General features: G+C 32.0%; 81 protein-coding genes, 1 tRNA gene and 1 pseudogene. 36 read left to right on the top strand and 47 right to left on the bottom strand.

Annotated elements, in window-relative coordinates:
* From ACQYZ7_RS03885 to ACQYZ7_RS03875, 3 genes and pseudogenes are all read right to left on the bottom strand, one after another.
* Window positions 1-1,805, bottom strand: a pseudogene (locus ACQYZ7_RS03885) (hypothetical protein); the annotation flags it as partial.
* A gap of 483 nt (window positions 1,806-2,288) precedes the next feature.
* Window positions 2,289-3,299, bottom strand: coding sequence for a glycosyltransferase family 4 protein (locus tag ACQYZ7_RS03880; RefSeq protein WP_430728469.1), 1,011 nt, complete (start codon window positions 3,297-3,299; stop codon window positions 2,289-2,291).
* Window positions 3,300-4,244, bottom strand: coding sequence for a hypothetical protein (locus ACQYZ7_RS03875; RefSeq protein ID WP_430728468.1), 945 nt, complete (start codon window positions 4,242-4,244; stop codon window positions 3,300-3,302).
* 101 nt (window positions 4,245-4,345) lie between these two features.
* Here ACQYZ7_RS03875 and ACQYZ7_RS03870 point away from each other — a divergent pair, with 101 nt between their 5' ends.
* From ACQYZ7_RS03870 to mscL, 3 genes are read left to right on the top strand one after another with little or no spacing between them, the layout of a single operon-like run.
* Entirely contained in the window at window positions 4,346-4,960 is a 615-nt protein-coding gene (locus ACQYZ7_RS03870; RefSeq protein ID WP_115899836.1) for a thymidine kinase, read from the top strand.
* Entirely contained in the window at window positions 4,953-6,056 is a 1,104-nt protein-coding gene (gene alr, locus ACQYZ7_RS03865) for an alanine racemase (protein ID WP_430728467.1), read from the top strand. The genes ACQYZ7_RS03870 and alr overlap by 8 nt, the downstream gene beginning before the upstream one ends.
* 51 nt (window positions 6,057-6,107) lie before the next feature.
* Entirely contained in the window at window positions 6,108-6,509 is a 402-nt protein-coding gene (gene mscL / locus ACQYZ7_RS03860) for a large-conductance mechanosensitive channel protein MscL (protein ID WP_430728871.1), read from the top strand.
* Window positions 6,510-6,574: 65 nt separating this feature from the next.
* Here mscL and ACQYZ7_RS03855 read toward each other — a convergent pair whose 3' ends face one another.
* Entirely contained in the window at window positions 6,575-7,165 is a 591-nt protein-coding gene (locus ACQYZ7_RS03855) for a carboxymuconolactone decarboxylase family protein (protein WP_430728466.1), read from the bottom strand.
* Window positions 7,166-7,283: 118 nt separating this feature from the next.
* Between ACQYZ7_RS03855 and ACQYZ7_RS03850 the strand changes: the two genes are divergently transcribed.
* The 3 genes from ACQYZ7_RS03850 (at window position 7,284) to ACQYZ7_RS03840 (ending at window position 9,836) form a co-directional block, all read left to right on the top strand.
* Complete coding sequence (locus ACQYZ7_RS03850) at window positions 7,284-7,712, top strand: OsmC family protein (protein WP_430728465.1); 429 nt, start codon at window positions 7,284-7,286, stop codon at window positions 7,710-7,712.
* Window positions 7,713-7,731: 19 nt separating this feature from the next.
* Window positions 7,732-9,417, top strand: coding sequence for a single-stranded-DNA-specific exonuclease RecJ (gene recJ, locus ACQYZ7_RS03845; RefSeq protein ID WP_430728464.1), 1,686 nt, complete (start codon window positions 7,732-7,734; stop codon window positions 9,415-9,417).
* A 74-nt stretch (window positions 9,418-9,491) separates the two neighbouring features.
* Window positions 9,492-9,836, top strand: coding sequence for a hypothetical protein (locus ACQYZ7_RS03840; protein WP_430728463.1), 345 nt, complete (start codon window positions 9,492-9,494; stop codon window positions 9,834-9,836).
* Window positions 9,837-9,868: 32 nt separating this feature from the next.
* Here the strand turns inward: ACQYZ7_RS03840 and ACQYZ7_RS03835 are convergent, their stop codons facing one another.
* A complete protein-coding gene (locus tag ACQYZ7_RS03835) occupies window positions 9,869-10,918 on the bottom strand; it encodes an endonuclease/exonuclease/phosphatase family protein (RefSeq protein ID WP_430728462.1) in 1,050 nt (349 codons plus the stop codon).
* Between the two features lie 186 nt (window positions 10,919-11,104).
* Between ACQYZ7_RS03835 and ACQYZ7_RS03830 the strand changes: the two genes are divergently transcribed.
* Window positions 11,105-13,894, top strand: coding sequence for a carboxypeptidase-like regulatory domain-containing protein (locus ACQYZ7_RS03830; RefSeq protein ID WP_430728461.1), 2,790 nt, complete (start codon window positions 11,105-11,107; stop codon window positions 13,892-13,894).
* Window positions 13,895-13,905: 11 nt separating this feature from the next.
* The gene (locus ACQYZ7_RS03825) at window positions 13,906-15,867 is read left to right on the top strand and encodes a DUF5689 domain-containing protein (protein WP_430728460.1); all 1,962 of its coding nucleotides are present in this window, start codon (window positions 13,906-13,908) and stop codon (window positions 15,865-15,867) included.
* Window positions 15,868-15,939: 72 nt separating this feature from the next.
* Here ACQYZ7_RS03825 and ACQYZ7_RS03820 read toward each other — a convergent pair whose 3' ends face one another.
* Window positions 15,940-18,021: a M20/M25/M40 family metallo-hydrolase gene (locus ACQYZ7_RS03820; protein ID WP_430728459.1), complete on the bottom strand. Its 2,082-nt coding sequence runs from the start codon at window positions 18,019-18,021 to the stop codon at window positions 15,940-15,942.
* A 192-nt stretch (window positions 18,022-18,213) separates the two neighbouring features.
* Here ACQYZ7_RS03820 and ACQYZ7_RS03815 point away from each other — a divergent pair, with 192 nt between their 5' ends.
* From ACQYZ7_RS03815 to ACQYZ7_RS03805, 3 genes are all read left to right on the top strand, one after another.
* A complete protein-coding gene (locus tag ACQYZ7_RS03815; protein ID WP_430728458.1) occupies window positions 18,214-19,098 on the top strand; it encodes a metallophosphoesterase in 885 nt (294 codons plus the stop codon).
* Window positions 19,099-19,367: 269 nt separating this feature from the next.
* Complete coding sequence (locus ACQYZ7_RS03810) at window positions 19,368-20,570, top strand: porin (RefSeq protein ID WP_430728457.1); 1,203 nt, start codon at window positions 19,368-19,370, stop codon at window positions 20,568-20,570.
* Between the two features lie 72 nt (window positions 20,571-20,642).
* Window positions 20,643-22,919 (top strand): inorganic phosphate transporter, encoded by a 2,277-nt coding sequence (locus ACQYZ7_RS03805; RefSeq protein ID WP_430728456.1) that lies wholly within the window; start codon window positions 20,643-20,645, stop codon window positions 22,917-22,919.
* A gap of 61 nt (window positions 22,920-22,980) precedes the next feature.
* Here the strand turns inward: ACQYZ7_RS03805 and ACQYZ7_RS03800 are convergent, their stop codons facing one another.
* The 6 genes from ACQYZ7_RS03800 to ACQYZ7_RS03775 all read right to left on the bottom strand — a co-directional run bounded on the left by ACQYZ7_RS03800 (window position 22,981) and on the right by ACQYZ7_RS03775 (window position 30,466).
* Window positions 22,981-23,850 (bottom strand): acyl-CoA thioesterase, encoded by an 870-nt coding sequence (locus ACQYZ7_RS03800; RefSeq protein WP_430728455.1) that lies wholly within the window; start codon window positions 23,848-23,850, stop codon window positions 22,981-22,983.
* A gap of 30 nt (window positions 23,851-23,880) precedes the next feature.
* Complete coding sequence (locus ACQYZ7_RS03795; RefSeq protein WP_430728454.1) at window positions 23,881-24,894, bottom strand: peptidogalycan biosysnthesis protein; 1,014 nt, start codon at window positions 24,892-24,894, stop codon at window positions 23,881-23,883.
* A 238-nt stretch (window positions 24,895-25,132) separates the two neighbouring features.
* Window positions 25,133-26,089 (bottom strand): hypothetical protein, encoded by a 957-nt coding sequence (locus tag ACQYZ7_RS03790; RefSeq protein ID WP_430728453.1) that lies wholly within the window; start codon window positions 26,087-26,089, stop codon window positions 25,133-25,135.
* 109 nt (window positions 26,090-26,198) lie between these two features.
* Window positions 26,199-26,651, bottom strand: coding sequence for a hypothetical protein (locus ACQYZ7_RS03785; protein ID WP_430728452.1), 453 nt, complete (start codon window positions 26,649-26,651; stop codon window positions 26,199-26,201).
* 106 nt (window positions 26,652-26,757) lie between these two features.
* Complete coding sequence (gene leuS, locus ACQYZ7_RS03780) at window positions 26,758-29,577, bottom strand: leucine--tRNA ligase (protein ID WP_430728451.1); 2,820 nt, start codon at window positions 29,575-29,577, stop codon at window positions 26,758-26,760.
* Window positions 29,578-29,815: 238 nt separating this feature from the next.
* On the bottom strand, window positions 29,816-30,466 hold the full coding sequence (locus ACQYZ7_RS03775; RefSeq protein WP_430728450.1) for a hypothetical protein: 651 nt from the start codon (window positions 30,464-30,466) through the stop codon (window positions 29,816-29,818).
* A gap of 218 nt (window positions 30,467-30,684) precedes the next feature.
* Between ACQYZ7_RS03775 and ACQYZ7_RS03770 the strand changes: the two genes are divergently transcribed.
* On the top strand, window positions 30,685-31,683 hold the full coding sequence (locus ACQYZ7_RS03770) for a phytanoyl-CoA dioxygenase (RefSeq protein ID WP_430728449.1): 999 nt from the start codon (window positions 30,685-30,687) through the stop codon (window positions 31,681-31,683).
* Window positions 31,684-31,748: 65 nt separating this feature from the next.
* Here ACQYZ7_RS03770 and ACQYZ7_RS03765 read toward each other — a convergent pair whose 3' ends face one another.
* From ACQYZ7_RS03765 to tyrS, 6 genes are all read right to left on the bottom strand, one after another.
* Window positions 31,749-32,291, bottom strand: coding sequence for a DUF2911 domain-containing protein (locus tag ACQYZ7_RS03765; RefSeq protein WP_430728448.1), 543 nt, complete (start codon window positions 32,289-32,291; stop codon window positions 31,749-31,751).
* 122 nt (window positions 32,292-32,413) lie between these two features.
* Entirely contained in the window at window positions 32,414-33,403 is a 990-nt protein-coding gene (locus ACQYZ7_RS03760; RefSeq protein WP_430728447.1) for a transporter, read from the bottom strand.
* Entirely contained in the window at window positions 33,366-34,397 is a 1,032-nt protein-coding gene (locus tag ACQYZ7_RS03755) for a cytochrome-c peroxidase (protein ID WP_430728446.1), read from the bottom strand. Before ACQYZ7_RS03755 ends, ACQYZ7_RS03760 begins: the two co-directional genes overlap by 38 nt.
* Before the next feature lie 100 nt (window positions 34,398-34,497).
* On the bottom strand, window positions 34,498-35,286 hold the full coding sequence (locus ACQYZ7_RS03750) for an MbnP family protein (RefSeq protein WP_430728445.1): 789 nt from the start codon (window positions 35,284-35,286) through the stop codon (window positions 34,498-34,500).
* Window positions 35,287-35,446: 160 nt separating this feature from the next.
* Window positions 35,447-35,815 carry a hypothetical protein gene (locus ACQYZ7_RS03745; protein WP_430728444.1) on the bottom strand — a complete coding sequence of 123 codons (369 nt, stop codon included), beginning with the start codon at window positions 35,813-35,815 and terminating at the stop codon, window positions 35,447-35,449.
* Between the two features lie 426 nt (window positions 35,816-36,241).
* Window positions 36,242-37,546 (bottom strand): tyrosine--tRNA ligase, encoded by a 1,305-nt coding sequence (gene tyrS, locus ACQYZ7_RS03740; protein ID WP_430728443.1) that lies wholly within the window; start codon window positions 37,544-37,546, stop codon window positions 36,242-36,244.
* Window positions 37,547-37,608: 62 nt separating this feature from the next.
* Between tyrS and ACQYZ7_RS03735 the strand changes: the two genes are divergently transcribed.
* Window positions 37,609-38,610: an NAD-dependent epimerase/dehydratase family protein gene (locus ACQYZ7_RS03735; RefSeq protein WP_430728442.1), complete on the top strand. Its 1,002-nt coding sequence runs from the start codon at window positions 37,609-37,611 to the stop codon at window positions 38,608-38,610.
* A 15-nt stretch (window positions 38,611-38,625) separates the two neighbouring features.
* Here the strand turns inward: ACQYZ7_RS03735 and ACQYZ7_RS03730 are convergent, their stop codons facing one another.
* From ACQYZ7_RS03730 to ACQYZ7_RS03715, 4 genes are read right to left on the bottom strand one after another with little or no spacing between them, the layout of a single operon-like run.
* On the bottom strand, window positions 38,626-39,102 hold the full coding sequence (locus tag ACQYZ7_RS03730; protein ID WP_430728441.1) for a DUF4296 domain-containing protein: 477 nt from the start codon (window positions 39,100-39,102) through the stop codon (window positions 38,626-38,628).
* Window positions 39,103-40,443, bottom strand: coding sequence for a dihydroorotase (locus tag ACQYZ7_RS03725; protein ID WP_430728440.1), 1,341 nt, complete (start codon window positions 40,441-40,443; stop codon window positions 39,103-39,105).
* A 6-nt stretch (window positions 40,444-40,449) separates the two neighbouring features.
* On the bottom strand, window positions 40,450-40,911 hold the full coding sequence (locus ACQYZ7_RS03720) for an N-acetyltransferase family protein (protein WP_430728439.1): 462 nt from the start codon (window positions 40,909-40,911) through the stop codon (window positions 40,450-40,452).
* A gap of 4 nt (window positions 40,912-40,915) precedes the next feature.
* Complete coding sequence (locus ACQYZ7_RS03715) at window positions 40,916-41,638, bottom strand: polyprenol monophosphomannose synthase (RefSeq protein ID WP_430728438.1); 723 nt, start codon at window positions 41,636-41,638, stop codon at window positions 40,916-40,918.
* Between the two features lie 76 nt (window positions 41,639-41,714).
* Here ACQYZ7_RS03715 and ACQYZ7_RS03710 point away from each other — a divergent pair, with 76 nt between their 5' ends.
* The 4 genes from ACQYZ7_RS03710 (at window position 41,715) to ACQYZ7_RS03695 (ending at window position 46,540) form a co-directional block, all read left to right on the top strand.
* Window positions 41,715-42,353: a DUF4271 domain-containing protein gene (locus ACQYZ7_RS03710; protein WP_430728437.1), complete on the top strand. Its 639-nt coding sequence runs from the start codon at window positions 41,715-41,717 to the stop codon at window positions 42,351-42,353.
* A gap of 14 nt (window positions 42,354-42,367) precedes the next feature.
* The gene (locus ACQYZ7_RS03705) at window positions 42,368-43,114 is read left to right on the top strand and encodes a uroporphyrinogen-III synthase (protein WP_430728436.1); all 747 of its coding nucleotides are present in this window, start codon (window positions 42,368-42,370) and stop codon (window positions 43,112-43,114) included.
* Window positions 43,115-43,471: 357 nt separating this feature from the next.
* Entirely contained in the window at window positions 43,472-44,356 is an 885-nt protein-coding gene (locus ACQYZ7_RS03700) for a sterol desaturase family protein (RefSeq protein ID WP_430728435.1), read from the top strand.
* Window positions 44,357-44,446: 90 nt separating this feature from the next.
* Entirely contained in the window at window positions 44,447-46,540 is a 2,094-nt protein-coding gene (locus ACQYZ7_RS03695) for a S46 family peptidase (RefSeq protein ID WP_430728434.1), read from the top strand.
* 114 nt (window positions 46,541-46,654) lie between these two features.
* Here ACQYZ7_RS03695 and ACQYZ7_RS03690 read toward each other — a convergent pair whose 3' ends face one another.
* Genes ACQYZ7_RS03690 through ACQYZ7_RS03680 form a run of 3 tightly spaced genes read right to left on the bottom strand, consistent with a single transcriptional unit; the run spans window position 46,655 to window position 49,835 of the window.
* Window positions 46,655-47,953 (bottom strand): POTRA domain-containing protein, encoded by a 1,299-nt coding sequence (locus ACQYZ7_RS03690; RefSeq protein ID WP_430728433.1) that lies wholly within the window; start codon window positions 47,951-47,953, stop codon window positions 46,655-46,657.
* A complete protein-coding gene (locus tag ACQYZ7_RS03685; protein ID WP_430728432.1) occupies window positions 47,937-48,944 on the bottom strand; it encodes a glycoside hydrolase family 113 in 1,008 nt (335 codons plus the stop codon). The genes ACQYZ7_RS03690 and ACQYZ7_RS03685 overlap by 17 nt, the downstream gene beginning before the upstream one ends.
* 21 nt (window positions 48,945-48,965) lie before the next feature.
* The gene (locus ACQYZ7_RS03680; protein ID WP_430728431.1) at window positions 48,966-49,835 is read right to left on the bottom strand and encodes a transporter; all 870 of its coding nucleotides are present in this window, start codon (window positions 49,833-49,835) and stop codon (window positions 48,966-48,968) included.
* Between the two features lie 138 nt (window positions 49,836-49,973).
* Here ACQYZ7_RS03680 and ACQYZ7_RS03675 point away from each other — a divergent pair, with 138 nt between their 5' ends.
* Genes ACQYZ7_RS03675 through ACQYZ7_RS03650 form a run of 6 tightly spaced genes read left to right on the top strand, consistent with a single transcriptional unit; the run spans window position 49,974 to window position 56,958 of the window.
* Window positions 49,974-51,317, top strand: a complete 1,344-nt coding sequence (locus ACQYZ7_RS03675; RefSeq protein ID WP_430728430.1) for an NAD(P)/FAD-dependent oxidoreductase — start codon at window positions 49,974-49,976, stop codon at window positions 51,315-51,317.
* A 1-nt stretch (window position 51,318) separates the two neighbouring features.
* Complete coding sequence (locus ACQYZ7_RS03670) at window positions 51,319-52,941, top strand: 4Fe-4S binding protein (RefSeq protein WP_430728429.1); 1,623 nt, start codon at window positions 51,319-51,321, stop codon at window positions 52,939-52,941.
* Window positions 52,931-53,407, top strand: coding sequence for a toxin-antitoxin system YwqK family antitoxin (locus tag ACQYZ7_RS03665; RefSeq protein WP_430728428.1), 477 nt, complete (start codon window positions 52,931-52,933; stop codon window positions 53,405-53,407). The genes ACQYZ7_RS03670 and ACQYZ7_RS03665 overlap by 11 nt, the downstream gene beginning before the upstream one ends.
* 3 nt (window positions 53,408-53,410) lie before the next feature.
* Window positions 53,411-54,118 carry a glycosyltransferase family 2 protein gene (locus ACQYZ7_RS03660; RefSeq protein WP_430728427.1) on the top strand — a complete coding sequence of 236 codons (708 nt, stop codon included), beginning with the start codon at window positions 53,411-53,413 and terminating at the stop codon, window positions 54,116-54,118.
* The gene (locus ACQYZ7_RS03655; RefSeq protein ID WP_430728426.1) at window positions 54,118-55,605 is read left to right on the top strand and encodes a cellulose synthase family protein; all 1,488 of its coding nucleotides are present in this window, start codon (window positions 54,118-54,120) and stop codon (window positions 55,603-55,605) included. Before ACQYZ7_RS03660 ends, ACQYZ7_RS03655 begins: the two co-directional genes overlap by 1 nt.
* Window positions 55,606-56,958: a mannosyltransferase gene (locus tag ACQYZ7_RS03650; RefSeq protein ID WP_430728425.1), complete on the top strand. Its 1,353-nt coding sequence runs from the start codon at window positions 55,606-55,608 to the stop codon at window positions 56,956-56,958.
* A 114-nt stretch (window positions 56,959-57,072) separates the two neighbouring features.
* Here the strand turns inward: ACQYZ7_RS03650 and ACQYZ7_RS03645 are convergent, their stop codons facing one another.
* The 8 genes from ACQYZ7_RS03645 to ACQYZ7_RS03610 all read right to left on the bottom strand — a co-directional run bounded on the left by ACQYZ7_RS03645 (window position 57,073) and on the right by ACQYZ7_RS03610 (window position 70,183).
* Window positions 57,073-57,654, bottom strand: a complete 582-nt coding sequence (locus tag ACQYZ7_RS03645; RefSeq protein WP_430728424.1) for an acyltransferase — start codon at window positions 57,652-57,654, stop codon at window positions 57,073-57,075.
* 48 nt (window positions 57,655-57,702) lie between these two features.
* On the bottom strand, window positions 57,703-58,446 hold the full coding sequence (locus tag ACQYZ7_RS03640) for an energy transducer TonB (RefSeq protein ID WP_430728423.1): 744 nt from the start codon (window positions 58,444-58,446) through the stop codon (window positions 57,703-57,705).
* 109 nt (window positions 58,447-58,555) lie between these two features.
* Entirely contained in the window at window positions 58,556-59,278 is a 723-nt protein-coding gene (locus tag ACQYZ7_RS03635) for an energy transducer TonB (protein WP_430728422.1), read from the bottom strand.
* A 63-nt stretch (window positions 59,279-59,341) separates the two neighbouring features.
* Window positions 59,342-59,722: a VanZ family protein gene (locus ACQYZ7_RS03630; RefSeq protein ID WP_430728421.1), complete on the bottom strand. Its 381-nt coding sequence runs from the start codon at window positions 59,720-59,722 to the stop codon at window positions 59,342-59,344.
* Window positions 59,688-60,068, bottom strand: a complete 381-nt coding sequence (gene gcvH / locus ACQYZ7_RS03625) for a glycine cleavage system protein GcvH (RefSeq protein WP_430728420.1) — start codon at window positions 60,066-60,068, stop codon at window positions 59,688-59,690. Before gcvH ends, ACQYZ7_RS03630 begins: the two co-directional genes overlap by 35 nt.
* Window positions 60,069-60,093: 25 nt before the next feature.
* Window positions 60,094-67,221, bottom strand: coding sequence for a cell surface protein SprA (gene sprA / locus ACQYZ7_RS03620; RefSeq protein ID WP_430728419.1), 7,128 nt, complete (start codon window positions 67,219-67,221; stop codon window positions 60,094-60,096).
* Between the two features lie 21 nt (window positions 67,222-67,242).
* The gene (ruvA, locus tag ACQYZ7_RS03615; protein ID WP_430728418.1) at window positions 67,243-67,824 is read right to left on the bottom strand and encodes a Holliday junction branch migration protein RuvA; all 582 of its coding nucleotides are present in this window, start codon (window positions 67,822-67,824) and stop codon (window positions 67,243-67,245) included.
* Window positions 67,825-67,888: 64 nt separating this feature from the next.
* Complete coding sequence (locus ACQYZ7_RS03610; protein WP_430728417.1) at window positions 67,889-70,183, bottom strand: NADP-dependent malic enzyme; 2,295 nt, start codon at window positions 70,181-70,183, stop codon at window positions 67,889-67,891.
* A 137-nt stretch (window positions 70,184-70,320) separates the two neighbouring features.
* On the opposite strand from ACQYZ7_RS03610, the gene ACQYZ7_RS03605 reads away from it, so the two are divergent.
* Together ACQYZ7_RS03605 and ACQYZ7_RS03600 are read left to right on the top strand one after the other, a co-directional pair.
* Window positions 70,321-70,938 (top strand): PAS domain-containing protein, encoded by a 618-nt coding sequence (locus tag ACQYZ7_RS03605; protein ID WP_430728416.1) that lies wholly within the window; start codon window positions 70,321-70,323, stop codon window positions 70,936-70,938.
* 315 nt (window positions 70,939-71,253) lie between these two features.
* Window positions 71,254-71,892, top strand: coding sequence for a PAS domain-containing protein (locus tag ACQYZ7_RS03600; RefSeq protein ID WP_430728415.1), 639 nt, complete (start codon window positions 71,254-71,256; stop codon window positions 71,890-71,892).
* 40 nt (window positions 71,893-71,932) lie between these two features.
* On the opposite strand, the gene queG is transcribed toward ACQYZ7_RS03600, so the two are convergent.
* Window positions 71,933-72,856, bottom strand: a complete 924-nt coding sequence (gene queG, locus ACQYZ7_RS03595; RefSeq protein ID WP_430728414.1) for a tRNA epoxyqueuosine(34) reductase QueG — start codon at window positions 72,854-72,856, stop codon at window positions 71,933-71,935.
* Window positions 72,857-72,975: 119 nt separating this feature from the next.
* Between queG and ACQYZ7_RS03590 the strand changes: the two genes are divergently transcribed.
* The 3 genes from ACQYZ7_RS03590 to moaD all read left to right on the top strand — a co-directional run bounded on the left by ACQYZ7_RS03590 (window position 72,976) and on the right by moaD (window position 78,422).
* Window positions 72,976-75,576, top strand: a complete 2,601-nt coding sequence (locus ACQYZ7_RS03590; protein ID WP_430728413.1) for an AsmA-like C-terminal region-containing protein — start codon at window positions 72,976-72,978, stop codon at window positions 75,574-75,576.
* A 128-nt stretch (window positions 75,577-75,704) separates the two neighbouring features.
* The gene (locus ACQYZ7_RS03585; protein WP_430728412.1) at window positions 75,705-78,170 is read left to right on the top strand and encodes a DUF5686 and carboxypeptidase regulatory-like domain-containing protein; all 2,466 of its coding nucleotides are present in this window, start codon (window positions 75,705-75,707) and stop codon (window positions 78,168-78,170) included.
* A 9-nt stretch (window positions 78,171-78,179) separates the two neighbouring features.
* Window positions 78,180-78,422 (top strand): molybdopterin converting factor subunit 1, encoded by a 243-nt coding sequence (gene moaD, locus ACQYZ7_RS03580; RefSeq protein WP_430728411.1) that lies wholly within the window; start codon window positions 78,180-78,182, stop codon window positions 78,420-78,422.
* Window positions 78,423-78,442: 20 nt separating this feature from the next.
* On the opposite strand, the gene ACQYZ7_RS03575 is transcribed toward moaD, so the two are convergent.
* The 3 genes from ACQYZ7_RS03575 to recO are packed head-to-tail and all read right to left on the bottom strand — an operon-like array spanning window position 78,443 to window position 81,925.
* Window positions 78,443-78,724, bottom strand: coding sequence for a DUF3817 domain-containing protein (locus ACQYZ7_RS03575; protein WP_099214785.1), 282 nt, complete (start codon window positions 78,722-78,724; stop codon window positions 78,443-78,445).
* An 11-nt stretch (window positions 78,725-78,735) separates the two neighbouring features.
* Window positions 78,736-81,201 (bottom strand): TonB-dependent receptor, encoded by a 2,466-nt coding sequence (locus ACQYZ7_RS03570; protein ID WP_430728410.1) that lies wholly within the window; start codon window positions 81,199-81,201, stop codon window positions 78,736-78,738.
* Window position 81,202: 1 nt separating this feature from the next.
* Window positions 81,203-81,925, bottom strand: coding sequence for a DNA repair protein RecO (gene recO / locus ACQYZ7_RS03565; RefSeq protein ID WP_430728409.1), 723 nt, complete (start codon window positions 81,923-81,925; stop codon window positions 81,203-81,205).
* A gap of 92 nt (window positions 81,926-82,017) precedes the next feature.
* On the opposite strand from recO, the gene ACQYZ7_RS03560 reads away from it, so the two are divergent.
* Window positions 82,018-82,488: a CYTH domain-containing protein gene (locus tag ACQYZ7_RS03560; RefSeq protein WP_430728408.1), complete on the top strand. Its 471-nt coding sequence runs from the start codon at window positions 82,018-82,020 to the stop codon at window positions 82,486-82,488.
* Between the two features lie 56 nt (window positions 82,489-82,544).
* Here the strand turns inward: ACQYZ7_RS03560 and ACQYZ7_RS03555 are convergent, their stop codons facing one another.
* The 3 genes from ACQYZ7_RS03555 to ACQYZ7_RS03545 all read right to left on the bottom strand — a co-directional run bounded on the left by ACQYZ7_RS03555 (window position 82,545) and on the right by ACQYZ7_RS03545 (window position 87,231).
* Window positions 82,545-85,673 carry a M43 family zinc metalloprotease gene (locus ACQYZ7_RS03555; protein ID WP_430728407.1) on the bottom strand — a complete coding sequence of 1,043 codons (3,129 nt, stop codon included), beginning with the start codon at window positions 85,671-85,673 and terminating at the stop codon, window positions 82,545-82,547.
* A gap of 153 nt (window positions 85,674-85,826) precedes the next feature.
* On the bottom strand, window positions 85,827-86,468 hold the full coding sequence (gene trhA / locus ACQYZ7_RS03550; protein WP_430728406.1) for a PAQR family membrane homeostasis protein TrhA: 642 nt from the start codon (window positions 86,466-86,468) through the stop codon (window positions 85,827-85,829).
* Window positions 86,440-87,231, bottom strand: coding sequence for a lysophospholipid acyltransferase family protein (locus ACQYZ7_RS03545; RefSeq protein ID WP_430728405.1), 792 nt, complete (start codon window positions 87,229-87,231; stop codon window positions 86,440-86,442). The genes trhA and ACQYZ7_RS03545 overlap by 29 nt, the downstream gene beginning before the upstream one ends.
* A 172-nt stretch (window positions 87,232-87,403) precedes the next feature.
* Here ACQYZ7_RS03545 and trpS point away from each other — a divergent pair, with 172 nt between their 5' ends.
* The 3 genes from trpS to ACQYZ7_RS03530 all read left to right on the top strand — a co-directional run bounded on the left by trpS (window position 87,404) and on the right by ACQYZ7_RS03530 (window position 89,157).
* Entirely contained in the window at window positions 87,404-88,372 is a 969-nt protein-coding gene (gene trpS, locus ACQYZ7_RS03540; protein WP_430728404.1) for a tryptophan--tRNA ligase, read from the top strand.
* Between the two features lie 143 nt (window positions 88,373-88,515).
* Entirely contained in the window at window positions 88,516-88,770 is a 255-nt protein-coding gene (locus ACQYZ7_RS03535; protein ID WP_430728403.1) for a hypothetical protein, read from the top strand.
* 81 nt (window positions 88,771-88,851) lie between these two features.
* Window positions 88,852-89,157: a DUF6370 family protein gene (locus tag ACQYZ7_RS03530; protein ID WP_430728402.1), complete on the top strand. Its 306-nt coding sequence runs from the start codon at window positions 88,852-88,854 to the stop codon at window positions 89,155-89,157.
* An 84-nt stretch (window positions 89,158-89,241) separates the two neighbouring features.
* Here ACQYZ7_RS03530 and ACQYZ7_RS03525 read toward each other — a convergent pair whose 3' ends face one another.
* The 3 genes from ACQYZ7_RS03525 to ACQYZ7_RS03515 all read right to left on the bottom strand — a co-directional run bounded on the left by ACQYZ7_RS03525 (window position 89,242) and on the right by ACQYZ7_RS03515 (window position 93,702).
* Window positions 89,242-90,282, bottom strand: a complete 1,041-nt coding sequence (locus ACQYZ7_RS03525) for an NADP(H)-dependent aldo-keto reductase (protein WP_430728401.1) — start codon at window positions 90,280-90,282, stop codon at window positions 89,242-89,244.
* A 744-nt stretch (window positions 90,283-91,026) separates the two neighbouring features.
* Window positions 91,027-92,214, bottom strand: coding sequence for a phosphoglycerate kinase (locus ACQYZ7_RS03520; RefSeq protein WP_430728400.1), 1,188 nt, complete (start codon window positions 92,212-92,214; stop codon window positions 91,027-91,029).
* Window positions 92,215-92,223: 9 nt separating this feature from the next.
* Window positions 92,224-93,702: a hypothetical protein gene (locus ACQYZ7_RS03515; protein ID WP_430728399.1), complete on the bottom strand. Its 1,479-nt coding sequence runs from the start codon at window positions 93,700-93,702 to the stop codon at window positions 92,224-92,226.
* Window positions 93,703-93,848: 146 nt separating this feature from the next.
* Here ACQYZ7_RS03515 and ACQYZ7_RS03510 point away from each other — a divergent pair, with 146 nt between their 5' ends.
* The 3 genes from ACQYZ7_RS03510 (at window position 93,849) to ACQYZ7_RS03500 (ending at window position 94,935) form a co-directional block, all read left to right on the top strand.
* Window positions 93,849-94,271 (top strand): molybdenum cofactor biosynthesis protein MoaE, encoded by a 423-nt coding sequence (locus ACQYZ7_RS03510; protein ID WP_430728398.1) that lies wholly within the window; start codon window positions 93,849-93,851, stop codon window positions 94,269-94,271.
* Between the two features lie 32 nt (window positions 94,272-94,303).
* A tRNA-Ala gene (locus ACQYZ7_RS03505) sits at window positions 94,304-94,377 on the top strand.
* A gap of 24 nt (window positions 94,378-94,401) precedes the next feature.
* On the top strand, window positions 94,402-94,935 hold the full coding sequence (locus tag ACQYZ7_RS03500; protein ID WP_430728397.1) for an N-acetyltransferase family protein: 534 nt from the start codon (window positions 94,402-94,404) through the stop codon (window positions 94,933-94,935).
* Here the strand turns inward: ACQYZ7_RS03500 and ACQYZ7_RS03495 are convergent.
* Window positions 94,932-97,688 carry a PD-(D/E)XK nuclease family protein gene (locus tag ACQYZ7_RS03495; RefSeq protein WP_430728396.1) on the bottom strand — a complete coding sequence of 919 codons (2,757 nt, stop codon included), beginning with the start codon at window positions 97,686-97,688 and terminating at the stop codon, window positions 94,932-94,934. The genes ACQYZ7_RS03500 and ACQYZ7_RS03495 overlap by 4 nt on opposite strands.
* Window positions 97,689-97,756: 68 nt before the next feature.
* On the opposite strand from ACQYZ7_RS03495, the gene ACQYZ7_RS03490 reads away from it, so the two are divergent.
* Window positions 97,757-98,542, top strand: coding sequence for an amidohydrolase (locus tag ACQYZ7_RS03490; protein ID WP_430728395.1), 786 nt, complete (start codon window positions 97,757-97,759; stop codon window positions 98,540-98,542).
* Between the two features lie 30 nt (window positions 98,543-98,572).
* Here the strand turns inward: ACQYZ7_RS03490 and ACQYZ7_RS03485 are convergent, their stop codons facing one another.
* The 3 genes from ACQYZ7_RS03485 to ACQYZ7_RS03475 all read right to left on the bottom strand — a co-directional run bounded on the left by ACQYZ7_RS03485 (window position 98,573) and on the right by ACQYZ7_RS03475 (window position 100,890).
* On the bottom strand, window positions 98,573-99,553 hold the full coding sequence (locus tag ACQYZ7_RS03485; RefSeq protein WP_430728394.1) for an acyl-ACP desaturase: 981 nt from the start codon (window positions 99,551-99,553) through the stop codon (window positions 98,573-98,575).
* 43 nt (window positions 99,554-99,596) lie between these two features.
* The gene (locus tag ACQYZ7_RS03480; RefSeq protein WP_430728393.1) at window positions 99,597-100,325 is read right to left on the bottom strand and encodes a lysophospholipid acyltransferase family protein; all 729 of its coding nucleotides are present in this window, start codon (window positions 100,323-100,325) and stop codon (window positions 99,597-99,599) included.
* A 142-nt stretch (window positions 100,326-100,467) separates the two neighbouring features.
* On the bottom strand, window positions 100,468-100,890 hold the full coding sequence (locus tag ACQYZ7_RS03475) for a hypothetical protein (RefSeq protein WP_430728870.1): 423 nt from the start codon (window positions 100,888-100,890) through the stop codon (window positions 100,468-100,470).
* Window positions 100,891-100,901: the final 11 nt, after the last annotated feature.

The raw sequence follows: 100,901 nt of genomic DNA, 5'->3' as shown, positions 1-100,901 counted from the left end.
ACAACTTCTGGCCACGCTTGGTTACATTCTTCTAACTCAATATCGTCACCGTCTACGATTACTGGTGCAGTCTCGTCTGGTGTAACTGTAAATGTTCTTTCACAAGAAACTACTTGTTCACATTCATCAGAAACCTCATATCTTAAAACGATACTTCCTCCACAAGCATCAGGTGCTTCAAGAGTGTTTACATCAACTTCATCTTCTCCTATATAATATTTCTCTACCACCGTTCCATTTCCTCCTGAATTTGAGAATCCTGATAACCAAGTAGTAAAAGCACTATTAATATCTGCTTGTGATGTACATTCTGGAATTGTTTGATTTTCAGGACACACTTGATTTAAAGGGATTAAAGGTTCTCCATTTACTTGAAATTCATCTTCAGCTGTACATCCTACCACACCAGGAGCAAACTCTAATGTTGCTGCTACTGTATAAGCTCCAGCTTCTGTTACTTCTAATGTATTTCCTGTTTCCCCTTCAATTTCCACATCATCTTTATACCATATATAAGTAAAGGTATTTCCTTCTGGTGTTGCATTTGCTGTTAACGTAATACTATCTTCAGTACACCCTAACTCTTCTCCTTCTATTTCTACTGTTACTTCTGGTGTATCTGCTAAACTAAATGGTCCTGCTAAATCTTTTAACTCAGCGGTAAATGAATCTGAAGATCTTGTTTTTACAATTACACTTCCTAATGGACTTATACAGTCTATTCCTGGAGTACTACTTGAATCAAACCCTAAGGCTGATGCGTTAATTGCTATTTCTGCAAAAGTGGTTTGTGAATAGTCAGATACTATATTCCCCCCTTTATCTATAGTTCCCCAAGGACCTGCTGGCACAGCTCCTTCATCATTTACTTGAGAAAATATTGCATCAGGAGCTCCTTGTCTTAACTGTATTTCAGCATATCCATAATTCCCTGCTCCATTTCCTCCATCATGCTGTACATATCCGTTATTATCCTGTTTAAACTCAAACGGTCTAAAAGGCAATGTATTATGTGTGTCAAAATAAGAATCGGGTACCCCTACTAATTCAACCCAAACAAATAATTTGATAATTGCATTAGCTCCTCCATTAGCATAATTAACAGAAAGAATAATGTCTCCATGTTGTAGCACTGAACCGTCTGGGTTAAATACATATGGAGTTCTTCCTCCTGTAGCTGATAAGTCCACCTCTGATTGGATTGTTCCGCCAACTAAATTTACTTTTTCTCTAAAGTATTCAAAATCTAAGTAGCTATCTCCACTATCGTTTCTTGTTGAAGCTCCTAAAAAAGCCCATTCATCTGTTCCTACTGTAGCTCCTTCTCTTCTTAAATGCCCAAAAACATCTATAATATCATTTTTTTGAGGTACTGAAGCGTCTGTAATTGTCCAAGTATTCGGATTATCATTATTTTTATCTGACCCCCCAGTAAATACATTTGAATCTGTATTATTACCTTGAGCATTTTGATCTCGAATAAAAACAGCATCAATCCAAAGTCTTCCATCTACAACTGTGTAAATAGGAACACTCATTCTAATTTCGGCAGAAGCATTATCATCTACTAATAGATTTGCTGTTACCGCTGTAGAAGTTTCATCTATAACTCCCATTCCTGAGTCTCCTAAAAACCAATCATCTGTTCCGAACGGGAAGACTACTCCATTTGGAAAAGATACTATTCCTGAATGCACGTCAGCATCAACACCAAAATTGGCTTGAACCGATGATTCTGTGTTTACTAACTGCGCATTCACTGCATTTATTGAAAATAAAAAAAGCACGACAAGAAACCCTGTCATACTATATAGACACCTTTTAAAACCTCTATTAATGCAGTTTTTTAACGTTTTTAACCCTCTCCTTTTACAGGCAGGCTCTGTATCATTAAGCAACATATTGTAATATTTTACATGGTATTATTCTTTAATTAATTATTATTAAAGGGGTTACACATCTAACCAACATAAAAGAAATGAGTTGGCTGTAAAACATCTATTAAAGAGGTTATTAAATAACTAAAGGATTATTCTTAGTTTTAAGAGAGGTTCCAAAATAAAGAGGTTAAAGGGATATCTTTTTGAGAGGTTACAGAACTCATGTAAGAAATATGAGTTAGGAGAGCAAAGTTAGTCAATTAACACTTATTTAACAACTTAACTTATTAACACCAGTAGTAAAAAAGGGGTTTTCCCTATAACGAAACCCCACACTAAACGTGAAATAAGCCTTGTGGAACGCATATTTATTTAAATTGAAAATCTTGTTTTTTCAGGTAAAACACTTTACTTTAAAGGCTTTTCATTTATCCTTTTATATACTTTTACTGAATCTTCAGCTTCTTTTTGTGCGCTCCAGTTTTCTTTAATTTCTTTTCGAGCTTTGTTTCCTAATTGAGGAAGCTCCTTACTTATTAAACTTTTAATTATTTTTTGTAGCTCAGCTATGTCTCCTGAATTAAATAAGTACCCAGATTCTGAATTTGTTATTAGTTCAGAATGTACTCCGACATTTTTTGTAGCTACTACTGTATTTGCACATGCCATTGCTTCAGCGCACACTAAAGAAAACCCTTCTGTGAAAGAAGGAACTACTGTAATTGTAGCCGCTTGATAGTAAGAAACAATATCTAATGTTTCATCAATAAAGTAAACTTGATTTTCAATATTGTTCTTTTTAATTATTTCTTTTAATTCTTCTAAAAAAGGTGGTTTATCTACCTTTCCAACAACAACCAGTGCCCAGTCTTTGTTTTCTTGTAATTCAGGTAATACAGCTTCTAACAATATTTTTTGCCCTTTGGCTTTCCTTACTCTACCTGCACAAAGAATAATATTTTTTTGAGTAATATTTTTCAAACTTTTTTCTGGATCAGGAACAAAAAGACCTGTATCTACTCCATGAGGTACTTTCACATTAGGAATTCCTAATGTTTTATGCATTGAACTTGTTAACGTAACAACCTCATCTGATTTCTTTAATAAAAACTTAGTAAAACCTGAAGGCTCTGTTTCGGCGTGTCGTGTAGCGACTAATTTAAATTTCGCTCCAAAAACTCGATACCATAACATTTTTATAATTTCATTGTTACGGTGGCAATGAACAACAATATTTTCTTTAGAAAATAACAGCTTTTTTAGTTGGGGAGTTGTAATTTTTTCTCCTTCGATACCATAACCATAAAGATAAGTTACACACAACTTTTTTAATTCAGGAAGTACGTTTTCAATACTTCTTGTAACACCTGTTCTTCTATTATGAAAATGTGTATGTACAACTATAAGATTAGGGTCCATCTATGCAAATCTTCTTTCAATAATTTCTAACAGTCTATTTTCATACTCTTCTTTTTCAGACCAATCATAGTCTGGTTTAATCATTTTATTGATAAACTTTTTAGCTTCTTTCTCTGTTTTAATGGTGTTCAACTGAGATATTACTCTATTAAAATCGTTTTGATCTCCGCTAAATAAATGTTTCACAAAAGCAATTCTATCATTCAAATCAATTTGAATTGTAGTTTGAAAGTGATCGTTTAATGATTTTTTAGGTTCCGCTTTGGCAAATAAATCTGTCATTACATCTACCGAAATAGTATCTTGTAACTCATCTTCTAACGTTGGAGTTTTTCTATCTCCAACATCTTTTACATCATTTTTTATATCTTCAGCATCACCATGTAACAGCTCTTCTAATTCATCAAAAGGCTGTTCAATAATTTCATTAGTAATTTCCTCTTCATTAATTCCTTCAATTACTTTTTTAGCTATTTCATCTGCTTCTTGCTCAAAACCTTCTTTTAAATCTTCTTCTAAATGATGTACTTTTCTTTCCTCTAGAAACTCTTCCTCCTCTACCTTATCTTCTATCTCTTCTATCGGTTTTTCTACTTTTATTTCTTCTTGAATTGGCTCCTCGTTCTTTTCTATATCAACTACCAAATCATTTGTAGTTTCTTTCTCTAGCTCGACATTTATCTTTTCTTCCTTAGAAGAGATTTCTTCAATTACAACTTCTGCTTCCTTTTTTTCTTCAGCAAGTAAAACATCTTTTAACAGCTCTTCTTTTGTCTTTGTAGGCTTGGGAGTATTATTTATATATTCTTCTACATACGCTAAAACCGAAAGTTTTTCGTAAACCTCATATGCCTTTTGCTTTAACTCAAACACATCTTCTCTATTTTTCATCTGTAAGATACTGTGTGCTAAACTGGTTAAATCCGATGCTAGTTTTTTGTGCATAAGTTGTTGTTTGATTTTAATTTTTGCTGTTAAATTTTAATAAATTTGTTCCTCATTCGAAAGTAATACAAAAATCAATAATTAGAGCTTAAAATTACAAAATGTTTCTTGAAAATACAGTAAATCATACAGAACAATTTGGTTGGATTGAGGTAATTTGTGGCTCAATGTTTTCGGGTAAAACCGAAGAATTAATACGTAGACTTAAACGTGCTCAGTTTGCTAAGCAACGTGTTGAAATTTTCAAACCTTCAGTTGATACTCGATATGACGATGAGGAAGTAGTCTCACACAATGAGAACAGAATTCGCTCTACACCAGTTCCTGCATCATCAAATATTAGGTTATTAGCCAATGATGTTGATGTTATTGGAATAGATGAAGCCCAGTTTTTTGACGATGAAATAGTAGCTGTTTGTAACGATTTAGCCAATAGAGGAATTCGTGTTATTGTAGCTGGTTTAGACATGGATTTTAAAGGAAAACCTTTTGGACCAATGCCTGCATTAATGGCTACTGCAGAATACGTTACTAAGGTACATGCTGTTTGTACTCGTACAGGAAACTTAGCCCACTATAGCTACAGAAAAGCTCAAAGTGAAGATTTAGTGTTTTTAGGTGAAACTCAAGAATACGAACCACTAAGCAGAGCTGCCTATTATAAAGCTATGAAAGAGCACGAAACGCATAATAAAAAAGAAAGCAATAATGAATAATAATCACGTTACCGTATTAGAAATCGACCCTAAAGCTGTACTACACAATTTAGCCTATTTTAAACAAAAGCTACAACCTACCACAAAAATATTAGTAGTTGTTAAAGCTTTTGGTTACGGAAGTGAGTCAACTGAGATTGCTAAAATTGTACAAGATCAAGTTGATTATTTTGCGGTTGCTTATTCCTACGAAGGAATAGTATTACGTGAAGCAGGAATTACAACTCCTATTTTAGTTCTAAACCCTCAAATTCAAAACTTAAAAGATATTGTTAAGTATCGTTTAGAACCCAATCTATATAATTTTAAAATTTTTGATGCTTTTTTAAAGCTTGCTGATGAAAAGCCTTTGATGAACTATCCTGTACATTTAAAATTTAACACAGGTTTAAATAGAGTCGGTTTTTGGCATACTGATGTTCCTACTATTGTAGCTGAGCTAAAAAAATCAAACAACGTAAAAGCTGAATCAATATTTTCTCATTTAGCTGCTAGTGAAGATCCTAATGAGCAAAATTTTACCATAGGTCAAATAAATAATTTCGCTTATATAGCAAAGCAAATCTATGAGCACTTAGGGTATCAGCCTATGATACACATTTTGAATACTTCTGGAATTATCAACTATCCAAAAGCACAATTTGATATGGTACGTCTTGGTATAGGTTTATATGGTTTTGGAAATAACGAACAAGAAACTTCTCAACTCAAAAACACACATACACTAAAATCTATAATTTCTCAAATAAATATAGTTCAACCAGGTGAAACAGTTGGATATAATAGAGCTTTTGTTGCTAGTCAACCTACACGAAGCGCTACGATTCCTATAGGACATGCGGATGGTATTTCACGAAAATTAGGAAATAAAAATGGATTTGTTTTTATCAACAATCAACCAGCCCCTATTATTGGAAATGTGTGTATGGATATGATTATGGTAGATGTTACTAAAATTGATTGTAACGAAGGTGATGAAGTTATTATTTTCAATCACCAACAACACATAGAGTATATGGCACATAAATGCGAAACTATTTCATATGAAATACTTACCGCCTTATCTCAACGTATTAAAAGATTGGTGAAAAGTTAATTTTTTCATACTTTTCAATTCAATTAACTATTAAAACTTAAAATTATGGGAATGCTCAAAGAGTTTAAAGATTTTGCGATGAAAGGTAATTTAGTTGACATTGCAGTAGGTTTTGTAATGGGGGCTGCTTTCAAGCAAGTAGTAACTTCTTTTACTGGAGGGATTGTTTCTCCTTTAATCGGACTAATTTTTAACGCTGATTTAAAAGATTTAAAATACATAATCTCAGAAGGAGTTGCTGATGAAGCGGGGAAAATAACAGGAGAAGTTGCCATTTTGTATGGTGAGTTTTTAACTAATGTTATCGACTTTATTATTGTAGCTTTTGTAATGTTTATGGTTGTAAAAGCTGTAAATGCTATGAAGAAAAAAGAAGAACCTGCACCAGAAGCTCCAAAGGGACCTAGTCAAGAAGAGTTATTGGCAGAAATTAGAGATTTATTAAAAAAATAATCTATTAAATACTTAATAAAGAAAGCTCGCAAATGCGAGCTTTTTTTATTTTTTGATAATTCCATTTATACATGCTTTCCTTTATTCCAACCATGTTTTCCTAAATATTGCTCTCCACTTTCCACTGCACCATATTCTATACTTGTTCCCATAGAATCATTCCAACGGTTTAAATACCCAAAAAGAGAAATTACTCCTAGCATTTCAACAATTTCACCTTCTTCCCAGTATTTATATAATTCTTCTTTAATTTTTTCATCTACCATATTCGGAACCATTGAAGCTGCTAATGAAAAATCTAATGCTGCACGTTCCGCATCAGAAAAGGCTGGATGTGTTTTATATTCCCAAATATTATCTAGTTGTTCTTGTTCTGCACCATAACGTTCGGCAGCGCGAATTGCATGTGCTTGACAATAACGACAGCCAGTAGCGTTGCTACTTACCCAAGCAATCATACGTTTCAATGCAGAAGTTACACGTCCGTGATTTGCCATTACCGCTTTATTTAAATTAATAAATGCTTTGGAAATTTCTGGACGGCGTTGCATGGTTAAAACTGAGTTTGGACAAAACCCTAGCGTTTCATTATAAAAATCAGATAACCGTTTTGTTTCTTCATCATGATTCGGATCTAAAGGAGTTACTAAAGGCATAGTTTTATTTTTAAATTTTTAATACTAACTTTTTACTGTAAGTTTGTGTTACTATTTAGACAATTAAGTCGAAATGCACATCGACTTACTTACGCAATAAACAAAAAATTATCAAGATATGGTAACGAACACAGTTACAACCGTTTGGAAAGAAAACATGCAATTTGAAAGCGACAACCCAAGTGGACATTCAATAGTAATTGATACTTCTGAGGAACATGGAGGTAATAATACTGGTTTACGACCTAAAGCTATGATGCTTTCCTCATTAGCTGGTTGTTCTGGTTTAGACATTGTACCTATGCTAGAAAAAATGCGTGTAAAGATTGACGATTTTAAAATTGTAGTTACTGGTGAATTAACCGAAGAACACCCAAAATATTATCATAAGGTTTTAGTTGATTATCATTTTTATGGAAGCGATTTAGACGAAAAAAAAATTAACAAAGCGGTAGATTTATCGATAGAGAAATATTGTGGTGTTATGGAAATGTTTAGAAAATTTGCAGATATAACTACTGGTATACATCTACACAACAACAACTAATTTTTTGAGAAAAATTGCTATGCGCTGGACATTAAAACCGCAACCAGACACCAATAAAGTAAAACAATTAGCCAAAGAATTATCTATCGATACAACCTTGGCTAAAATTTTGGTACAACGTGGTATTGAAACATTTGATGATGCAAAACATTTTTTTCGCCCATCACTAAATGATTTACACAATCCTTTTTTAATGAAGGATATGGAAATCGCTGTGCAGCGTATAGAAAATGCTATCACCAATAATGAAAACATTTTAGTTTTTGGCGATTATGATGTTGACGGAACTACTGCCGTTTCTTTAATGTCATCCTACTTAAAAACAGTTCACCCAAATATTGCAACCTATATTCCTGACCGGTATCAAGAAGGATATGGAGTTTCTTTTCAAGGAATTGATTTTGCTGAAGACAATGTGTTTTCACTTATTATTGCTTTAGACTGTGGTATCAAAGCCATTGATAAAGTTAATTACGCTACTAAAAAAGGAATTGACTTTATTATTTGTGACCACCACAAACCTGGGAGTGAAATTCCTAAAGCAGTTGCTGTTTTAAATCCTAAGCAAATAGATTGTAACTATCCTTATGATGAATTATGTGGTTGTGGTGTTGGATTTAAATTAATTCAGGCATTAGCTTCAAAAAGAAATCAAACTATTGAAGATTTAGTTCCGTATTTGGATTTAGTCGCTACTGCCATTGCTGCCGACATTGTTCCTATGACTGGTGAAAATAGAGTATTAGCTTACCATGGATTACAAGTAATCAATTCACAGCCTAGAAATGGTATCAAAGCCATTATTCATCAGTTACAAAAAAAAGAACTCACCATTACCGATGTAGTTTTTATCATCGCTCCACGGATAAATGCTGCTGGAAGAATGAAACACGGTAATTATGCTGTTGAGCTACTAACTGAAATGGATTTTGACTCAGCTGTTGAATTTGCTGCTGCAATTGAAAAATTCAATTCCGACAGAAAAGAACTAGATAAAGCAATTACACAAGAAGCCTTACTTCAAATTGAAAACAACAACGAACAAGAAAAATATACTACAGTTGTTTTTGATGAAAACTGGCACAAAGGAGTCATTGGTATTGTTGCTTCACGTTTAACCGAAACTTATTATAGACCAACTTTGGTATTCACTAAAAGTGGAGAAAAACTAGCAGCCTCTGCACGATCTGTAAAGGGATTTGACGTGTATAATGCTTTAGAACAATGTTCTGAGTTTATAGAACAATTTGGTGGGCACAAATATGCAGCGGGACTAACTTTATTACCCGAGCAATATGAAAACTTTAAAAATAAGTTTGAAAAAGTTGTTGCTTCTACTATTGATAAAAGTTTATTAACTCCAGAAATTACGATTGATGCTGAGATAGACCTATCAGAAATTACTCCAAAGTTTTTCCGTATTATTCAACAAATGGCGCCTTTTGGTCCACTAAATATGAAACCGGTTTTTATTACTTCCGCAGTAAGAGATAACGGTTATGGTAAACAAATTGGCGCAGACAAGAGTCATTTAAAACTAAGCCTTATTTATGGTTCTGACAAGAAAACGTACAATGCTATAGGTTTTGGTTTAGGTAATAAAATAAACTTTACTCAAAATGATTTTGACGTTGCTTATACATTAGATGAGAACACTTGGAATGGACATACTTCTATTCAACTAATGCTAAAAGATTTAAAATAGTAAAAGACCATGTTTTTTTTATTTAGAATAATTCCAAATAAGTTTATATATTTGTTATCGATATAAATATAGTTATGGACGGAATTACTAAAATATACGACAACAACATAGGCATTTCTTTTCATTGGAAAGAAAACGATTCAAACTTGGTTCAATTAATATTTAGAGACACAGGCTTTCATTTAACAGAACAAGAAATAGAATTATTTTTAGACAAGGTAACGGACTCTAAACTTCAAAAAAATTGCGCTACTTGTAGTAAGGGTAAAGATTGCAGGTCTATTTTACTACAAACTCCTTCAGATAAAGTTAGCATGGCAGTATCTTCAGTTGAATTATGGCAAATAGACGATCTTTTAAAAGGAACTTTATTCCAGTTAAGAATGAGTAATTATTTAAATGACATATGTAAAAATTAAAAAGGCTTGCAAAAATTGCAAGCCTTTTTAATTTAATCCTCTTTAATTAGGTACATATATACTGGATAATGATCACTATATCCTCCTGTATATTTTCCGTAAGAAAAACTCCTAAAAGGATAGCCTTTATAACGACCATTCTTTTGAGTTAAAAAGCGTTTGTTAAAAATTCCTGACTTAAACATTTTATAGGTTGAAAAATCTTTTTTTCCTTTATTTAATAATGGAGAAGTAAACATAATTTGATCAAATAAATTAATATTATCTCTGTATCCTAATGTATTAAATCCACGACGAAACATATCTTCATATGGATTATAAACATCCCCTTCATTTACATTTTTCTTTTTACTCTTTGTTTGTAAAACAGTTTTAAAGCTAGAATTGATAGGATCATCGTTAAAATCTCCCATAATTAACACTTTCGGGTTCGGGTCGTTCAACTTTATTTTTTCTATGATTTGCTTCACTTTGTAAGCCGCCTTTTCACGTAAAGGTCTACTTTTCGCTTCTCCTCCTCTACGAGATGGCCAGTGGTTTACAATAACATGTATTAACTCATCATCCAAATAACCTGATACCAACAAAATATCACGTGTATGAACTTTATAATTCTGGTCATATATATTAGGATTGAACGCTTCAAAATGGATTGGCTTAAAATAACGTGGTTGATACAACAAACCAACATCAATACCTCTTTTATCTGGAGAATCAAAATGGATAATACTATAACGCTTCTTTTTTAATTTTTCTGACGCTACTAAATCTTCTAAAACTTTTTTATTTTCAACCTCTGCTACGCCTAAAATTGCTGGGCTCGTTTTAGCTTTTTCTGCCCCTAATTGCAAGATAACTTCTCCTAGTTTATCAATTTTATCTAAATACACTTCTTCTTTATCTCCTTTCATTTCCATGATAGGGCTTGCTTCATCATTCTTTTCAGGGTCATTCTTTGTATCAAAAAGGTTTTCTAAATTATAAAAACCTACCGTTCTTATTTTATATTTTTTTTGATTTTGCTGTGCATATGTAGAAAATGCGACAAAAATAAGCACTAAAAAAGCAGTTATATTTCTCATATTATAAATTTTAGGTGGCAAAAATAAAACAATTTTCGAGCCAAAACTCATAATTAATATAATGTTACCATTCATAATATTAACTTAACATTAACATAATTAGATTTTTCGTAGTTTTGCCTCCCTTTTGCCATATTTTTCGGCCATGGGGATTAACATATTCAAATATTTTATAAACAATCATTTATGAGAAATTTTACAATAACAATGTTATTGTTTCTTTCAGGCTTGCTTGGCTTGAATGCGCAGAATGTTGTAAAGGGGGTCGTAATAAACAGCGATTCTGAAAAACCTATGCAAGGTGTTTCCGTAAGTGTAAAAGAAGTTAATATTTCTAGTTCTACAAACGCTAGTGGTACTTTTACACTAAATGGTTTACCAAACGGAAGACAAATTGTAACGGTAATATTAAACGGGTATGAAACCCAAAACTTCCCAGTAGAACTATCTGGAAAAACAGTAGATTTAGGTACAATCTTTATGTATGAAGATTTGTCTGAAGATCAAGATTTAAGTACCATCACTATTACTGATGATGAATTAAGTAGCGATGAAAGTGCTGCTGATAATATTTCTGGTTTATTGCAAGCATCTAGGGATATATATTTACGTACAGCTGCATTTGAATGGAGCAGTTCATTTTATAGAGTTCGTGGGTTGGATTCTGAAAATGGTAAAGTTTTGATTAATGGGATTGAAATGAACAAACTATACAACGGAAGACCTCAATGGAGTAATTGGGGAGGTTTAAATGACGTTGTTCGTAATCAAGAGTTCAGTAACGGGTTAACTCCTTCTAACTATACCTTTGGAGGAGTTTTAGGGTCTACAAACATCAATACTAGAGCTTCTGAATATAGAGAAGGCGCACGAATTTCTTATGCTTCTTCCAATAGAAGCTACAATCATCGCTTGATGGCAATGTACGCTTCTGGTTTAATGGAAAATGGATGGGCAATTACTGCGTCAGGTAGTAAAAGATATGCTGATGAAGGTTTTGTAGATGGAACATTATACAACGCTCATTCTATTTTTATTTCTTTAGAAAAGCAAATTAATGATAAACATAGTTTAAACTTTACTACTATTCAAGCTCAAAACAGAAGAGGTAAATCTGCTGCAAATACTCAAGAGGTGTATGATATTAAAGGAATAAAATACAACCCATATTGGGGATATCAGAATGGTAAAATTAGAAACTCTCGTGTAAAAAGGGTTGACGAGCCAATTATAATGTTAAATCATTATTGGAATATTGGAGAAAATACAACTTTAAATACAGGTGTAGCTTACCAGTTTGGTGAAATCGGTAATAGTCGTTTAGATTTTAATGGAGGAAGCGATCCTAGTCCTACATATTGGAGAAACCTACCAAGTGCTCATTTAAGTTTATTGGTTAATGATGCGCCTGATTTTGAAAAAGCATATAAATCATTAATAAAATTTCAGAATGATGGACAAATAAACTGGACTGATTTATATGCTGCGAATGAAAAAAGTGGTGATAACGGTAGATTTGCATTATATGAAGATCGTAATGATGACAAACAATTAACGGTGAATACTATTTTAAATACCGAATTAACTGAAAACATTACTTTAAACGGAAGTTTAGAATATAGAAGGTTAGATTCTGAAAATTTTGCTTACATTTTAGATTTAATGGGAGCAACTGGTTATCTAGACATTAATAAATTTGGAGACCCTTCGAAAAATAACTTTCAAAACGATTTGTTGAACCCTAATAGAATTGCCAGAAAAGGTGACAGATTCAAATACAACTACAATTTAGAATCTGAAGTGTATGGTGGTTTTACTCAATTACAATTCAAATATAATAAAGTAGATTTTTATCTTGCAGGTTCTGCGCATAATACTACTCACCAAAGAGAAGGTCTATACCAAAATGGAGTATTCCCAGGAAACTCTTCAGATCCTGAAGTTCCAAATTCACTAGGGAAGTCAAAAAAATTAGATTTCTTTAGTTATGGAACTAAAGCAGGATTAACTTACAAAATTTCAGGGCGTCATTTATTAGATTTCAATGGTGGATATATTACCAAAGCGCCATCAATTCGTAATTCATTTGCTAACTCAAGGTCAAATAATTTAACGGTAGCTGACGCTAGCTTTTTAGAAAACGAAAAAATTATGTCTTTTGATGCTTCTTATATCTTAAGAACTCCTTTTATCACCTCTAGGTTAACAGGGTATTACACAGGTATTCAAGATGCTACGGACATTGCTTTTTTCTTTATAAGTGGGAACAACTTATTCATTCAAGAAATTGTAACAGGAATAGATAAAAAGCACTTGGGTGCTGAATTGGGTATCGAAGCACAAATAACACCTACCATTAAATTAAAAGCAGCAGCTAATATTGGTCAATATACATATGACAATAATCCAAATGTAGTTTTAACATCTGAAATAAGTAAAGAATCATCAAATCTTGGTTTTGATAAAAGAGGTGTAAAAGATTACGGAAAAGCCTCTTTAAAAGATTACAAAGTTGCATCAGGACCTCAGAAAGCATACTCTTTTGGTTTTGAATATAGAGACCCAGATTATTGGTTTGTGGGAGTTACTGGTAACTATTTAGACGAAGCCTATATTGATCCATCTCCAATTAAGCGAACTGAATCTTTTGTTGCTGATGATGGACAACTCTTTCCTGGATTTGACCCAGTACTTGCAAGAGAATTATTAGCTCAAGAAAAATTTGACTCTTACTTTACTTTAAATGCAATTGGTGGTAAGACTTGGAAAGTTGGTGATAATAAATACATTGGTGTTTTTGCTAGTATAAGTAACATTCTTGACAAAGAATACAAAACTGGAGGATATGAGCAAGGACGTACTGCCAATTATGAGTTAGAAAGAAATGACCAAGCTAGCGGAAGCCCTCTTTTTGGTAGCAAATACTGGTATGGTAGAGGAGCTACTTATTTCTTGAACATAAACTATAGATTCTAAAAAACATAAAAATGAAAGCAAAAAATATATTTAAATTCATCGCAATATTTTTTATTGCCATCTCATTTTCTTCTTGTGTTGAAGATAATGACTTTTCAATCCCTACAACTGGGGAAGACAAACAATACCCTAACTTAAAACCATTAAGTGAAATAGCCTCATTATACGAAGGTGATATAGTAGACTTCAATGAAGACATCACTACATACGGATATGTTATTTCTAATGATAGAGAAGGAAACTTTTTTAAGTCTATCATTATTCAAGATAAGCCAGAAAACCCAACCATTGGTTTTGAAGTAAGGATTGACGATGTTAATTTAAACGCAAGATATAATGTTGGAAGAAAAATATACATTAAATTGAAAGGTTTAGCCATGAGTAAATACTTTACTACTTTTCAATTTGGTGTAAGAAGTGGTAACAATGTAAACAGAATAGATGCAACAGATTATGTTAACTCTATTGACAGATCTGCCGAAATTGCTAATATAATTCCTACAGAATTAACTATAGGAGAATTAACAGATGACCACATCAACACACTTGTGAAAATTAACCATTTACAACCTGAAATACAAGGCTTAACGTATGCTGACCCTGATAATACTTTTTCAATAAATAGAGACTTTGTTAGTTGTGAAACACTAGAATCAATTGTTTTAAGAACAAGTGGATTTGCTAATTTTAAAGCACTACCTATTCCCGATAAAAAAGGAAGCATTACCGCTGTATTTAACAAATTCGGAAGTACTAATCAGCTTTTTATTAGAGATACTAATGATGTTGACTTTACTGAAGAATACGGTTGTTTTAATAACCCTACTGATGCTTCTTTAGCCGAAGTGAAGGCATTATATACTGGTAGTGAAACTACTGTTACTCAAAACTTAAAGTTAAAGCTTGTAATTACTTCAGATCTTTCTACAGATAATATTTCAAATCAAAATGCTTTTGCTCAAGATGCAACAGCTGGTATTGCTTTACGTTTTAGTGATGCTTACAATTTAAAATTAGGAGACGAAATAGAAATTGCAGTTGGCGGAGCTAAATTAAGTGAGTATAATGGCTTATTACAATTAAATGTTTCTCCATCTAATATTCTTAGTACAACAGCTGGAACATTACCTACTCCTGAAATAATTACCATAGCTCAAGCTTTAACAGGAGACTACCAAGGTAAGTTAGTGAAAATTGAAGGAGTACAGTTCAAAGACAACACTAAAAATTATGATGGTAGTAACCTACTAATTTCTGAATGTGATGGAGATGAATTAACAACTTTTGTTAGAGGTCAAGCTACATTTGCTAACAACCCTGTGAGTGACAAAAGAGGAACTATTACAGGAGTAATGAGCGATTTTAATGGTGCTCAAATCTATTTAAGAAATGAAGCTGATGTAAACTTTACAGAAGACTATACTACCTGTGGAGGTGGTAGTACTCCTTCTGGAGATGACCTATACATATCTGAATATGCCGAAGGAAGTAGTAATAATAAGTATATCGAAATTTATAATGGTACAGGTTCTGATGTGGATTTAACTAACTATACTGTTGGATTATATGCTAATGGTTCAGCTACAGTGGGTAACACAATCGATTTAAGTACTATTAAAAGCACCTTAGCTGATGGTGAAGTAATTGTTATTTATAACGGAGGAGCATCTGATGCTGCCATCACTGGTTCAGGAGGAACTACATCAACTGTTACCTATTTTAATGGAGACGATGCTATTGCTTTATTAAAAAGTGGTACTGTGATAGATGTAGTAGGTAATATTGGAGAAGATCCAGGTAATTACTGGGCTGTAGCGGGTGTAGCAGACGGGACTAAAGAACACACCTTAGTTCGTAAAGCGTCAATTACAAAAGGTAATACTGATTGGACTGCTAGCGCAGGAACTGATGCAGCAAGCTCTGAATGGGAAGTAAAAGCTCAAGATGATTTTACTTCTATAGGAGTAAGATAATTTGTAACTTCTTATAAAAAAACAAAAAGCCCAAGTTTTAAAAACTTGGGCTTTCTTTTTATCTTTTTAAAATTACTTTTTCACTAATTGTTTAGTATACATTTTTCCAGTGTCACCAAGAGACACAAAATAAATTCCTGCAGATAACTTTGAAACATCTATATTGTTACTTCTAGAGCTCATTTTTACTTTTTGAAGCAATCTTCCATTCGCATTATAAATAGCAACTTCTTTATTTTTCCACAACTCATTGTTCACTTGTAAAACTATAGAACTTCCTTCGATAGGGTTCGGAGAAAAAGCAATTACATCTTTATCATTTACTAAAACTTGCCTTACATTTAAATTATCAGTTTTAGCACTACCACAATTTCCTATATTATTCCATCCACTTGAAGTTCTCTCATACAAAACATTAAAATAAACAACTCTATCACCAACCTGATAGTTTTGAGAAGAATCATATTGAGGTACCCCATCACAAATATTTGTGCTCGTTCCCCCATCTCCTTCAATGATATTTATAGTATAATCTTCAACTTCACCATAATCAAATGAACCACAAGAAGAAGGTGTAGCATTATATCGCATAGACACTCTCATTCTTGTGTTACCTAATTTCGCAGTAGCTGGAACAGTAAAAGTACCATTCACAGAGCTATCAGTAGAAGCACTTTTACTCCATACTTGTTCTCCATTATCTTCAAAATCAGAATCCTGGTTATAATCAATCCAAACAGTATAACCTTCTTTATAAACAGTACCTGTCCATTTTGGAGTAATGGTAATTGTATTGGAACTTCCTTGCTCTATATCAGTAGAAATATTAGTAAAATCTTGATACCCATTTGTAGCTCCTGAATTATTATTAATTGACCCAAGCGTTACATTCTGAATATATTCATCATTTACATTGTTTCCTTTTGAATCACAATATGTTGGTACAATAACACTTCCTTTACTTTTTGCTACTTCAATTAAGTACTCCAATCCAAGTTTGGCAAACTTTGCTGCATGTGTAGCATTTGCAGTTGGAAATCGGTCAGACGTATCATTTACCGTATGAATATAAGGGTTTGAACCATTAAATGATGCTTCAAAAGGGAAAGCTGCATCATATCCTTGTTGTGCCCAACTATAATGATCGGAACAACCGTAATTACATCGTGTATAATCGTAAGTAAATTGATGACTTCCTGAAACATTATAATGATCCATAAGACTAGCTAAAAAAGCATTAAGAGTGCTACTATTATAACTATCATCAGAAATATAAACATCCTTTGGTGACCCTTTATAATTCGTCATATCAAACTGTACATACGATAACACATTAACATTTCTGTTTTTATAATCTTCAGCAATCTCTTTTGACCCTCTTAACCCAACTTCTTCGGCAGCAAATGCCATAAACTCTATAGTTCTTTTTGGTTCAAAATTCATTTCAAAAAGTACTCTAGCCATTTCAGTAATTGTAGCAATACCAGAAGCATTATCATCAGCACCAGGCGCATTCGTTTCTCTTTCTGGACTAACAGAATCGATATGACCACCTATAATTACATATTCATTTGGAAGATCACTTCCTTGAATCGTCATAACAACCGAAGGCATTGTGGTACTATTGTGGTTCACTATTCTCACACTAACATCAGACCTACCGCTAGCCATTGTTTCCCATTTTTGTTTTAAATCTTGAACAGCTTGTGTAGCTTTTTGGGTCGTGTGATATCTAGTACCATAGTTTTCAAGTTCTACTATATGATTAGCAATATTTGTATTATTCACCAAGCCTAAACTTTGGTTTACAAGTTGATTTTCACTAATAGTATACGATGCTCTCTGCTGATAACTTTTTTTACTTTGAAGCTTCTGAATAGTTTGTAAAGCTTCTTTTTCAGAAGATTCATAAATAAATCCAGGGCCATGAGTTAAAATCATATGATGCAATTTTTCAGCCGCATAATGACTTAATTTTACTGCACTAAAACCATTTATGGAGGAAAGGATCTTAATATCAGTGGGAGCAACTTTTTGTAGTTTTAAGGCATCCTTGGTTTCAATAGTACCATAAAACATTTTTTCTTGGCTGTGAATAGTAGAAAAACTAAGACACAGCAATAGTAACGAAAGTAATAAATACTTTTTTTTCATTTTTGAAGGGTATTAATATTAATTTTAAATCCCCCGTAAGTTATTAAAAATTAACATCATAACATATAAGTATTTTAGCTTGTCATTTAATCACAGACTTAATTCTAATATTTATTCGTTCCAATACTCAACAAGTTTTGTGGTATATTTCTTTTTTTTGCATCTTTATATGTATATAAATTTTCTCTATAAATGTTTTCAAAACATAGAATAACTAAGGCTTTTAAAAAAGCAAAAAAACTACCTTTAAACAAGGATTCTAAATATATTTTATTTTCTGATTGCCATAGAGGTGATAATAGTTTTGCTGATGACTTTGCCCGCAACCGAAAAATATATCATTACGCCTTATCTCAATATTTTCAGAAAGAATTTACCTATATAGAATTAGGGGATGGTGATGAACTTTGGGAAAATAAATTCGTGAATATTTTCAATGCAAATAAAAACATCTACTTATTACTCCAAAAATTTCATCAAAAAAATAGATTGCATTTTATCTGGGGAAATCATGACATGAATTATAGAAAGCCAAAAAACGTTGCTAAAAACTTTAATTCTTATTATGATACTATTGACGGAAAGAAAAAAGAATTAATGCCAAATGCCTCTTTTTCTGAAGCAATTAAACTGGTACAAGAAGATGGTAAATCTATCTTCTTACTCCACGGACATCAGGCAGATTGGTTTAATTATACTTTTTGGAAATTCAGTAGGTTTTTGGTTCGTGTTTTATGGAGACCATTACAAATACATGGAATTAAAGACCCAACAAGTCCTGCTCAAAACTTTAAAGGATTAATAAAGGTAGAACGCCGTTTAGAAGAATGGATTAAGAGTAATAATAATCAAATGATTATTACAGGACATACACATCGTCCTCGATTTCCATCAGAAAACAAACTTCCACATTTTAATGATGGTAGCTGTGTACATCCAAGATGTATTACTGGTTTAGAAATTGAAAATAACGAAATAACACTTATTAAGTGGCATTTAGTAACTAACGAAGATGGCACCATGCAAATTACAAGAACTATCCTTGAAGGTCCAAAAAAAATAGCAAACTACATTTAGGTTCATAACTTTTTATTAACCCAAAACCCTACACCACATAACAGTTTATTAAATTACACTTAATATTTATATTAAAAAAAGAGAATACTTTTGGTTTACCTCAACTTAGAGGTGTACAGTCATTATAAATTTATTAGTTTTTGTCGACTATTTATTTGACTTACTATATACTGCCTTGAAAACAAGGCAGTTTTTTAATATTAGGTTAACACTAAATTAACATTAAGGTTTGTTATTTGCCGCGACAAAAACTAATAAACAACATTCTAATGAACTGTAAAACAATACTTACGTCTGTAAGTATGTTTGTGTTACTTTACACGCATGCACAACAAACAAACGCACCAAAATTTGGAAAAGGTATATTTAATCTAGTAGGAAAGGATAGTACTTGGTCTATGAACATGGGAGCTAGAATGCAATTTTTAGCAACCGCTGAATGGGATTCTAACAAAGATGGCTTATACAACCCAACATCTTCAATGTTGGTAAGAAGAGCTCGCTTAAAGTTTAAAGGATTTGCTTTTTCTCCTAAGTTAAAATATAAAATGGAACTTGGGTTATCTAATAGAGATATTAGTGGTGCTTCAGAACATACAGGAAATGCTCCAAGATATATCTTAGATGCTGTTCTAAAATGGAATTTTCACCAAAACTTCGAACTATGGTTTGGACAAACCAAACTACCAGGAAACCGAGAACGTGTTATTTCTTCAGCAAATATGCAATTAGTAGATCGCTCTTTATTAAACAAACGATTTAATATTGATAGAGATATGGGAATACAGTTAAGACATCATTTTAATTTATCTGATAAGTTTATTGTTAGAGAAGCTTTAGCTTTTTCGCAAGGTGAAGGAAGAAATGTTACTGTAGGAAACCTAGGCGGACATCAATATACTGCTCATCTAGAATTTTTACCTTTTGGAAATTTTCAAGACAAAGGAGATTATATAGGTAGTGATTTAAAAAGAGAGAAAACTCCTAAGCTTGCCATTGGTATGAGTTATGACTTTAATAACAACGCCGTAAAAACTAGAAGTAATCAAGGTACTTATATGGTTAATGATGAAGGATACTATCAAACAAACATATCAACCTTTTTTATGGATGCAATGTTTAAATATAAAGGTTTCTCTTTTATGGGAGAATATTCATACCGAGACGCTGAAGATCCTTTCGCAAAAAACTCAGACGGAACTCTTACTGGAGAAATTGTACAGGTAGGTAATGGCTTAAACCTTCAATCAGGGTATTTGTTTGCTAAAAACTGGGAAGTATCTGGTCGTTTTACCAATATTTCTTTAGACGAAAATATTACAGGAAAAGGAACTGAAAATCAATACACAATAGGATTATCAAAGTACATTGTTGGTCATAAATTAAAAGTACAAACCGATATTAGTTACTTAGACATAGCAACAGCTACAAATCAATTGATGTATAGGTTACAGGTAGACATTCACCTTTAAATGATAACATAAACATAACATGAGAGCGTTCTTGTGTAACTAAATTTGCAAAACTTAATTAAAAACTAAAAAATGGGAGATCCATATATTTTGATGTTAGTCGCTTTAGCTGTTTTAGCTATTGTAGACTTGGTTGTGGGAGTTAGTAATGATGCTGTTAACTTTTTAAATTCAGCAATCGGTTCTAAAGCAATTAAAGTAAGAAATATTATGATAATTGCTAGTGTTGGGGTATTTTTTGGAGCAGTTACCTCAAGCGGTATGATGGAAGTAGCACGTAAGGGGATTTTTAACCCTAGCATGTTTATGTTCCAAGACATCATGTTTATTTTTATGGCTGTTATGATTACTGATATCTTACTATTAGATATCTTTAACTCATTAGGAATGCCTACATCAACAACGGTTTCTATTGTATTTGAATTATTAGGAGCTGCTGTTTGTGTATCATTGATTAAAATTGCTGCCAACGATTCTCAATCTATTTCAGATATATGGAATTATATTAATCATAAAAAAGCAGTAGAAATCATTAATGGAATTCTACTCTCCGTGGTTGTAGCGTTCTCTGTAGGAGCCATTGTTCAGTTCTTTTCGCGTTTAATTTATTCGTTTAATTTTGAAAAAAGAGCTAGTTACATCAATGCCTTATTTGGTGGTTTTGCAATTACAGCTATTACATATTTTATCTTTGTTAAAGGAATGAAAGGAACTCCTTTTTATAAAGATATAAAACATTTAATTGAAGGAAATACACTTGTTATAATTGCTGGAGGCTTTGTTTTTTGGAGTGCTATATCTCAAGTATTAATCCATTTTTTTAAAGTCAATATCTTAAAATTAATTATTGGTGTAGGTACCTTTTCACTAGCCATGGCATTCTCTGGTAACGACTTGGTAAACTTTATTGGTGTTCCGATTGCTGCATGGAATTCGTACCAAGCTATAAATGATCCTTTAATTAATGTTGGAGGCTTAGGACCCGAGGCTTTCTCTATGGGTATTTTAGCTAAAAAAGTACCTTCTAACGTTTGGTTATTGTTACTAGCTGGTGCTATTATGGTCGTTACTTTATGGACCTCAAGCAAAGCAAGAAATGTAATTAAGACAGGGATCGATTTATCTCGCCAAGGTGATGGACATGAAAAATTTCAACCAAACCCATTATCAAGAGTTGTAGTTAGAGCAGCTATGGGAATTAACATTGGTATTAGTGCTATCATACCTAAAAAGGCTTTAAATTTTATCGATTCTAAGTTTCAAAAACCTGTAATTGAATTACCTAAAGACAAAACCTATGAAATGCCTGCTTTCGATTTAGTAAGAGCATCTGTAAATTTAATTGTTGCCGGTATTTTAATTTCTATTGCAACTTCAATGAAGTTACCATTATCAACTACTTATGTAACATTTATGGTAGCAATGGGTACCTCTTTAGCCGATAGAGCTTGGGGGCGTGAAAGTGCTGTTTATAGAGTTGCTGGTGTAATTAATGTTATTGGTGGATGGTTCTTAACTGCCATTACAGCTTTCTTAACAGCTGCTTTAGTAGCTTATTTAATTAGCTGGGATATGGTAATGATTCCTGTATTGTTATTAGTAGTTGCTCTTTTAATTGCAAGAAATACTTTACAACACAGAAAAAAGTCTAAAGAAGAAAAGAAACAAGTGCATATGGAACGAGCAGAATTAATCACTATTAACGGTGTGATTGAAGAAAGCTCAGATCATATTGCTGGTGTTGCTAACCGCATTAATAAATTATATTCAAGTGTTGTAAAAGACCTTGCTACACACGATTTAATTAAATTACGTAAAACTGATAAGCACGTTACGAAACTAAATGATGAAATTGATAGTTTAAAAGACGGTGTATTCTACTTTATTAAGTCATTAGACGATACTTCGGTACAAGCAAGTAGATTCTATATTCTAATTTTAGGTTATTTACAAGACGTTGCACAGTCTATTAGCTACATTTCTAGAGCTACATACAAGCACGTTAATAACAACCATAAAAATCTTAAAAAAGGACAAATTAAAGACCTTAAAAGTATTGACAATACACTTTCTAAGTTATTAGATGATATTGCTGATACATTTGAAAATAGAAGTTTCGATAATTTAGAGCATATTATTAACGAAAAGAAAGAGTTACTAAAAGATGTATCAAAATCTATCGAAAAACAAGTAGACCGCATTAGAACAGACGAAACAAGTCCAAAGAATACTACATTATACTTTAGTATTTTAATTGAAACACAAGATTTAGTTTCTGGATTAATGAGTTTACTAGAAACATATGAAGAGTTTCACATTAGCACCAAGACAGCTGAAATTGAAGCTTAACAAACAAAAAGCCGAGTTAATTAACTCGGCTTTTTTATTTCTATTTTTATAAACTAAATTATTACTTCTTTTTCATGGGACGCATTAAACCTTCTTGCGCTACCGAAGCTATTAGTTTACCATCTCTAGTATAAATATTTCCACAAGCAAAACCTCTAGCTCCATTCGTGTTAGGGCTTTCTACCGAGAACAACATCCAATCATTAAAATCAAAATCGCGATAAAACCACATCGAATGGTCTAAACTTGCCATTTGTGTGTTTCCAAAATTAGCTACACTTGCATTAGGGTTTAAACAAGCTGTTAAAATATTATAGTCTGATATATACGTTAATATTTGTTGTTTAATTCCTAACGATAAATCCGATGCATCTCCTTTTAACTTAAACCAAACATCAACTACCGGAGGTAGATCTTTTCGTTCTAACGGATTTACAATTTGTACAGGTTTAAAATCAATAGGACGCTCAATACTTAAAAAGTCGTTCATCTTCTTCGGTAAGAAAGCTCCAAATTGGTCTAACATATCTGTCCAACTTAACAATTCTTCAGGTTGTTTTAAATCTTTTTTTATAGGCATTTGATGCTCGTATCCTTCTTCTTCTTTATGAAAAGAACAAGACAGTATAAAAATCGTTTTATCTTTTTGATGTGCTGTAACTCTACGTGTAGAAAAGCTACCTCCATCACGAATAGTTTGAACATTATAAGTTATAGGCAACTCTAAATTCCCTGCCTCTAAAAAATACGAGTGTAGCGAATGTAATATACGTTCTTTAGGTGTTGTTCTATACGCTGCATTTAGTGCTTGTGCTAATACTTGACCTCCAAAAACATTTGGACTTCCTATATCTCTACTTACTCCGTTAAAATTCCCTTCACCTAAATCGTCAAGGGTAAGTATATTTAATAATTCTTGTGTGTTTTTCATTTGTTAATACAATAAAGAGGATTTAATTCCTTATACTATTTTTGTTTTAAAGGGCTTTATTAACCGAAATTCTGTTGGCTGAATTCTATTCAAAAATAAGCTTAAAATACGATTTGGAATACTTTTTCTATGTCGCAAATAAATCGTTAAGTCTTGTGGTGCTGCTCCTACTGAACTTTTTATTTCACTAGCTGTTCTTCCAAAGTTTATAGTTTTTATATTATTATCAATTGCCAATGATATATAATCGTATAACATTCGTTGGTAAATCGCATAAGTTCTATTAACTGTATAATCAATACCTACAAAGTGAGCATCTAATGAGTTTTGGTTTTTTATTCCTGATAAAAACCCAACTAATTTATCTCCTAACCAATATACTTTAATAACATAGTCATCCTTTAAGTTTTCTTTTAAAGATACATATGTTTCTATATTAAAATATCCTAAGTTAAAACTCGCCTTATTTGATACATTCTTATAAAGTAACGTCATATTTGGCAATAATTGCTTTAAAGAATCAATAGTTACTTCTTCCGTTCGTAAGTCTCTACTCTTCTGTAAAGCTTTTTTTGCTTTTACTCTATACTTTGTTTTTAATGCTGCTAAATAATCGTCAAAAGTATTCCAATTATCATCTAACGTTAACATCATATTTGGATCTACATTAAACGAATTGTAGCCCACACTGTGTAATGCATCAGTAATAAAAAGAGATTCATTTACAAAATCTTTCAACATAAAAGCATCAATTGTTCCTTTCGAAATATCTTTTTCAAAGGCTACAATAGCTTTAGCTAGCTGTTTTACAACTTGTTTTTTATCTTGATTTGGTTTAATGAATATTCCGTGCTCTCCACTTACAAATGTATTACCACATGTAAGTATTTTAAATGGTTTTTGAGAAGACAATAAATGTAGTTTCCTCCCCATACAACGTATCCATTCTACAACCGATTGCAAATCGTTTTGAACACTTTCTAAATAAAAATCTACCAGTTGAATAGTTGCAAAGGCTATTGCTTCTTTTTTTTCATCAAACAATAAAATATAAGAAAACTGTATTTGCTGGTTGTTCTTTTCTAAAGCTTCTAAATATGCTGGTTGAAAATATAAGTTATCTGTACAATTAAGCTCTCTCCAAACCTTTTCTGGTATGTCTTTTACTGAGGGAAAGTAACATATATTGGATATTTTTTTTTTACAGGATAAAATAATGTCAGCTTTTACGATTTGTATTTGTGTAAATTAGTAAAAGTTTGTCAAATACCTATAAATTATTTTAAGCTACTCCATTATTCCAAACAGGCACTTTTAAAAACCTACTTATTTTTACCATATCACTCAACAAGTATTCTTTATCTCCGTGGTTTAATAAATTATGACGTTCTCCGTTTTGAGTAACTAAATTCACCTCGTAACAGTAATAACCTCCTGACTTATTTCCTTGAATAAATTTTGATAATACTTGTAACGCATACACTTGTTGAAAAGGTATTATTTCACCATCAACTACTATTTTTCTCTTTTGAGAGTTCAAATGTGCTTTAGCTCCAAAAGAAAAAAGCAGAAAGGTTCCTATTAACATAAACACCCCTCCCGAAGTAAAAAACATTTTTCCTGCATGCATAAACGTCATAGACTTGGTTGAAAACTTAAAAAACTCTATATAAGACCATGCAGCATAATTCAATCCCATTAAAAAGAAACTCCAAGCTACAAACTTCAAATAAGAACTTGAGGTTATTTTGTACCCAAGAGCAGTCTTTCGTAAGCGTTCACTTAAAAAATTACTTCCTGAACTTGCAACGGAATTCCAAGAAATGTGCTGCCCGATAGCATCAGTTGTAAAGTCATCAAAAGAAAATTCTATTTGCTTATTGCTTGATGAGTTTTTCTTTCTTTTTGCCCAATAGCTAGAACCAAACATACCAATAAACATAAAAGCTAAAACGGCTAACATCCCACCTGTTTTATAGTAAGTATATCGCTGTTTACTTATACTTAACTGATGAATTGGAACGGTAATTTCAAGACGTTTTATATTGTTTAAATCTTTTCTTGTAGGACTTGTAAGTTGTTGCAACGAATCTAATTTTTGTGCGTTTTGCTGTACCTCTAACTCTCGTTTTTGGAATGATTCATACATATTTTGAAACTGTGGAAGCGCTACGAAAATAAAAATCCCGATTGGGATTATTGCAAAAAACCAAGAGTTGTTAAGGGATACTTTTTTCATATTTATTTTTTAAGAAAGCAAAATTGAGGAAAGTTTTTGATTCTATCGCATAAAAAAGCTTTTACATTAAGAGGTAAAAGCTTTTTTAAATTGATACCGTTATTTATTATTATTCACAAAAAGGAACTGTAAAAAAACCTTCTATTGAATTATCTGCACTTGAGTTTGCTTTTATTTTTAAAGTTAGTTCACTATTCGTAAATCTTACAACCTCTGCAATTCCTTGAAGGTAGTTTAAAGGATTCTCTCCTTTTTTATTAAAAACTACATTTACATTGTTATAAGTTCCTAACTCAGCTTTTACATAAGTTGCAATTCTTAATTCGTAATTAAGAACATCAGAACTACAATCTGCTTGAATATTGGTAATATGTACTGAAAGCTCATTATTTCCAGACATAAATGCTTTACCTCCTTCTGCTGTAAAGTTTGTTCCATATATTTTTCCTGATAATTTTGTGTTTGCAATTCCTGCTGGATCGTTATCGCTATCAGAACAACTACTCATCACTAGAGTTAAACATACCAAAACCGCATAGCTGATTTTAAAAATCTTTTTCATTCGTTAAAAGTTTAATTTGTTTTTACAGGAAGCGAATTTAGTTTAAAATTAAAAACCCACAAACAATTAATTGCCTGTGGGTTTTCAGTGTTTTATACGATAAGTTTTACCCTACTATATTGATAATCTTTCCAGGAACTATAATTACCTTCTTTGGCTCTCGTCCAGCAAGTTGTTGTTGCGTTTTTTCGTGCGCCATTACCGTTTTTTCAATTTCGTCTTTGCTCATATCTAATGGTAATTCAAGTGTAAAACGCATTTTACCATTGAAAGAAACAGGATAGTTCTTCGAGCTTTCTACCAAGTGCTTTTCTTCAAAAATTGGAAAAGCTACAGTTGCGATTGACTCGCTGTGTCCTAACTGACTCCATAATTCTTCAGCAATATGTGGTGCATATGGAGAGATTAACACTAACAACGGTTCTAAAATAGCACGTTTGTTACATTTTAAGGCTGTTAACTCGTTTACCGCAATCATAAAGGTAGAAACTGAGGTGTTGAACGAGAAATTCTCAATATCTTCTTCTACTTTTTTAATTGTTTTATGTAACGTTTTTAATTCGTCTTTGGTTGGTTCAGCATCAGAAACATTGATTCCGTTTTCATCGGTGAATAATTTCCATAATTTTTTCAAGAAAGAATATACTCCTGAAATACCTGAAGTTTTCCAAGGTTTTGTTTGCTCTAACGGCCCTAAGAACATTTCGAATAAACGTAAACTGTCTGCTCCGTATTCTTCACAAATTAAATCTGGATTCACCACGTTGTATTTCGATTTCGACATTTTTTCAACCTCGCGACCTACAATGTATTTACCATCTTCTAAAATAAATTCTACGTCTTTAAAATCAACATTTAATGGATGCTTTTTAAACGCTTCAACATCTAACTCATCAGAAGAATTTACCAATGAAACATCAGCATGAATAAGTTGTACTTTCTTATCTCCTATTAACCCTTTAGAAACAAATCTATTTGTTCCTTCTACTCTATATACAAAAGCAGAAGTTCCTAAAATCATTCCTTGGTTAATCAGTTTTTTAGCAAACTCACCAACTGGTAACAAGCCTCTATCAAATAAGAATTTTTGCCAAAAACGTGCATATAATAAATGCCCTGTAGCATGCTCAGAACCTCCAATATATAAATCTACTTCTTTCCAATAGTCAACCGCTTCTTTACTTACAAACTCTCCTTCGTTGTTCGAATCCATATAACGGTTAAAATACCAAGAACTTCCTGCCCACCCTGGCATGGTGTTCAGTTCAAGAGGAAACACACTAGTGTGATTTATTTTATCATTACTTACAACCGAATTGGTTTCAGTACACCACGCCCAAACCTCAGCGTTTCCTAACGGTGGTTTTCCGTCTTCTGTAGGTAAGTACTTTTCTACTTCTGGTAATACAATTGGCAGATGCTCCGCATCAATCATTTGCGGCATACCGTCTTTGTAATATACTGGGAATGGTTCTCCCCAATAACGTTGACGACTAAATACAGCATCGCGTAAACGATAGTTTATCTTTCCGTAACCAAATCCACGTTTTTCTAATTCGTAGATTACGGTTTTCATTCCTTTCTTATAGTTTAAACCATCTAAGAAATCAGAATTGGCTAATTTGATTCCATCTTTAGCGTCGTTTGCTTTTTCAGAAATATCAACATCAGCAAAAATATTTGGAATCTCTAATCCGAAGTGTTTTGCAAAATCGTAATCACGTTGGTCACCACATGGTACCGCCATAACAGCTCCTGTACCGTAACTTGCTAATACGTAATCACCAATCCAAATTGGCACTTTCTTTCCTGTAAACGGATGCAACGTATACGCACCAGTGAACACCCCTGAAATGGTTTTTACATCAGCCATACGATCACGTTCTGAACGTTTTGCTGTTGCCTCTATGTATTCTTCAACAGCCTTTCTTTGCTCATCAGTCACGATTCGTGACACTAATTCGTGTTCTGGAGCTAAGGTCATAAAAGACACTCCAAAAATAGTATCAGGACGTGTAGTGAATACATCAATTTTTGCATCGTGCCCGTCAACATCAAAAGAAACCATCGCTCCTTGCGAACGGCCAATCCAGTTAGTTTGAGAATCTTTTAATGGTTGTGGCCAATCGATATTTTGTAATCCGTCTAATAAACGTTGTGCATACGCAGAAATTCGCATAGACCATTGGGTCATTTTTTTACGAACTACAAGATGTCCTCCACGCTCTGAAACTCCGTTTACAATTTCATCGTTTGCTAATACTGTTCCTAATGCCGGACACCAATTTACTTCGGTATCGGATAAGAATGTTAAACGGTATTGTAATAATATTTCTTGTTGTTTTTTCTCTAACAAACTTTTCCATTCATCCGCAGAAAAAATGGTAATATCTTCATCAGAAACTGCATTTATAGTTGCATTTCCTTCAGCTTCAAACTTTGCTACTAAGGTTCCAATATCTTCTGCTTTATCAGTGTCTTTATTGTACCAAGAATTGAATAGTTGAATAAAGATCCACTGTGTCCATTTATAGTACTCAGGATTTGAAGTACGAACCTCACGAGACCAATCGAATGAAAATCCGATATTATCTAACTGACGACGGTAAGTTTTGATATTTGTTTCGGTAGTTATTGCTGGATGTTGTCCTGTTTGAATCGCATATTGTTCAGCAGGCAACCCGAAAGAGTCATATCCTTGTGGATGCAATACATTAAACCCTTTGTGACGCTTGTAACGTGCATAAATATCAGATGCGATATATCCTAGAGGATGTCCGACGTGTAATCCTGCTCCTGATGGATAAGGAAACATGTCTAACACATAATATTTAGGTTTCTCAGAATTGTTTTCAGCTTTAAATGTACCTTTATCTGCCCAGTACTTTTGCCACTTTTTTTCTATATCTTGATAATTGTATTGCATTCTTTTAGTTTATTCCTGTCATTACGAATGAATGATACTAACGAAGTAACCTTTTCATAAGATTGCTTCACTTTCTTCGCAATGATGTGATTTTGAAGCTGCAAATTTACAGTTATTGTTGATAAGTAAAAAGTTTAGTGCTTTTAATACGTTATGAAAACTTAAATAAACACAAAAAACCTCACAAGCCATAAAAAGCTTGCAAGGTTTAAAAACTGAAATAAGAGAGATTTTTATATTATCCTAATGCTGGATCTGTTAAAATTACTTTTAGAGTTCCTCCACGTTCTGATCGTTGAATGTTACATATTCTTTGTTTTTGAGGTGGCCCATAAGGCAATGCAGGGCATGGCTTATCGCCTACTAACTGAATGCAATCAGTACAATTTACAGGAAACACTCCTGGGTTACCTGAGTTTTGCTGTAACTCTTTATTGTAAATTCTAGTAATCGGTGTTTTATTTGGTCCGTAATTCCAACCTCCATCTTTATCTACTTCCATAGCAATAAAGCTATTTACTCCATTAACACAACTTATATCAAAAGCTTCTGCACATGGTGTATTTGGGTTTAGTGTAAATTCTGCAATGCTCGTTCCTTGTGCTCCATGATTAAAGTCTGCTCCTTTTACAGGACATTGTGGTTCTATATAAAAACAAATGTTTCCGCTAAAACATTCTTCTTTTGGGTCAAACTCTTGTGTTTTTCCTGCTCCTAATTCAAATTTCCCCATGAGTTTATTTACTTTGGTTAAAAAACTAAAGTCTGAAATTCCAACAGGAGATGGGCAACATTTATTGGCTGTATTTGATGCAGCAAAAGTTACATAAACTTCAACTGGTTTTTCTGTTTGATTAGTAACAGATAGTGTAGTATAGTTTGTAGACATAATAAAAGTTTTTTAAGGTTAGTCTTTTAAAGCTCAGAATAGCTTTTCTGCAAAGTATTATCCATATCGCTACTAATACAGAAAAATGTCTTTACTGATTGTTTTTAAGTTACAAGCGGTTTAATTTACTTGCTTAAAAATGTTAGTATAACTATGCTAACGTCTTTTTAAACTAGTTCTATTTTTATAATTTAGAAAACTTTACAACTAACCTACTTATGAACGAAAATATAACCGTTTTAGATATTAAAGAAAAAGTATTGGCTTTACTTAAAGACTCTATTGAACAACCTGAAATTGAAAGTTTAATTAACGAAATTCATTCCTATTTTCGAGAACTAACTCAACTCACTGGATTTGATAACAGTATAGAGCATCTTGCTGCGGTAACAACTGAAAAAGGAAAGGCTTTAGGGTTGAACCATGCTGCGCAATGTTTGTTAGATTATAAACGGACTGTAAAGTTTTTAAAAGCTATGATAACGGCTATTAAAGAACAACAACGAAAACACCCTCATGAAGTTATTCATATTTTTTATGCAGGTTGTGGCCCATACGCTCCATTTGTTACTTTAATTGCTCCTCTTTTTTCAACTGAAGAAATACAGTTTTCTTTACTAGAAATTAATAATAAGTCTTTAGAGTATGCTAAAAGTCTTATTAAAAAACTGGGGCTTACTAAGTATGTAACAAATTACTACACTGCTGATGCCGTTACTTTTGAAATTCCTGAAGCAGAAAAGTATCATATACTGTTTAGTGAAACGTTAGATGCTTTGTTATATAGAGAGTGTTATGTTCCTATTTTATTCAACTTACTACCTCAACTACCACAAGAAATTACTGTGATTCCAGAAAATGTATTGATAAAAATGAGTTTAGCTACTGATCTTATTGCTGACACTAAGCATACACCTGTTGAAGTTGATACCATTTTAAATGTTAGAGAAGCTATTTTATCAAACAAAACTGATATTATTCCTACTCAACTACCTGATAAAAAAGTAGCTGTAAATTCAATTAATATTGAGCAGTATAATTACTTAATATTGGATACACTGGTACATGTTTATAACGATATTTGGTTAACAAGAAGCGAGTCTTCACTAACCCTACCTCTTGAAATGCATATAGAACATCCTATTAATTTTGGCTCTATAGTATTTACTTATCTGATGGATTCAAGTATTGAGTTAAAATACAGATTGGAAGAATAATACTTAAAAAGAAAAAGCATAACCAAATTGGTTATGCTTTTATTTAATTTTCAATATTCTTTTACTTACTGTTTTACAGGTACAGTAACAATAACATTATCCCATCCGATATACATGTTGAATGCATCATCTTCTCCTTCAAAAACAATAGAGAAGGCCTCAATTGTTTCATCTGATTTAGAAGTAGGGGCAATAACTCTAGCTACATCTTCACTTTCACTATAAAAGTAAGATCCCCAAACATTTTTGGCTGTATTTAAAATAAGGGTCCATTCACTTTCTCCTGGAATGGTAAACAGTGTATATGTTCCTGCTTTTACTTTTTTACCACCAAAGGTTACATCTTTATAAAATGTGATTTCAGCAGCTTCATTAGCTCCTGTTCTCCATACTTTTCCAATAGGAGCAAGTTTTGCTAATGATCTTCCTTTTAATTTTGGGCGGCTATAAACAATTTTTACTGTCTTCTCTGAAACTCTATAATTACTAGGGTAAGTAGCTGCATCCATTGGGCTTTTATCTAAACCTTCGAATTTTTGAGCTGCTACTTCGTTAGAAAACACTAGGGTTACAGCAAATACGATAATTGATAAAATTGATTTTTTCATGTTCTTATTTTTAATTATTAACTGAGGATTCGTCACCAAATTTAAGAATCCTTACGTAAAATCTATTCTTTTTTAAAAAACAATTCTACTTTTAGTTTCTAAAAAAGCAGAGTCTAATATTCTTAAAAATTGTAATTCAAGTAAATAGATGTTCTATATTTTACCTCTATAGTTCCTTGTGCTAAGTTTTGCTGTATTGGATACATTGCTAAAGCTCCTACTGTTAGTTTCTTTGCATTATACTCAGCTCCTAAGCTAGAAAATAATGCATGCCCTTCGGTATTTTTAACTTTTAACCCTAACATTTTATTACTTGCATAAAATTCTCCTGAAATTCCTACTGAAGGCACAAAACTATGCTGTTTATTATCTTTAAAAGCATAAAAGAAAGTACTATTAAAGTTAAATTGATTTCCAAATCGATATTCTTCTTTGTTTGTAGTTTTTATATAATAATTAAGATAATTTGTAACTCCAAAATTATTTCTCTTAAATACATACTGAAGATTTGTAATTACATCAACACTTCCTGTTCCCAATTGAAAACTTGGGTTTATTGAATTATTAATTGCTTCGTTATAAGTTCCTGTTGGTAACTTTAACCCTCCACCAATTTTTAATATATGATTAGAAGATATAATCTTATCTTTTTCCTCCTTATAACTTCCCGTATTTTTATTTAAAACGGTGTAATTAATTAAAAAAGATACATCTCCTAAACCATCAATAGCTGTTGTTTTGTCAACATATTCTCTTGAATGAAAATGGAAAGGCACAAAAACTTGGGCTTCTAAATACTCTTTAATTATTGGAATTCTAGACCAAACTTGTACTGTATTAAAATATTCATTTATAATTGGAGAGTTATTAAAAATACCGTCTTTTGATTGGTATTTTTGATGCAGATAACGTACCCCAACAAAATTATTATCTATAATTCCCCCCATTCCTAAACTACCTCCACTGTTGCTACATCCGCAAGCATCACAATCTAAAAATAATTCATAACGCTCAGGAAATGGGTTATTCGCTTGTATTTGTACTGAAATTAATACTATTAATATTAGTATTGCCTTATTCAGCAAATCTTTTATCTGTGATAAATTCTTCATCTGTTAATGTTTTTAAAAAAGCTATAATGCCTTCTTTTTCTTGTTCGTTTAATGGTATTCCGATAGTTCCATTCTCATTTTTAAGAATCGGATCTAAATTTTGAGTTTCTTGAACTCCAGTTGCATAAAAATTTAATACTGATTTTAAGGATCCAAATCGACCGTCGTGCATATACGGAGCAGTAAGTTCAATATTTCTTAAGCTAGGTACTTTAAACTTATACTTATCTTCTTCTAATAAGGTTACCGTCATTCTTCCTAAATCGTTAATTTCTGGATTGATTGGTAAACCATTATTTCTAAAAGCATCATCAGTAAATAAATCTGAAGTATGGCAAGAAGCACATTTTGCTTTAAAAAGCTCTAGTCCCTTTTTTTCTTGTTCAGAAAACGATCCTCCTTTTTCAACCCGAACATATTTATCATACTTTGAATTTGCTGAGACCATCATTAACATAAATTGAGACATCGCCTTAAATGTATTATCAGCGTTAACCTGTCCATCCTCAAAAGCTTGACTAAACAATTTTCGATAAGATGCATCTTGTCGTAGTTTTTCCAAAATATTCGTTACGGTTTCATCCATTTCTACAGGATTCGTAATAGGTATTATTGGAAACATATCTAAATGAAAAGCTGCACCATCCCATGAAAATTGTTTTTGGAAAGCCATATTTTGAACTGGTAGGGTATTTCTAGTTCCTTCTCTATCTTCAACTCCGTGACTTAATTGATGTCCATGGTGTGTAAACGCAAACTTTTGCTGGTGGCAAAAAGCACAAGAAACCACTCCGTCTGAAGAAAGTTTTCCTTCATAAAAAAGTTTCTTTCCTAATTCAAAACCTTTTTCTGTAATTGGATTTGAACTTAGAGTATAATGAGGCTCAGGAAAATTGCTTGGTTGTTCAAAAACTAGTTCTACATTAGTATACACGTCTTCTTTTTTACAACTAAAGAAAGAGCATACTAATAATACAATCATTAATTTTTTCATTACATACGGTATTAGTAGCTAATTGAAAACAATTAGCCTATTACACTTAAAAAAGTCTAAAGAACAGAGCTCTCACTCTATCCTTTAGATTTAATTATTATTAATGATGATTTGTGTGGTGTACATGGTGAACCATAAACATCTCAGTATAGTTCTCTGCTATTAAAGAGGCTTTATCTCCCCCCATAATATTTGCTCCTTCTGAAAGTTTAATTTTAGATTTACCGTCTAACATTGTATTAGCATCTACTTTAATATGCAACTGTGGTGATTGTTCTTTACTAACAATAGCTACATCCATAGGTAATGTTACCTCTTTGTATAATTCAACTGTCGTTCCTCTACTTGCAATATGAAGCATAAAAGGATTATCCGTTGCATCTTCTTTATAGTTTCCTTCTAAAACTACAAACTTATAACCTGCTTGCCAACTCCAAGTTAGGTTATAGTTTTCAGCTAAAGTCCAAAAGTCTTGTTGCACCGCCTGTCCTTCTATAAATCGTTCTTGATCTACACCAATTCCGAATTTAACTTTTGTATACTTACCTGCAGGTACATCTTTAAGTGATATTTGAATTTTCTTAGGCTTGTCTCCTCCTCCTTCACTGATTATAAAGTAACTTTCTTCTTTAGGGTATACAAATTCCTCTCCTTCTTCTGTTACAAGTACAAAGTTACTTACGATATAATCGAAAGAGTTTACAGTTAATACTTCTCCATTCCCATTAGTGTACGTTGAAGTTCCTAGTAAAAGTTTGTCTTCAGCAAAACCGTTATCAAACTCTATTACTACTTCGTTTTTCCCTTCTAATTTGTCATTAATTATTTCATCGTCACTACAAGAAGTGAACGCCATAGCCAAAGCTATGAAAGCTAGTATTTTTTTCATCTTTTAAGTTTTGTGTATTACAGCACGCTTTTAACAATGCTAAGCACCATTAAAATTTCAATCTGTAAATTGTATTTTAATTTTGTTATTATTTTACAATAGTCTACCATTTTGATTACGTTCGTTGTAATCAATTAGTAGTTTTAGTTATATGTAAAAATTAAGTAATAGGAGGATGAAACACTTCTTTATTGAATAAGTAATGATAGTTTTTCTTATAAGAAAATGTTCCTTTCTTTTTTATAAACTGTTTTTCTTCTAAGTCTATATTAAGGATAGAAACAAACCCAATAGGGTACTCTTCCATTGAGATTCGTAGTGAATTAAAGTCGTCGTCTTGTTGTTTCTCAAGCTCCATCATTAACTGACACTTACCGTTACAGTTTAATTCTGGTTTATCCTTATTAATACATAAAACCTTTGATATATAATCATAATTTATTGCATACTCAACAAAAGGAGCTATAGGGCGCAACATGGCTATCATGTACAATGCAACAAAAAAATATATGCTTAGTTTTTTAAACAAAAAAGAGGACTTTTTACTAACACAAAGATACCACTATCCCTACTGATAACCAACAATAAAACTCTACGTTTTTTTTCTTTATTTTAATTTATTCTAAATAAAAACCTTATATTTGCACGGATTTTACGAAAAGATAATGATTGTTTTTTATACTGAAACCAAGAAAGTTACCTCTAAAACTTCTGTTAAGACATTGCAGAGAACTACTGTTTGTAGTTCTTCATGTACAAGTAACTGTATTAAACCTAAAAGTAAATGCTGTAATAAATATCAAAAGAAAGGAATTAATTGTAAAAGATGTCCTTTAACATTTGATTTAAAAGCAGTTTCATAATAACGATTTACCCCGTTTGTTTATATATTACAAACAAAAAGCCCTTAAAAGATGTTTCTTTTAAGGGCTTTTAATTTTATATACTATTTTCTTTATGCTACTTTTAACAAAAAGTAATTTTTCTTACCTCTTTGTAATAACACATATTTATCGGCAATTAAATCTTTCGAAGTAATAACAAAGTCTTCACTTACTTTTTCTTTATTTACTGATATCGAGTTTTCCTTTAAAGCTCTACGAGCATCTCCGTTTGATTTTAAGAAACCTGTTTTAGCTGCTAAAGCCGCAATCATATCTAATCCGTTATCAATATCTTCAGATGTTACTTCAGCTTGTGGCACCCCGTCAAATACATCTAAGAAAGTTTGTTCATCTAAGCTCTTTAAATCGTCAGCTGTTGACTTACCAAATAAAATATTAGACGCTGCTATTGCTTTATCCAACTCTTCTTTAGAGTGTACAAAAGTTGTTACTTCTTCAGCTAACTTCTTTTGTAAAGCTCTTTGATGTGGCGCTTCTTTATGTTCTGCAATTACAGCTTCAATTGTTTCTTTATCTAAAAAAGTAAATATTTTAATATACTTTTCAGCATCTTCATCCGAAGTGTTTAACCAAAACTGGTAAAACTTGTAAACTGATGTTTTATCTGCATCTAACCAAACATTTCCTCCCTCTGATTTTCCAAATTTAGAACCGTCAGCTTTTGTAATTAAAGGACAAGTAGCTGCAAATGCTTTTGCATCTTCACCTGGTGTCATTCTACGAACTAGCTCTGTACCTGTGGTAATATTTCCCCATTGGTCAGAACCTCCCATTTGTAATTTACAGTTTAAGGTTTTATATAAGTGATAGAAGTCATACCCTTGAATTAATTGATACGTAAACTCTGTAAAACTCATTCCGTTACCTGCTTCTCCTGTAATACGTTTTTTTACAGAATCTTTTGCCATCATGTAGTTTACAGTGATTCTCTTGCCAACATCACGCACAAATTCGATAAATGAAAAATCTTTCATCCAATCGTAATTGTTTACCAATAAAGGAGAATTTTTAGCTCCGTTATCAAAATTTAAAAAGCGACCTAACGTACTTTTTAAACCTGCAACGTTTTTAGCTAAAGCTTCTTCATTTAATAAATTACGCTCATCTGACTTTCCTGTTGGATCACCGATCATACCAGTAGCACCTCCTACTAAAGCTACTGGCTGATGCCCTGCTTTTTCAATGTGAACTAGTAAAATAATTGGAACTAAACTACCAATGTGTAACGAATCTGCAGTTGGATCAAAACCAATATAAACCGATGTCATTTCTTTTTGAAGTTGTTCTTCGGTTCCAGGCATAATGTCGTGGATCATTCCACGCCATTGTAATTCTTCTACTAAATTCTTGGTCATTTTATTCTATTTTTAAAGAAGCAAAGATAAGTTTATCAACCAAAATAAACTAAATTCGCTTTATGATTTTAGTTACAGGAGGAACAGGTTTGGTAGGCTCACATTTATTATATTATTTAAGCCAAAAAAACGACAAAATTCGAGCTGTTTTTAGAACAGAAGAAAAACGTGAATACGTAAAAAAAATCTTTTCTTTTTATACAGATAATGCACAAGAATACTTTTCAAAAATTGAATGGGTAAAAGCTGACATTACTGATATCCCTTCTTTAGAACCTGTATTTAATAATATTACACAAGTTTATCATTGTGCAGCATTAGTTTCTTTTAACCCGAAGGATTATAGAAAAATGCGTCAGGTAAATATTGAAGGAACTGCTAACTTAATTAATTTTGCTATTGATACGAATGTAGATAAATTCTGTTTTGTAAGCTCCATAGCTGCTGTTGGGAATGCTATTAACGGAAAACCTATTAATGAAGAAAATGAATGGGTAGATAATGATGAAAACCATGGATATGCTATTACAAAGTATGGTGCTGAAATGGAAGTTTGGAGAGGTAGTCAAGAAGACTTAAATATCGTAATTGTTAACCCTGGTGTGATTTTAGGCGGTGGATTTTGGAATGAAGGCTCTGGAAAAATGTTCACCCAAATAAATAGTGGCTTTAAATTTTACACAGAAGGCATTACTGGGTTTATTGGGGTAAATGATGTAGTAAAAGCGATGATAAATCTGATGGATTCTAATATAAAGAATGAACGTTTTATTTTAGTTTCTGAAAACAAATCGTTTAAAGAAATACTCTTTTGTATTGCTGATAATCTGAATAAAAATAGACCTTCAAAAAAAGTAGGAAAACTGATTACTTCAATATTTTGGAGAGCGGATTGGCTTTTAACAATACTTACAGGTAAAGAGCCTTTGTTAACTAAAGACTCTGCTAAATCTGCTCACAACGAATCGTTCTATACTTCTGAAAAAATTACAGAACAACTTGATTTTGAATTTGAACCTATTAATGATGTAATTGCTAGAATCTCTAAAGAGTTTAAAAAGTAAATTACTCAATCTTCTTTAAGTCTTTTTTTTTAACTCTCTATCTTCTCTTTTTATTAACTCTTTAGGAGCATCATCCAATAATAGTTCCTTATCTAAAACTGTATCTCTTTTTAGTTTGCCTCCTTTTTTAATTCCCTTTATAGAATCTTGAACTTCCTGCTTTTTTCTATATAAACTGTCTAATAAATCAATATTACCTTTTACTTTTTTTAAGATTTCTGCGTACTCATCAACCTTAGAAGTATAATATGTATTACTAGCATCAAAGCGGGTACTATCAATTTTATACTTTTCGTATACCAAAATCATATAGTTTTTCTCTCGCTTTAGAAATTTATTTTTTTGATTTTTTGCTGAAGAAGCAATATACATATCAGTTAATAACGAAATCATGGAATCTTTCGGAATTAAGTTCTCAGGCTTTTTGTATATCGTATTACTAGTACACGACACCAAAAGCAAACCAATACATATGTAAAAAAAAGACTTCATTTATCTGTTAAATAATAATCGTTTTCCTTTAATTTCTTCGTTAAACACACCTTCATTGTACATTAAGTTTCCATTTACAAACGTGTGTGTTATCTGACTTGAAAACTCAACTCCTTCAAACGGAGACCACCCACATTTGTACAATAAGCTCTCTTTATCTACTATCCATTTCTTATCAGCGTCAACTAAAACTAAATCAGCATAAAAACCTTCTTTTATAAATCCTCTTTTTTCAATTTTGAAGATTTTTGCTGGGTTATGGCTCATCTTTTCTACCGCTTTCTCAATTGGTAGCACTCCTTCTTTCACCTTTTCTAAAATTGCTGTAACTGCATGTTGTACTAACGGACCCCCGCTAGGTGCTTTTGTATATACGTTTTCTTTTTCTTCTAAAGTATGTGGTGCATGGTCGGTTGCAATGATATCAATTCTATCATCTAGTAATGCCTTCCATAATCCATCTTTATCTTTTTGTGTTTTCACTGCAGGATTCCACTTGATATGTGTTCCTTTTTTATCGTAATCAGCATCAGTAAACCATAAGTGATGTACACAAACCTCAGCGGTAATCTGCTTTTCTTCTAATGGAATATCATTTCTAAATAAATGCGTTTCCTTTTCAGTAGATAAGTGAAAAATATGTAAACGAGCTCCAGTTTTCTTTGCTAATTCAATTGCTCTTGAAGATGACAAATAACAAGCTTCTTCACTACGAATTAACGGATGATATTTTACAGGAATGTCATCGCCATATTTTGCTTTATATTCCTCTGTGTTTTTTCTAATAGTTGCTTCGTCTTCACAATGCACAGAAATTAACATCTTAGTTGATGAAAATATTTTTTCGAGTACCTCTTCATTATCTACCAACATATTTCCTGTCGAAGAACCTAAAAACAACTTGATTCCCGCAACATTTTTCGGATTCGTTTTTAACAATTCCTCTAAATTGTCATTGGTTCCTCCAAACATAAACGAATAGTTAGCGTATGATGTTTTATTTGCAATATCAAACTTATCTGCTAACAATTCTTGTGTTGTTGCTTGAGGTACAGTATTTGGCATTTCAATAAATGAAGTAATTCCTCCAGCAATTGCAGCCTTACTTTCTGTAGCTATATTAGCCTTATGTGTTAAACCTGGCTCACGAAAATGTACTTGATCATCAATCATACCTGGAATTAAAAACTTACCTTCAGCGTCTACCATTAACACATTATCAGTAGGAATTATGTTTTCTCCTATCTCCTTAATAAATTCTCCTTCTATTAAAACATCGCCTTTAAAAACCTTGTTTTCGTTAACGATTTGTGCGTTTTTAATTAAATATGATTGTTTCATTTTCTACTAAATATCCATTTTCATGTTAATCAAACTCTTGTTAAAACCAAAGCGTTCATAAGATTTTATTGCTCCTAAATTCTCTTTATAAACATCTAACCTTAGTTCTTTTAATTCTTGTTTCTTTGCCCAGTCCTTTAAAGACTCTAAAATTACAGAACTTATCCTTTTCCCTCTAAAATTTGGGTTTACATACATAAAGCCAATATAACCATTCAGTTCATTTTTACGATAACTTCTTGATTTTTCTATTTTAAGATAACCAGACCCTACAATTTCATCTTCAATTATAGCTACAATTAAGTGCACATTTTCAGCAAAAATCATTTCTTTCAAATTATAGTAGCTAATTTTCCCTTCTTTCAATGATGAATCAAAAGGTCTTTCAGCTTCTATAACACCTTGTTCAAACTCTAATAAGGTCTCTAAATCTTCTTTCCTTGCTTCTCTTGTAGTAACTACAGTCATTTTTCTATTTCGGTAATCCGTTAATTCTCATTTTTATCACACCAAAAACAGCTTCTTTGATAATTCCTTTGCTTAATTTCGATTTCCCTAATACTCTATCAGTAAAAATAACCGAAACTTCTTTGATATTAAAATTGTGCTTCCATGCTTTATATTTCATTTCTATCTGAAATGCATAGCCTACAAACTTAACTTTATCTAGTTTAATTGTTTCTAACACTTTCCTTTTATAACATACAAAACCTGCGGTAGTATCATGAATTGGCATTCGAGTTATTAAGCGTACATATTTTGAAGCAAAATACGATAATAACACCCTACTCATTGGCCAGTTAACTACATTTACTCCTACCGAATATCTTGACCCTACAGCAACATCTGCTCCTTTATTAGCACATTCGTTATACAGTCGAATTAAATCGTTAGGGTTATGTGAAAAATCGGCATCCATTTCTATGATATAATCATATTTATTTGAAATTGCCCATTTAAATCCGTGAATGTACGCTGTGCCTAAGCCACTTTTTCCTTTTCTTTTTTCAATGAAAAGCTGACTTGGAAATTCTTCTTGTAAGTTTTCTACGATTGTTGCTGTTCCATCAGGTGAATTATCATCAACAACCAATACATGAAATACCTTTTCTTGACTAAAAGTTGCTCGAATAATAGCTTCGATGTTTTCTTTCTCGTTATACGTAGGAATTATGACTAAAGCGTCTGACTTCATGTAATTTTCATATAATTCTGGGCAAAGATACACTTATTTATTACTAATTTTGTGTTAATTAAAAGTATAAAAACAATTGCAAGCAATAGAACGAATTACAAACAATGATAGTTGGATTACTTTAGTTATTGTATTAACTATTGTGTTGTTAGCTATGATGAAATCGCTAAAACCAACTAAACTCTATGGGTATTCTGTTGCTTTTATAACCCCTGGTTTTTTTCATAAAAGAATGGAAGAAGGAGCTTCTTTTTTTTCTCCTTTTAAATTATTCTTATTCTCTTTTTCAACAATTGTTATTTCTCTGTTTTTATTCTTGGCATTAGTATCAGAAATATACTCTCATAGCTTTTTAGCTTTTTTAGGGCTGTTTCTTTTTGTTATCCTATACTTTTTATTGCGTTTTTTAATAGATTATGCACTAGCAAACATTTTAGGTTTATCATCAACTGTACGTTATTTTTTACATACAAAATCAGGGTATTTATATGTTCTTTGCATATGGCTACTTCCTATTATTATACTTTACCAGTACACTTTTACCAATAAACTTTTTTTAATTTATTCTTTTGGTATCTTACTTATTTTTAGGGCTTTTTTAATTTTAACAAATAATAAAAAGCTTGTAATTAGCAAGTTGTTTTATTTTATTTTGTACTTTTGCACCCTTGAAATAGCACCGCTATTAATTCTTTATAAAACAACAACTACGTAATAAAGAGAAAGTTTATGAAAGTGAAAACTATTTTAGTCTCTCAGCCTGAACCGAAAACAGAAACATCGCCATATTTTGATTTGGCAGAAAAGCAAAAGGTAAAGGTTGACTTTCGCTCGTTTATTCATGTCGAGGGAATCCCAGTTAAAGAAGTTAGAGCTCAAAAAGTTGATTTAAACAATTACACAGCAATTGTACTTACTAGCAGAAATGCTGTTGATCATTTTTTTAGAATCGCTGAAGAAATGCGCTTTACAGTTCCTGACGCTATGAAATATTTTTGTCAATCTGAAGCTGTAGCTTACTACTTACAGAAATACGTTGTGTACCGTAAACGTAAAATTTATGTTGGTAACAGAACGTTTCCTGAATTAACTAAACTAATTAAGAAGCATAAAGATGAAAAGTTTTTACTTCCTTCTTCTGATAAGTTAAAGCCTTTAATTCCTGAAGAATTAAATAAATTGGGAGTTGATTGGAAACGTGCTGACCTATACAGAACCGTAGTCAGTGACTTATCTGATTTAGAAGATGTATTCTATGATATTTTAGTCTTTTTCAGTCCATCAGGAATTGATAGTTTATTTGAAAACTTCCCTGATTTTAAACAAAATAGTACTCGAATAGCTGTATTTGGTAACACTACCATTAAAGCAGTTGAAGATAGAGGTTTACGTGTAGATATTGCTGCACCAACACCTGAAACACCTTCAATGACAATGGCTCTAGAGAAATATATTAAAGAAGCTAACAAAAAATAATCTACTTATTTTTAGCACCTTAAACAGCCATCAAAACACTTTGATGGCTGTTTAATTTTATTCTACCGTCAAAGGAATGACACTTAAATTAAACTCTTGATTTTTTTTACTACTTTTTTTAGCTGCCTGCTTCTTTCATAAAATAATGTAGCAAATGATAACTTTAAAGAAGTTGCTACTTTATTTGGATAAGGAAACTACTAATTACAAAAAAACTAATTATAAAGTAATTACTACTATTTTATTATCATGGTTACTTACCCTACCTATAGCCGCTATTATAAGCGCGGGAACTTTTAAAATCTTAGAAATAATTTAACTAATTTATATTTTGTAATTACTATTTTTAAAATCTTTATGGAGAAGTATATAGACATTATAAAAGACTCGTATACTGGTTACTGGAATTACATTAAGCAGTCAGTACTTATGGAGTTAAACTGGGAAAATTATTTTTATGGTTTAATCATAATTTCACTTGTTGTTTGGGCTTTAGAAGTTGTGTTTCCTTGGCGTAAAAATCAACCATTATTTCGTAAAGATTTTTGGTTAGATACTTTTTATATGTTTTTTAATTTCTTTCTATTAAACCTTATTGTACTTATAGCTCTATCAAACACGGCAGAACAATTATTTAATGATATTCTTGGTCTTGTTGGATTATCGGTTGCTAGCTTTCAACTATTCGATATTAACTCCTTTCCTTATTGGGCAAGAATTACAGTATTCTTTATTAGTATTGATTTTGTGCAGTGGTTTACACACACCCTATTGCACAGGTATGAATTTTTATGGAACTTCCACAAAGTACATCATTCTGTTAAACAAATGGGATTTGCAGCACACCTTCGTTATCATTGGATGGAACCTATAGTATACAATTCGATGAAATATATTCCACTTGCTATTATGGGCGGATTCACAGCACAAGATGTAGCAATTGTTCATTTTTTTAACATTACCATTGGGCATTTAAATCACGCCAATATTAATTGGGATTATGGCTGGTTAAAGTATATTTTAAACAACCCAAGAATGCATATTTGGCATCATGCAAAAGAACTCCCTGCTGAAAGAAGGATGGGTGTTAACTTTGGTATTACATTAAGTATTTGGGACTACATTTTTAAAACTAACTACATTCCTTATAATGGACGTGATATCGAGTTAGGTTTTGATGGGGATGAAAAATTCCCAGGTGATTTCATTCATCAAGAACTATATCCTTTAGGAAAAAAATAATGTTTTAAGTCTTTTTTAACCTATTCCTTCATGCTTTCAATAAGCTATTTTACTGCCAATTCGTATCTTTAGCTTTTTAAAATTAAACAGATGAAGTATATAAAAACTCTATTCTTATTCATTGTCGTTCAAGTTACTGCGCAACAAGGTGGTATGTGGATTCCTTCTCTTTTAGAAGGAATGAACGAGCAAGAAATGACTTCTTTAGGAAGTAAATTAACCGCAAAGGACATTTACGATGTAAACAACTCAAGTTTAAAAGATGCTATTGGGCATTTTAATGGAGGGTGTACTAGCGAAGTGATTTCTCCTGAAGGATTAATTTTAACCAATCACCACTGTGGTTTCGGACAAATTCAATCTCATTCATCTTTAGAAAACGACTATTTAAAAGATGGTTTTTGGGCAATGAGTAAAAAAGAAGAATTACCTAACGAAGGTTTATATGTTGAGTTTATTGTTCGTATTGATGATGTTAGTACCAAAGCATTAAATGGAGTTAACAATGCAATGACTGAACGTGAAAAACAATCTACGATTGATAAAAACATCAACGAAATTACTAAATCAGCAAAAAAAGAGACTTGGCAAAATATTAAGGTGAAGCCTTTTTATAAAGGAAACCAATATTTCTTATTTGTTACTGAAAAATTTGAAGATATTCGTTTGGTTGGGGCACCACCAAGCAGTATAGGTAAGTTTGGTAGTGATACCGATAACTGGGTTTTTCCACGTCATACAGGAGATTTTTCATTATTCAGAATTTATGCTGATAAAAATAATCGCCCTGCTAAATACAGTAAAGATAACGTTCCTTACAAACCAAAACACTTTTTACCTGTTTCTTTAGATGGAATTGAAGAAGGTGACTTCACCATGGTTTTTGGTTTTCCTGGACGTACCAACGAGTATTTACCAGCCGTTGCTATTAAACATATTACACAAGATTTTAACCCAAGTAATATTGCTATTAGAGAAGCTGCATTAAAAGAAATTGACTCACAAATGAAAGCAAGTGATGCTGTTCGTATTAAATATGCTTCAAAACAAGCACGTATTGCGAATGCATGGAAAAAATGGATTGGAGAAAACTTAGGGATTAAGAAAAGTAATGCCATTGCAGAACGTCAAGCTTTTGAGGCTACTTTTAAAAAGTCCTTAAAAGAAAAAGGTTTAGAGAAGACTTACGGAAATATCCTTCCTGAGTTTGAAAAATTATATGCCGATTTTTCAAGCATCAACATTAAAAGAAGAAATTTTATTGAAGTTTTCTTAGTAACTAATGAGTTGATGCAAATGACTTTTAGAGCGTATCAATTAGAACAAGTAGCTTTAAGCAAACCTGAAAAATTCGAAGAAGCCAAAACTTCATTAATCAATAGAATTAAAGGAATTCATAAGAACTTTGATGTAAATGTAGACAAAGGTGTGTTTAAAAATGTGATGCCTTTATACAATCCTACTAATGTAGATGCTTCTATTTATAACAAAACAAGTTTTACTGATCTAAACAAGGCTTTACAATTATTAGAAGGTGATGCTAAAAAGGTGGTTAAAAACTTAAACAAGGATGCTGCTTACCAATATGCAAAACCTATGATTGAAGAGTTTTATACTAAAATCAATCCAGAGTTTCAGCAAAAAAATCAGCCAATTACAGCATTACAAAAAACATACATGAAAGCATTAATGGAAGCGTTACCAAATGCGCGCTATTTTCCAGATGCTAACAGTACTTTGCGTGTTACTTACGGTCAAGTTCGTGGATACTCGCCTAGAGATGCCGTATACTATAATCCTGTAAGCTATTTAGATGGTGTTATTGAAAAGTATGTTCCTGGTGATTATGAATTTGATGTTCCTCAAAAGTTACGTGATTTATATGACGCTAAAGATTTTGGACAATATACTGATAAAAACGGAAAAGTACCTGTTTGCTTCTTAGGAACTAACCATACTACAGGAGGTAACTCAGGAAGCCCTGCTATTGATGCACATGGAAACTTGATTGGTTTAAACTTTGACCGTGTTTGGGAAGGAACCATGAGTGATATGAATTACGATCCAGAAATTTGTAGAAATATAATGGTAGATGTTCGTTATGTATTATTTATTGTTGATAAATATGCAGGAGCAAAGCACTTAATTGATGAAATGAAATTGGTACACCCAAAGAAAAAATAAACTATTTTTCTACATAGAAATAACTCAAAAAGCGAGGTTTGTATTTTACAACCTCGTTTTTTTTATACAAATAAACAAACCTTGGAGATTGGACTCTTGGCTATCGTCCTGCGATTAAAAATATTGACCTATCCCAAATACAAATCCTTTTGATGCATTCTTTGTAAGTCCATGTCCATAATCAATTCTAAAAACTGCATTGAATATTTTTTTATTGATAAAACGCAAACCAATACCAGAATACATTCTAACATTATCATTATTTACAAAATCACTTAATGCTCCTCCAGGCTTTCGCCAAGTTCCAACATCAGTAAAGACATTTCCTTGCAAAACAAACCATTTCTTTTCATACAAAGTATAGCGGTACTCTGTATTTAAAACAATGCTTCCTGTACCTCTATCAACTAAAATACCAACGCCTCTTAAATTCAAATTATTATCCAAAGCAAATGGGGCGAATGGAGTATTATCATTAGATGACAAACCAACTCGTAATCTATTTGCCCAATTTCCTTTATTACCTAGTCTTTTAAAATAAAATAAGTCATTCCAAAAAATTAAAAAGTCATTTTGATATTTATTCTCCGATGTTACATATTGTCCATGAAACTCATTTTTAACCCCGTTGATGTATTGATAATTATAATCTAAATTATCAAAAGTGTAAATTAGCTTTAATAACTTTTTATCAACATTAAGTTCAGTCGGAACCTCTGATGAAGTGCTTCCGTTTAAATAGTTATACTTTTCTTTAAAAAAGTTAATTCCAAATTGGAATTGATGTTTAAAATTGTGCTGATATAAAGCCAAAGCTTCATAAGAGATATTCTGATATTTATAATTAGCTGATTCATTCTCAAAATACAACGGCTCTTCACTTGTCCAGTTTTGATGGTTTAATGCTAGACCCCATTTTGCTGAAAAGAAGGTAGGAGCCCTAAAATTAACTCCGTAAGAATCAAATCCGTTATATTGATAAAACCCACCTAAAACAATATTCCTTCCTAAAAAATTATACTCACCAACTCCAATTCTATAAGCCAACTTTTGGTTAATTGTCTTGTGAAAGTTGATTTCAGGAATTATTGTAAAGTTCTCTTCTACTGTTACAACAACATTACATTTATTATCGGAACATGATATTTTAAAATATGCGTTAGAAATTGCTGGTAAGCGCTTTAAGCGAGTCATATCATTCTTCAGTACAATTGAATCAAGTACATTATTTTCTTTTGAACTCAATATCCTCCTTAAAACATGCTTTTTAGTTTTTTTAACTCCTGAAAAAGTAATTTTTTCTATTCTTTTTTCTTGTGAATAGCTGTTTACAGACAACCAAAACACTGCAAAAATTATTGTTTTTAGAAGAAATAAGTGTTGCTTATCATACTTCTTACCTACTACTTTCATACATCTTTTTTATAGTCAATTCTGCTGGTTTGTTTTGTGGTGTAAACCTATTGTTATCTTGACCTCCTACTTCTTTATGATTATGAAACCATTTCCAAACAAAACCACCTGCAAACCAATCTTCTTTCCAAAACTGATTATACAGAGCTTGTAATGCTTTTTGTTGATTTTCTAAATTTACATCTCCTTCAATTCTTCCTGAGTTCCATGGTTCTTTCCCTGTAAAATTTACACTTCTATACCCGTACTCAGTAAATAAAACAGGTTTATTAAACTTACTTTGAACCTGAATAACTTCATTTTTGTGCGGTTGCCATCCTCTTTCTAAGTCTGTTATACTTGGAGATTTTTGATCACTCAATGGAAAGTAAGCATCAACCCCTATAAAATCTAAATCTTCCCAAAAACCTACTCGCTTAAACTCATCCCAGTTTGCCGCATAGGTCAATTTTCCTGAATATACTTTTCTGATTTTTTTTATGAGTTTTTGCAAATACTGAGGTCGGTTTTTCACAAACTGCTCCAATTCTGTACCAATACAAAAAATTTCTGCATTTATTTCTTCTGCTATTGCTGCAAAAGCAAGAATGAAGTCTTCATAAGACTCCTCTAACTCCTTCCATTTAGCTTCAGAATTCATTTTTATGGCTCCTGTATATACTCCATTCCAAACCCAAATTTGAGGTTTCAACATAATCTTTATCTTACTTTGTTGAAACTCTCTAGCATATTGTTTTACACCTTCTTTTGTTTCTCCAAACCACTGATTTTTGGAATTGTAAATTACTTTAGGAGATGATAAATTTTTAACAAATCCAAAAGGCATCAGTGTAACATAATTTGCTGATACCTTTTTTACGTCATCAATATGTTGGTCTGTTATTTCTTTTGAAGAAGCAACAAAACTAACACCATTTATCTTTTTTGACTGACTCGTACAAGAGCTACAAAAAAGTATAAAACTTAAAAAAAGGAGTTTTAGAGTTTTCATTACTCCTCTAATTTACTATTTTTAAAATAATGCTCGGATTCCTAAATTAAAACTTTGTCCTAAGCCATTGTTTGTTCCTCTTACAAAATTACTATACAATACTTCTAAGTTTAAAGTCTTGGTAATTTGATATTTCCCTCCCAAACCTAAAGCGGTATAGTCTTGTGTGAAATCTCCAAACCTCTGTGAGTGTTGTGTAAAAGCCAAAACTGTAGACTTTTCATTTGGAAAATAACTAAAGAAGATTCCTGGAGCTAATAAAAAAGTATTGTTAGCAAAACTATCCTCATCCCCAAAATTATACTCTGTATTTAACTCTGTAAATAACTGCCATTTTCCATTAGAAAAGGTATAATCATAAAAGAATCGATTTTGAAAAGTCCAAGCTGTTTGATCTAAAAACACACCTTTTTCTGTTTCATTGCTTACTAAAGGGATGTATATTGCTGATTGAACAGAAAAGTTTCCAACATTTTTTAGTGGTTGAAACTTAATTGCTGGCGCAATTGATGTGATTCCTTTCCTTTCAGTATTTGGGTTATCTTTTAAACTAAATACTGATAATGCTTGACGACCACCAATAGTGTTAGAACGAAACTCCACGATTGCTCCTACATTAATACGATTGTTTTCCGAAATTCCTGTAAAGGCTTCCAACGTTGAAGTAAAGTAGTTTTCTCTTAGTTTTAATTTATTATTACCATCTGCATCAGCAAATTTTGTTTCTGTATACAAGTTATTAAACCATTTAATATCCCACTGTCCATTATTTAGAAGTTTTGATGGTGTATATGTTTGAATGTTTGATTTTTCTACTTTATCATCTTGAGCATTTGAAACTTGCGCTACAAAAAACAATAAAATTGAAAAACTTACTAATTGTCGTTTCATATGATAATTTTTATATAAATCATAGGTCGCCTTAAAAAAACTTCACTTACAAAAACTTTTTATTTAAAATCATTCTAAATTTAATTCCTTCATTAAGTTCTTAACTTTAGCAACGACCTAAACTGCAAATCAACATTTATGGAGCACGTTGTTATTATTGGTAATGGAATTTCTGGAGTTACAGCCGCAAGGCATATCAGAAAATTATCAGACAAAAAAATTACCATTATTTCTTCCGAAACTGATGAGTTCTTTTCAAGAACTGCTTTAATGTATGTGTACATGGGACATATGAAATTTGAACATACACAACCTTATGAATCTTGGTTTTGGAAAAAAAACAATATTGATCTCAAAAAAGGTTTTATTTCAAAAATACATTCATCAAAAAAAGAAGTAGAGTTTAGTACTGGGGAGAAATTGTCTTACGATAAATTAATTATTGCCACCGGTTCAAAGCCTAACAAATTTGGTTGGCCTGGTCAAGATTTAAAAGGTGTTATGGGAATGTACCATAAACAAGATTTAGAGGCTCTTGAAAAATATGCTCCAAACAACAAAGTATGTAAAAGAGCTGTAATTGTTGGTGGAGGTTTAATTGGTATTGAACTTGCCGAAATGCTTCATAGCAGAAATATTCCTGTTACCTTTCTAGTTCGTGAAGATAGTTTTTGGGATAAAGTATTGCCTATGGAAGAATCTGCCATGATAAATCGTGAAATTACAGAAAATCATATCGATTTACGTTTAGGTGTAAATCTAAAGGAAATAAAGTCGGATAAAAACGGGCAAGTTACATCTGTAATTATTGAAGAAACTGGTGAAGAAATACCTTGTAATGTTGTTGGTTTGACTACTGGTGTTTCTCCAAATATTGACTTTTTAAAAGGTTCTAAAATTGAACTTGGTAGAGGAGTTAAAGTGAATCGTTTTTTAGAAACAAATATTAAAGATGTGTATGCAATTGGAGATTGTGCGGAACAACATGAAGCCATTGATTTACGTCGTCCTATTGAAGCTGTTTGGTATACTGGTAGAATGATGGGGGAAACTGTTGCGCAGACTATTTGTGGCAACCGAATTGAATACAAACCAGGTCATTGGTTTAATTCTGCAAAATTTATTGATATAGAATACCAAACCTATGGTTGGGTATGGCCGCAACCTAAAGAAAATGAAGCCCATTTTTACTGGGAACATAAAAGTGGTAAAAAATGTATTCGAATTAACTATGATAAAAACACACAAGAATTTCTTGGTATAAATACATTAGGCATACGCATGCGTCATGAATTTTTTGACAAGGTTTTGAATGAAAAGAAATCAGTGAATTATGTTTTAGAACATTTAGCAGAGGCTAACTTCGACCCTGAATTTTACAAACTTCATGAGTCAGAAATTGTGGCAAAATTCAACAAAGAAAACAACACCAATATTCAATTAAAAAAGAAAAGCTGGAAAAGAATTTTCAGTAGAGTTTAAGATGAAAATAATAAAACAAACAGGTTTACTGCTATTCTTAATAGGGTTAATCATTTTTTCAGGAGTAATTTTTACAGGCTCTTTTAATTTAAGTCAATCAAAATTAGACTCATTCATTACTGAAAAAGGATATAAAAGTGAAATTATAAAAGATGAACTTAACAAAGCTATTGTTACCGATGAAAGCTTAAATATTTTTGAGTTTTCTAGCCGAGTTAGAAATGCTTACGAAGCATCTAACAATCATTACAATACTCTAATTGCTAAATACGATACTGAAAAGAACTGGGATAAAAAAGGTGAACAATACCAATATTTAATTTATGGTAAACCTCATACGTTAAGTTATGAATTGGCTAAAAGATCAGGTAATGGTTTTGTTAAAAACAACTCTGGCTTACTATGGTTACTCACTTTTGGTTTAAGTATTTTAGGGGCGCTGTTATTTATACTTCCTAATTTTATTTTATTAGGGCCTAAAGGAATAAAAAACAACGGCATTTATTTAGAAGCTAGTACAAATAGAGGGTGGATAGCTTGGTTAGTTTTAATTTATCTGGTAGTATTTTACTTATTACTTTATTTTTTTCCTGACTATGTCGTTAACTGGACTTTTATATTAGACCCTATTAGCAAGTTTTTAAACGGTGGCGAAGCAAGTCAGTGGTTCGTGTATGGTTTTTTATACTGTGTAATTATGCTTACAATGGGAGTAAGAATGTATATAAAATACAGACACAATAAATATCAGGTCATTAGAACAACTTCTGTATTATTCTTTCAAATTGTATTTGCCTTCCTTATTCCAGAAATAATGACAAGTTTAAATATGCCAGGGTATGATTTTAAAAATGCCTTTCCGTTAGATTATGACTTCTTTTTTGAATGGAATTTAGATAGCTTAAGAAACAGTGGAGCTATTGGTTTATTTATTTTAGTTTGGGGTATTGTACTTACACTTATCATTGTTCCTGTAATGGTATATTTCTTCGGAAAAAGATGGTATTGCTCCTGGGTTTGCGGTTGTGGTGGTTTAGCAGAAACTTTGGGTGACCCATACCGTCAGCACTCTAACAAAAGTTTGAACGCATGGAAACTAGAACGTTGGTTAATACATAGTGTTTTGATATTTTCTTTAGTAATGACCGTTGTAACGTTATATTGTTACTTTACTGGGGCACAATCTTTCCTTGGAATTAATTCTCAATGGATTAAAGACACGTATAGCTTTTTAATAGGTGCTTGGTTTGCAGGAGTTATTGGTACTGGATTTTATCCAATTTTTGGAAATCGTGTTTGGTGTCGTTTTGGTTGTCCATTAGCCGCTTATTTAGGAATTGTTCAGCGTTTTAAATCTCGTTTCAGAATCACTACTAACGGTGGACAATGTATTTCTTGCGGAAATTGTTCTACGTATTGTGAGCAAGGTATTGATGTGCGTGCATACGCCCAAAAGGGAGAAAATATTGTTCGTGCAAGTTGTGTTGGATGCGGAGTTTGTTCAGCAGTATGTCCTCGTGGAGTTTTAAAGCTAGAAAATGGTCCAGAAAAAGGGCGTATTAATCCAACAGAAATTTTATTAGGCAACGATGTAGATTTAATGAAATTAGTGAATGAAAAATAATGTTTTCATAGTATACTTTTTTATTACTTTCTCTTTAGTAGGACAAAAAATATATCATAAATCATTCTATGAAAACGGAACATTAAAGAAAGAAGGTTGGCTTGAAAACAATCAGAAAACCGATTATTGGATCTTCTATTATAAAAATGGAAACATAAAAAAAGAAGGTAGATTTAAAAGTAATCTTCCTGTAAAATACTGGTTCTTTTATCGTGAAAACTCCTCTAAAGAAAAGGAAGGACACTTTGTTAATGGTATTCAAAGCAAATGGTGGATTTTTTATAGTAAAAAAGGTAACACTTATCAAAAGTGTCAAATCAAAAACAACAAAAAAAACGGATACTGTTTGTTATACAAAAAACACAAATTAACAAAAGCTGTAAAGTTTAAAGAAGGAGTAAAGTTAAAAGAATGGAATAATTTGTCTTCTTTTGCAGAAGAAAACAATCTCAACGACTTAAAATAATAAATGAATCCACTTATAAAAGTTATCATCCCCGCATATAACGAACAAGATTCAATTGTACATGTAATTAATGATATTCCCTCTTTAGTAAACGAGGTAATTGTTATTAGTAACAATTCAACAGATAACACTGAAATTAATGCTAAAAATGCAGGAGCTACTCTACTTACTGAAGACAGAAAAGGCTACGGTTATGCTTGCTTAAAAGGAATGGAGTACATAGCTTCAACTTCTATCAAAAACCCAAACAACAAACCTAATATTATTGTTTTTTTGGATGGTGATTATTCTGATTACCCTGAACAACTTACCGAACTTATAGCACCAATAATAAATGATGATATTGATTTTGTAATTGGTGCTCGTGTACAACGACTACGTGAAAAGGGTTCTATGACTCCTCAACAAGTTTTTGGTAATTGGCTAGCAACCTTTTTAATGAAATTATTTTTTGGTGCAACTTTTACAGATTTAGGTCCTTTTAGAGCTATTAAGTATGATAAATTACTTGCTTTAAACATGGAAGACAAAACGTATGGTTGGACAGTAGAGATGCAGTTAAAGGCTTTAAAACAAAAGTTAACTTACACAGAAATTCCAATGAAATATAGAAATAGAATTGGCATTTCAAAAGTTTCAGGAACTGTAAAAGGTAGTATATTAGCCGGCATAAAAATTTTAGGTTGGATCTTTAAATATAGCTTTAAATAATGGTCTTAGAATACATAATAATTACAGTATACACTATATCATTAGTACTTATACTGCTATACGCTATAGCTCAGTTAAATCTGCTTATCAATTATTTAAAAGCTCAGAAAAAAAAGGAAAACACACCTATATTAGATTTATCTGATATTAACAAAGTTCCGTATGTAACTATACAGTTACCGGTTTATAATGAACTGTACGTAATGGAGCGTTTATTAAGCAACATTGCCAAGTTAGATTATCCACACGAAAGGTTAGAAATTCAAGTATTAGATGATTCTACTGATGAATCAGTTGATAGTACAGCTGTACAAATTAAAGAGCTTCAAAAAACAGGTTTAGACATTCAACATATTAGACGTGAAAATCGTCAAGGATTTAAAGCAGGTGCCTTAAAAGAAGGGCTTAAAACGGCGAAAGGTGAGTTCATTGCAATTTTCGATGCCGATTTTTTACCTAAGGAAAACTGGTTATTAGAAACTGTTCCATATTTTAAAAATCCTGGAATAGGTGTAGTTCAAACTCGTTGGGGACATATTAATAGAAATTATTCAACCTTAACAAAAATCCAAGCTTTTGCTTTAGATGCTCACTTTACTTTGGAGCAAGTAGGAAGAAATAGTCAAGGACATTTTATCAATTTTAACGGTACTGCTGGTATTTGGCGTAAAGAATGTATTTACGATGCTGGAAATTGGGAAGGTGACACATTAACTGAAGATTTAGATTTAAGCTACCGCGCTCAATTAAAAAACTGGAAATTCAAATACCTAGAAAATGTGGTTACACCTGCTGAATTACCGGTGGTTATTAGTGCTGCTCGATCACAACAGTTTCGATGGAATAAGGGAGGGGCAGAGAATTTTCAAAAAATGTTAAAGAGAATAATTACTAGTAATATTCCTTTTAAAACAAAACTTCATGGAACGCTTCATTTACTAAATAGTTCAATGTTTACTTGTATCTTTTTAGTCGCTGTATTAAGCATACCGATGCTATATATTAAAAATGAATATGCTCATTTAAAAATATATTTTTTAGTAATGAGCTTTTTCATTGTAAGCACCTTTATTTTCTTTATCTGTTATTGGTTTATGTATAAAAGAACTTATGGAGGAGGTTTCTGGAACTTTATCAAATACATTGGTGCCTTTTTCGCTTTTTTCTCCATTGCCATGGGCTTCTCTTTACACAATACAATTGCTGTTTTAGAAGGTCATTTAGGTAAAAAAAGTGAATTTGTAAGAACACCCAAATTCAATATCAAATCTTTAAAAGATAGCTGGAAAAACAATAAATACATTCGTAAAAGACCATCTCTTCATGTAATTATAGAAGGTTTGTTAGCTTTATACTTTGCTTTTGGTATGTATAGTGCTTTTACGGTTGGTGATCAAGGTGGAGACTTTGGTTTATTTCCTTTTCACCTGATGTTATTTGTTGGCTTTGGATATGTCTTTTTTAAATCCATTTTCTCAAAAGCTTAGATGTCCTTTTTTAAAAAATATAGCTCAATTATGCTAACATTTGTTAGTGTACTTCTTTATTTTTTATTTGCTTATACTATAGAACGTACTGAATTTACTAAATTACTCTTTCTTTGGATTGGGTTATTTGTTTCATATTTCTTCATTTTACGTAGTAAACAATTATCGTTTGCCTATTTAGTTGGAATTGCTGTTATATTTCGATTGATTTTCTTTTTTGCTATTCCGAATTTATCACAAGATTTTTACCGGTTTATCTGGGATGGTCGTATGATTTTAGAAGGATTGAATCCTTATTTATCCTTGCCTCAAACATTTATTGAACAAAACAACTATCCCATAAACCAAGCTAACGAGTTATATAAAGGAATGGGGGCCTTGAATGGTAGTCATTACACCAACTACCCTCCAATTAATCAACTTTGTTTTTTAATAGCTGCTCTTTTTGCTAAAAATAGCATTATTGGAAGTGTTGTTATAATGAGAGTGTTGATTATTTTAGCTGATATCGGTATTTTATACTTCGGAAAAAAGCTTTTAGAAAGGTTACAATTACCTGTTAAAAACATCTTTTTATATATTTTAAATCCATTTGTAATAATTGAGCTTACTGGGAATTTACATTTTGAACCTGTAATGTTATTCTTTTTGGTTTGGAGCATTTATAAGTTACAGCAACAAAAATGGTTTTCAGCAGCTATATTACTAGCTTGTTCTGTTTCAGCTAAATTAATTCCGTTACTCTTTTTACCTTTATTTTTTCAATGGTTTGTGAAAGGTGAAGCTTCAGTTTTTAAAGGATTAAAAAAGTTAACATTTTTTTATTTAGTTGTAATTTCTACGATTGCTTTACTTTTTCTCCCTTTTTATTCTTCTGAATTAGTTTCTAATTACACAAATTCTGTTGGTTTATGGTTCAGAAACTTTGAATTTAATGCCAGTTTTTATTACGTCGCTAGAGGAATCGGTTATCTCTTTAGAGGCTATAATGAAATTGCTATCATTGGTAAGATTATACCTATTGTTACTATTTTCTTTTTATTGATTCTTACTTTTTTTAAAAAAAACAAGTCTGTAAAACAGTTAATTGTAAGCATGCTATTTGCTTTATCATTCTACTATTTTTTAACAACAACAATGCATCCTTGGTATATAGCAACGCTTTTAATTTTATCGGTGTTTACCCAATATCGTTATACTGTTTTATGGAGTTTAGTAATTATATTAAGTTATCAAGCATACGCTAACTCTCCATGGAAAGAAAATCTTTGGTTTGTTGCCCTAGAATATGTGGCTTTGTATACTTACTTTATTTGGGAAGTTTTTATAAAAAGAAAACCCACTCAATATTGAGTGGGAAAAATTGCTATGAAAAAGAAAAAGAAAGTGGTTTTTAAACCACTATTCAAATATAAATAAGATTTTTTCTTTTCACAAATATATTTTTTACTTTTTTTAAACTTTTCCTTAAAGTTTTCTTAACTCATTGTTTTTCAATATGTATTCTCCTCCACTTTCAGGGCAAATTGCAAAACCATCTTCATCAAAATTTAACCGATGTCCATACTCACTAATCCAGCCTATTTGTTTTGATGGATTTCCAACAACTAAAGCATAAGGTTGTACCTCTTTGGTTACTACAGCTCCTGCTCCTATAAAAGCATATTCTCCAATATTATTACCGCATACAATTGTTGCATTAGCCCCAATACTTGCTCCTTTTTTCACGACGGTACTTAAGTATTCATTTTGTCTTTTAATTGCGCTACGTGGATTTATTACATTAGTAAAAACCATTGAAGGTCCTAAAAACACATCATCTTCACATATAACACCTGTATATATAGAAACGTTGTTTTGAACCTTTACATTATTCCCTAAAACAACTTGAGGTGATACCATAACGTTTTGCCCAATATTACAGTTATCTCCAATAGTACAATTCGGCATAATATGACTAAAATGCCATATTTTAGTTCCTTTACCAATTTTACAACCGTCATCAATAACTGCTGTTTCGTGCGCAAAAAACGTTTTATTTGTATCCATATGTAACAAAAGTAAAAAAACTCAACCAACTGGTTGAGTTTTTACTTCTTATTCTACTTTAAAAGTAATTGGTAAAGTGTATTTTACTTTTACTTCTTTGTTATTCTGTTTTCCTGGAATAAACTTTGGTATTTTGTTTACAACCCTTTCAGTTTCATTTTTTAGTTTGGGATGTGGAGCTCTAATTTTAACATCAACTACGTCTCCCTTTTTATCAATAATAAACTGAGTTATAATTTTATATTTCCTTGAACTTAACCCTACTTCTTGTGCTAATTCTGAGTTAAAATTACGTTGAATATGTTGTTGTATTTTTCTTTCAAAGCATTTCATATTTTCTTCTTCTAATAATCCTTCACAACCTTTAAAAACAGGTGTATTTTGCACATTCTTAATTGATACAGGATCATCATCTTTATCAATTACCTCTCCTTCTTTTATCTGAGTTAATGTTGTAACATCTATAGAACTATTCTCAACAGGCAAATCTATTACAGTGGTATTCTCTGTATTATTATCTACCACTTCTGGTTTAAATACCTCTTTAATTACTTGCTTTTTCTTTGACTTTTCTATTTCTTTTACTTCTCTTTTTATAATAATTGGCTTATCAAAAATGTAAACTTTCTCGTAAACTTGCGCATTAGTAGGTTCAACTATTGCTGTGTCTTTGGCTGTTTCATGTTCTAAAACAAGAAAAACTACAAACAAAGTTAGCACCAATCCTAATTGTGTAAAAATAGTTGAGAATTTTTCTAATTGCTTTTTAGCATGTTTCTTAGATGTTTTCATAGTATTATATTTTCATGTTAATACTTTGTTAAAAACAAGAAGCGTGCCAATAAAAAAAGAGCAATCCAATTGGATTGCTCTTTTTTTATTTTATTAAGAGTAGTTGTTACTATTCTACATTAAATGTAATTGGTAACGTATAACCTACTCTTACTGCTCTACCTCTTTGTCTACCTGGTTTCATTTTAGGTATCTTTCTAGCAACTCTTTCTGCTTCTTTCTTTAATCTTGGGTGCGGGGCTCTAGCCATTACGTTTGTAATAGAACCGTCTTTGTCAATTTTAAATTGAACATAGATTCTTTTCTTTCCTGGAGATAAACCTAACTCATTTGCTAGTTCAGCATTAAAGTTACGTTGGATATGCTTTTGTAACTTTTTATTTAAACATTCTTTCTTTTGAGCCTTAGTTCCACTACAACCTGGAAATACAGGTACTTCTTCAATAATAGCGAAAGGCACATCCTCTACTACTTCTTCAACCTCTTCAACCTCTTGAATATCCTCAACTTCTACAGCTTCAGATTCATCAGTTTCAGTAGACTCAATAACTGTTTCTTCAATTTCTTCCTCGTCTTCTACTACTTCAATTTTTTCAGGAGCTGGTGGTGGAGGTGTATTTGGTTTCGGCTTTGGCGGCTCAATTTGAAGCTCTATAGTTTCCTCTTCAATTTCAGAAGCCATATTAGCCATACCTAACTCTCCATACTCTTTATCATATGTCTTATTTTCAATAGCAACATACGTTACAAATAAAGCTAAAACCAAACCTATTTGCATAAATAGTTTACTATAGTTTTCTAAGTTTGATTTTGGATTTTTCTTGATTTTCATCCTAAATGTTTTTAATAGTTCGCTAATTTAATTAATTTATTTCAACTTTTACAAGCTTAATCTTTAAATAGCTTTATTTTTCTTAAAAAAAGAGTTATAAACAATGAAAGCTATTAAAATACCCGTCGTGTTTGCTAATATATCTAAAATCTCACCTGATCTGTATGACGTGGTTGTAACTTGTAGAGTCTCAATAATTGTGCCGTAAAAAAAACAACAAAAAACTATAATATATTTATTAATTTTTGTTGTTCTTAAAGCTAATAGCCATATCAAACTTAACACAAAATAAGCGAAAGCATGTTCTAGCTTATCTATATGATTAATTTGTATAGGTGCTTTTCCTAGTTTGATTAAACTAATAATAGCAATACTTATGGTTATTAGTATTGCTATTATGGTTATTAGTTTATCCTTTAATAAGTTCTTGATATGCTTCAGCACTTAATAAGTCTGCTACTTGTGAATCGTCTGATAATTTTATCTTTATCATCCATCCATTTCCATAAGGATCTGAATTTACCAATTCTGGTTCGTCTTCTAACGCTTCGTTAAACTCTACTACTTCTCCTGATAAAGGCATGAAAAGATCTGAAACTGTTTTTACTGCTTCTACTGAACCGAAAACTTCTTCAGCATCTAATTCCTCATCTAATGTATCTACATCAACGTATACTATATCTCCTAATTCTCCTTGTGCAAAATCAGTAATACCAATAGTTGCTACACCATTTTCTACTTTAACCCACTCGTGGTCTTTGGTGTATTTTAATTCTGATGGAATGTTCATTGTAATTATTTTTATTGTGTTTGTTTTAATTTCCTAAGTTGTATACTAAATTAATTCCTGCATTAATAGACTGTCTTGGGAAAGTTGTAGAAACTGCATATTCAAACGTTTGGTGATTATAATAAAAGGATGCTGTTAAATTGCTACTTAAATTATAGTCGGCAATAAATTTTAATCCAAATAATTTCTCGCCTCCTGTAATCTGACTATTCTCTTCATCTACACTTCTTATCAACGTTAAATTGTCTCTTAACGAAATATCAGCTCTTAAATTTATATCTCCTTTTAAAGTTTCTTTCTTTCCTGTAAATCTGGTGACAAATTTAACATCTCTAATCTTATATCCAAATCCTAAAACATATTCTGTTCCTTTAATATCTGTTAAAGTATTGTTGTTAAAATTTAATGTTAACGATCTGTCCCTTCTTACCTCTCCTTTGAATGAAACTGAATTTTTCATTCTAAAATCTACTTTTATTAATGGTGAAAATTCATCAATTAAAGTTGCCGACGAAATTAAGAGTTCTGATTGATAATTCCCAGAAGTATTTGTAATAGGTGGGTTAGATGGAGAAATTGGTAAATTAGAATCTACTCCTTTATACTGCAAATTATTGGTATAATTACCTATTGTATACGACGATTTATAGCCATGTGATAAGGTAAACGAAGTAAAGTTTTTCTTAAACCACTTATACTTCATAAATCCATTAAAACGTAGTGTCCAGTTTGGAATTGGTATGTTTTTAAAGATGCCTGTGCTTACTGAGTTTGGACTATTTCCTGAATATGCTGCAATAAATGCTGGCAACATTGCTTGTTGTCCGTTAGTTTGATACGCTGCTGTACCTGTGTTAGGTAAGCCAGATTCAGCCGATAATCTATTAGAAATTGTACTTCTATAATCTAGGAAATTTTGATATAATGTTTCATTGTCAGTAAAAATAGTTCCTAACATAAAATGGCTAATACTATAATTACCTGTTTCGAAAGGTTTAATATTAGGGTTTTGCTCAAAGCCTCCACTACCATTTGAAACAACATCTAGCTGCTGCGTTAAATTGCTTGTTTGAATTCTATTTCCTCGTAAATCGATAGTTAAATCTCTAAAAGGTTTTACAGATACGTTATAGTCTAGTTTTTTGTACCTTGTTTTAGCATAATTCTTACTATAATATGGTTGATTAGGGTCATCTTGACTTGTTCTAGTTACTAGCCACCCATTTTCGATTGCTGTGTTTAAAATATCTGTTTGACTACCAAATACAAAACCTAAGGTTGGAGCTAAACCTCCATCAAAACTATTTCTTCCTAAGAACCCAACTGAAGGTTTGTAACCTTGTAATAATGTTCCGTTGTTTTGAGAATAACTAATTTTTGCTCTTTTTACTGATGTTAGCACATCATATAATCCTTTCCCTAATTTCTGACCAAAAGTAGCTTTCTTCTTAAGCTTTGCTTTTTGTACTACTTGGTTTCCTCCTAATGTTGCTATTCCTGTTTGAGTAGGTTGCTTTTTTGTTCCCTTTAACAATAGTTTATCTACTCCTATAATTTTATAAAAGCGACCAAAATCTATATTCGTGTTTAAATTATGTGTGTTCGCGTTTTGGATCATGTTACCCACAACCTCCAAATAGCTAATATTAGTTCCATTAGGCAATACCAAATTATTGCTTTGTGACCCTGCTTTCCAGTCAAAATCAGCTGTATACCCATAATCTGCATTTATAAAATTCAAAAAAGGGAACTTATCTAATGGTAGTTTATAGGTTGCATTTAACTTTTGATGGTAATTATCTGGCCTTCCTATATCAAAAAACTTATCGTACACTTCTAAGTTCTCATCTTCTCCAAAACTGTCATAAATGTAATTATTAGCTGCATTGAAGTTTAGTTGTAATGATTTTGTTAAATCGAAACCAATCGTATAATCCCAATTAAATAAAAATCTTCGTTGGATTAACTCAGTTTGGGCTACAGGCAAATCAATTAAATTTCTTGACAGTTGACTATTGTAATTTCTATTAATTCTTGAGTTTAATGCTATTGTTTTAGGTACAGGGTTAAAGTTTAAATCTTTAATAAATTGTAAGTATCTACTTTTAAACCCTTCTGATTTCTTAAATGGTTCTATATTAAAAGGAACGAAAGTAAAATTATAACTAGCCCCAGCCATTACATTCGTGTTCACATATCTTTCAATATTGTAATCTTTATGAAACTCATCACTATGTGCATACGAAGCGGAGAAGTTTTCTACATCATAAAACTTAGGTTTCTTTTTACTCTCAGGGTTTCTATTCTTTTTTACATTGATAAAACTAATGCTTTTTCTTCGTGTATAGTCTTGGGCATTTTTACTGTTAGGATTTTTATCAATAGCATCTTCTAATTCTACATCTTGAAATTGTGGATCGTATTTTGGATCTCTAAACTCTTCTCCGTAACTATAATTCATTGGAACTTGCATATTCCATTTTTTAGGCATCATTTTACCTAACTGAATATTTGTAGCTACACTATATTGTTTTATTTCTTCAATACTTCTTTGTTGTACACGATCCTCTACATTACCAAAACCGATAGTTGACATTCTTCCTGCTAACGATACGTCTAATACATCGGCCATATTAGCATCCGCATTTACCACTGCAGCCCAACCTCCTTTATTATCGAATCCAATGGCACGAAGTTCATTAAACCAAACCTCTACAGTTTTCTCATCAGCAACTGTATTTTTCACCCCTAACATTACCGTTCTTACTTGTGCTAAAGTTGGATTACCTCTCACAGAAATTCTCAATCCATTAGAGCTTGTTGATGAATATACATCAGAAATATTACTTCCTGTTGGCCTTTCTATTTTTAAGTTTGCTAATTCTTCTAAAGGAATATCTAAATTATTCTCTTTAGGCCAAACATCTAAAGACGATACGTTTGAAGTAGATAATTTCAAAGGTTTTTCTACTTGATAGTAGTTATCGTTTAGGTCGGTACCCAAACGTATAATAGCTACCATTTCATCATCATTGGCACCTGTTGCGTTATTTTGATTTTCAGCATGTAAAAACATACGTAGTTTTTTATACCTACGCATATCAATGCTAATATTTTTATAAATAGTTCTAACCTCGTCTGCTTCTAAATCAGTTACTTTTAAGGTTACTGATTGTTCATTTTGACGTTGAATTCTGTTTGTTCCTTGTAAACGTTCTCTTTGAATTCCAGGTGGTAGTTTATAACGGTCTTGGTTTTGCTCTATACTTACTACCCCTACCTCAAATTTGTTTAATTCGTCTGAATCCAAATCATCAGGAGTTCCTGTATCTGGTAGTGTTTTTGTATAACGTCTCCAATCTCCTCTTACTAATTCTAATTCTCCAAAACGTAGTACTACTGGCATTTTGAATTGTGTTAAAAACATTCGTATAAAACGAATACTATTAAAATCGGTAATTCCATTAATTTTTTGAGCATCAGTAACGTTTCTTACAGGAATTCTAAATTGATACCACTTGGTAGTTCTTGTTGCTCCATTTAACAAAGTTACATTTTGTGTTTTTTCATCAATAATATGATTTTGCCCAACTATTAAATCTGTTTTGTTCAATGAAACCTCGTACTCAAAATAACTATTTACAGGATTCATTGTTTGATCCTTATTGATGTCTTCCGTATCTGGATATGTAGTAGATGATGTTGGGTACGACTCTCCAGATTGACTGGCAGTTGGTGAGTTTCCTTCTGTTCCATTAAAGTTTTTATATCGAGATAAAACAGATGGATCTGTACTCTCAATAGCGCCTCCTCTAAAAAATTGGAAGTTATCTCCTGCTGGATCATCTAACCCTGCAAATGCTGGAAATTTTATTCTTTCTTCTTCATCACTTAACCCATCTAAACCAATATCTTGATTAGTTCTTGCATCATTACTAGAGTCAAAAGCATATAAAATTGATGGATTAATTGGTGTATCTCCCCAAATAGAGGTTTGAACGTTTCCTCCATCTGCTTTTTGCCCATCAGCGGGAAGTCCATTTTCATACTGCTTTCTTCCGTCTTTTAAAATATCTTCTGAAACATTACCTAAGTTTATAAATAATTTTCCTACCTGATTAGTTGGATCATTTGGGTTTACTCCTGCAGGCAAACCTTCTTCTGTTGTAATTGAGTAATTTTCATATGGATCCATTAACCAAAACTGAATGTACTCAACATTCGCTTGTTCAAAATTGTTTGTGGTTAATGATCGCATAATACCTCCCCAACGTTCTTCAGATGTTACTGTATTTGCATTCTCATTATAGTTATACGGACCTCTTTCAGCTGGGTAGTAAGCTAAATCTAACGTTCTAACTAAATTTTGCTGTGTAATATCTAAGTCAGTATTTGGAAACAACTCATTGTAACGTATTTGACGTACTTCATCTCTCGATAGTTCATTTTCGTCAATATTACTTGGTCTATTTCCACTTCCGTAGAATAATTGGTCAATATTATACCAAGCTATTTTTCCTCTTTTGTAATTGTACTCTAAACCAAAAGTACCTCCATCAAATCCTTGAGATTCTGGTGTACTGGCTAAAAACCATTGTTGTGGTGAGTTTAAGTTAATTGGTATTTGTGATGCTTCAAAATCATCTAAATATGAAGTTGCAGTACCGTCTACATTAATTCCGCTAGGAGAACCCGGTAATAAATACGCCATATCTGCTCTTACTGAAACATTTGACGGTGCTTCTGTTTCAACAAAAGGTAATTTATTTGCTAGTTTTGTTAAATAAGGTACTTCTGAAGAGTAATCTAAATTCAACCCTAACATGATATTATCTATAGGTTCTCCTCCTAAATTTACCTTTGGTGTAATTGGTTTTTCACTAACATTTAAAAAAGTTCCTCCTAAAATAAAATCTTCAGAGAAACGATGTTCAACATCTATTCCTATAAATGTTTTTCGTTGTTGATTAAAGAATGTATTATTTTCTACAGAGGCATTGATTGGAATTCCTGAAGCTTCTAAACCTGGGTCTAAAATTTGTACTCTACCTAACTGATAATCTACTACATAATCTATTCCTTCAACTAATTGTCTTCCTCCAGCTGTAACTCTTACCGATCCTCTTGGTACATTAAAAGCTCCAAGAGAAATACCTCTACTTGTTTCTGATTTAAAATACCCTTTTAAAAAGAATTTATCTAAGTTTTGGTATTCATTTTTTGCTTGAATTTTTGTAGTTAAGTACAGTTCTTCAAATACATACTTATCTTGATCTGAAGGATTGGTAAGTTCATCTTTTAAGTCATTACCAAATGGTTCTGGTTCGGGAAATAAAATGTACCCTCTTTCAGAGTTAACCGTTATTCCTTCCACATAATCAAAGAAACCATCTCCATTCGTAACTGCATATTCACTTTGATCTAATTTATCTAAATTTAAAATACGTAACAACGGTTTATCTGTTATACCGGGAGTTTGTGCTTTTTGCAACGTATTTTGTAAGGTTCCTGTTTCATCATCACGATATAATAACTCAAAACGAAATCCGTCACGTTGTAACGGAAAAGCTCCTAAAGCATACACGTTTTTCATCATCAGTCTCCATGTTGGAAATGCTTCTGTATCATCCCCAGGTCTCGTAGTATTTAAAATTTCACTACGTAATAACTTAACAGCAATATTTGCAGGAGCAGCAATTCCATCATTTGAAAATTCTCCTACTTTAAATACTGTTTCCCCATTAGAAGCTCCTACTACAGTATATTCAAAAGCTACAGCTAAAACTTCTCCGTCGTTCAGTCTTCTGTTTAACGAGATAAAACCTAACTGTGAGTGTAGCTTAAATTCATTAGGCTGTAACCTACGAGCGTTTTGTAAATAGGTGTAGTTAAACCCTTGTCGTGCAGGAACTCCAATACCATTAATAGCAGCATCAATGGTTGCAACATCTCTAATTCCTCCTGAATTTGTTGCTAACAAGGAGCTCAAATTATTCACTCCATTATATGGTATAATACTAGAGTTGACTGATATTGCTCCGGGTGTTGTTGTAATTTCTGATGGGTTTACTTCGTTTACATCATCTGACTCTCCTAAATCGGCAAGAGCAACAATACTACGGTAATCACTTACATTTTGATTTCTATTCGTAACCCATACTTCAATTCTTGTAATATTTATAGGGCTATTAACTAATGGATAATTATCTAAAGCCTTCTTGTAATTTTCTCTAAAATATTGTGATAAGAAGAAGTGTCGATCATTATCATAATCAGAAGCTCTTAACTCAAAAGGTTCAATGGTTGCTCCTCCTTCGGCAACGACTGTTTTAGATTGTGAATTTTGTTGTGAAAAAGCTGCCGTTATATGTGTTTTACCAAATTGTAATTCAGTTTTTACCCCAAATAACGATTGTGCACCATTAATTAATGAATTCTTAATAGGCATACTAATATTACCTGCCTCTATATTTCTAATGATATCATCTTCGGTTGGGGTATACTCTAACTTAATAATGTTTTGAAAATCAAAAGTAGATTGGGTATCATAATTTGCAGTCACCTTTAATCGCGTTCCTACTTTTGCTTGTAAACTTGCACTAATTTGCTGGTCAAAATCAAAAGTAAAACTACTTTGGTTTTCTACAGAAATTTGAGGGTTTTCATTATTTTGATATACTCCCCCAAGCTTAATATTTATTTGTCCCGTCGGATTTACCTCAACAGTATTGCCTCCAAAAACAGATTCGAAAAATTTAGAGTTTACATAGTATTTGGGTAGTAAGTTCTTACGAGCTGCTTCATTTCCTTTCTTCTTAGGGTTAGTAGCATCTACTTTTTCTTTGAAGTAATTTTTTAAATCATTTTTTAAACGGTACTCATCATACTCTTTAGGAGTCATAAAAATAGGGGTTCCAACATAATAGTCTCCTATTTTTTCGACCATCATAAACTTATTCAAAGCTTTATCATAAGTAACCACTTTTTGAGTAGGGTTATTTAAGTAAAGTGTTCCGTTTTGATTATGTTTAAATTTGTATTTAAGGGGAATTACAGTATCTTTTTTAACAGGATTAATACTATCCTTTTGAGTATTTTGCGAAAACGAAACAACACTTACTAAAACAGTAAGCGCTGTAAGTAATCTATTCATAACTGCTTTTTCCAACCTTTTTTATAAGTTTTTTAACGCCTGTTTTATAAGTATTTCAACACTTGCATCAGGTGTTTCTTTTAATATATTCCCTATTACCTTATCAGCTTGCTTCCGCGCAAACCCAAGAACCTCTAAAGCAGATAACGCTTCTTCTTTATTTGTATTGTTCTGTACCACAGAAACTTCGTCAACATCAAAGGTTTTCAATACCTTGTCTTTTAAATCAACAATAACTCGTTGTGCTGTTTTAGCCCCAATACCTTTAACAGTTTGAATTAACTTCACATTTTCAGAAGCTATTGCTTGCGAAACTTCTTCTGAAGTCATTGAAGATAGCATTGTTCTTGCAGTACTTGGTCCTACTCCTGAAACCGAAGTTAGCAATCGAAAAACTTCTCGTTCAATTTTCGTTGAAAATCCATACAGTGTATGTGCGTCTTCTCTAACAGATAAGTGTGTATACAACAACACATATTCATCGTTTGGTAATGATGAATATGTGTTTAAAGAAATATGCATTAAGTACCCTACTCCGTTGCAATCTACAACAGCATATGTAGGATTTTTTTCCACAAGTTTTCCCCTTATTTGTGTTATCATCCAGCTATTTTTTCTATTTGTCTAAAATAGACAAAATTATCTTTTAAAAAAATTTCTCTCTAACCTATTGAGAAATCTTATTTTTAGCTTTCATTTCCTTGTTTTGAGCATCTACAACTGCTACTGCAGCCATATTTACCATTTCATCAACACTTGCCCCCAATTGCAAGATATGTACTGGCTTACTCATTCCTAGTAAAATTGGCCCTATCGTCTCTACTTCATCAACAGCTTTCATTAACTTATAGGTAATGTTTGCTGACTCTAAGTTAGGGAAAATTAATACGTTTGCTCTTTTTCCGTTTAATTTAGAGAAAGGAAATTCTTTTGCTAATAATTCAGGGTTCAAAGCAAAATCTGCTTGTAACTCACCATCTACCACAACATTTGGATGATGACGGTGAATGTAAGAAACTGCCTCTCTAATTTTAGTTGAGCTTTCTGACTTTGATGATCCAAAGTTTGAAAAACCTAACATTGCAACATGAGGTTTCATTCCAAACATTTTAGCCAATACTGATGTTAACTGTGTAATTTTAGCTAAATCTTTTGCTGTTGGATTGATATTAATTGTTGTATCTGCTAAGAATATAGGTCCTTGTTTAGTCAACATCATATTGGTTGCCGCCACCCTTGTTACTCCATGATCTTTTTCAATCAACTCTAACATTGGCTTTACTACTGATGGATAAGGTCTTGAATACCCAGTAATTAAAGCATCCGCTTCACCAGAATTCACCATCATCGCAGCAAAGTAGTTACGTTCACGCATCCATTTTTGAGCTTCTAAAAAGGTTACTCCTTTACGCTGTCTAGTTTTCCAAAAAGCCTCAGCATAACGATTTCTTCTTTCCTCTTCTTCATCTGTTTTTGGATCTATAATTGGTACATCAGCATCAAAACCTAATTCTTCTTTTAATTCTAATATAACTTCTCGTCTCCCTAATAAAATTGGCTTACCTATTTTTTCTTCATATACTCTTTGCGCTGCTTTCAACACATCTAAATGATCTGCTTCAGCAAACACTAATCTCTTTGGGTTCTTCTTCGCTCGGTTATGTAATAATCGTACCTCTTTACTTCCTGTTCCTGAACGATCCATTAACTCCTCACGATACTTATCCCAATCATCAATAGGTTCTTGAGCTACTCCAGAGTCCATAGCTGCTTTCGCAATTGCTGGTGGAATTTCATAAATCAACCTAGGGTCAAACGGTTTAGGAATTATGTATTCTTTCCCAAAAGAAAGACTTACTTCATCATATACAATATTTACTTGTTCAGGCACTGATTGCTTCGCTAAATCTGCTAATGCATGTACCGCTGCCATTTTCATTTCTTCATTAATTTTCTTTGCACGTACATCTAACGCTCCTCTGAAAATAAATGGGAAACCTAACACATTATTCACCTGGTTAGGATTATCTGATCTTCCTGTCGCCATAATAATATCATCCCTAGTTTCAATTGCTAAGTCATAAGATATTTCAGGGTCTGGGTTTGCCATTGCAAAAACAATAGGATTTTTTGCCATTGATAGTAACATTTCAGGAGAAACCACATTTCCTTTTGACAAACCAATAAATACATCTGCATTTAACATGGCTTCTTCTAATGTGTTTACATCCTTATCTGTAGCAAATTCAGCTTTTTGTGAAGTTAGGCTATCACGATCTTTCCTAATAACGCCTTTACTATCACACATAACTACGTTTTCACGTTTAGCTCCTAAAGCTAAATATAAACGTGTACATGAAATTGCTGCTGCTCCTGCTCCGTTAACAACAATTTTCACATCCTTAATATTCTTTTCATTAATTTCTAATGCATTCTTTAAGGCAGCTGCTGATATAATTGCTGTACCATGCTGATCATCGTGCATTACAGGAATGTCTAACTCCTCTTTTAATCGTCTTTCTATTTCAAAAGCTTCAGGAGCTTTAATATCTTCTAAGTTAATTCCTCCAAAAGTTGGCGCTATTGCCTTAACAGTTTCAACAAATTTATCTACATCTGTTACGTCTACTTCAATATCAAAAACATCTATATCAGCAAAGATTTTAAACAGCAACCCTTTTCCTTCCATTACTGGCTTAGATGCCTCAGGACCAATATCTCCTAATCCTAAAACGGCTGTTCCGTTTGATATAACGGCTACTAAATTACTTTTTGCGGTATATTTATAAACGTTGTTTTTATCTTTAGCTATCTCTAAACAAGGCTCTGCTACTCCAGGTGAATATGCTAACGACAAATCATGTTGAGTTGCATATTTTTTGGTAGGTACTACTGCTATTTTTCCGGGCTTCGGCTTAGCATGATAAAGTAGTGCTTCATGCCTTTTTCTAGAATCTCTCATAGGTTCGTTCTTGTTTGTTTGAACTTACAAATATACATTTTGTTATGAAGTAAAAAGAATTTGTAACCTGATAAAAGTCATATTTCGTCTTTAAAAATTTCCTGAATTTTGCTCTAACCTTAAACCAAATAAAAAAAATGGAAACTACACAAAGACACATTATTGACGAAGAAGTACAATGGGATAAAACTAAAACCATTGTAAGTAAAACTGATATTTACGGAACTATACTATATGCTAATGATGTTTTCTCTAACACTTGCGAATACAGCACTATCGAATTAGTAGGTGAACCTCACAATATTATTCGCCACCCAGACATGCCCAAAATAGCTTTTAAAGTTTTATGGGACGCTCTTAAAAAAGGCGACAACTTTCATGCAATCGTTAAAAACCTAACAAGAACAGGTAGATATTATTGGGTTATTACTGACTTTACTATTGATAAAGATGAAGAAGGTAAAATTGTTGGATACACAGCCAGAAGGAAAGCAGTTCCTGATGGTGTTGTTAAAAAAATTAAACCTATATACAAAACGCTTTTAGATATTGAAAAGCTAAAAGGTGAAAAGGCTAGTGAGATGTATTTTCAAGCTTACTTAAAAGAAGAAGTTGGCAAAACATACAATGAGTTTGTCGTTGACTTATTTAACGAAGAACTTTCTAAAGAAGAAGCTGAAAAAGTTAAAAGCGAAGCAAACCCTTTAAAGAAAGGATTGAACTGGTTTTTCTTCGGAGAAACTAATCCAAAATAGATTACATCCTCAATAATCCTCTTAAAAACATTCTTCTAAAGGAGCGAAACATATGTTTCTCTCCTTTTTCTTTTAACATTAATTTTCTTTGTACACTCTTACTTTAAAAACAGCACTATCCTGTTATTTTTAAAGAAAAAATAACACAATACAATTATTTAAAAACTAATATTTTAGATTAAATAAAAATTACTTGTTTTTAACAACTTTTAACTCAACTAAAAACCAAATCAAAACACACTGCCGTATCAAAAACCTTATATTTGCTGATTATTTTTAAGTAAACCACCCCGAAAAACTATTAAAACAAAAGGAATGGACACAAACAATGCTCTTAGACCTTCCAAAACCATAAATGAGGAAGTAAAATGGGACAAGTCTAAAACAATTATTAGCAAAACAGATCTTGTAGGAACTATTTTATATATGAACGACACTTTCGAAGAAGCTTCGGAGTATAATAAGATAGAACTTATTGGAGAACCTCACAATGTTATTAGGCATCCTGATATGCCTAAAGTAGTCTTCAAAGTATTATGGGACAACCTAAAACAAGGGAACAATTTCCATGCTATTGTTAAAAACTTAACAAGAACAGGTAGATACTACTGGGTTATTACTGATTTTGATGTAGAAAAAGATGATAGTGGAAAAATCACTGGATATACTGGAAGAAGAAAGTCTTTACCTGAAAATGTTGTGAAAAAAATAGAACCTTTATACAAAACGCTATTAGAAATTGAAAAAGTTAAAGGTGAAAAAGCAAGTGAATTATATTTCAATTCTTTCTTACAAGAAGAGGTTAACGCCTCATATGACGAATTTGTTGTAAACCTATTTGAAGGAGAAACTGCTAATTTAAAAGAAGCAGAAAAAAAGGCTGTAGTAAAAGAAAGTGGAATGATTAAAAAAGGACTTAATTGGTTTTTCTTTGGAGAAACTAACCCTAAATAATTTATAGGATATGAGAAAAACCGCTTTAAAAGCGGTTTTTCTATTTTATAAAATCAATATTTCTTAGCAAACCTGAAAATTTAGTTCGTTTTACGGCTGATTTTTTAAACACCTTACTAAACGTTTCTTGTGTCAACTCTTGCCAATCACGTTTTGTCATTTGCAATAAACTTTCTTGCGGTGTAAACAAACTTTCTTCGTGTGGTTGTGAAAAACGATTCCAAGGGCATACATCTTGACATACGTCGCAACCAAACACCCAATCTTGCATTTCACCTTTAAACTCTGATGGAATTGCATCTTTTAATTCAATAGTTAAATACGAAATACACTTACTCCCATCAACTGTATTATTAGGTAAAATAGCTTGTGTTGGACACGCATCAATACAACGAGTACAACTACCGCAATGATCTGTTTTAAAAGGCTCGTCGTACTCTAATTCTAAATCGATAATTAATTCAGCTAAAAAGAAAAATGACCCTTGCTGCTTTTGAATTAACAACGAATGTTTTCCATTCCAACCCAATCCTGACTTTTCAGCCCAAGCACGCTCCAAAACAGGTGCTGAATCTACAAAACAACGACCAGACACTTCCCCTATTTCATCATTAATCAACTGTAATAATTCACGTAATTTATCTTTAATAATATGATGATAGTCTTGACCGTAAGCATATTTTGAAATCTTATAACTTCCTTCTTGCTGAATTTCCGAAGGAAAATAATTATAGGATAAAGAAATCACTGATTTTGCACCATCAACTAACAAACGAGGGTCTAAACGTTTATCAAAGTGATTTTCCATGTAACGCATTTCACCATGATACCCGTTTTGCAACCATTCTTCTAAACGGGATGCTTCTTCTTCTAAAAAGTCAGCTTTTGCAATACCACAACCTAAAAACCCCAAACGTTTTGCTTGCTCTTTAATAAAGGATGAATATTGCTTTCTTCTGTTCAAAATAAATAGTTTTATAAGCGCAAAATTACCAAAAGAAAAATTATAATTTTATTCACTTTCTATTTACAAATAAATGCTGAACTTTGTTCGTTAGTATTACATGACAAACTTTATTCATTATGAAAAAGATATATAAAATATTATTAGGTGTTGTAGCTTTTTTCTTCATCCTTTTGATTAGCATTCCCCTGTTATTTCAAGATAAAGTGATGAACTTAGTAAAAACGACAATTAACAACAACGTAAATGCACAAGTTGATTTTAGCGACTCTAGCCTAAGTTTACTTAGAAACTTTCCAAACGCATCTGTTCAATTATCAAACCTAACAGTTATTAACAAAGCTCCTTTTGAAGGTGATACTTTGGTGTATGCAAAAGAAGTAAACCTAGCATTGAAACTTACTGAGCTTTTCAAAGCTTCTTCTGATCAATTAAACATCAAATCTTTTTCTATAGATGATGCTTTGGTAAGTGTATTAGTTGATGAAAAAGGAAATGCCAATTACGACATTGCAAAGCCCTCAGAAACAAAAGAGAATAAAAATGAAGAACCATCAACTTTTGGTTTATCAATTAATTCGTACGCTATTAACAATGCTACGATAAAATACAATGACAAACAAGGCAAGTTAAACCTTGAGCTTACTGAATTAAATCATAGCGGAAGTGGTGACTTTTCTCAATCAAATACAGAATTAGACACCCAAACTTCAACTTTAGTTTCTTTCGGAATGGATGGAAACTCGTATGCTAAAAATCAGAAAATTGAATTGGATGCTATTTTAGGAATGGACTTAACCAATATGAAGTTTTCTTTCTTAAAAAACGAAGCCAAGTTAAACAACCTTCCATTGGTATTTGATGGTTTTGTTCAAATAAATGAGAACAATCAAGAGGTTGATATTAACTTTAAGACACCTTCGTCTGACTTTAAAAACTTCTTAGGATTAATTCCTGAAGCCTACACTAAAAGTATTGCTGGAGTAAGTACTACTGGTAATTTTAGTGTAGACGGAAAAGTAAACGGAATTATCGACGATAAACACATTCCGAAGTTAGATATTTCTATGAAGTCAAATAACGCTTCATTTAAATATCCTGATTTACCTAAAAGTGTTCAAAACATTAATATTGACGCACAAATAAAAAATACTACTGGTAAAACCGAAAATACTTTTGTTACTATTAATGGACTTTCTTTTAAGATTGATCAGGACACTTTTTCTGGAAAAGGAAATGTATACAACCTAACTACCAACCCAAAAGTAAAAGCTAGCCTAAAAGGTGTTTTAAACCTTGCTAATATTAACAAAGCTTACCCTGTAGATTTAGAAAATGAATTAAGTGGAACTTTAAAGGCAGATTTACGTACTGAATTTGATATGAACGCGATTGAAAACAATACATTAAGTCGCATTAAAAACAACGGAAAAATGGAAGTAAGCAACTTTGTTTTTTCTTCAGAAGATGTTGTAAATCCATTTCATATCAAAAATACTGAAGTTAGCTTTACTCCAGGTACCATTACCTTAAGTAAGTTTGATGCTACCTCAGGAAAAAGTGATTTAAAAGCTACAGGAACAATTAAAAACCTGTTAGGCTTTTTACTTTCTGACAAAAAACTACAAGGAAATTTTAAAGTAGATTCAAACGCTTTTTATGTGAGCGATTTTATGCAAGAAAATCCTGAATCGACCAAAAAGAAAGAGGAAACATCTAAAAAAGATACTCCAACAGAAGCTTTAAAAATCCCTGCATTTTTAGACTGTGCTGTTTCTGCTAACGCCAAAACAGTATACTACGATAACTTAACCTTACAAAATGTAAAAGGAACACTTCTTTTAAAAGATGAAAAAGCCATATTACAAAATATGAATGCTGGTATTTTTAATGGTCAAATCGCTTTAAACGGTGAGGTTAACACTCAAAAGAAGCAACCTACTTTCGATATGAAGTTAGGAATTAAGTCTTTTGATATTGCTCAATCGTTTACAGGTTTAGATTTACTACAGTCATTGAGTCCTATTGCTGGTGCTATGAGTGGTAAATTAAATTCTGATATTGATTTAACAGGAAGTTTAAATGGTGATTTTACCCCAAATCTAGCCTCTATTTCTGGTAAGGCTTTAGCTGAATTACTAACGACAAGCATTAACCCTCAAAAAACAAAAGCTTTAAGCTTATTAAACAATAAGTTATCATTCATCGATTTGTCAAAACTAGATTTATCTGACATTAAAACTTATTTATCTTTTAAAGACGGACAAGTAGTTGTAAAGCCTTTCGATTTAAAATATAAAGATATTGGTATTACTGTTGGTGGAAGCCATGGATTTGATAAAACAATGAACTATAATGTTACGTTAAATGTTCCTGCTAAATATTTAGGTAATGAAGCACAAGGATTACTTTCTAAGCTAAGCGCTAAAGACCAACAAAACATTACTGTTCCTATTACTGCAAGTATTGCAGGAAACATGACTAACCCTTCTGTAAAAACCGATTTATCTTCATCGGTTACTAAATTAAGTCAGAAATTAGTTCAGCAACAAAAAGATAAATTAGTAAACAACGCTATAGGTGGTTTATTAGGAAATAAAAAGAAAGATAGCACCAATACGACCAACAAAAAGGAAGAAACTGTTAAAAAAGTAACAGATGTTTTAGGTGGTTTATTCGGGAAAAAGAAGAAAAAGCAACAAAAGGACACTGTTAAGTAATCTTTTGTAACATTTTTTCTACTTCATAGTCTTACTTATATTAAGAGAACTTTGTAAGTTATTTAACACTTCTTAAATACACTTTACAAAGTTCTTCTTTTATGTTTGTTACCAACAACTAACTGACTATGAAAAACATAACTACATTTTTATTTTTAGTATGCTCTTCAATTACTTTTTCTCAAATTACAGGAAAGGTTACTAACACCAAAAACCTACCGGTTTCTTTTGTAAGTGTATATTTAGAAAATACTATTACAGGCACTACATCCAATACAAATGGTGACTATGAGTTAGCCTTTAACTCAAAAGGAAAGCACACGCTAATATTTCAAATGTTAGGGTATAAAACCCTAAAAAAAACTATTGAAATTAATTCTTTCCCTTTTATTTTAAATGTTACACTATCCGAAGAAGAAGTTACTTTAGATGAAGTTGTAGTTTCTTCTGAAGAGAACCCTGCTAATAAAATTATTAGAAACGCTATTGATAATAAAGCTAAAAACACCGATAAGTTTGCTGAGTATACTGCCGATTTTTACTCTCGTGGTTTGTTTAAGGTAAAAGATTTACCAAAAAAGTTTTTAGGACAAGACATTGGTGATATGGGCGGTGGATTGGATTCAACCAGAACAGGCGTCGTTTACCTTTCTGAAACGGTCTCAAAAATCGCTTTCCAAAAAAGCCCTAAAAACTTTAAAGAACACATTATAGCTTCAAAAGTTAGCGGACAAGACAACGGTATTAGTTTTAATCAAGCAGAAGAAGTAAATTTTAACTTTTATGAAAACTCTTTTGATTTGGCTGATGTTAAAGTTATTTCTCCTATTGCAAATGGTGCTTTTGGTTATTACAACTATAAACTAACGGGTGTTTTTTATGATAAAAATGGAAAACTAATTAACAAAATTCAACTTTTACCAAAACGTAAAAACGATCGGGTTTTTAGTGGATTCATCTATATAGTTGAAGATGGTTGGGCTATTTATGGTGCGGATGTTATTGTTACTGGCGCACAAATAAGCTTGCCTATTGTAGATTCACTGCATATTAAACAGAATTATAATTTCTCTACTAAAAACAAAGCTTGGGTACCCGTTACGCAAACCATAGATTTTAAAGCTGGGTTATTTGGGTTTAATTTTAACGGACGCTTTTCTGCTGCTTATTCTAACTATAATTTTAATCCTAATTTTACTGAAGACTCTTTTGGTAACGAGGTTCTTTCATTTGCTGAAAATGCTACTGAAAAGGATTCAACATATTGGAAAAAAATTCGTCCTGTAACTTTAACTTCTGAAGAAATATCGGATTACAAATTAAAAGACAGTATAAAAACCATTCGAAAATCGAAGAAATATCTAGACTCTATTGACACCAAAAATAACAAGTTTAAACCCTTAGATATTCTTTCTGGTTACACTTACCAAGACTCTTACAACAAGTGGTCGATAAGCACTTCTTCGCCTATTGAAAGCCTTAATTTTAATACGGTGCAAGGATGGAATTCTTCTTTAGGTGTTAACTTCCGAAAATCATTGAACAAAAAAGGAAAACGTTTTAGTCTTGATGCCGATGTTAATTATGGTTTTTCAGAGAAAAAAGTGCGTCCTACAGCCAACTTTAACTATCGTTGGAACAATACTACACGACCTGTTTTAACAATTTCTGGAGGAATTGCCACACCACAATTTAACCCAAAACAGCCTATTTCTAAGTTTTGGAACACAATAAGTTCTATTGGTTTTGAAAGAAACCATTTGAAAATTTATGAAAAGGCATTTGCCAAAGCATCCTTTTCTCAAGAAGTAACGAACGGAATACGTATATTTTCTTCTTTAGAATTTGCAGATAGAAAACCTTTATTTAATACAACTGATTATGTAATGTTTCCTCAAGATGATATAGATTATACTTCTAACAATCCGCAAAATCCTGCCGATTTTTCAACAGGTTTTATACCTCATCAAATGTGGACTTTTTCTTTAGGAGCGAACATTAATTTTGGACAAAAATATTTATCATATCCTGATGGAAAATACAACATCCCTAGTCGTAAGTACCCATCACTATACATTGGCTATCAAAAAAACTTCGGATCAGGAAATTCTGAGTGGAATTCAGATGTGGTTTTTTCTCAATTGTATCAACAAATAAATTTAGGCAACTGGGGAGAATTTGCTTACAAAGCGAAAGGAGGTATGTTTTTAGAGAAAAAAGACATTCCATTTATAGATTATGCTCATTTTAACGGAAATCGTTTGTTAATAGCTCCAAAAGACAACTATTTGGACAACTTTTACATGCTACCTTATTATAATTTAAGTTCTAATGATAAATACACTAAGTTCCATGGAGAATATAACTTTAAAGGAGCATTATTAAGCAAGATTCCTTTGTTAAACAAACTTAACTTTCATCTAGTTACTGGAGCAAAAGGATTATTTACAGCTGGTAACAAACCTTATTCTGAATTTGCTATTGGCTTAGATAATGTTGGTATTGGAAAATGGCGTTTTTTACGTGTAGATTTTGCTCGCTCTTACTTTAACGGAAAACATGAAAACAGAATCGTTTTCGGGATAAAATTGTAGATTTGTTATATGAAAATAAGCATTCTATTTTTCGGTATAGCCACAGACTTGATTGATAGTTCTTCAATAGAAATTGAACTACCTAACAAAAGTACTGTTGCTAGCTTTAAAGAATTTCTTTTAGCAGAATTCCCTGAGCTACAAAAAATGAGTTCGTATGCTGTAGCTATTAACGAAAGTTACGCTACAGACAATATACTCATAAAAGAAAATGATGTAATCGCAATTATTCCTCCAGTTAGCGGAGGATAATTTATTGCCTTTTGAAAAAACTAAGCTTCAGCCTTTTTTAAGTATTTACCAACGAAAAATGTACCGAAAGGTAAAATAGAAAGTAAACAAACAATTCCGAAAGTTTTACCGTTCCAGTTTAGCTCATACTTTAACATGATTGCTAACACTATATATCCTACAAATAACAATCCATGAGGCATACCCAGCATTTTTACATATTCTGGATTTCCTTGTAAGTATTTTATTGGCACTGCTATAAAAAGTAATAAAATATAAGATATTCCTTCTAATAAACTTACTAACTTAAAAAAATTAATCATTGATTTTTTACTTAAAAATTGGTTAGCAAAGATACTGAAATATTACGTCCTGCAGCTGAAACTCCCGAAGCAAATTCTTTATAATGCTCATCAAATAAATTAGACAATTGTGCTTGCAAAGCGATGTTTTTTGTGAACTGATACTTCCCATACAATCCAACAGTCATCCAACTAGGAGTTCCATAATATTTGTTAACATCTTCAGTTGCATTAGGATTCACAATTGGTGTCTGTTCATGGTTATCAATACCTTCAGTTATGTTATAATCTGAAATATCTTTTTTAGCATTAAAAACTAGATTAGCTCCTCCTTCAAGTTTATTATTAACGTAGCTTAAATCAAAACGACCAAATAACGGTGGAATAGACGACATTGGTTCGTTGGTATCATAAGTTTTACCATAGGTATAAGTAACAAACCCAGAAGTATTCCAGTTCTTATGTAGCTTTCCTTGGTAACTCACCGTAGCACCAGTAACATAAGCTGTTCCTTTATTTACATTTGCTACCATAGTTCCTTCTTCTCCATCATACTCAATAGTTGAGCTTCCATTCAACTCAAAACTCTCTCTATAAATATAATTATTCAACAAAGTATAATACACGTTAGCGCCAACTCTAAACTTTCTATTATTAAAGTATTTTTGAACTCCAATTTCAGCATTATATGCATGTTCTGGTTTTAATTCTATATTGGGTATCGTTACTTTTCCATTTTTCTCTCTTATTTTTCCTACGTCGTCAATATTTGGTGATCTAAAACCAGAAGATAACACAGTATTTAATTGCCAAGTTTTATTTGGTTTATATACGTACCCTATAGTTGCTGTTAACGATTGATTATCTAGTTTTATATCATTTTGAGGAATATCTATAAACGTTTCATCAAGCCATTTTGCTTTCAACACAGTATTGGTACCTCTAATTCCTGTGTTTAATGTTGATTTATCATTAATATCTTGACGATAATCTACATAAAAAGCTGAACTTAAATAACTGCTTCCTCCATCAGGATATCGAGATTGCACGGTAAAATCATCATCAAAACCAATAATTTTATTACCATTAACACGCAATGTTTTTCCATAAGAATTTGATGCTACATCATTGTAAGTAACTTCTACTCCATACCCTAAATTCCTTCTTTTAGCTAAGGGTATTGTAAAATCTCCATTCAAACTAAAAACATCTACACTTTCATTTCTGTAAGACCTATCTAAGCTTCCATACTTTCGTTGTATACGACTTTCTTTTATATTTTGATATGCTAAGGTAATAGTTCCATTATCCATCCACTTTTTCTTAGGGTTGATAATTAACTGCGGAGAAATCAACAAACGTTCTTGAGGTCCGTAATACCATTCAGCAAATTTTAAACTTCCATTTTTCAACTCAGTTAACTTATCAAAACGCGGGATGTTTGAAGAAGTTGAATACTGTAAGTTCAGTTTAAAATCAGTGTTTTTTGAAAAAGGAATATAAAACTTTTGTAGTACGTCTGTTTGACTGTAGCCTGTATTTCTTTGTAAATCCTGATTAGAATTAGCAACTGGTGTGTCATTGTAAAAAGTATTCGTGTTGTTAGAGTAAAAAGGAACTTTTCCCCAATCATCAAAGTCATGAGAACGCCTTTCTCCCATTTTTAAATCTCCAAAATTGCTATGGGCTACACTTGTAAAAGATGCCCATTTTTTAAACCTCAGTTCGGCAGAAACTACATTTGTTATTTCATTATTTGCTGAACTATATCGTAAAAATGTATTTCCTTTAATTTCACTTCCTTTTTCTGATAACTTAGGAGTTTTGGTATAATAGTGAATAACCCCACCTAATGCATCAGAACCGTAAATTACTGATGACGGACCAAAAACAACTTCTGTTCTATCTAATAAATTTGGAGCTACTGTAATTGAGTTTTGTAAGTGTCCTTTTCTATAAATTGCATTATTCATACGAACACCGTCAACCACCAAAAGCACTCGGTTACTTTCCATTCCCCGCAAAACAGGACTTCCTCCTCCAAACTGTGATTTCTGAACTTTAATCCCTGGTACGCTTGCTAATAAATCCGCTGAAGTTTGTGGTGATAGTTTTTCTATTTCTTTTGAAGAAACCACTGCTATTTGTTCTGCTATTCGATTGGTTTTTTCTCTATTTTTAAAAACTGAAACAACTACCTCATCTAACTGCTCTGAGTTTTTTGATAAATAAACGTAGTATTTATTACTTTTTATTACTGATTTTTTTTCTTGATACTGTGCATATGATACATGTGCAAACGTAAGCAACTCATTATCTCTGAAGTCAGAAACATCTACTTTCCCTGATTCATCACTTACTGCCGATGTTCCTTTACTTTTATTAAAAACTGCAACAGCCTCTACAGCTTTACCTGTTTCAGCATCAATAATAGTAATAGTTTGAGAAAAAATTGTGGTAATAAATAATAAAAAAAGTATGGTAATTCTTTGTTTCATGTTAACTAAATACGGTTTCTAAAACATCTAATGATTTAGGTTCTCTAAATCCCTCCAAATGTAATTCATAATATTGAACTATAATTCGAAGAATAATTTGTCTTTCTTTTTTTGAATAAGAAATTGAATTTATTGCATCAAAATTTATGCCTAACAGGCTTTTAAACAACATTATCTCTTTTCCTGAAAGCGTTAATTTTTCATATTCAGTATTGGTAAACCTCCCTTCTAATAAATTGAATGCAACTTTATCAATATTGGTTGTATCTGGATAGAAGCCAAGATACCTAGATAAATTCAATAAAAACAATATATGAAAGTTTGCTACTTCATCATGTGTGTCTAACCAAATTAAAGAAGTTTCAATATAACTATACAAAGGGTTATTTCCTTCTTCCTCTTGAAGAATATGTGATAATACTTCTGATAAAAAAAGCACAATAGTTTGTTTAACTACGGAAGTATGAATAGTTTCATACGGGTGAATTACTTGTACTTCTTTAATAGAATGCAATGAGCTTTTATTGCTATGGTTTGCGGTAAGGTTTAGTTGTGTTAGTGGCTGAAAATGTGCTGGCTTTAATTTTCCTTTTTTTGATTTTAACACTCCTTTTATCATGTACGATTTTACTCCTTCTTGTAAAGTAAAACATTTTACAATTAAACTGGTATCACCATATTTAAGAGAGCTTAAAACAATGGATTTTGTAGTAATTACAGCCATTTAATTATGTTTAATTGTTAAAATCATTAACCAAAGATATTCAATAATATCAACAAAAATAGTACATTCGTATAAATTTGATTCCCTTTTGTATGGCTATAGAAATAGAGCGAAAGTTTTTAGTTAAATCCACAGATTTTAAGAAAAAAGCTTTTCAAAAAAACTACATAAAACAAGGTTTTTTAAATTCAGATAAAGAGCGTGTAGTACGAGTTCGAATTAAAGACAACACTGGTTTTTTAACTATCAAAGGAGCTTCTAACACTAACGGTACTACTCGTTTTGAATGGGAAAAAGAAATTGACAAAAAGGAAGCTGATGCTCTTTTTAATTTATGTGAAAAAGGGATTATTGAAAAGTATCGATATTTGGTAAAGATTGATAATCATACTTTTGAAGTGGATGATTTTTTGGGAGAAAACAACGGTTTATTAATTGCCGAAGTAGAACTAGAAAACGAAAACGAACACTTTACAAAACCTGAGTGGCTAGGTGAGGAAGTTACCGGAATTGCCAAATACTACAATTCTAACTTAAGCAAGTTCCCTTATAATAAATGGTAAAAAAACTGCTTGAAAATATTTCAAACAGTTTTTACTCCCCTAACAAAACTCTTTTCTTATTTTTTAAGAATACTAAGAGTTTTTACTTGTTTTCCTGATTGGATTTTTAATAAATACATTCCTTCCCTTTTAATTACACTATCATCAATTAGTATAAATGTAGATGGCGATTGAATGTCTTTACTGTGTATATGCCTTCCCAATAAATCATATACATCTAATCGTATAGCTCCATCCTTAGAAAGACTAGAAACATCAATTTTAGTTTGTGATATAAATGGATTGGGTGTTGCAGAAATAATTCCACTATCATTTGACTTTTCATGGTTAGCCCCTACAACTCCGCTTCTTGTTACTGTTGTAATTGCCGCATTTGCCTTTTTATTGTAAGCGTAGTCTGTCAACGTATAAGATTGCCCATCACTTGCTACCGAAATATGGAACCATCCATAGTGTGTATTTCCATTTATATTAAAAGTAAACCCTATAAAACCTGTTTTTCCATTCCAAGATGTATAATCGGATGAACTAACTGTATAAGGATAAGAATTTGCTACAAAATTACTTGGCGCTCCAACCGAAACACCTTCTGCTAAATAGGATGCATTGCTAGTTGTTCCTTCACAAACAATATCTTTATTGTAGGTTTCTAATCGTACAGAATTGCTAGTATACCAAGCTCCATAATCTGTATTATCGCCTGTTTCAATTTTAAAAACTTTCCAAACATCACTTGGAGTTACCGTTAGGTCGTCTATATTAACATATACTATATCTGTGTTACACGGTTCACAAGAACCTCCACAGTCAACTCCTGTTTCGCCCCCATTTTGAATACCATCATTACACGTAGCGACTTCACTTCCTATAACGATTTTATAATCTTCCACCTCACCATAATTAAACGATTCACAAGCTGTGGGAATTCCATTGTATTTCATAGACACTCTCATTCTAGTCTCTCCAGAAATTGCTGAATTAGGCACGGTAAACTCTCCTGTTACCGAAGTGTCTTTAGAAGCAGTTTTACTCCAAACTTGCTCTCCTGAATCTGTAAAATCTCCATCTTGATTATAATCGATCCAAACACTATATCCTTCAGAATAAATAGTACTACTCCAACTTGGTGTTATAGTTATTGAATAGTCACCTCCTTTTGATAAACTAGTTGACACTGTAGATGTATAATCTGCATATCCTCCATTTGAACCAGAAGAACTATTATTAATCGTATTTAACTGCACGTTGCTAATAAATTCATCATTAACACTTTTACCGTTAGAATCACAATAGGTTATTATACAAGGCTCACATGAACCACCGCAATCAACTCCTGTTTCATCTCCATTTTGAATGCCATCATTACAAGTTGATCCTCCATCCCAAACTTTGCTTCCTGCCTTAATGGCTCCATAAGGCTCTGTACTATATGCATAATCTAACAAACTATACGAAGTACCATTATTGTTAACATTAACTCTGAACCAACCATAATTAGTTTTTCCAGGGTATAACTCTAATTGAAAACCTATGTAAGCGGTTTTACCATCCCAGGAAGTGTAACTAGCGTTTCTAATTACATGCAAATCAGGATATCCTCCTCCATCTACCCAAGAACTTTCCTGATCAATTACTGTATTTAACTCAACTAGTTCTACATTTCTAGTTCCTGATTGACATACTAATGCTTTTTTATACGTCTCTAATATCAATGAATTATTTTCATAAAACGTTCCAAATCTATTATTACTAGCATCATCTATTGTAAAAAATGTCCATGTGCTTCCTGAGTTAGCCGTGTAATCTTGATTATCAAAATACACCACTTTATAAGGATCATAAAAAGAGAAATTAAACGTTATTTTATCTGAGTTTAAAGAGGACGTTCCTCCTGAAATTGCTGCATTTTTAAAGGTAATTGTACCTGTTGAATTATCAGCTTTAGCATGATTTAATGCTTGACCTGTAAATTTTACATTTAACTTTTGATTATCTACTACCGTAATTTGTGCTGATACCCCTTGAGGCAGACTTGTCTCAAAATGTGTTCCTTCAAATAAACTTCCAGAACTAACGGTAAAAGTACCTCCATCTAGCGTAACATTTTTAGCTTCATTAACTATCGCTCCATTATTTGATAATTCTTCTTCCACCATTGGACTACCTACTACTAAAGACGCTCCTGTTAAACCTACCCCTGTAGATGTTAAGTTAGCTGGTTGCCATAAAGGTTTACGTGCTGGATGTTGTAATGCCGTAAGCATTCTATCTATTTGTCCTTCTGTAAACATTTTTCCACAACCAGCAGCAGCATCATAACCCATATAATTTTCATAATTAATTAAATTACCACAATCACTAGCGCCAACGGTACAACCATCATCTCCAGAATTAGAATCTTCTTTTGGTGTATCGTCTACATAGTCTCCATTTGGATCGTTACATCCACCTTCAAATGTGTGTATAAGGTTTAACCAATGACCAAATTCATGTGTTAATACCGAAGCAAATTCTTTATCTGTATTACCATGAATATAGCGACCATTATAAACCACTCTAGCGGTGTTGTTGTCAGACATACTAGTATTTGGGTACCAAGCAACACCTGAATTTGTTGCACTCCCGTCTGCATACAAATCTCCCATAATGTATACATTCATATACTTATAGTTATCCCAAGCATCGGCTGCTATTTGAGCATCATAACCTGAACCATTTCCATATCCAGCTTTTTCTGGATGAAATACAACACCATTAGTACTGCCTCCATCAGGATCTATTTTTGCCAAAGCAAATCGAATACTAAGAGTACCTCGTCTTCCTGAAAAAATGGGATCAACAGTATTGAAGTCATCGTTAAGTCCGTTAAAATCCTCGTTCAATTTATCTAACGCGACTTCTATTTTTTCATAGGTTACGGTTTGCCCATGTTGAACTGATCCATAAACATGCACAACTACAGGAATGGTATAGATCTCTCCCGCTCTATTTAAAGGCGAAGTTTGTTTTTCCCTTACTACATTTTTTGTGTAGTTATTAAATTTGTCAAATTCTTTTTTTGATTCTGGGTATTTTAAAAATACCTTTTGATTTTCACTTGTAACCTTACAGTCTTGAGCTAACATAGCTTCAACACAGAAAAACAACAAAAAGAAGAAGGGTAACAAAATAATTTTTTGTTTCATAATTAATTGATTTTAAATTACTTAAAACAAACCTACAGCTATAAAACAAATCAATTCAATACAATACTAACCAATACAGATAATAAATTATCTATTAGCATTATTTTAACTTTAAATTTACAGATATTTCATTTTTTTAACAGTAATATGAAGTTAACTAACATAGAAAATCGCTAAAAAATGACTTAAACTCCCTAACAATACAAAAACATGGAAGGTTGCATGGCTATACTTCAATTTTTTTATAGAATAAAAAATTGCTCCAACAGTATAAAAGACTCCACCAAGAAAAAGACACAACAATCCTTCTTTTGATAAGTTTTCCATTAAAGGTTTTATTACAAAAATAACTTGCCATCCCATTAGTAAATACAAGGCTGTTGATAATTTATCGAACCTCCCTGTAAAAAAAAGCTTTAATACAACACCTGCAATAGCAAATAACCACACAAAAATAAACATATACCAACCTAATTTTGGTGGCAGTACAACTAAGCAAAAGGGTGTATACGTTCCGGCAATTAATACATAAATAGCGGCATGATCAAAAATATTAAGCCTCCGTCTAAGCTTAGGCTTTTTCGCAGCATGATAAAAAGTAGATGCTGCATATAGAATTACTAAACTCAATCCGTAAATACAGAAACTAGCAGCTTTCCAGAAGCTATGATAACTAAGTGATTTTTGTACAAGAAAAGGAAGAGCTACAATACTAAGTAGTAACCCAAATCCATGAGTAAGTATATTTAATCTTTCTTCTTTTTCGCTATAACGGTGATTTAAACTCTCGCTCATTGTTAGGTCGGTTGGTATCTTTCATATACAACTCATCATTTATCAATTCATTGTATATCACATTATATGTTTGCTCTTTAAGCTTTTTCTTATCCCCTGCAACTAAGTATTCTGTTTCAATAAATTCACATTGCTTAACTCTAAGTGTTCCTGGACTTCCTTTAAAAAAATCCCAAGAAAATAAACGTTTTCCATCATAATACACTTGTGGTACAATAGGTATTTGATGTTCTATAGCTAAACTAAACGCTCCATTCTTAAACGATGCTAAAACAATATTTTCAGCAGGTACTAATCCTTCAGGAAAAATAGCAACACTTGTTCCATTTTTTAATCTGCTATGGGCTTGTTCATATACTTTTTTTCTACTTTCTAAATCACTTCTATCAACTACAATGACTACTTTTTTATAAAAAAAACCAAAAATTGGAAACTTTGCTAATTCTTTCTTTCCTACAAAAACTATTGGATTTTTACTCATAGCTATCAGAATCCATGGATCTATAAACGACGCATGGTTAGCACAAAACATATAACTTTTATTTCGGTCTAGTTCTTGATCTTTTTCAACTTTTAATCGAAACCCCATTCCATAAATTAAAAAGAAAGCCCATGCTCTTACCACTTTCCAAAAAACTGGATAATATTTTTCATCTGAAGTTAAAAACAACATAAAAGGTGCCATCACCAATATTGAAACTACAATTAACACGTAGAACCAAACACGCCAAATAAACCGAATAGGAAAAAATATATACTTCAAACCTTTTTAATTATAATCAACTAATTAACCTTTACTTCTTTTTTATCAAGAAAACTTAGTAACAAGGTTCCCCTAATATGCGAATGTAGTAATTTCTTTTGTTTGATAAATTTTAAGCTTATTTTTGCTCACTTAAGCAAGCACTTATTTAAAAACATTTCAAAACAGACTTATGTCAAGAATTTTAACAGGAGTACAAAGTACAGGAACCCCACATTTAGGAAACTTATTAGGAGCAATTTTACCTGCAGTTGAAATGGCAAATGATTCAAAAAACGAATCATTTATCTTCATTGCCGACATGCATTCTTTAACCCAAATTAAAGACGGAAACGAATTGCGAGAAAACACCTATAGTGTTGCGGCTACTTGGCTTGCTTGTGGTCTTGACATTAACAAAACCGTGTTTTATCGCCAAAGTGATATTCCTGAAACTACTGAGTTAACCTGGTACTTAAGTTGTTTTTTTCCTTTTCAACGTTTAACCTTAGCACATGGTTTTAAAGATAAAGCTGACCGTTTAGCTGACGTAAATGCTGGTTTGTTTACCTACCCTATGTTAATGGCTGCAGATATTTTATTATACGATGCAGAAGTAGTTCCTGTTGGAAAAGATCAGTTACAACATTTAGAGATGACTCGTGATGTAGCCAATAGATTTAACAATATTGTAGGCGAAACACTAGTTTTACCGCAAGGAAAAGTAAATGAAAACACCAAGTTAGTTCCTGGAACTGATGGTGAAAAAATGAGTAAATCACGAAATAATTTCATCAATATTTTCTTAGCAGATAAGAAATTACGTAAGCAAATTATGGGAATTCAAACGGATAGTAAAGCTTTAGAAGATCCAAAAGACCCAGATACTGACAATGTATTTGCACTATATAAATTATTAGCTTCAGAAGAGCAAACAGCTGAAATGCGTGCTAATTATGAAAATGGAGGCTATGGATACGGACACGCTAAACAGGCTCTTTATGAATTAATTATTGATAAATTTGCTGATGTTCGTGCTAAGTATAGTCACTATATGGAAAACCGTCATGAAATTGACAAAGCTTTAGCTGTGGGAGCAGAAAAAGCTCGTGTAATTGCAAAAGATGTACTACAAAGAGTTCGAGGTAAAATAGGATATTAATTAGATATAACCCCCTTAATAAATAAGTCCTTCTATCCTTAAAAAATTAGGAGTATATCCCTGTTAAAAATGGGAAATAGGTAACCTTGTTAGACTGTGTTTTTTGATAATTTTACACAACTATTAACCCAAACTAACATATTATGCCACATTATGCACAAGGAACAACAGGATGGACGAAATTAAAAGGCTATCAAGCTTTATGGGACCCTAAAATTGATTTAGGTAAATTTTACTTTACGACATTTCAGGGGAAAAGACAGGAAACCCCATATATGACGGCAGAAAATTTTGCAAGAGTAATAGATATTCTAAGAAATGAAACTCCCGTATACGGAAATACTACAACTGGTTCTGTAACCACACAAAGTGAACTTGTTGGTGAAGAAGAAAGCTAGGAGGTTATAAATACCATAATTAACCTAACCCAGAATAGATTTATTCTGGGTTTTTTATGCTTATTTATGTATATTTAACCTATGAAAAAAACACTAATTTTTGTACTCTTTGGAATTATTGCTTGCAACTCTCCTAAAGAAAAAAAACAAATCGTAGAAGCCTCGTGCGGGCAATGTAAATTTGGTTTAAATAGCCAACAAGGATGTGATTTAGCTGTGAAAATTGACGAAAAAGCTTATTTTATTGATGGTGCTCACATAGATGATTTTGGAGATGCTCACGATAAAAATATTGGTTTCTGTAATGTAGTTAGAAAAGCAGAAGTTACTGGAAAAGTTGAAAACGGAAGATTTAAAGCTACCTCTTTTAAAATAATAGAGGAATAGATTTTAGATACAAAGTTTAGAAAACAGATAAAAAAATCCGAAGTAAGCTTACTTCGGATTTTTTTATGTTATATCACTCCTAAATTAAGGAGCTGGATTTGGAATTGCTTTGTGTACTGCTTCTATCTCAGCTAAAACAGTATCTGACAATTCAATATTAATAGAATTGATATTTTCTTTTAACTGACTCATCTTCGTAGCTCCGATAATGTTACTCGTTACAAATGGTAACTGATTAATATATGCTAGCGATAACTCTGTTAACGTTAATCCGTGTTTATTTGCTATTTTTTGATATTCTAAAACCGCTTTTTCAGAACCTTCATTTTTATATCGTGCAATAAAGCGTGGAAATAAGGTTCCTCTCGCTCCTTCAGGAGTTTTTCCATCAATATACTTTCCTGTTAATACTCCTTGTGCTAACGGAGAATACGCTAACAAACCAATATTTTCTCGCATAGAGACTTCAGACATTCCCACTTCATACCCTCTATGAATTAACGAATACGAATTTTGAATCGTTACCATTCTAGGCAAATCATGTTGTTCTGCTGTTTGTAAATATTTCATCGTTCCCCAAGGTGTTTCATTAGATAAACCAACGTGTTTTATCTTTCCTTGTTTTACAAAGTCATTCAAGGTTTCTAAAATCTCTAAATGCTTTTCAGCTTCTTCTGTTGAAGTCTTATACGGATAATCACGTACTCCGAAACAATTCACCCCACGATCTGGCCAATGTAATTGGTATAAATCGATATAATCTGTTTGTAGACGTTTTAAGCTATCTTCAATTGCTTCGCCGATATTCTTTCTATTAAAACCACCTGTTCTAATATGCGCCGTATAATCACCACCTCCAGCAATTTTAGAAGCCAACACTACTTTCTCTCTGTTGCCTGTTTTTTTAAACCAAGAACCAATGATTTTCTCTGTTGCACCGTACGTTTCTGGAGTCGCAGGAACAGAATATAATTCCGCAGTATCAAAAAAGTTTACGCCTTGTTCTAAGGCATAGTCCATTTGTTCATGACCTTCTGCTTCGGTATTTTGTCTTCCCCAGGTCATGGTTCCTAAACAAATTTTAGAAACTTTAATATCTGTAGTTGGTAAGTTTGTATATTTCATAAATTAATTATCAATTGTTATTCTTGTAAAATATAAGGCTTTTAGAATTTCTACTTCTTAAAACTTGTTCAAAAACTCCCAAAATAAGCGGGATTATATATTCATTATAATAAGGTTTATCTTATTAAGTATTCAGTTAAGCTCCTCTTATCTAGTTTTTTTCTTAATGCTATTATTGCTATTGATAAAACTAAAAGGTAACCCAATAAAACCTTAATAGTTCCAAATTGAGCTAACCCCAAAACCAATCCACTTAAACCTTGTCGACCTCCAACAATCTCATACTCATAACCTTTCTCAATTTCTCCTGCTAAATAGAATACCCATAAAAATATTCCAGTGGAAAATAATATGGCAAAAATCTGAGGTTTTATAAACTTAAATACTTTTGGTTTCTCTTTAGAATAACTAAACCTTGATAAGTTTTCTCTTAAATAAAGAAAAACTTGACTCTTAACTTCTTGACTATTTATATCAATTTCCTCCTCTGAATCACTTCCATAAAAAATAGTTATTGTACTTGCTTCTTCTGGATTCTCTATTGTTTTTACATATGAGAAAGGAATACTAAAAACATCCTTAGGAATATCTCTTTTTTCAAACTCTGAAATTAATTCAGACTTTATATATTTATATATTTATTTATTTTTCCTACATAAATAGATTCATCTGTAACAACGATAAAATCATTATCATTATAAAACCAATATTTCATTCTATTTTCTTTTTCTACTAGTAATTTCCTTATTTCAATATTGCTTCAATTCCTGGTAAGGTTTTTCCTTCTAACATTTCTAACATCGCTCCTCCTCCTGTAGAAACGTAACTTACTTTATCCGCAAACCCGAATTGTTTTACTGCAGCAACTGAGTCTCCTCCGCCTACTAACGAAAATGCCCCATTTTTAGTAGCTTCTACAATTGCATTTCCTAAGCCAATCGTTCCTTGTGCAAACTTTTCCATTTCAAAAACCCCTAAAGGTCCGTTCCATAAAATAGTTTTAGATTTTGCGATAACTTCTGCAAATTTTTCTACGGTTTTAAGTCCACAATCTAATCCCATCCATCCATCAGGAATTTCATTAGTATCTACCACTTGTGTATTCGCATCGCTTGAAAAAGCGTCTGCAATAATCGCATCTACTGGTAAATGAATTTCTGTATTATTTTCCTTTGCTTTCGCTAAAATATCTAACGCTAATTCTAATTTATCATCTTCCACTAACGAATTCCCTATCGTTCCTCCTAAAGCCTTGATAAACGTGAACGTCATACCACCACCAACAATGATGTGATCTACTTTTTCAATAATATTTTCAATCACTCCTATTTTAGACGACACTTTTGCTCCTCCTAAAATAGCAGTTACTGGCTTTTCTGAGTTATTCAACACTTTATCGATACTTTCAATTTCTGTTGCTAACAAATTTCCGAAACATTTATTCTCTGGAAAAAATTGTGCAATAATTGCGGTAGATGCATGGGCTCTGTGAGCAGTACCAAAAGCATCATTTACATACACATCTCCTAATTTAGACAATTGTTCAGCAAAAGCAACATCTCCTGCTTTTTCCTCCGGATAAAAACGTAAGTTTTCTAACAATAAAACTTCACCACTTTTTAAGTTTGCTACAGCTTCTTCTACTGTTGAACCAACACAATCATCCACAAATTTCACTTGTACACCTAACACTTCTGTTACCTTACTAACAATATGACGTAACGAAAACTCGTCTTCTTTAGCTTTTGGACGCCCCAAATGTGACATTAAAACGCAACTACCTCCATCTTCTAATATTTTTATAATCGTTGGTTTTGCTGCTTGTATTCTTGTATTGTCTGTTACTTCAAAAGTATCGTTTAAAGGTACATTAAAATCTACACGGATTAACGCTTTTTTATTTTCGAAATTGAAATCGTTCAATGTTTTCATCACTTAAATCTAGTTGATTGTTATTTTTAAAAATTGTTTTTTGTTTTTTCTTTGACCGTATAAAATTAACTCATTATCTGAAACTTGTTCAATAAATCTACAATTAAATGGTGTTTCTTCTTCTTTATTAGATAGTAACGATTTATAAACAATATTCCCATTAGAATCTAACTTAGCAATATATAGGTTTGTATTATTTTTTGTTGTTTTCCATAAAAAACTTTCTCTAAATTTAATTCTCCCTCCAGACAATTCCCCCATTTTTTTATGGGCATTTAAAATTAAGTACTTATCATTATTATATTGAGCTGTTCCAAAAGACATTAATGGATCTGAAAAATAGTTTGATGTTTGAGCTTTATTAATATTCCTAGCCCATACTAGCTTTCCTCCTCTATCTAATTTTATAACAATTATATCATCAAAATTATATGATATACTCCTATAACCTCCAAATTGGTTGTGTACATATGTTGCTCTTAAAAAAAATTCTTCAGCAGTAATAATCATTCCTCCGTCTTCTGGATAAGAAACATCTTTAAACTTAACATTTTTTAATTCTCTATCTTTAGATTCACCATATTTATCTTTTAAAAATTGTTCTGTAAAAGGTGAAAAAGTTGAGTTTTCAATCTTATTGTTTTTTGTATTTAAGATAAATGAGCACACTCCTTTAAATCTATTCTCATTTATATCGGAATAAAAACCAATACAACTCAATTTATTTTCCTCTGTTAAGTCTAACTCTAAAGTCGCTACAAAATGGTCTTCAACAGAAATTTTTGTTGATGATACATTATTTTCTACAATTTTAAACAATTCATAATGGTAATTTCCTCCTTTTTCCTTCTTCTTTTTTGGGTACACTTTTCCTAAAACAAATACCTCTCCATTATCTGAAACTTTTACCTCTTGAAGTTTAAATCTTTTATCTTTATAAGGCAACTTAAATTCCTTCTCCCATAACTTATTAAAGTCCTCATCAAAAACCTTAATACTATGATGTTCATTTTTTTTATCAGAAGAGTCAATATTAAAAACATTATAGTTTCCTGATTTTGAAAATGACATATTCCCTCTGAAATTCTTATCTATTTTTGAAGCTGAAAAAACAGATTCCAAGAACGAAGGGTATCTATCAAGAGTGACTTCAAAAATTTTTCTCTTTGAAAATTTAATCTTGTCTTTAGGAGAAGTATATAGAAAAGCCTCTATTTTATCTTCTCTATTATTTTTATAATATTCTATAAAACCTAACATACTCTCTTTAAAAAAACCTCCAGCTACTCTATGTTTTCTTTCAATTTTGTGCTCAAAAGAATTAATCTTATTAAACTTACTATCAAAAACATCAATCAACAAACTATTCCCGTAGTCTAAAGTTCTAATAGTGTACAAATTATTTAGCTCGTCTTTGTAAATAGTGTTTAAAACACTTGTTTTTCTTTCTTTAAAAATCTCACTCTTCTCTGTAAATATATTCTTCAAGTTTTCCTGAGAGCTTATTTTTAAAGTGAAAATGGTAAAAAAACAGAGCAAAACACTTTTTTTCATATTAAATAATGTATTAATAAATTTCAGCTGCCGAAAATACTATATTTTAGCTTTATTTTAATCTCATTTTTAGTTAAACAATGAAGCTTTCTTCTATAAAAATAACATCTGAAAAACTCAATTTACAAGAGTGTTATGATTTTGTAACTGCCCCTTCTTGCGGCGGAATTGCTGTTTTTGTGGGTACTGTAAGAGACGCTACTCAAAACAAGGAGGTTACACAGCTTGATTTTTCTACATACAAACCTATGGCACTTAAGGAAATGCAAAAGATTGCAGATGCTACTTTGGATAAGTTTGATATAAAAAAAATTGCCGTTCACCATGCAGAAGGCTTGTTAACTATTGGTGATATCCCAGTGATTATTACAGTTTCTTCTCCTCATAGAAAAGCGGCTTTTGATGCTTGCCAGTATGCTATTGATACTTTAAAAGAAACAGTGCCTATTTGGAAAAAAGAATTTTTTGAAGATGGAGAAGTTTGGGTAAATGCACATCCTTAAAAATAGTATATTTGGAAATAAGAATTTTAATTGGGGCATTAGCTCAGTTGGCTAGAGCGTTTGACTGGCAGTCAAAAGGTCATCGGTTCGACTCCGATATGCTCCACTTTTTAATTTTATTCTCTAAATTATGATTGAGTTTACCACAGCTTCTAATCAGACTGATTTACTTCAAATATTGGAGTTACAACAACAAAACTTACCTGAAAATTTATCTGAAATAACGAAAAAAGAGCAGGGGTTTGTTACTGTTCATCATGATTTAGAATTGTTACAGAAAATGAATGATGTACATCCGCATATTATTGCAAAAAGTAATGATGTAGTTGTTGGTTATGCCTTATCAATGTCTAAAGTTTTTCGCAATGATATTCCTATACTCATTCCTATGTTTGATGAAATTGACTCCACTTCAAAAGGTTCTAGCTTTTATGTTTTGATGGGACAAATCTGTATTGATAAAAATTTCCGTGGAAAAGGTGTTTTTAGAGGTTTGTATGCAAAAATGAAAGAAGAATTCTCTGGATTATATGATTGTATTATTACTGAAGTAGACGAAGAAAACACTCGATCTGTAAATGCGCATAAAGCAATTGGTTTTAAAACTTTAAAAATCTACACAAATAGTAATCATAACTGGGAGATTATCTATTTAGATATTTAATACGGTAAATCTACAGGTTCAACAAAATTGATTGCTGGGTTATACAATTCTGTTAAAAGGCTCTTTATCTCAGTCATAAATTCTTCTAACTTTTCTTCTGTAATAGCGTTATCTGGTGTTCGGTAATTGGATGAAAAATTCATTTGTAAAAATCCACTTTTTAGGTTTTTGAAAGAGATAATTCCTGCTTCAAGTGGTTTGTCAAAATTAAATTGTGTGTGTTGGGTATATAAAAAGGCATATAACATCACTTGAATAGCTTTGTGATATTTTAAATCGCGTATAAGTTCAAAGTCGAGCACTTTTAAGTTTGTGCTATCAACCATTCCTGTTTTATAGTCAATAATTCTGGTAACGCCATTTAACTCATCAATTCGGTCGACAATTCCTTTTATTTTTATTGGGAAATCAATCCCCTCTACCATAACTTCTGAAGACAGTTCTTGTTCGGTAGCTATTATTTTTAGTTGATTATTTTCATCTTTTAAGAGTTGTTTTTCTTTAGCTAAAAAATTCTCTACAAAACGATTCGCAACTTCAAAAATCAATCGGTTTTTTCCTGTGGTTAAATCTCCGTTTTTAAAATGCTTCGAAAAATAAAAACTTACCAATTCTTTTGTTTTTTTCTGCATATTCTCAACATCTCCTGCATGCAAAAATTTTCCTTCAAAAGGTTTATACAATTCTTCTAAAGTATCGTGTACTACCGTTCCCATTGTATTTGCTGCAACGGTTTCTTCAACATCTTCTAGCTCATTAATTTTTAAAATTTTCTGTTTGTAAAAAGCTATCGGATTGTACAAATAATTGGTCAATGCTGACGGAGAAATTCCTTTGTTTGCTAATTCCCGTAACCGTTCTAATACTTTTTCATCCTTTTGAATTTCTTTTAGTTGAACAGGCGACGTCACTACTTTCGGGCTGATAATTTTTTCGGTAATATCATCTCGCATCATTTCTAACTGTGTTACAAAACGACTTTTTTCTCCGCTTCCAAAAACATCATGTTCCGTATTGTACAAAATGTAAATGTTTTTAGCCCGTTGTAACAATCGGAAAAAGTGGTATGAAAACAATGCGTCTTTTTCTCTATACGTTGGCAACCCAAACTCAATTTTTACATCAAAAGGGATAAAGGTGTTTTGTTGCTGATTGGCTGGTAAAATTCCTTCATTTACTGAAGTTATAATTACGTTTTCAAAATCTAACACACGTGTTTCTAACACTCCCATTAGCTGTAATCCTTGTAACGGCTCTCCCTGAAACGATAAACTTTCCGACTGGATTAATTGTCTAAAAAACTGGTGCAAGGTTTTTAAATCTTGTACATAACCAAATTCGTTGTGTAAGTTTTGTAACTGAGTAAATGCGGTATAAAAACGGAATAAATATTCTTTTTCTAACTCGTTCGTTCCCTCTTTTAGTAAGTTTATCAACTCAATTATTCTACTTAAAAACTCACTAATTGATGAAAATGGATTGAAAATAGTTGTAATAGTTTCTTTTACTTCCTTGCTTAAAGGGGATAAAAATGTTACTATTTTCTTTTGACTTATAAAGGTGTTGTTTTCTTTAGCAACGGCCTCTGAAAGTACATCTGCTATGTTGGCTTGCTCATCTACTTGCAATAGTTTATAAATAGTTGCATCTTTCACCAAACGAACAACATCTTTGTGATAAAAAAGATTGCTTTCTTTCTTTTCTAATTTTTCTTGGTTGATAAATAAATGAAAAATGGCAAAAACTAAACTCGTAGTCGGAATATCTTTTAGCGGATATCCCATCGTAATATTTACTGCTTCTACATTTTTAGGTAACGAGTTCAAGGTGATTGGCAACAATGTTTCATCTGCCAAAACCAATGCTGTATTATTATAATTGGGAAGTTTTGCTAAAATTTCACCTGCGTATTTTATCTGCGTAATATTTTTGGATGCTCCAATTACTTCGATATGTTTCCCTTCTGAAAAGTACTCTTTTATGGTTTGAATTGGGTTCTGCTGATAGTATTTCCATCGGGTTTTGTACTTCCTTAAAAAACTTCCTGCTTGGTGCTGGCTTTCGTAAAATGTTTGATCAATATCCCAATAAGCTTCTGCTTTTCCGTTTAATAAAAATTGCTCAAACAAGAATTCTTCCGCAGTATTTAAAGCATTAAACCCTATAAAAAAATACTTTTTTTTCTGATTTTTACTAATAAAGTCTGCTACTTTTTTTGTCGCTTCTCTATACAAAACCCCTTGATATCCGATATTATTTTCAAGTAAAAACTGATAAAAAGCATCGTAATATTTGTTCAACTTTTCCATGAAAGCAAAATGATCTTTCATCAGTTCTGTTTCATGAAACTCTCCTTTTACCGACCATTTTCGTAAACGGTGGATATCGCGTAAATACACAAATATTTCTCGTGTATTAATTAAATGCTGATCGATTTCATTAAAATCTTGTAACACCGTAAATGCCCAAGATGAAAACACGTCAAACGAATCAGGTTTTTCTTCTTGTTCTTTATAAATCGTATAAAAATGAAAAAGGAGCTGTACGGAATCTACCTTTTTCATTTCAGAAATTTCTTCAACAAAATCACCAATATTGATAATCTTTGGTAAAAAACCTGCAGAAATTTTATTTTTAAATGTTTCTTTTACAAAAACTCCCGCTCTCTGAGATGGCAGTATAAACACAACGTTTTCAAACGATTTGGTGTTTTGTAAAATAGTATCTAATGTTTCTGAAATAAAAGACTGCATACCTTGATTTTCTTGTAAGCAAAATACAATTTTTATCCTATTTTTGATAGAACAAACAACGTATATTCATGAGCACAACGAATACTTTACAAGTGGCTTTGATTCAATCGGATTTGGTCTGGGAGAATCCACCAGCTAACAGAAAACAATTTGAGAAAAAAATTAACTCGTTATCTAATAACATTGATTTAGTTGTCTTACCCGAAATGTTTACTACGGGTTTTACTATGGATGCTTCAGCTGTTGCTGAAACAATGGAAGGTGAAACGGTGCAATGGTTACAAAATTTAGCTCAAAAAAAGTCTGTTGCCATTACTGGGAGTATCGTTGTTAATGAAAATGATAATTTCTACAACCGTTTGTTATTTGTACATCCTTCAGGAAAAATCGATTTTTATGATAAAAAGCATACGTTTACCTTAGCTGGTGAACACGAAATTTTTTCCGCAGGAACTGAAAGAACTATGGTTGATTACAAAGGCTGGAAAATCTGTCCGTTGATTTGTTATGATTTGCGTTTTCCTATATGGGCTAGAAATACCGAAGATTATGATTTATTGCTGTATGTAGCAAGTTGGCCTAAACCGCGTATTGAAGCATGGGACAGTTTATTAAAAGCGCGTGCTATTGAAAACATGAGTTATACTATTGGTGTTAATAGAGTAGGAGTAGATGCCAATAATTATGAATATACTGGAAATACTGTTTGCTATGATACTTTAGGAAACTGTTTGGCTAAAAATAACAAAAGAACTGAGGATATACTGATTGTTGAGTTAAATAAAGAAGCACAAATAAAAATCCGTAATCGATTTCGTTTTTTAGATGATAGAAACGAATTTATACTTCAATAAAAAAGCAACCTTTCGGTTGCTTTTTTATTTTTATGCAGGAATCATCCATTTAAAATTAAACTTTGTATCAGGTACTGAGATACGTTCAGTTATTCGGTACATTCTGTCTGGTAATTTCATTAAGAAATCACGTGCTTTTTCTGCTTCTGGAGTTAAATTGGTAATCTTATCGATTTCCCAAGTAGTATTTAATTTTCTCAAAATATCTACATAATCAAAACCAGTATACACACCTACTCTTTGAGCTACTGTTGAGAAATCATCAAATAAGCTTCCTTTAGCACCAAAAGATTCTCTTAGATGCATTGCAGGCATTACTATTTTGTGTTTCATCATGTGTTGAAACGCTAACATCATCTCACTTGGATCTATCTTAAAAATTTCTTTAACAAATTCTGTATATGCCATATGATGACGCATTTCGTCCCCTGCAATAATTTTAGACATTTTAGCTAATGCTTTGTGTCCTTGTTTTTTGGCTATTTTGGCTACATTATTGTGTGAAACATACGTTGCTAACTCTTGAAAACTTGTATATATAAAGTTTTTGTACGGGTCGGTAGCAGTACCGATATCAAATCCATCGGCAATTAAATGCTGTGTAGATATTTCTACCTCTCGCATATTTACTCTTCCTGAAAGGTATAAGTATTTATTTAACACATCTCCATGACGGTTTTCTTCTGCTGTCCAAGCACGTATCCATTTTGCCCAACCATTATCTGGTTGTTGGGTAACTCCATCTAAGTCTAATAACCAAGACTCATATGTTGGTAGTGCTTCTTCGGTAATAGTATCACCTACTAAAACCACCCAAAAATCATCGTCAAGCTCTTTTGATAGTTCTTGAATTTCTTTTACTTCTTCTATAAAAGAATCTTGTTGTGAATTGGGTAAAAAATCGGTTGGCTGCCAAATTTTTTCTATTGGCATCAAGAATTTGTCTACAAAACTGTCAATGTTTTTTTCCAGCGTTTGCATTACTTCCTTTCTAATGTTTTGTATTGACATAATTTACTTTAAGGGTATTATATTTATTGTTGTTTGTTTTTGTTTAATATATAGCAGATTTCACAGCTGCTTCTGTCTTAGAGACTAACTCATCAAACGGTAAACTATTTACCTTTATTGGCTCGTGAGTTGTTATTTTTATCGGACTTCCAATTCCTAACGGAAATTTTCCGTATTTAAATACTTTCCATGAGTTATTGACTGATAACGGAACTACATAGGCCTCTGGGTTGTATTTAGCTAACATTTTAAGCCCGTTTACAGAAAATGCCTTAGGTTTTCCTGTTTTACTTCTTGTTCCTTCTGGAAAGATAGCCGCTGACCATTTATTTTTATTAATTGTCTTGGCAAACTTTCCTAATTCTGATAGGGCTTGTTTCGCATCTTTTCTATCAATTAAAGCAGCACCTCCATGTTTTAAGTTGAAAGAAATACTAGGAATTCCTTTTCCTAGTTCTTTTTTAGATACAAATTTGGGGTAGTGTTTCCTAAGATACCAAATAATTGGCGGAATATCAAATGTACTTTGATGATTTGCTACAAAAATTAATGTTGTGTTTTCTGGTAAGTTCTGTTTGTTTTCAAATTGAACTCGAATACCTAGAATCAATAAAGACTTTATAAGAAACCAGTTCATAATGTTTACCACATTCTGATGCCCTTCTTGACCAAAAAGTTTTAACCCTAACCATTGTATTGGGTGAAAGATTAATAATAAAGAAAAAAACACCAATGCAAAGATTGATGAGAGTATATAACTTAAAACCTTCATTCTATATAGTTGTTTTGTTGTTTGCTTTGTTCTATTATTTAATAAGCTAAGAATCGTTATAAAAACATACCGATTTCATTATTAAAACTTTACTAGTTCGCAAAAATAGAAAATCCCGCGGAAGCGGGACTATAATTTTATCTTAAAACCAATTGCTCCAAGGAATTCTTGCGAGAATTAGTACCAAAGCTAAGCCATAAAAGATAGCAAAGGTTTTAAACTTAGCTTCGCTTTTTACTTGTTTTTTGTGTTTAGACCATCCTATCGTGATTAATACTATGGCAATAATCATCATAAGTGGATGTTCAATTGCCAATAAGCGTGCTGCTGGCTCATTCATTACTTCTCCTCCATTTGCTTTTAAGGCTTTATACCAAGGAGACATAAAATACCACCCTAAACCTATTAATAGTTGAATATGAGTTGTGATTAAAGTAAACAGCCCTAAACGGAACTCTTTATGAGTAAATTCTTTTTTTTGTATTAACCCTATAATAGCGTTTACCACAGTAAATATTAATACTGCTAATACAATATATGCCCAATAAGAGTGCAAAGTTTTCATCATGATATTAT

This window comes from Tenacibaculum sp. SDUM215027 (assembly GCF_050566205.1).
Taxonomy (GTDB): domain Bacteria; phylum Bacteroidota; class Bacteroidia; order Flavobacteriales; family Flavobacteriaceae; genus Polaribacter.
This window is presented reverse-complemented; position numbering and strand designations above follow the sequence as displayed.

Excerpts from the sequence above, each read along its gene's own strand:
- ACQYZ7_RS03880 (WP_430728469.1), bottom strand. The coding sequence starts at position 3,299 with ATGGACCCTAATCTTATAGTTGTACATACACATTTTCATAATAGAAGA.
- ACQYZ7_RS03875 (WP_430728468.1), bottom strand. The coding sequence starts at position 4,244 with ATGCACAAAAAACTAGCATCGGATTTAACCAGTTTAGCACACAGTATC.
- ACQYZ7_RS03870 (WP_115899836.1), top strand. The coding sequence starts at position 4,346 with ATGTTTCTTGAAAATACAGTAAATCATACAGAACAATTTGGTTGGATT.
- alr (WP_430728467.1), top strand. The coding sequence starts at position 4,953 with ATGAATAATAATCACGTTACCGTATTAGAAATCGACCCTAAAGCTGTA.
- mscL (WP_430728871.1), top strand. The coding sequence starts at position 6,108 with ATGCTCAAAGAGTTTAAAGATTTTGCGATGAAAGGTAATTTAGTTGAC.
- ACQYZ7_RS03855 (WP_430728466.1), bottom strand. The coding sequence starts at position 7,165 with ATGCCTTTAGTAACTCCTTTAGATCCGAATCATGATGAAGAAACAAAA.
- ACQYZ7_RS03850 (WP_430728465.1), top strand. The coding sequence starts at position 7,284 with ATGGTAACGAACACAGTTACAACCGTTTGGAAAGAAAACATGCAATTT.
- recJ (WP_430728464.1), top strand. The coding sequence starts at position 7,732 with ATGCGCTGGACATTAAAACCGCAACCAGACACCAATAAAGTAAAACAA.
- ACQYZ7_RS03840 (WP_430728463.1), top strand. The coding sequence starts at position 9,492 with ATGGACGGAATTACTAAAATATACGACAACAACATAGGCATTTCTTTT.
- ACQYZ7_RS03835 (WP_430728462.1), bottom strand. The coding sequence starts at position 10,918 with ATGAGAAATATAACTGCTTTTTTAGTGCTTATTTTTGTCGCATTTTCT.
- ACQYZ7_RS03830 (WP_430728461.1), top strand. The coding sequence starts at position 11,105 with ATGAGAAATTTTACAATAACAATGTTATTGTTTCTTTCAGGCTTGCTT.
- ACQYZ7_RS03825 (WP_430728460.1), top strand. The coding sequence starts at position 13,906 with ATGAAAGCAAAAAATATATTTAAATTCATCGCAATATTTTTTATTGCC.
- ACQYZ7_RS03820 (WP_430728459.1), bottom strand. The coding sequence starts at position 18,021 with ATGAAAAAAAAGTATTTATTACTTTCGTTACTATTGCTGTGTCTTAGT.
- ACQYZ7_RS03815 (WP_430728458.1), top strand. The coding sequence starts at position 18,214 with ATGTTTTCAAAACATAGAATAACTAAGGCTTTTAAAAAAGCAAAAAAA.
- ACQYZ7_RS03810 (WP_430728457.1), top strand. The coding sequence starts at position 19,368 with ATGAACTGTAAAACAATACTTACGTCTGTAAGTATGTTTGTGTTACTT.
- ACQYZ7_RS03805 (WP_430728456.1), top strand. The coding sequence starts at position 20,643 with ATGGGAGATCCATATATTTTGATGTTAGTCGCTTTAGCTGTTTTAGCT.
- ACQYZ7_RS03800 (WP_430728455.1), bottom strand. The coding sequence starts at position 23,850 with ATGAAAAACACACAAGAATTATTAAATATACTTACCCTTGACGATTTA.
- ACQYZ7_RS03790 (WP_430728453.1), bottom strand. The coding sequence starts at position 26,089 with ATGAAAAAAGTATCCCTTAACAACTCTTGGTTTTTTGCAATAATCCCA.
- ACQYZ7_RS03785 (WP_430728452.1), bottom strand. The coding sequence starts at position 26,651 with ATGAAAAAGATTTTTAAAATCAGCTATGCGGTTTTGGTATGTTTAACT.
- leuS (WP_430728451.1), bottom strand. The coding sequence starts at position 29,577 with ATGCAATACAATTATCAAGATATAGAAAAAAAGTGGCAAAAGTACTGG.
- ACQYZ7_RS03775 (WP_430728450.1), bottom strand. The coding sequence starts at position 30,466 with ATGTCTACAAACTATACTACACTATCTGTTACTAATCAAACAGAAAAA.
- ACQYZ7_RS03770 (WP_430728449.1), top strand. The coding sequence starts at position 30,685 with ATGAACGAAAATATAACCGTTTTAGATATTAAAGAAAAAGTATTGGCT.
- ACQYZ7_RS03765 (WP_430728448.1), bottom strand. The coding sequence starts at position 32,291 with ATGAAAAAATCAATTTTATCAATTATCGTATTTGCTGTAACCCTAGTG.
- ACQYZ7_RS03760 (WP_430728447.1), bottom strand. The coding sequence starts at position 33,403 with ATGAAGAATTTATCACAGATAAAAGATTTGCTGAATAAGGCAATACTA.
- ACQYZ7_RS03755 (WP_430728446.1), bottom strand. The coding sequence starts at position 34,397 with ATGAAAAAATTAATGATTGTATTATTAGTATGCTCTTTCTTTAGTTGT.
- ACQYZ7_RS03750 (WP_430728445.1), bottom strand. The coding sequence starts at position 35,286 with ATGAAAAAAATACTAGCTTTCATAGCTTTGGCTATGGCGTTCACTTCT.
- tyrS (WP_430728443.1), bottom strand. The coding sequence starts at position 37,546 with ATGACCAAGAATTTAGTAGAAGAATTACAATGGCGTGGAATGATCCAC.
- ACQYZ7_RS03735 (WP_430728442.1), top strand. The coding sequence starts at position 37,609 with ATGATTTTAGTTACAGGAGGAACAGGTTTGGTAGGCTCACATTTATTA.
- ACQYZ7_RS03730 (WP_430728441.1), bottom strand. The coding sequence starts at position 39,102 with ATGAAGTCTTTTTTTTACATATGTATTGGTTTGCTTTTGGTGTCGTGT.
- ACQYZ7_RS03725 (WP_430728440.1), bottom strand. The coding sequence starts at position 40,443 with ATGAAACAATCATATTTAATTAAAAACGCACAAATCGTTAACGAAAAC.
- ACQYZ7_RS03720 (WP_430728439.1), bottom strand. The coding sequence starts at position 40,911 with ATGACTGTAGTTACTACAAGAGAAGCAAGGAAAGAAGATTTAGAGACC.
- ACQYZ7_RS03715 (WP_430728438.1), bottom strand. The coding sequence starts at position 41,638 with ATGAAGTCAGACGCTTTAGTCATAATTCCTACGTATAACGAGAAAGAA.
- ACQYZ7_RS03705 (WP_430728436.1), top strand. The coding sequence starts at position 42,368 with ATGAAAGTGAAAACTATTTTAGTCTCTCAGCCTGAACCGAAAACAGAA.
- ACQYZ7_RS03700 (WP_430728435.1), top strand. The coding sequence starts at position 43,472 with ATGGAGAAGTATATAGACATTATAAAAGACTCGTATACTGGTTACTGG.
- ACQYZ7_RS03695 (WP_430728434.1), top strand. The coding sequence starts at position 44,447 with ATGAAGTATATAAAAACTCTATTCTTATTCATTGTCGTTCAAGTTACT.
- ACQYZ7_RS03690 (WP_430728433.1), bottom strand. The coding sequence starts at position 47,953 with ATGAAAGTAGTAGGTAAGAAGTATGATAAGCAACACTTATTTCTTCTA.
- ACQYZ7_RS03685 (WP_430728432.1), bottom strand. The coding sequence starts at position 48,944 with ATGAAAACTCTAAAACTCCTTTTTTTAAGTTTTATACTTTTTTGTAGC.
- ACQYZ7_RS03680 (WP_430728431.1), bottom strand. The coding sequence starts at position 49,835 with ATGAAACGACAATTAGTAAGTTTTTCAATTTTATTGTTTTTTGTAGCG.
- ACQYZ7_RS03675 (WP_430728430.1), top strand. The coding sequence starts at position 49,974 with ATGGAGCACGTTGTTATTATTGGTAATGGAATTTCTGGAGTTACAGCC.
- ACQYZ7_RS03670 (WP_430728429.1), top strand. The coding sequence starts at position 51,319 with ATGAAAATAATAAAACAAACAGGTTTACTGCTATTCTTAATAGGGTTA.
- ACQYZ7_RS03665 (WP_430728428.1), top strand. The coding sequence starts at position 52,931 with ATGAAAAATAATGTTTTCATAGTATACTTTTTTATTACTTTCTCTTTA.
- ACQYZ7_RS03660 (WP_430728427.1), top strand. The coding sequence starts at position 53,411 with ATGAATCCACTTATAAAAGTTATCATCCCCGCATATAACGAACAAGAT.
- ACQYZ7_RS03655 (WP_430728426.1), top strand. The coding sequence starts at position 54,118 with ATGGTCTTAGAATACATAATAATTACAGTATACACTATATCATTAGTA.
- ACQYZ7_RS03650 (WP_430728425.1), top strand. The coding sequence starts at position 55,606 with ATGTCCTTTTTTAAAAAATATAGCTCAATTATGCTAACATTTGTTAGT.
- ACQYZ7_RS03645 (WP_430728424.1), bottom strand. The coding sequence starts at position 57,654 with ATGGATACAAATAAAACGTTTTTTGCGCACGAAACAGCAGTTATTGAT.
- ACQYZ7_RS03640 (WP_430728423.1), bottom strand. The coding sequence starts at position 58,446 with ATGAAAACATCTAAGAAACATGCTAAAAAGCAATTAGAAAAATTCTCA.
- ACQYZ7_RS03635 (WP_430728422.1), bottom strand. The coding sequence starts at position 59,278 with ATGAAAATCAAGAAAAATCCAAAATCAAACTTAGAAAACTATAGTAAA.
- gcvH (WP_430728420.1), bottom strand. The coding sequence starts at position 60,068 with ATGAACATTCCATCAGAATTAAAATACACCAAAGACCACGAGTGGGTT.
- sprA (WP_430728419.1), bottom strand. The coding sequence starts at position 67,221 with ATGAATAGATTACTTACAGCGCTTACTGTTTTAGTAAGTGTTGTTTCG.
- ruvA (WP_430728418.1), bottom strand. The coding sequence starts at position 67,824 with ATGATAACACAAATAAGGGGAAAACTTGTGGAAAAAAATCCTACATAT.
- ACQYZ7_RS03610 (WP_430728417.1), bottom strand. The coding sequence starts at position 70,183 with ATGAGAGATTCTAGAAAAAGGCATGAAGCACTACTTTATCATGCTAAG.
- ACQYZ7_RS03605 (WP_430728416.1), top strand. The coding sequence starts at position 70,321 with ATGGAAACTACACAAAGACACATTATTGACGAAGAAGTACAATGGGAT.
- ACQYZ7_RS03600 (WP_430728415.1), top strand. The coding sequence starts at position 71,254 with ATGGACACAAACAATGCTCTTAGACCTTCCAAAACCATAAATGAGGAA.
- ACQYZ7_RS03590 (WP_430728413.1), top strand. The coding sequence starts at position 72,976 with ATGAAAAAGATATATAAAATATTATTAGGTGTTGTAGCTTTTTTCTTC.
- ACQYZ7_RS03585 (WP_430728412.1), top strand. The coding sequence starts at position 75,705 with ATGAAAAACATAACTACATTTTTATTTTTAGTATGCTCTTCAATTACT.
- moaD (WP_430728411.1), top strand. The coding sequence starts at position 78,180 with ATGAAAATAAGCATTCTATTTTTCGGTATAGCCACAGACTTGATTGAT.
- ACQYZ7_RS03575 (WP_099214785.1), bottom strand. The coding sequence starts at position 78,724 with ATGATTAATTTTTTTAAGTTAGTAAGTTTATTAGAAGGAATATCTTAT.
- ACQYZ7_RS03570 (WP_430728410.1), bottom strand. The coding sequence starts at position 81,201 with ATGAAACAAAGAATTACCATACTTTTTTTATTATTTATTACCACAATT.
- recO (WP_430728409.1), bottom strand. The coding sequence starts at position 81,925 with ATGGCTGTAATTACTACAAAATCCATTGTTTTAAGCTCTCTTAAATAT.
- ACQYZ7_RS03560 (WP_430728408.1), top strand. The coding sequence starts at position 82,018 with ATGGCTATAGAAATAGAGCGAAAGTTTTTAGTTAAATCCACAGATTTT.
- ACQYZ7_RS03555 (WP_430728407.1), bottom strand. The coding sequence starts at position 85,673 with ATGAAACAAAAAATTATTTTGTTACCCTTCTTCTTTTTGTTGTTTTTC.
- trhA (WP_430728406.1), bottom strand. The coding sequence starts at position 86,468 with ATGAGCGAGAGTTTAAATCACCGTTATAGCGAAAAAGAAGAAAGATTA.
- trpS (WP_430728404.1), top strand. The coding sequence starts at position 87,404 with ATGTCAAGAATTTTAACAGGAGTACAAAGTACAGGAACCCCACATTTA.
- ACQYZ7_RS03535 (WP_430728403.1), top strand. The coding sequence starts at position 88,516 with ATGCCACATTATGCACAAGGAACAACAGGATGGACGAAATTAAAAGGC.
- ACQYZ7_RS03530 (WP_430728402.1), top strand. The coding sequence starts at position 88,852 with ATGAAAAAAACACTAATTTTTGTACTCTTTGGAATTATTGCTTGCAAC.
- ACQYZ7_RS03525 (WP_430728401.1), bottom strand. The coding sequence starts at position 90,282 with ATGAAATATACAAACTTACCAACTACAGATATTAAAGTTTCTAAAATT.
- ACQYZ7_RS03520 (WP_430728400.1), bottom strand. The coding sequence starts at position 92,214 with ATGAAAACATTGAACGATTTCAATTTCGAAAATAAAAAAGCGTTAATC.
- ACQYZ7_RS03510 (WP_430728398.1), top strand. The coding sequence starts at position 93,849 with ATGAAGCTTTCTTCTATAAAAATAACATCTGAAAAACTCAATTTACAA.
- ACQYZ7_RS03500 (WP_430728397.1), top strand. The coding sequence starts at position 94,402 with ATGATTGAGTTTACCACAGCTTCTAATCAGACTGATTTACTTCAAATA.
- ACQYZ7_RS03495 (WP_430728396.1), bottom strand. The coding sequence starts at position 97,688 with ATGCAGTCTTTTATTTCAGAAACATTAGATACTATTTTACAAAACACC.
- ACQYZ7_RS03490 (WP_430728395.1), top strand. The coding sequence starts at position 97,757 with ATGAGCACAACGAATACTTTACAAGTGGCTTTGATTCAATCGGATTTG.
- ACQYZ7_RS03485 (WP_430728394.1), bottom strand. The coding sequence starts at position 99,553 with ATGTCAATACAAAACATTAGAAAGGAAGTAATGCAAACGCTGGAAAAA.
- ACQYZ7_RS03480 (WP_430728393.1), bottom strand. The coding sequence starts at position 100,325 with ATGAAGGTTTTAAGTTATATACTCTCATCAATCTTTGCATTGGTGTTT.
- ACQYZ7_RS03475 (WP_430728870.1), bottom strand. The coding sequence starts at position 100,890 with ATGAAAACTTTGCACTCTTATTGGGCATATATTGTATTAGCAGTATTA.